The 115,343-nt window shown below is 65.6% G+C and carries 78 protein-coding genes, 3 other RNA genes, 1 pseudogene and 1 riboswitch (2 of these 83 cut by a window edge); of the genes and pseudogenes, 38 read left to right on the forward strand and 44 right to left on the reverse strand.

Annotation, left to right across the window (positions count from 1 at the left end):
• Together XarjCFBP7645_RS03250 and XarjCFBP7645_RS03255 are read left to right on the forward strand one after the other, a co-directional pair.
• Positions 1-72 carry the end of a DUF192 domain-containing protein gene (locus tag XarjCFBP7645_RS03250; protein WP_104536209.1) on the forward strand. 378 nt of this gene lie to the left of the window's left edge, so only the last 72 of its 450 coding nucleotides appear in the window; its start codon lies beyond the left edge, outside the window; its stop codon occupies positions 70-72.
• 40 nt (positions 73-112) lie between these two features.
• Complete coding sequence (locus XarjCFBP7645_RS03255; protein ID WP_104536210.1) at positions 113-994, forward strand: SirB1 family protein; 882 nt, start codon at positions 113-115, stop codon at positions 992-994.
• A gap of 105 nt (positions 995-1,099) precedes the next feature.
• Here XarjCFBP7645_RS03255 and XarjCFBP7645_RS03260 read toward each other — a convergent pair.
• Together XarjCFBP7645_RS03260 and XarjCFBP7645_RS03265 are read right to left on the reverse strand one after the other, a co-directional pair.
• A non-coding RNA gene (locus tag XarjCFBP7645_RS03260) (sX9 sRNA) lies at positions 1,100-1,176 on the reverse strand.
• Positions 1,177-1,238: 62 nt separating this feature from the next.
• Positions 1,239-1,478, reverse strand: coding sequence for a rubredoxin (locus XarjCFBP7645_RS03265; RefSeq protein ID WP_104536211.1), 240 nt, complete (start codon positions 1,476-1,478; stop codon positions 1,239-1,241).
• Positions 1,479-1,501: 23 nt separating this feature from the next.
• On the opposite strand from XarjCFBP7645_RS03265, the gene thiE reads away from it, so the two are divergent.
• The gene (gene thiE / locus XarjCFBP7645_RS03270) at positions 1,502-2,125 is read left to right on the forward strand and encodes a thiamine phosphate synthase (protein ID WP_104536212.1); all 624 of its coding nucleotides are present in this window, start codon (positions 1,502-1,504) and stop codon (positions 2,123-2,125) included.
• A gap of 915 nt (positions 2,126-3,040) precedes the next feature.
• On the opposite strand, the gene XarjCFBP7645_RS21610 is transcribed toward thiE, so the two are convergent.
• Positions 3,041-6,217, reverse strand: a complete 3,177-nt coding sequence (locus XarjCFBP7645_RS21610) for a TonB-dependent receptor (RefSeq protein WP_180969611.1) — start codon at positions 6,215-6,217, stop codon at positions 3,041-3,043.
• Between the two features lie 308 nt (positions 6,218-6,525).
• Between XarjCFBP7645_RS21610 and hemL the strand changes: the two genes are divergently transcribed.
• Both hemL and XarjCFBP7645_RS03300 read left to right on the forward strand, forming a co-directional pair.
• Complete coding sequence (gene hemL / locus XarjCFBP7645_RS03295; RefSeq protein ID WP_104536213.1) at positions 6,526-7,815, forward strand: glutamate-1-semialdehyde 2,1-aminomutase; 1,290 nt, start codon at positions 6,526-6,528, stop codon at positions 7,813-7,815.
• Positions 7,816-8,281: 466 nt separating this feature from the next.
• The gene (locus XarjCFBP7645_RS03300; RefSeq protein WP_104536214.1) at positions 8,282-11,053 is read left to right on the forward strand and encodes a LuxR C-terminal-related transcriptional regulator; all 2,772 of its coding nucleotides are present in this window, start codon (positions 8,282-8,284) and stop codon (positions 11,051-11,053) included.
• 344 nt (positions 11,054-11,397) lie between these two features.
• Here XarjCFBP7645_RS03300 and azu read toward each other — a convergent pair whose 3' ends face one another.
• The 6 genes from azu to XarjCFBP7645_RS03330 all read right to left on the reverse strand — a co-directional run bounded on the left by azu (position 11,398) and on the right by XarjCFBP7645_RS03330 (position 18,108).
• Complete coding sequence (azu, locus tag XarjCFBP7645_RS03305) at positions 11,398-11,847, reverse strand: azurin (RefSeq protein ID WP_016903022.1); 450 nt, start codon at positions 11,845-11,847, stop codon at positions 11,398-11,400.
• A 91-nt stretch (positions 11,848-11,938) separates the two neighbouring features.
• The gene (locus tag XarjCFBP7645_RS03310) at positions 11,939-13,141 is read right to left on the reverse strand and encodes a pyridoxal phosphate-dependent aminotransferase (protein ID WP_104536215.1); all 1,203 of its coding nucleotides are present in this window, start codon (positions 13,139-13,141) and stop codon (positions 11,939-11,941) included.
• Positions 13,142-13,171: 30 nt separating this feature from the next.
• Positions 13,172-13,675, reverse strand: a complete 504-nt coding sequence (locus tag XarjCFBP7645_RS03315) for a RidA family protein (RefSeq protein WP_104536216.1) — start codon at positions 13,673-13,675, stop codon at positions 13,172-13,174.
• Positions 13,676-13,707: 32 nt separating this feature from the next.
• Positions 13,708-14,133 carry a c-type cytochrome gene (locus tag XarjCFBP7645_RS03320; protein ID WP_104536217.1) on the reverse strand — a complete coding sequence of 142 codons (426 nt, stop codon included), beginning with the start codon at positions 14,131-14,133 and terminating at the stop codon, positions 13,708-13,710.
• Positions 14,130-15,737, reverse strand: a complete 1,608-nt coding sequence (locus tag XarjCFBP7645_RS03325) for a flavin monoamine oxidase family protein (protein ID WP_181126158.1) — start codon at positions 15,735-15,737, stop codon at positions 14,130-14,132. Before XarjCFBP7645_RS03325 ends, XarjCFBP7645_RS03320 begins: the two co-directional genes overlap by 4 nt.
• Before the next feature lie 88 nt (positions 15,738-15,825).
• On the reverse strand, positions 15,826-18,108 hold the full coding sequence (locus tag XarjCFBP7645_RS03330) for a TonB-dependent receptor (protein ID WP_181126216.1): 2,283 nt from the start codon (positions 18,106-18,108) through the stop codon (positions 15,826-15,828).
• Positions 18,109-18,405: 297 nt separating this feature from the next.
• Here XarjCFBP7645_RS03330 and XarjCFBP7645_RS03335 point away from each other — a divergent pair, with 297 nt between their 5' ends.
• Complete coding sequence (locus XarjCFBP7645_RS03335) at positions 18,406-19,023, forward strand: HAD-IA family hydrolase (protein WP_104536220.1); 618 nt, start codon at positions 18,406-18,408, stop codon at positions 19,021-19,023.
• Complete coding sequence (locus tag XarjCFBP7645_RS22165) at positions 19,010-19,162, forward strand: hypothetical protein (RefSeq protein WP_104536221.1); 153 nt, start codon at positions 19,010-19,012, stop codon at positions 19,160-19,162. Before XarjCFBP7645_RS03335 ends, XarjCFBP7645_RS22165 begins: the two co-directional genes overlap by 14 nt.
• Positions 19,163-19,503: 341 nt before the next feature.
• On the opposite strand, the gene XarjCFBP7645_RS03345 is transcribed toward XarjCFBP7645_RS22165, so the two are convergent.
• A complete protein-coding gene (locus XarjCFBP7645_RS03345; RefSeq protein ID WP_104536222.1) occupies positions 19,504-20,730 on the reverse strand; it encodes an acetylornithine transaminase in 1,227 nt (408 codons plus the stop codon).
• A gap of 72 nt (positions 20,731-20,802) precedes the next feature.
• Here XarjCFBP7645_RS03345 and XarjCFBP7645_RS03350 point away from each other — a divergent pair, with 72 nt between their 5' ends.
• Entirely contained in the window at positions 20,803-21,675 is an 873-nt protein-coding gene (locus XarjCFBP7645_RS03350) for an ion transporter (protein WP_104536223.1), read from the forward strand.
• Positions 21,676-21,924: 249 nt separating this feature from the next.
• Here XarjCFBP7645_RS03350 and XarjCFBP7645_RS03355 read toward each other — a convergent pair whose 3' ends face one another.
• From XarjCFBP7645_RS03355 to XarjCFBP7645_RS03370, 4 genes are all read right to left on the reverse strand, one after another.
• The gene (locus XarjCFBP7645_RS03355; protein WP_104536224.1) at positions 21,925-22,866 is read right to left on the reverse strand and encodes a YiiG family protein; all 942 of its coding nucleotides are present in this window, start codon (positions 22,864-22,866) and stop codon (positions 21,925-21,927) included.
• Positions 22,867-22,974: 108 nt separating this feature from the next.
• Complete coding sequence (locus XarjCFBP7645_RS03360; RefSeq protein ID WP_181126159.1) at positions 22,975-23,946, reverse strand: YiiG family protein; 972 nt, start codon at positions 23,944-23,946, stop codon at positions 22,975-22,977.
• 227 nt (positions 23,947-24,173) lie between these two features.
• Positions 24,174-24,989 (reverse strand): SDR family oxidoreductase, encoded by an 816-nt coding sequence (locus tag XarjCFBP7645_RS03365; RefSeq protein ID WP_104536226.1) that lies wholly within the window; start codon positions 24,987-24,989, stop codon positions 24,174-24,176.
• A 128-nt stretch (positions 24,990-25,117) separates the two neighbouring features.
• Positions 25,118-25,777 (reverse strand): serine/threonine-protein kinase, encoded by a 660-nt coding sequence (locus tag XarjCFBP7645_RS03370; protein WP_104536227.1) that lies wholly within the window; start codon positions 25,775-25,777, stop codon positions 25,118-25,120.
• Between the two features lie 158 nt (positions 25,778-25,935).
• On the opposite strand from XarjCFBP7645_RS03370, the gene XarjCFBP7645_RS03375 reads away from it, so the two are divergent.
• Positions 25,936-28,023, forward strand: a complete 2,088-nt coding sequence (locus tag XarjCFBP7645_RS03375) for a bifunctional DedA family/phosphatase PAP2 family protein (protein ID WP_104536228.1) — start codon at positions 25,936-25,938, stop codon at positions 28,021-28,023.
• A gap of 340 nt (positions 28,024-28,363) precedes the next feature.
• Here XarjCFBP7645_RS03375 and XarjCFBP7645_RS03380 read toward each other — a convergent pair whose 3' ends face one another.
• The 4 genes from XarjCFBP7645_RS03380 to XarjCFBP7645_RS03395 form a co-directional block, all read right to left on the reverse strand.
• Complete coding sequence (locus XarjCFBP7645_RS03380; protein WP_104536229.1) at positions 28,364-29,248, reverse strand: bestrophin family protein; 885 nt, start codon at positions 29,246-29,248, stop codon at positions 28,364-28,366.
• A 140-nt stretch (positions 29,249-29,388) separates the two neighbouring features.
• Complete coding sequence (locus tag XarjCFBP7645_RS03385) at positions 29,389-29,985, reverse strand: LON peptidase substrate-binding domain-containing protein (protein ID WP_104536230.1); 597 nt, start codon at positions 29,983-29,985, stop codon at positions 29,389-29,391.
• Positions 29,982-31,352 carry a UDP-N-acetylmuramate:L-alanyl-gamma-D-glutamyl-meso-diaminopimelate ligase gene (gene mpl / locus XarjCFBP7645_RS03390; RefSeq protein ID WP_181126160.1) on the reverse strand — a complete coding sequence of 457 codons (1,371 nt, stop codon included), beginning with the start codon at positions 31,350-31,352 and terminating at the stop codon, positions 29,982-29,984. Before mpl ends, XarjCFBP7645_RS03385 begins: the two co-directional genes overlap by 4 nt.
• 337 nt (positions 31,353-31,689) lie before the next feature.
• On the reverse strand, positions 31,690-32,253 hold the full coding sequence (locus XarjCFBP7645_RS03395) for an adenylate kinase (protein ID WP_024940086.1): 564 nt from the start codon (positions 32,251-32,253) through the stop codon (positions 31,690-31,692).
• 157 nt (positions 32,254-32,410) lie between these two features.
• Here XarjCFBP7645_RS03395 and XarjCFBP7645_RS03400 point away from each other — a divergent pair, with 157 nt between their 5' ends.
• On the forward strand, positions 32,411-33,667 hold the full coding sequence (locus XarjCFBP7645_RS03400; protein WP_104536231.1) for a 6-phosphofructokinase: 1,257 nt from the start codon (positions 32,411-32,413) through the stop codon (positions 33,665-33,667).
• A 275-nt stretch (positions 33,668-33,942) separates the two neighbouring features.
• On the opposite strand, the gene XarjCFBP7645_RS03405 is transcribed toward XarjCFBP7645_RS03400, so the two are convergent.
• Positions 33,943-34,467 (reverse strand): hypothetical protein, encoded by a 525-nt coding sequence (locus tag XarjCFBP7645_RS03405; RefSeq protein WP_104536232.1) that lies wholly within the window; start codon positions 34,465-34,467, stop codon positions 33,943-33,945.
• Positions 34,468-34,716: 249 nt separating this feature from the next.
• On the opposite strand from XarjCFBP7645_RS03405, the gene XarjCFBP7645_RS03410 reads away from it, so the two are divergent.
• Entirely contained in the window at positions 34,717-36,744 is a 2,028-nt protein-coding gene (locus XarjCFBP7645_RS03410) for a sodium-translocating pyrophosphatase (protein ID WP_104536233.1), read from the forward strand.
• Positions 36,745-36,874: 130 nt separating this feature from the next.
• Here the strand turns inward: XarjCFBP7645_RS03410 and XarjCFBP7645_RS03415 are convergent, their stop codons facing one another.
• On the reverse strand, positions 36,875-37,363 hold the full coding sequence (locus XarjCFBP7645_RS03415) for a hypothetical protein (RefSeq protein WP_104536234.1): 489 nt from the start codon (positions 37,361-37,363) through the stop codon (positions 36,875-36,877).
• A gap of 196 nt (positions 37,364-37,559) precedes the next feature.
• Here XarjCFBP7645_RS03415 and ppa point away from each other — a divergent pair, with 196 nt between their 5' ends.
• Positions 37,560-38,096 (forward strand): inorganic diphosphatase, encoded by a 537-nt coding sequence (gene ppa, locus XarjCFBP7645_RS03420; protein WP_002804918.1) that lies wholly within the window; start codon positions 37,560-37,562, stop codon positions 38,094-38,096.
• 113 nt (positions 38,097-38,209) lie between these two features.
• The gene (locus XarjCFBP7645_RS03425) at positions 38,210-39,358 is read left to right on the forward strand and encodes an HDOD domain-containing protein (RefSeq protein ID WP_166774155.1); all 1,149 of its coding nucleotides are present in this window, start codon (positions 38,210-38,212) and stop codon (positions 39,356-39,358) included.
• Between the two features lie 352 nt (positions 39,359-39,710).
• Here the strand turns inward: XarjCFBP7645_RS03425 and XarjCFBP7645_RS03430 are convergent, their stop codons facing one another.
• The 4 genes and pseudogenes from XarjCFBP7645_RS03430 to thiC all read right to left on the reverse strand — a co-directional run bounded on the left by XarjCFBP7645_RS03430 (position 39,711) and on the right by thiC (position 48,285).
• Entirely contained in the window at positions 39,711-42,599 is a 2,889-nt protein-coding gene (locus XarjCFBP7645_RS03430; protein WP_181126161.1) for a TonB-dependent receptor plug domain-containing protein, read from the reverse strand.
• A gap of 48 nt (positions 42,600-42,647) precedes the next feature.
• Positions 42,648-43,542, reverse strand: a pseudogene (locus XarjCFBP7645_RS03435) (helix-turn-helix domain-containing protein).
• A 110-nt stretch (positions 43,543-43,652) separates the two neighbouring features.
• Positions 43,653-45,986, reverse strand: coding sequence for a winged helix-turn-helix domain-containing protein (locus tag XarjCFBP7645_RS03440; RefSeq protein WP_104536237.1), 2,334 nt, complete (start codon positions 45,984-45,986; stop codon positions 43,653-43,655).
• A gap of 421 nt (positions 45,987-46,407) precedes the next feature.
• Positions 46,408-48,285, reverse strand: coding sequence for a phosphomethylpyrimidine synthase ThiC (gene thiC, locus XarjCFBP7645_RS03445; RefSeq protein ID WP_104536238.1), 1,878 nt, complete (start codon positions 48,283-48,285; stop codon positions 46,408-46,410).
• 114 nt (positions 48,286-48,399) lie between these two features.
• Positions 48,400-48,497, reverse strand: a riboswitch (TPP riboswitch).
• 429 nt (positions 48,498-48,926) lie between these two features.
• On the opposite strand from thiC, the gene XarjCFBP7645_RS03455 reads away from it, so the two are divergent.
• Both XarjCFBP7645_RS03455 and XarjCFBP7645_RS03460 read left to right on the forward strand, forming a co-directional pair.
• Positions 48,927-51,698, forward strand: coding sequence for a TonB-dependent receptor (locus tag XarjCFBP7645_RS03455; protein ID WP_104536731.1), 2,772 nt, complete (start codon positions 48,927-48,929; stop codon positions 51,696-51,698).
• Positions 51,699-52,044: 346 nt separating this feature from the next.
• A complete protein-coding gene (locus XarjCFBP7645_RS03460) occupies positions 52,045-53,967 on the forward strand; it encodes a prolyl oligopeptidase family serine peptidase (RefSeq protein ID WP_258079496.1) in 1,923 nt (640 codons plus the stop codon).
• A 9-nt stretch (positions 53,968-53,976) separates the two neighbouring features.
• Here XarjCFBP7645_RS03460 and XarjCFBP7645_RS03465 read toward each other — a convergent pair whose 3' ends face one another.
• The gene (locus tag XarjCFBP7645_RS03465) at positions 53,977-55,815 is read right to left on the reverse strand and encodes a methyl-accepting chemotaxis protein (RefSeq protein ID WP_181126162.1); all 1,839 of its coding nucleotides are present in this window, start codon (positions 55,813-55,815) and stop codon (positions 53,977-53,979) included.
• Positions 55,816-55,902: 87 nt separating this feature from the next.
• The gene (gene ggt / locus XarjCFBP7645_RS03470; protein ID WP_104536239.1) at positions 55,903-57,612 is read right to left on the reverse strand and encodes a gamma-glutamyltransferase; all 1,710 of its coding nucleotides are present in this window, start codon (positions 57,610-57,612) and stop codon (positions 55,903-55,905) included.
• A 471-nt stretch (positions 57,613-58,083) separates the two neighbouring features.
• Here ggt and XarjCFBP7645_RS21860 point away from each other — a divergent pair, with 471 nt between their 5' ends.
• From XarjCFBP7645_RS21860 to XarjCFBP7645_RS03495, 6 genes are all read left to right on the forward strand, one after another.
• On the forward strand, positions 58,084-58,218 hold the full coding sequence (locus tag XarjCFBP7645_RS21860; protein WP_258077176.1) for a hypothetical protein: 135 nt from the start codon (positions 58,084-58,086) through the stop codon (positions 58,216-58,218).
• Positions 58,219-58,254: 36 nt separating this feature from the next.
• Positions 58,255-59,256, forward strand: a complete 1,002-nt coding sequence (ilvC, locus tag XarjCFBP7645_RS03475) for a ketol-acid reductoisomerase (protein ID WP_104536240.1) — start codon at positions 58,255-58,257, stop codon at positions 59,254-59,256.
• A 42-nt stretch (positions 59,257-59,298) separates the two neighbouring features.
• Positions 59,299-61,020: an acetolactate synthase 2 catalytic subunit gene (gene ilvG / locus XarjCFBP7645_RS03480; RefSeq protein ID WP_104536241.1), complete on the forward strand. Its 1,722-nt coding sequence runs from the start codon at positions 59,299-59,301 to the stop codon at positions 61,018-61,020.
• Complete coding sequence (locus tag XarjCFBP7645_RS03485) at positions 61,004-61,261, forward strand: ACT domain-containing protein (RefSeq protein ID WP_104536242.1); 258 nt, start codon at positions 61,004-61,006, stop codon at positions 61,259-61,261. The genes ilvG and XarjCFBP7645_RS03485 overlap by 17 nt, the downstream gene beginning before the upstream one ends.
• A 75-nt stretch (positions 61,262-61,336) precedes the next feature.
• Positions 61,337-62,455 carry a threonine dehydratase gene (locus XarjCFBP7645_RS03490; protein WP_104536243.1) on the forward strand — a complete coding sequence of 373 codons (1,119 nt, stop codon included), beginning with the start codon at positions 61,337-61,339 and terminating at the stop codon, positions 62,453-62,455.
• Positions 62,452-64,014: a 2-isopropylmalate synthase gene (locus tag XarjCFBP7645_RS03495; protein WP_104536244.1), complete on the forward strand. Its 1,563-nt coding sequence runs from the start codon at positions 62,452-62,454 to the stop codon at positions 64,012-64,014. The genes XarjCFBP7645_RS03490 and XarjCFBP7645_RS03495 overlap by 4 nt, the downstream gene beginning before the upstream one ends.
• Before the next feature lie 1,680 nt (positions 64,015-65,694).
• Here the strand turns inward: XarjCFBP7645_RS03495 and leuB are convergent.
• The 4 genes from leuB to leuC all read right to left on the reverse strand — a co-directional run bounded on the left by leuB (position 65,695) and on the right by leuC (position 69,752).
• A complete protein-coding gene (leuB, locus tag XarjCFBP7645_RS03505; RefSeq protein ID WP_104536246.1) occupies positions 65,695-66,768 on the reverse strand; it encodes a 3-isopropylmalate dehydrogenase in 1,074 nt (357 codons plus the stop codon).
• 37 nt (positions 66,769-66,805) lie between these two features.
• Positions 66,806-67,555 (reverse strand): class I SAM-dependent methyltransferase, encoded by a 750-nt coding sequence (locus XarjCFBP7645_RS03510; protein WP_104536734.1) that lies wholly within the window; start codon positions 67,553-67,555, stop codon positions 66,806-66,808.
• 35 nt (positions 67,556-67,590) lie between these two features.
• The gene (leuD, locus tag XarjCFBP7645_RS03515) at positions 67,591-68,238 is read right to left on the reverse strand and encodes a 3-isopropylmalate dehydratase small subunit (protein ID WP_104536247.1); all 648 of its coding nucleotides are present in this window, start codon (positions 68,236-68,238) and stop codon (positions 67,591-67,593) included.
• Between the two features lie 65 nt (positions 68,239-68,303).
• Entirely contained in the window at positions 68,304-69,752 is a 1,449-nt protein-coding gene (leuC, locus tag XarjCFBP7645_RS03520) for a 3-isopropylmalate dehydratase large subunit (protein WP_104536248.1), read from the reverse strand.
• A gap of 120 nt (positions 69,753-69,872) precedes the next feature.
• Between leuC and XarjCFBP7645_RS03525 the strand changes: the two genes are divergently transcribed.
• On the forward strand, positions 69,873-70,757 hold the full coding sequence (locus tag XarjCFBP7645_RS03525; RefSeq protein WP_104536249.1) for a LysR family transcriptional regulator: 885 nt from the start codon (positions 69,873-69,875) through the stop codon (positions 70,755-70,757).
• A gap of 36 nt (positions 70,758-70,793) precedes the next feature.
• Here XarjCFBP7645_RS03525 and XarjCFBP7645_RS03530 read toward each other — a convergent pair whose 3' ends face one another.
• Positions 70,794-73,802, reverse strand: coding sequence for a ligand-binding sensor domain-containing diguanylate cyclase (locus XarjCFBP7645_RS03530; RefSeq protein WP_104536250.1), 3,009 nt, complete (start codon positions 73,800-73,802; stop codon positions 70,794-70,796).
• Positions 73,803-74,077: 275 nt separating this feature from the next.
• Between XarjCFBP7645_RS03530 and XarjCFBP7645_RS03535 the strand changes: the two genes are divergently transcribed.
• The 3 genes from XarjCFBP7645_RS03535 to XarjCFBP7645_RS03545 all read left to right on the forward strand — a co-directional run bounded on the left by XarjCFBP7645_RS03535 (position 74,078) and on the right by XarjCFBP7645_RS03545 (position 76,910).
• Positions 74,078-74,731: a TetR/AcrR family transcriptional regulator gene (locus XarjCFBP7645_RS03535; RefSeq protein WP_047127206.1), complete on the forward strand. Its 654-nt coding sequence runs from the start codon at positions 74,078-74,080 to the stop codon at positions 74,729-74,731.
• 128 nt (positions 74,732-74,859) lie between these two features.
• Complete coding sequence (locus XarjCFBP7645_RS03540) at positions 74,860-75,516, forward strand: protein-L-isoaspartate O-methyltransferase family protein (protein ID WP_047127207.1); 657 nt, start codon at positions 74,860-74,862, stop codon at positions 75,514-75,516.
• A gap of 20 nt (positions 75,517-75,536) precedes the next feature.
• Positions 75,537-76,910 (forward strand): TolC family outer membrane protein, encoded by a 1,374-nt coding sequence (locus tag XarjCFBP7645_RS03545; protein WP_047127208.1) that lies wholly within the window; start codon positions 75,537-75,539, stop codon positions 76,908-76,910.
• Positions 76,911-77,141: 231 nt separating this feature from the next.
• Here the strand turns inward: XarjCFBP7645_RS03545 and waaA are convergent, their stop codons facing one another.
• Positions 77,142-78,458, reverse strand: coding sequence for a lipid IV(A) 3-deoxy-D-manno-octulosonic acid transferase (gene waaA, locus XarjCFBP7645_RS03550; RefSeq protein ID WP_104536735.1), 1,317 nt, complete (start codon positions 78,456-78,458; stop codon positions 77,142-77,144).
• 76 nt (positions 78,459-78,534) lie between these two features.
• Between waaA and XarjCFBP7645_RS03555 the strand changes: the two genes are divergently transcribed.
• Positions 78,535-79,455 (forward strand): LpxL/LpxP family Kdo(2)-lipid IV(A) lauroyl/palmitoleoyl acyltransferase, encoded by a 921-nt coding sequence (locus XarjCFBP7645_RS03555; RefSeq protein ID WP_104536251.1) that lies wholly within the window; start codon positions 78,535-78,537, stop codon positions 79,453-79,455.
• Between the two features lie 61 nt (positions 79,456-79,516).
• Here XarjCFBP7645_RS03555 and XarjCFBP7645_RS03560 read toward each other — a convergent pair whose 3' ends face one another.
• The 3 genes from XarjCFBP7645_RS03560 to XarjCFBP7645_RS03570 are packed head-to-tail and all read right to left on the reverse strand — an operon-like array spanning position 79,517 to position 82,152.
• Positions 79,517-80,851: an O-antigen ligase family protein gene (locus tag XarjCFBP7645_RS03560; protein ID WP_104536252.1), complete on the reverse strand. Its 1,335-nt coding sequence runs from the start codon at positions 80,849-80,851 to the stop codon at positions 79,517-79,519.
• Positions 80,832-81,944 carry a glycosyltransferase gene (locus tag XarjCFBP7645_RS03565; RefSeq protein WP_104536253.1) on the reverse strand — a complete coding sequence of 371 codons (1,113 nt, stop codon included), beginning with the start codon at positions 81,942-81,944 and terminating at the stop codon, positions 80,832-80,834. Before XarjCFBP7645_RS03565 ends, XarjCFBP7645_RS03560 begins: the two co-directional genes overlap by 20 nt.
• A gap of 10 nt (positions 81,945-81,954) precedes the next feature.
• A complete protein-coding gene (locus XarjCFBP7645_RS03570; RefSeq protein WP_006451050.1) occupies positions 81,955-82,152 on the reverse strand; it encodes a zinc-finger domain-containing protein in 198 nt (65 codons plus the stop codon).
• A 319-nt stretch (positions 82,153-82,471) separates the two neighbouring features.
• Here XarjCFBP7645_RS03570 and XarjCFBP7645_RS03575 point away from each other — a divergent pair, with 319 nt between their 5' ends.
• Positions 82,472-85,834 (forward strand): GH92 family glycosyl hydrolase, encoded by a 3,363-nt coding sequence (locus tag XarjCFBP7645_RS03575; RefSeq protein ID WP_104536254.1) that lies wholly within the window; start codon positions 82,472-82,474, stop codon positions 85,832-85,834.
• Positions 85,835-86,154: 320 nt separating this feature from the next.
• On the opposite strand, the gene XarjCFBP7645_RS03580 is transcribed toward XarjCFBP7645_RS03575, so the two are convergent.
• Positions 86,155-88,455 (reverse strand): NADP-dependent malic enzyme, encoded by a 2,301-nt coding sequence (locus tag XarjCFBP7645_RS03580; RefSeq protein ID WP_047124708.1) that lies wholly within the window; start codon positions 88,453-88,455, stop codon positions 86,155-86,157.
• A 198-nt stretch (positions 88,456-88,653) separates the two neighbouring features.
• Positions 88,654-90,000 (reverse strand): dicarboxylate/amino acid:cation symporter, encoded by a 1,347-nt coding sequence (locus XarjCFBP7645_RS03585; RefSeq protein ID WP_047124707.1) that lies wholly within the window; start codon positions 89,998-90,000, stop codon positions 88,654-88,656.
• Positions 90,001-90,284: 284 nt separating this feature from the next.
• Between XarjCFBP7645_RS03585 and XarjCFBP7645_RS03590 the strand changes: the two genes are divergently transcribed.
• The 4 genes from XarjCFBP7645_RS03590 (at position 90,285) to XarjCFBP7645_RS03610 (ending at position 98,765) form a co-directional block, all read left to right on the forward strand.
• Complete coding sequence (locus XarjCFBP7645_RS03590; RefSeq protein WP_104536255.1) at positions 90,285-91,457, forward strand: OprO/OprP family phosphate-selective porin; 1,173 nt, start codon at positions 90,285-90,287, stop codon at positions 91,455-91,457.
• 225 nt (positions 91,458-91,682) lie between these two features.
• Complete coding sequence (locus XarjCFBP7645_RS03595) at positions 91,683-94,328, forward strand: hybrid sensor histidine kinase/response regulator (RefSeq protein ID WP_104536736.1); 2,646 nt, start codon at positions 91,683-91,685, stop codon at positions 94,326-94,328.
• A gap of 298 nt (positions 94,329-94,626) precedes the next feature.
• Positions 94,627-96,747, forward strand: a complete 2,121-nt coding sequence (locus XarjCFBP7645_RS03600; protein ID WP_258079498.1) for a TonB-dependent receptor — start codon at positions 94,627-94,629, stop codon at positions 96,745-96,747.
• Positions 96,748-97,694: 947 nt separating this feature from the next.
• Positions 97,695-98,765 (forward strand): aldo/keto reductase, encoded by a 1,071-nt coding sequence (locus XarjCFBP7645_RS03610; protein WP_104536257.1) that lies wholly within the window; start codon positions 97,695-97,697, stop codon positions 98,763-98,765.
• A 193-nt stretch (positions 98,766-98,958) separates the two neighbouring features.
• On the opposite strand, the gene XarjCFBP7645_RS03615 is transcribed toward XarjCFBP7645_RS03610, so the two are convergent.
• The 4 genes from XarjCFBP7645_RS03615 to XarjCFBP7645_RS03630 all read right to left on the reverse strand — a co-directional run bounded on the left by XarjCFBP7645_RS03615 (position 98,959) and on the right by XarjCFBP7645_RS03630 (position 102,922).
• Entirely contained in the window at positions 98,959-99,597 is a 639-nt protein-coding gene (locus XarjCFBP7645_RS03615; RefSeq protein ID WP_047127735.1) for a response regulator, read from the reverse strand.
• A gap of 196 nt (positions 99,598-99,793) precedes the next feature.
• Entirely contained in the window at positions 99,794-100,843 is a 1,050-nt protein-coding gene (locus XarjCFBP7645_RS03620) for an ABC transporter substrate-binding protein (RefSeq protein WP_104536258.1), read from the reverse strand.
• Positions 100,843-102,228 carry a sensor histidine kinase gene (locus XarjCFBP7645_RS03625; protein WP_053051680.1) on the reverse strand — a complete coding sequence of 462 codons (1,386 nt, stop codon included), beginning with the start codon at positions 102,226-102,228 and terminating at the stop codon, positions 100,843-100,845. The genes XarjCFBP7645_RS03620 and XarjCFBP7645_RS03625 overlap by 1 nt, the downstream gene beginning before the upstream one ends.
• Positions 102,221-102,922: a response regulator gene (locus XarjCFBP7645_RS03630; RefSeq protein WP_016904741.1), complete on the reverse strand. Its 702-nt coding sequence runs from the start codon at positions 102,920-102,922 to the stop codon at positions 102,221-102,223. The genes XarjCFBP7645_RS03625 and XarjCFBP7645_RS03630 overlap by 8 nt, the downstream gene beginning before the upstream one ends.
• 243 nt (positions 102,923-103,165) lie before the next feature.
• Here XarjCFBP7645_RS03630 and XarjCFBP7645_RS03635 point away from each other — a divergent pair, with 243 nt between their 5' ends.
• The 3 genes from XarjCFBP7645_RS03635 (at position 103,166) to phbB (ending at position 106,700) form a co-directional block, all read left to right on the forward strand.
• Positions 103,166-104,359, forward strand: coding sequence for an OprO/OprP family phosphate-selective porin (locus XarjCFBP7645_RS03635; RefSeq protein WP_047127219.1), 1,194 nt, complete (start codon positions 103,166-103,168; stop codon positions 104,357-104,359).
• A 102-nt stretch (positions 104,360-104,461) separates the two neighbouring features.
• Positions 104,462-105,790 (forward strand): CitMHS family transporter, encoded by a 1,329-nt coding sequence (locus XarjCFBP7645_RS03640; RefSeq protein ID WP_039519049.1) that lies wholly within the window; start codon positions 104,462-104,464, stop codon positions 105,788-105,790.
• A 169-nt stretch (positions 105,791-105,959) separates the two neighbouring features.
• Positions 105,960-106,700, forward strand: coding sequence for an acetoacetyl-CoA reductase (gene phbB / locus XarjCFBP7645_RS03645; RefSeq protein ID WP_016904744.1), 741 nt, complete (start codon positions 105,960-105,962; stop codon positions 106,698-106,700).
• 4 nt (positions 106,701-106,704) lie between these two features.
• Here phbB and XarjCFBP7645_RS03650 read toward each other — a convergent pair.
• Positions 106,705-106,780: non-coding RNA, sX9 sRNA (locus XarjCFBP7645_RS03650), on the reverse strand.
• Positions 106,781-107,103: 323 nt separating this feature from the next.
• On the opposite strand from XarjCFBP7645_RS03650, the gene XarjCFBP7645_RS03655 reads away from it, so the two are divergent.
• On the forward strand, positions 107,104-108,135 hold the full coding sequence (locus tag XarjCFBP7645_RS03655; protein WP_024938961.1) for a LacI family DNA-binding transcriptional regulator: 1,032 nt from the start codon (positions 107,104-107,106) through the stop codon (positions 108,133-108,135).
• A 137-nt stretch (positions 108,136-108,272) separates the two neighbouring features.
• On the opposite strand, the gene XarjCFBP7645_RS03660 is transcribed toward XarjCFBP7645_RS03655, so the two are convergent.
• Positions 108,273-109,592, reverse strand: a complete 1,320-nt coding sequence (locus XarjCFBP7645_RS03660; protein WP_104536259.1) for an MFS transporter — start codon at positions 109,590-109,592, stop codon at positions 108,273-108,275.
• Between the two features lie 267 nt (positions 109,593-109,859).
• Between XarjCFBP7645_RS03660 and XarjCFBP7645_RS03665 the strand changes: the two genes are divergently transcribed.
• The 3 genes from XarjCFBP7645_RS03665 to XarjCFBP7645_RS03675 all read left to right on the forward strand — a co-directional run bounded on the left by XarjCFBP7645_RS03665 (position 109,860) and on the right by XarjCFBP7645_RS03675 (position 114,674).
• Positions 109,860-112,316 (forward strand): TonB-dependent siderophore receptor, encoded by a 2,457-nt coding sequence (locus tag XarjCFBP7645_RS03665; RefSeq protein ID WP_181126163.1) that lies wholly within the window; start codon positions 109,860-109,862, stop codon positions 112,314-112,316.
• A gap of 34 nt (positions 112,317-112,350) precedes the next feature.
• Positions 112,351-114,270 (forward strand): alpha-amylase family protein, encoded by a 1,920-nt coding sequence (locus XarjCFBP7645_RS03670; protein WP_104536261.1) that lies wholly within the window; start codon positions 112,351-112,353, stop codon positions 114,268-114,270.
• Between the two features lie 328 nt (positions 114,271-114,598).
• Positions 114,599-114,674, forward strand: a non-coding RNA gene (locus tag XarjCFBP7645_RS03675) — sX9 sRNA.
• 67 nt (positions 114,675-114,741) lie between these two features.
• On the opposite strand, the gene XarjCFBP7645_RS03680 is transcribed toward XarjCFBP7645_RS03675, so the two are convergent.
• Positions 114,742-115,343 carry the 3' portion of a type 1 glutamine amidotransferase domain-containing protein gene (locus tag XarjCFBP7645_RS03680; protein WP_104536262.1) on the reverse strand. Its footprint extends 79 nt past the window's final position, so 602 of the gene's 681 nt are visible here — the last part of the coding sequence; the start codon falls outside the window, past its right edge; the stop codon is at positions 114,742-114,744.

Raw genomic sequence — 115,343 nt, forward strand, 5'->3', positions numbered from 1 at the left:
CAGGCCGCCAGGCTCAACCTGCAGGACGGCGCCAGCCTGACCCTGAGCCCGGATATCCCAAAGCTCAAGTGAATCTCACGCGACAGGCCCTTCCTGTCAGGAAGTACCGGACTTGAACCACGCGCCGCTTGCCGACACTCTTGGCAGCATGGTCGACATGCTCCCACTTCCCCATTGGACCGCGCTCGCCAGCCTGGACGACGACGCAGTGCCGTTGATGTCCACCGCGCTGCTGATTGCGCGCGACGAGTATCCGCAGCTGGACGCCGAGCTGTACGACACGCTGGTGCAAAGCCACGTCGAGCACCTGCGCCGCGAGGTGGAGGCGATCGACCTGTGGCCGCTGAAGATGGCCGCGGTCAATCGCTACCTGTTCGACGAGCTGGGCTATTCGGGCAATCACGACGAGTACTACGACCCGCGCAACAGCTACCTCAACCAGGTCTTCGAACGCCGCCTGGGCAACCCGATCTCGCTGGCGATGGTGCAGATCGAAGTGGCGCGCCGGCTGGGCATTCCGCTGGCGGGCGTGTCGTTTCCCGGGCATTTCCTGGTGCGTTTGCCGGTGGACGACGGCGTGCTGGTCATGGACCCGTTCAACGGCGGCCGCCCGCTGGGCGTGGACGAGCTGCGCGAGCGCGCGCGTCCGCACCTGGGTGGCGAGATCCCCGACGACCGCGCCCTGGCGCAGATCCTCGACCCCGCGCCGCACCGCGCGATCCTGATCCGCATCCTGCGCAATCTGCACGGCGTCTACGCCGATGCCGAGCACTGGGACCGCGCCGCGCGCAGTGCCGACCGCATCCTGAAGCTGGTGCCGGACCAGCCCGAGGCACTACGCGACCGCGGCATGGCCTATCTGCATCTGGGCCACCGCAACGGTGCACGCCACGATCTGTCGCGCTATCTGCAGCTCAACCCCAGTGCGCAGGATGCGACCAATCTGCATGAGCATCTGGTCGAGCTGAACAGTCAGCACGCGCGCGCGCACTGAAAAACACAGCCTGCGAGGCCCTCGCCGGCGCCATGCGACCGTGTGCCGGCGATGTTGTGGCGCGAAAAACGCAGCGACCCAGCTGAGCAGCCAAGGCACTAGAGCGGCTAATAAAACGTAGCGAGCGGTCGTCAGGTTAGTGCAGACAGCGCGCTCAGAACCGGAGTGTACGAGTGGTACATGCCGATCCCGAGCACTGCAGCGCCCGCCCCTGACGGCGGCGCAGTAGTTTTGTTAGCCGCTCTTAGTCGATCTCGACCATCTCGAAGTCGTCCTTGGTCACGCCGCAATCCGGGCAGGTCCAGGTGTCGGGAACGTCTTGCCAGGCGGTGCCCGGGGCGATGCCTTCTTCGGGGATGCCGTCGGCCTCGTGGTAGAGAAACCCGCAGACGACGCACATCCAGGTGCGGTAGGTGGTCGTGGATGTGTCGCTCATCGGATAATCGCGGTTACGCAACGGTGGGGCTGCATTGTCCCATCCCACCCACCGCTTCCGGAAGCGCTGCCATGCCCGACCTGCACAACGCCCGCGGCGTCTACCTCATCACGCCCGACGAACCCGACACCGCGCGTCTGCTCGCGCGCACCATGCCGCTGCTGCCCGCTGTCACCTGGCTGCAGTACCGCAACAAGCAGGCCACCGCCGCGCTGCGCCTGGAACAGGCCAGCGCGCTGCGCCAGGCCTGCGCTGCGCACGCCGTGCCGTTGATCATCAACGACGATGCGCAGCTGGCACGACAGGTGGGCGCGCAGGGCGTGCACCTGGGCGAAGACGATGGCGAGGCGGCCGCCGCGCGCGCACTGTTGGGCGAGCAGGCCATCATCGGGGTGTCGTGCTACGACGAGATCGCGCGCGCGCGCGCAGCGGTCGCGGCCGGTGCCAGCTATGTGGCCTTCGGTGCGTTCTTCCCGACCACCACCAAGGTAACGACACGTCGCGCAACGCCTGCGTTGCTGCAACAAGCTGCAGCGCTGGGAGTGCCGCGCGTGGCGATCGGTGGCATCGCGGCTGCACAGGTGCCCGAGTTGGTGACTGCAGGTGCCGAGTTGATTGCGGTGGTCAGCGGCGTGTACGCCGCGCCGGACCCGCTCGCAGCAGTACAGGCATATCGGGCCGGGTTTGCACGATAGCGTAGCCGGCAGACGACAAACGACAAACGACAAACGACAGAAGTTACCGGCGACACGCGCAAGCGAAGGCACAAGACACTGAGACTCGAGTCGAAGCGTTGTTTGTTAGATGCAGTCAAAAGCTCGGTGGGTCGAGGGCGCAGTGCCCTCACCGCTCGCAGGACACGCCGTGAATCCGTCCGTGGAGGGCCCTTGGCGGCATCCATGCCGCCAAGAGGCTCGCAATCGGCAAGGACACCGCACCAGGAAATTTGCCGGCTGTTTTCTTGAGAGCTTGTTGCTCGGCTTACGGTGGCAGATGAGACGTTTGCAGGTCGCGTGTTGAAAGCCTGTCCACTGCCCGGCTTGCGATAGGAAGGTGACGGGAAGCTGGTTGACGCATAGTGATTCGACCAGCGCACGCCATGCCCTGCTTGCAACCACGCACGCCGACCATCTTGACTGGTCCTTGCCCGGCGACCGTCGCGGGACCTTACGCGGCATGGATGCCGCGTAAGAGCCTACAAGGACGTACTTGCGGCGTGTCCCGCGATGGTGGGCGGGCAAGGACCCCGCAGCAAACTCACAGCGTAGAGGGCGCGGCGAGGACCCCCACCAGAAAGTCAGTCGGTTGCTTTATCCAAAACCATGCACACCCACTATCTCGACTGGTCCTTGCCCGCTCACCGTCGCGGGACCTTACGCGGCATGGATGCTGCGTAAGAGCCTACAAGGACGTACTTGCGGCATGTCCCGCGATGGTGGGCGGGCAAGGGCCCCGCAGCCAAGCTGCAGATCAACCGCTCTAAAACCAATCCATTCGCGCGACCAATCCTCCAACAGCACATACGAAGGGCGGCGTAACGTACACACAACCCGGCAGCGACGCGTGCTATCACGCGTCGCTGCCGGGATCGCCCTTGTTATCTGGCGCGATCAGAAGTCGTAGCTCAATGTCACCCGGCCCGAGCGCGGCGCCTGGTAGGCCACCACCTGATCCCAGAGCGGGTTGGTGGTGTTGTCGGGCAGCTGCGAGAAGGGGTAGATGTTGGTTGCGGTCTGCTCGTTGGTGATGTTGAACACGTCAAAGCGCAGTGCCAGCTTGCCGGCGGCGAATGCCGGCTTGTAGGTCACGCCCATGTCGAGCTGCGCGATCCAGCCCAGCCGCCCCTGCGAGCCGGGAGGCGACGCCACGCCGGTGCCGGTCTCCGGGTTGTAGCAGTAGTGGTAGGGACCGCCGGTGATCGCGCTGCCACCGTAGCCGGCCGGGTCGGTGCCGGTGTAGTTGTCGCCGTAGTAGTTGCCCAGGCAATTGTGCGGCGCGCCCGAGATCAGGCTGAAGTTGGCCGACGCACCCCATTGCGGAGTGAACTGGTAGAAACCGAACAACTTGAGCTGATGGCGGTGATCGTTGGATTGATCGCCGTTGAAGTGTTCCATCAGCGCCGCGTGGTCCCAGCTCTGCGTGGTGGAGACCGAGGCCTGGCCCTGATAGCTGCCCAATGCGCCGCCGGTGCGCCACAGGTCCGAACGCACCTGGCCTTCGGTGGTGCCGTAGCTATGCGACCAGACGTAGTTGACCTTGGCGTACCACTTGCCGTCGAACGGACGTTCCAGATTGAATTCGACCGCCGAGTAATTGCGCTTGAACTTCGGGAAGCCCGCCGCCTCGCGGCTCACCGACACTTCATGGAACTGGCCATCGGTGCCGATCACGCCCCAGGTGTTGGTCTGGCCCGGATTGATCAGCGATGCACCGGCAACCTGCGAGAAATCGATGGTCACGCCCTGGGCGGCCGCAGCGGCAATCAACGCCGTATTGGAAACGTCGTAGTTCTGATCGTCGATCCCCGCATTGAGGCGGCGATGCGTGCCGCGCACGCCCAGCACCCAGCCGGTGTCCAGCTGCTTGGTGAAACCGAGGATGACTTCGTCCTGGTTCTCGCCCTCGATGTCCTTGACCACCGCGGTGCGCACGTCGGCGATGCGGCCGAAACGCGAGTTGGCCGACACGGCCGACCCCAGCTGCTGCGCCAGGATCGGCGTGCCATCGGCATTGATGCCGCTGTAGGTGAAGTAGGTATCGGTGGTGGTGGCCGGGGTGAACAGGCTCACTGCCGACAACGGCAGGCCGAGGTAATAACGGCCCACGTTGCCGAACACCTTCAGGCTGGAATCGCCGTTGACGTCCCAGCTGAAGCCCAGCCGCGGCGCCCAGGCGTTATCCACTTCGATGTATGGGTCGCCGAACGGGGTGTAGTTGGTGAACTCGTCCTTGCGCAGGCCGATGCTCAGCAGCAGGTTGTCGGTGACCTGCCATTTGTCTTCGATGTAATAGGCGCGTTGCTTGGCCTCGTAGGAATACAGGCTGGTGTTGATGTTGCGGACCACGTAATAGCCGCTGGACCCGTTGACCGGATCGACCAGGCCCGGGCTAGGTGCGCCGATGCCGCCGGCTTCGTTGGCCGACTGGCTGACCAGCCCGCCCGTCCGCAGGCCATTGGGATCGTTGGTCTGGCCATAGGTCCATGCAAAGCCCGGGCCGGACAGCACCGAGCCCACATCGATACCCTCGGACTTCTGGTTATCGATACCGAAGTTGAGCGTGTGGTGGCCGATGCGCCATTCCAGATTCAGGCGTTGATTGTCTTTCTTGTATTCGCGATCCGGTGAACTGACCGAGGTGACCAGCTGATTGCCGATGCGCGGTGTGCCGCCAGTGTAGGTCGGATTCTGCAGCGCGGCACTGTTGATGACCGGCCCGCCGGCCGCGTTGTAATTGAAGGGCGTCAGCTCATCGGGCGTTTTCATCTTGCCGTACAGCGCGGTCACGGTGAGGTTGTCGCTGAGGTAGCCGGTGTACTTACCGGTGAACAGGGTCGGGCCGGTCTTCCAGGTGGACTCGTCGGTGAAATAGCTGCCACGCTGGCGATTGACGTAGTCGTAGCGGTAGATCGACCCATTGGTCTCTGCCTCGTCGCTGGCGCCGGTCACCTCGATCAGGTGATTGTCGGTGATGTTCCAGTCCACCTTGGCGTACCAGCGCTTCTGCTTGTAGTCGTAATCGGTGAGACCGCCGGTGCGGCCGTTGTCGGTGTCGCGATTGGTGCCGACGCGTACGCCGTCCGAATCCACCTGTTCGGCAGCCAGGAAGAAGAACAGCTTGTCCTGGATGATCGGCCCGCCGACATAGGCGCTGTAGGTGGTCTGGTTGGCTTCGGCCTCGCTCGCCGGCTGATACAGGCCATTGGCCGAGCGCGCGTAGCGGTAGGCGGCGTTGTTGATCGTGCTGCCCTGGCTGTCCGGGCGCCAATAGATGTCGCGCTGATTGGCCTTGAGACCGTTCGGCTCCCAGATCACCGCCGCGCCAAACTTCCACTCATTGGTGCCGCGCTTGCCGATCTGGTTGATCACGCCGCCATTGGCGCGGCCGTACTGCGCGCCGTAGCCGCCGGTGAAGATTTCCTGCTGGTCGATGGCGCCGTACGGCAGGGTCAGGCCGCCCAGGTTGTTGCTGATGGTGGTGGTGTTGAAGCCGTTGAGGTAATAGGCGTTTTCGCTGGCGGCCGAGCCGCCGAAGCTGGGCAGCGAGCCGCCGAGCGGGCCATTGTCGAAACCGCCGCTGTTGACCACCACGCCCGGTGCGAGCAGCGCGATTGCCTCGGCGGTGCGGCCCAGCGGCAGTTGCTGCAGCTGCTCGGCGGTGACCACGGTGCGGGTGTCCACGCTGCTGACGTCGATGGTGGTCAGGCCTGCGGCGGTGACGGTCACGCTGTCCAGGGTCTGCATGCCGCTCCCCGACGCGGCAGCGAACGAGACGTCGGTGTTGGCGCCGACGGTGATCGCGACGTTCTCGCGCGTCTCCACCACCGCGCCGTCGCGCTTGACGGTGACCTTGTAGGTGCCCAGCGGCAGGTTGCCGGCGGTGTAACGGCCGCGCGCATCCACCGGTACTTCGCGGCTGAACCCGCTGTTGTTTTCCACCAGCACGCTGGTGCCGCTGCTCTGCCCCACGCTGCCGACGATGCTGCCGCTGGTGGACTGCGCGTGGACGCTCCCCATGGCCATGACCAGCGCCAACGCCAAGGCACGCTTCTGGATACTACGGTTCATGCTGTCTCCCCCAAGTCTGGAACTGTCGGCAACGCGACAAAAATGAACGGCGCCAATGGCTACCGGAATCACACTCTCTGAACATCCGCCGCAGGAGGCCAATGACCGCGGGTCATCTGCTCATGCCAAACCGTCGATACCGTCCCGTTCGATCATAGGCAGCCGGGTTGCCCTACCCGTCCGCTCCGACGGGTAGGCAGGCACCTGGTGGGTAGGCGGACGGGGGCCGCAAGCCTGACAATGGCGAGTGCGCTGCCCGCGGTCGGGCCGCGCCGCCCCCACTCGGTACCACTCAAGGATCTGCGCGCATGAACCACACCCGCTCCCACGCTCTGTTCGCCCAGGCGCAGACGCTGCTGCCCGGCGGCGTCAACTCACCGGTGCGTGCATTCAAGTCGGTCGGCGGCGAGCCGTTCTTCGTGGCGCGCGCCGATGGCCCGTATCTGTACGACGTGGACGACAACCGCTACATCGACTACGTGGGCTCGTGGGGGCCGATGATTGCCGGCCACAATCACCCGGCGGTGCGCGAAGCGGTGGAGCGCGCGATCCGCGACGGCCTGTCCTTCGGTGCGCCGTGTGCGGCCGAAGTCACCATGGCCGAGACGATCCACCGGCTGGTGCCGTCCTGCGAGATGGTGCGCATGGTCAATTCGGGCACCGAAGCCACGCTGTCGGCGGTGCGCCTGGCGCGCGGCGCCACCGGGCGCAACCGCATCGTCAAGTTCGAAGGCTGCTATCACGGCCATGGCGACTCGTTCCTGGTCAAGGCCGGCAGCGGCATGCTGACCCTGGGCGTGCCGACCTCGCCGGGCGTGCCGTCCGGCCTCAGCGAGTTGACCGCCACCCTCAGCTTCAACGACTTCGAAGGCGCCACCGCCCTGTTCGACGAGATCGGCGCCGACGTGGCGGCAGTGATCATCGAACCGGTGGTCGGCAACGCCAACTGCATTCCGCCGCAGGCCGGCTACCTGCAGCATCTGCGCACGCTGTGCACCCGGCATGGCGCACTGCTGATCTTCGACGAGGTGATGACCGGTTTCCGCGTCGCGCTCGGTGGCGCGCAGGCGCATTACGGGGTCACGCCGGACCTGAGCACCTTCGGCAAGATCATCGGCGGCGGCATGCCGGTGGGTGCGTACGGCGGCCGGCGCGACTTGATGGAGCAGATCGCTCCGGCCGGCCCGATCTACCAGGCCGGCACCCTGTCGGGTAACCCGGTGGCGATGGCGGCCGGCCTGGCGATGCTGGAACTGGTGCAGGAGCCGGGCTTCCACGCCCGCCTGAGCGAGGCCACCAGCGTGTTGTGCGAGGGACTGGAAGATGCCGCGCGCGCGGCCGGCATTGCCGTCACCACCAATCAGGTCGGCGGCATGTTCGGGTTGTTCTTCACCGACGAGATCGTGGAGAACTATGCACAGGCCACTGCCTGCGACATCACCACCTTCAACCGTTTCTTCCACGCGATGCTGCAGCGAGGCGTGTATCTGGCGCCGTCGGCCTACGAGGCCGGCTTCATGTCCAGCGCGCACGACGCGGCAGTGATCGACGCCACGCTGGCCGCCGCGCGCGAGGCATTTGCGGAAGTGGCGCACTGAGGCGTCTTCAGACATCGCGTCGCCTGCAAAGTGGCTCGGGCACGCAGACCTGGTGTTGCGTGAAAGCGAGGCATGCCGCGCGGTGGTCCGCGAGGCACGCGCCATCGGCGATGCCTGACGTGTATTTTCCAGGTCCGCGCCGACGCTGAACAGGCGCGGCGCCGGCGTCGTGTCCGGGCCCATGGCGTCCGGATGGACTCGGCTGTTGCCTGGCGCCGGCGCAAACCCTGCGCCAGCGCTTGCTCCATTCAGGCGGCGGCGCGGCGACACGCTTTGCTTTTGTCTTGTGGCTGTCATACCTTTCTGAAAGGTGTCCACGGATGGGCATGGGTGGGGACCCTCGAAGCAGCCGATCTGCCGTCGTCGCCGGTCACGGTGACGCCATCTGCATCGCCGCTGTTTCATCACGATCTGCAGCGTGTCGAGCCGGCGCGCTGCCGACGCTTGCCAGGGCCGCCCTCGCCTCATGCTCAAGCCTGTTGCGTTGCTCACACCGCGCCCCTCACCGTCGCGCGATTCCGCCCTTCCCGATTGGCTGCTTGCCAGCAAGCTGGAGCCACCGCTGCCGCGTGCCGGGGCTGTGGTGCGCGGCGCCTTGCTGGCTGCGCTGGATCACGCCCAGGCCCGGCCACTCACCCTGCTGCTGGCACCGCCCGGATTCGGCAAGACCACGCTGCTGGCGCAGTGGCATGCGCAGCTGCGCGCGCGCGACCACACCGCCGTGGCCTGGCTGTCGCTGGACGAAGAGGACGCCGATGCTGCGCGTTTCCTCGGCCATCTGGCGCTGGCGATCCAGCACGCAGGTGCAGATCCGGCACTGTGCGCGGCGGTGCTGCACAACCGCGACCAGGATCCGCGCGAAGCGGTGACGGTGCTGATCCGCGCGCTGCGCACGGCGCCCCGGCGCATCAGCGTGATTCTCGACGATTACGACCGGCTCGGCAGCGGCATCGTCGACGAGCTGGTACTGCGCCTGGTCGAACACGGCGGCGGACGCCTGCACCTGCTGCTGGCCACCCGGCGCGTGCCGGCCCTGCCGCTGGCGCGGCTGGACCTGCAGGCGCAGCTCAGCCGTCTCGGCAGTGCGCAACTGGCGCTGGACGAGCAAGAGGCGCAAGCATTGCTGGGGCCCCAGGTCCCGGCGCCGGTGGTGGACGAATTGCTGCGCTACACCGAAGGCTGGCCGGTGGCGCTGCATCTGGCGCGCCTGTGGCTGGAGGGCGGCGTGCAACGTCAACAGGAGGTGGCCGCGCGTTTCTCCGGCCGCAGTGCACAGATTGCCGCGTACCTGGCCGAACAGGTGATCAACGATCTGGATGCCGACACGCGCGATCTGCTGTTGCGGACCAGTCCGTTAGAGCGCGTCAACGCAGCGCTGGCCGATGCGGTGCGCCAGCGCGACGACAGCGGCCGGCTGCTGGCGCGGCTGGAACATTTCCACGGCCTGCTGGTGCCCATGGATGGCGAGCGCGAGTGGTTCCGCTATCACCCCTTGTTTGCCGACTTCCTGCAGCAGCTGCTCGATCGCGAACATCCTGGTCAGGCCACGCAACTGCAGCAACGGGCCGCTCGCTGGTTTGGCGATCATCGGCATCTGGCCGAAGCGGTGCGGCACGCATCGCGTGCCGAGTGCGGCGACTTGGCCGCCAGCTACATCGCGCGCGCCGGCACCTGGCAGTTGGTGCTGACCCACGGCACGCACGAGGTGCGCGCACTGCTCCGGCATTTCGAACACCGCACCATCCGCGACACCCCGGCGCTGAATCTCACCCAGGCACACCTGCACGCAAGGCTCGGCGAGTTCAGCCATGCGCGCCTGCTGCTGGAACGCTTCCGCGACTTCCCGGCTGCGCTGCGCGAGCCCTTGCAGCGCGACTACACGGTGGTGGTGGCGCTGTTGCGCGATCGCCTCGACGAAATCTGCGGCAATCCGCACGGCCTGACCCAGATCGCGGCGCAAGCATCCGCGCTGGACGAGGACGATCATCTGGGCCGCGGCATGCTGCTGTGCATCTGCGCCACCACCGCCATTGCACAGGGCGCCTTTGCATTGGCCGAACGCTACGCCCTGAACGCACGCGATGCGATGCAGCGCGGTGGCAGCGAACCAGGCGCAAGCCAGGCGCTGTTGGCGTTGGGCCAGAGCTTTTTCTATCGTGGACAACTCGGCGACGCCGAAGCCTGTTACCGGCAGGCCCTGAACTGGTGCGCCTGTACCCCACAGCTGGATCGCGTCCTGCAGGCCGCCGGCCAGTGCCTGCTCGCGCAACTGCATTACGAACGCGGCCACCACGACGATGCGGCCGACCTGCTGCATCCGGCGCTGGAATTGCTGGAACAGCACGACGGCGGCATGGACGTGCTGGCCGCCGCCTACGACACCGCGCTGGGGCTGGAGCGTGTACGCGACCGCAGCGGGCGCAGCGCATTGGCACTGCTCGAACACGTCGAACAGATAGCGCACGGGCGCAAGCTCACGCGCCTGTCGGAGCTGGCCGCAGCGTGGCGCCTGATGCTGTTGCTGGAACATCCGGGCAATGCCGCCATCGATGTAGTGATCGCACGTACCGGCGGCGAATCCGGATTGGCGCATACGCTGCGATCGCCCCACCGCTGGCGCGATCGCGCGGCGATGGGTTTTGCGCTGGCACGCTGGCATCGGCTGGCCGGACGCAGCAGCGCCGCGCTGACCATCCTGGGCCAGATCGAACAGGCCTGCCTGGCCAACGACAATCTATGCCATCTCGCGCGCACCCGCGCACGCACCGCCTTGGTGCTGCAGCAACGTGGCGAACTGGTCGCGGCGCTGCCGCATTTGTATAGCGCGCTCGATCATGTCGCACTGACGCAAAGCTGGCAGGCGATCGTCGAACTCGGTCTTCCGGCCAAGGCAATGCTGCGCTCGCTGCGTCAACACGACCCGCATACCGTCGGTGGCACCACCCGCGCACTCACCATCCAGGCCCTGCTCGAACGCCTCAGCGGCGACGAGGACCCGGCCGGCGACATCTTCAGCGAACGCGAGCTGGAAGTGCTCGCGCAACTGGCACGTGGCTATTCCAACAAACAGATCGCACGCTGCCTGCACCTGTCGGAAAATACGGTCAAGTTCCATTTGAAGAACCTCTATCGCAAGCTCGATGCACGCAGCCGCGAAAGCGCGTTGGCGCAGGCCTTGCAACGCGGGTTGTTGCGCGCAACGGCCACGCCAGGCGGGTCGGAGCCGGTGCCGGGTTGACCGCCGGTGCCGGCGCTATGCGCCTGTGATAATGGCCGAAGGCGTTGGCTCGCACACCAGGGAGCTGGCCTTCCACGCAGAGAATCGGCCGTGCTGGATGGAGCCGACGATTGCCGCCTTCAGCATCCCGCAGATCGCCAGCGACCGCGCCTTCGCTCGTCGATAAAACGGGCTTGGCGGCCGGGAGCAGTGGTGAACCCTGCATGCGACAGCAAGCTGGGAGTCTAGCTCGTGATCCAGAAGCTGCCCAGCTACGAGAACAGGTGAGCGTGGCGCGACAGCGCGCCTCCATTCCACCACGTCACTCGCGTAGCCGATAGCACGCCCCTGCGGCACGTGACAGTTCAACCGAAACTCAGCGTGCCCTTCATCATCGCCCAGTGACCGGGGAACGAGCAGAAAAAGGTGTAATCGCCGCCCTTGCTCAACTTGCTGGTGGGAAAGCTGACCGTGGTGCTGTCGCCGCCGCCGATCACCTTGGTGTGCGCGATTACGCGCGCGTCGGCCTTGGGCAGATAGCTGTCGGCAATGGTGGAGCGTATGCCGGCATTGGCCACTGCCTGGAAGTCGGCGGACTTGGTCAGCACCCAGTTGTGCCCCATCACCGTGGCGGCCATCTTGCCGGAGTGCTTGAGCGTGAGGTCCACCTGCGTGCAGTCGGGCGCCAGCTTGATCGCGCTCTGGTCGAACTTCATCTGATCGTTGCCGGTGATGGTGACGGCGCAGGTACGCGCCCATGCCGAAGGCGCCAGCAGCACCAGACCAAGCACGGCAAATGTCGAAAACACTTTCAAGGGAACACTCCTGCGTTAAGGGATGCGCGACGCCCAGCGCGCCTGGCCACACCAGCGCGTTCGCATGCGCCGGTGGTGCCAGAGTAACGCTTCATGCGTACCGGAAAAAAGCATCCATCGGGTCATGCACAGCGGCCGTGGCGTCCGGCAGCGGCAATGGGCCGCGCTTGCCGGCGATCACCTGCACGAAGGCCTGCTTGAAGCGTGCCATCTCCGCGTCGGTTCCGACGGTGATGCGCGACCAGGTCGGCCATACTGGCCAGCTGCGTCCGATGAACACGCCATGGGTGGCCATGTCGTCCTTGAAGCCGGCGGCCGGGCGCTTCACATCGACCATGAAGCAGTTACTCTCCGAGGCGGTGCAGGCGTAGCCCTGTTTGGCGAGAAACTCCATCACGTCCTTGCGTGTGGCCGAGGTGCGCGCGCGTCGCTGCGGCACCAGTGCGGGATCGCGCAGGCTGGCCAGGCCTGCGGCGGCGGCGGTCACTGGCAGGCTGTTGACGCTGTAGAACATCAGCTTGGCCAGCAGGTCCGGGCGCGCGGCCGCATAGCCGAGGCGAATGCCGGCCATGCCGTAGAGCTTGGAGAAGGTGCGCAACACCACCACGTCCTCGCCCGCGGCGACCATGTCGACCACGCTGCTGGTGCTCTGCGCAAAGTGGATATAGGCCTCGTCCACCACCAGCACGCTGCCCTTGGGCTTGTGCGCCAATGCGTAGTCCAGATCCTTGCGTGCGGTGACCGAGCCGGTGGGATTGTTGGGATTGCAGATGTAGATCACGCCGGGGCTGGCGTCGGCGGCGCACATCGCCTGCACATCGTGCGAAAAGTCCTTGCGCAACGGTACCTTGATCAGTTTTGCGCCATTGCGGGTGGCGGCGCGCCAACCGGATTCATAGGTGGGATCGGCAGTGACCAGCGCGGCGCTGGGCGAGGTGAACGCCAGCATCGTGTAGTCCAGCGGCTCGGTGGAGCCGGCGTAGGCCATCAGGTGATCGACCGGCAGCTTGAGCTCGGCGGCCAGGGTGTCCATCAGTTCCCTCTGCACATCGCGCAGGTAGCGTCCGCCTTGCGGTGCGATCTGTGCGATGGCCTTGACCGCGGCCGCCGACGGGCCATCGGGAAACTCGTTGGAGCCGATCATCACCGGCGACAGCGCACTGGCCGGTGTCGGCTCGACGGCGGCGGAACGTTCGGCGGCACTGGCCAGCAGCGGCAGCGCACTCGCACCGGCAGCGCCGGCAAATAGCGCGGAATCGCGCAGAAACATGCGGCGCGAAAGAGCAGTTTTCATGACAACCTCCAGCAGGACGGCACGACGGTTTCAGGGACGAACGGCGACCACTTCGATTTCCACCCGATACAGCGGATTGCCGAGCGCGGCGATCTGGAAGGCCGAGCGTGCCGGCAGGTTGGGCTGCTCCTTGGTGCCGAAGAACTGGCGGTAACCGTCCATGAATCCGTTGAAATCCATCTTGCCGCCCATGGCCGGGTCGCCGACCAGGAATACCTGCATCTTCACCACATCGCCCATCCCCAGGCCAAGCGCTGCGAGCTGCTGCTTGATCTGGTTCAACACGCTCACCGTCTGCGCCTTGGTGTCGCCATAGGCGGCAGCCGAGTCCTTGGGCGCACTGGCATCCACCACCGCCGGCACCTTGCCGCTGACATAGACAGTGGCCTTGCCGGCAGGAATTTCCACGGCGGCAGCGATGGGGAAATCGCTGTTGGGGATCTTGTGGCGGATCACCTCGGCGGCATGCGCGGCGGCGAGACCCGCAGACCACAGCAGGGCGGCGGTGAGAACGGCTGTCACTGGACGGGACATGGCAACTCCTTGCATGAAAGGGAAAGGGAGCATCAGTGGCGTAGCGATTTGACGTCGTCGACGGTGACGCGCTCGGCGTGATCGTTGCCGAAGTGCGTGCGCACATAACTTGCCACTTCGGCCACCTGGCGATCGTTGAGCATCTCGCCGAAACCGGGCATGCCGGCATGGCCGTCGAGCACCATCATGATGACGTAGGGTCCGGCGGCCAACTTGGGATTGCCGGCGAGCGCGGGGTATTCGCCGGCACCTTGCGCGCCGCGCCCGGCCGGCATGTGGCAGCCCTGGCAGATCGCCTGGTAGACATCCTGGCCGGATGCCTTGGCAAAGCCCTGCTGCGGGAACAGCTGGGTGGCATCGGAACTCTGCGCCCGCGCATCGTATGCGCCCGGCGGCACCAGCAAGGCAGCCATCGCAACGACGAAGCTGGCCGCGGCCAATCGTGGCAACAGACTCATGCGCGACCTCCTCCGGCCAGCACTTTGCGATGCAGACGGCCGACGACATCGTGCGCGGACAAGATCGCGCCTTCCTGCCAGGCCGGGATATAGGAGACGTGTTCACCGGCCAGCGCCAGGCGCCCGTCGATCTGGCACAGCGGCGTGTAGTGTTCGGCACGCGCCTGCTCGCTCCACATGCCGAAACAGCCATGCGTGAACGGTACGCGGTGCCAGCCGACCGAAATGCCGTTCTCGAACTCGCGTGGATATTGCGGATGCAACTGCGTGCCGTATTCGACCGCCTTGCGCACGCGCTGCTCCGGGGGCATCGAGGTGAACTGGTAGGCGTCCAGTCCCCAGACGTAGGCACCGAGCAGCACGCCCTTGCCGGGGCTGTGATAGTTCGTGCTGGGGTAGCTGATCAAGGTGATCGGCAGATCGGTGTAGCTGATGCCGCCGTAGATGGCCTCGTCCTCTTCCCAGAAGCGACGCTTGAACTGCAGGCCCACCTTCACCGACGCCGCATACGGCACCTGGCCGATCGCGGTGGTCATCGCGTCGCCGGCGGTGACCGGAATGCGGCTGAGCACCGACAACGGAATCGTGCAGATGCACCAATCGGCGCTGGCGATGCGTTCTTCGCCGCCGTGCGCGGCATCCTGCCAGGAGACGCGCACGCCGTCGCCGTCCTGATCGATCCTGGTGACCTTGGCGTTGTAGGTGATGGCATCGCCGAGCCGCGCCGCGAACGCCTTGCCGATCTGGTCCATACCGCCCACCGGCTGGAACATGGTGGTCTGCATTTCGTAGTTGTTGCCGGCCGCCAGCGTGGTCCACAGACGCGAGCGCAATACGTCCTGCACGCTGAAGGGATCGGAGAACTCCGGCTTGCCCGACAGACCGCCGCCGGGATACCGCGCAAAACCGCGCCGCTCGCTGCTGTCCTTGCCTGTGACGTAGCCGAACTTGTGGTCGAGCGCGCCCCAGGTCCGCAAGGACTCCAACAGGAGTTCCTGGTCTTCGCGGCTCACGCTCTTGTCCAGCGCCTGCTGCTGGGTGCACTTGGCCAGCAACTCGGACACATGGCCCTTGTAATCGGCATCGATGGCGCGAAAGCGCTGCGGTTTGCCGCCAAAGCCTTGCTGGCTATGCAACAGCGCGTTGTAGTTGACCTGGTTGAACGCCTCCAGGGCCACGCCGAATTGCTTGCAGTAACTCAGCACCGCCTTGTGGTGATGCGGAATGCGCCACGGCCCCGGATTGAGGTACAGCCCGTCGTCGAACCGGCAATGCTGGGTCGCCCCGCCAAGTTCGGTGTAACGGTCGCCGCCGCGCAGCGTCCAGTTGCGCCCACCGGGGCGGTCGTTGTATTCCAGCACCTGCACGCGGTACCCCGCCTTGCGCAGTTCGAAGGCCGCAGCCATGCCGGCCAGCCCCGCCCCCAGAATCAGCACCGAGGCGCCCTTCGGGTCGCCATCCAGCTGCAGCGGCCCCTTGAAATCGGACTCGGCCGCCATGCCCAGGCTGCTCATCGCCTGATACATCATCGCGCCGCCAGCGGTCATGCCGATGCGCGCCAGCAGTTGCCGCCGCGTCATCGCCCCAGAATGATTGCCTTGCATCAACGCCTAGTCCTTGCATGTCATGGATCGAGTACGACTGACAAAAACGCATGACGCGGCCGGCAGTGACGCCGGCCGCGTCACCGCCTCAGAACGTGTAGGACAGACTGGCGAACAGCTGGCGCGGTGCGATCAACTGGTACGAGCCGGAACTTTCGTTCGGGAACACCGCACCGATCGCATCGTCCTTGTCGAACAGGTTGTAGACCGACAACTGCAATCGCCCACCGGCCAGAAACCCTGCATCCTCGCCCTGATAGCCGACGCTGCCGTTGACGATGAAGGTGGCGTCCACCTGGTCGGTATTGAGCGTGTCGCCGTAGCGCTTGCCGGTGTATTTGGTGTCGAGGTTGGCGAAGAAATGCTCGCCTTCCCAGCCGCCGTTGAGGCTGAACATCACCTTGGGCGAATCCGGCACGTCGTTGCCTTCCACCTGCACCAGGCTGCCGCTGACCGGGCCGAAATAATTGTCCTGGAATTCGGATTTGTTCCAGGTCAGCGACGCTCCCAGCCGCCAGCCCGGTGCCGGCTTCCACATGCCGGACACTTCCGCGCCGTAGGTCTGCACGTCGCCGACGTTGGCGTAGATGGTGGGCGCGACCACCAATGGGTCCGGGTCGGTCAGCGCGATGATGCGGTTCTCGTAATCGATCCTGTAGGCGGCGACGTAGCCGCTCCACTGGCTGGACTCGGCACGGATGCCGATATCGATGTTGGTGGATTCCTCCGGCGCGATATCCGGATTGAATGCCCCCGAGGTCAACGCCAGCCGCGGCGCCGAACTGAAGTTTTCCGCATAGTTGGCGAACACCTGCACGCCCTCGGAAAGCTGGAAACTGGCGCCGACCTGCGGCTGGAACCAGTCGCTGTTCTTGATGGTGACGTCGCGGCGCACACCGACATTGAAGTCATCGAGATTGGCGATGCCGTTGTAGTCGCGTTTGACATCCAGGCCCTTGGCGCCGAACTCCATGGTGAGCCGGTCATCCAGCAGGCGCAGCGTATCCTTGATGTAGAGCTGCTTCACCTCGGTGGAGAAGTGGTTGTCGTAGTAGATGACGATCGGCAGCGCGCCCTTCAGCAGTGCGCCGGTGGCCGGGTCCAGGTTGTACAGCGGGCGCACCTGGTCGAAGTCGTAGTTCTCGTACCACGCACCGACTTCGAGCTTGTTGTGCTCGGTCTCCCACGACACCGCGGTGGTCACGCCGTAGCGATCGCCGCCCATGATTTCCTCGCGCCGCGTCATCGCACCGACGCGGGTGACATTTCCGTTGGCATCGACGATCTGCGGGTCGTTGATGGCGATATCGGTGCGCCCCGGCGTGCCGGCGATGGCGTCGTTGTACAGGCCGGTGGCCGTACTTGGCGGCGTGCCGCCGACGCCGTAACCGTGCTTGTTCTCGTAGTAGCCGGTGAAGGTGAAACCGATCGCGTCGTTGAACAGGAAATCGCCGTGCAGGCTGAGCAGCGAGTCGCGGCGGCCGTTCTGCCATTCGCTGTAATGCTCGGCATCCACTTCCGGATTGCCGGTGATGCGTTCGTGCAGATCCCACGCCACCGAGCCGTCGGAGTTGTACGACTGCACGTCGTAGTCCTTGCGGTTGTTGTAGATCCAGCCCAGGGTCAGGTGGCCCACGTCCCAGGCCTGGCGGATCTTGGCTTCGAAGTGATCGCTCTTCTGCGTGGCCGGTTCCATGTCCCACACCCCGCCCTGCGTGCGCGAGGCAGACAGATAGGCGCTGGGGCCGCCTTCCCACCAGTCCGGCGTATCCAGCCGCACGAAGCTGCGTACCAGATCGTCCGAGCCGATGGTCTGGGTGAGATTGCCGCTCCAGCTGTCGCCGCCCTTCGGGGGCAGGCTGGTGTAGCGGATCGCACCGCCAAGTGCGTGGTACGAAGGCTGGGTGACATCGCCGGAACCGGCCGACACGGTGACGTCGAGCAGGTTCTCGCTGGACACGTAGCGGGTGATCGGGCCGCCTTCGCGGGTGTCGAAGGTTTCGATCGGAATGCCGTCCAGGGTCACGCCGATCTGGTTGGCGGAAAAGCCGCGGATGGTCATCGAGTCGCCGAACTCGTACAGCCCGAACGGATCGGTGGTCTGCACATTCACGCCGGGCAGGCTCGCCAGCAACTGCTGCGGTGCCACGCCGGGCACCTGGGCCTGGATCTCGGCAACGGAGATGGAAGCCGTGGTGCGCGTGGAGCCGGTACCGACCACGCTGACCGCGTCCAGCGTGCGCGCTTCCTGTGCCAGGACGGGCAGGCTGTGTGCGCCAGCCAGCACCAAGGTCATCGAAGCCAGCGTGCGACCACGCGTGGCAGTGGTGAGAATGGCGGCGACCGACGCCGCCAGTTGATCGGTGTTCAAGCGCTTGCGCATGCAATCGACCCCCTGGATGGTGTGACGTGCTGAGTGACCGGGCCCGCTCCCCAAGACCGGCTGACACCGCGGATGCGGCATGCATCGACCATACCCAGCACAGTTCCACCGCAAGCGCCGCGCGGAGGGTAGGGGCGGCGCGGGTGGGTAGGTTGCTGCCGAATCCAACGATCTGAATGGGTACCATCCCTACCCACCTGCGTGGATCCGGACATACCAGGTCTTGCACGCTTGCCATCCCGTGGTGAATCGACAACGCTGCCCCGCCACATTCCGAGTGCACCCATGCCGCCTGCAGCACCGTCCCTGTTACTGCTCGATTTCGACGGCGTGCTGGCCAGCTACTCGCGGCCGCGCCGTGTGGCGGCGCTTGCCAATGCGGCGGCGCGCACGCCGCAACATGTGCAAAAGGTGTTGTTCGAGCAGGGCCTGGAGCGCGCCTACGACGCCGGGGTGATCGACACGCCCGCCTATCTGGCCCAGCTCAGCGACGGCCTTGGCTGCGCGATCGATCGCGCCACCTGGATCGCCGCACGCGTGGCGGCATGCCGCGCCGACCCGGCAGTGCTGACGCAGGTGCTGGCGGTGGCGGCAACCACCGCGGTGGCGGTGCTCACCAACAACGGGCCATTGATGGCGGAAGCGATTGAGCGGATCGTGCCGCCGCTGTTTCCGCTATTGCAGGGCCGCGTGCTGTGCAGCGGCGCGCTCGGCGGCCGCAAACCGGCGCTGCCGGTGTATCAACGCGCGCTCGCCCAGCTCGATGCGACCGCCTCGCGCACATTGTTTGTCGACGACCTGTTCGTCAACGTGCGCGGCGCGCGTGCCGCCGGCCTGCATGCGGACACGGTACGCGATGCGCGCGGTTTGCGGCGGGTGTTGAAGCGGTATGGGCTGGGGTGAAGGGCCGGGATTGGGGAATCGGGAATCGGGAATCGTTGAGCATCGCGAAACACTGATCACCCGCAAGGGTTACGCAAGACGCTGCTCGCGGCATCGAACGCGGCGGCGTCCACGATCAGGTACAGCGCTGGCGCTTTGAGCCCGTGTCGGTAATGACAAACGCAGAGGCGAGCCCCTCTCCCGTCGGGAGAGGGGTTGGGGTGAGGGTACGGTAGAGCGATACAGATCAAACCTCCATGACCCGCCGTTACCCAATCCCTACTGCAAGAGAGCAGCATCGCGCGATACGCAATCCGCATCAGCTACGCAGCGCTGTCTTCATGCAGATCCCGCAACTGCTGCGCAGGTACGTGCGGCAGCACCAGCACGAGCCTGACATGACTTAGCGCCAATCAAGAAACGCAACGACCCGCGCGTCTTAGCCCACCACGCTCAGCGGCACGGCACCCGCCACGATGGCGCAGAAAGCGCAGGACTCCATCACCTCTGCGCCACGTACTCGGCAATCGCCAGGCGCAAGCGTTCCAACCCATCGGCCAGCTCGGCATCGGTCAGATTGAGTGCCGGCACGAAGCGCAACACATCCGGCCCCGCCTGCAGCAACAGCAAGCCATGGGTGGCGGCGCAGTCCAGAATCGCCCCGGCCTGCCCGGCATGCGCCGGCACCAGCACAGCGCCCAGCATCAGGCCGCGCCCGCGGATCTGGGCGAACAGGCCGAACTCGGTGTTGAGCGCTTCCAGGCCGGCGCGCAGCGCTGCCGACTGACGCTCGACGTTCTCGGCGATCTGCGGCGAGGCCAGCTTGCGCAACGCCACACGCGCCACCGCCGCGGCCAGCGGATTGCCACCGAAGGTGGTGCCGTGCGCGCCGAACTGCATGGTTTCGGCCACCTTGGGGCCGGCCAGCATCGCGCCGATCGGGAAACCGCCACCCAGTGCCTTGGCCAGCGTCACGATGTCCGGCGTCACCTGCTCCTGCCAATGCGCGAACAGCGTGCCGGTCCGGCCCATGCCGCACTGGATCTCGTCCAGCACCAGCAGCGCATCGTGCTGATCGCACAGCGCACGCACGCGGCTCAGGAAACCCGGCGCGGCCGGCATCACCCCACCCTCGCCCTGGATCGGCTCGACCATCACCGCGGCCACATCACCCGAGGCCATGGCTGCTTCCAGCGCCGCCACATCGTTGAAGTCCACATAGCGAAACCCGCCGGGCAGCGGCTCGTAGCCTTCCTGGTACTTGGGCTGCGCGGTCGCGGTGACCGCCGCCAAGGTGCGCCCATGGAAGCTGCCGCGGAAGGTCACGATCACGCGCTTGTCGGCTGGGCGGCCCTGACTGCTGGCCCACTTGCGCACCAGCTTGATCGCCGCTTCGTTGGCCTCGGTCCCCGAGTTGCACAGGAACACCTTGTGCGCGAAGCGCGAGGCGGTGACCAGCTCTTCGGCCAGCTTCAGCGGCGGTGCGCTGAAGAACACATTGCTGGTGTGCCACAGCTTGCCGGCCTGCTCGGTCAGCGCGGCCATCAGATCCGGATCGTTGTGGCCCAGCCCGCTGACCGCGATGCCGGCAGACAGGTCCACATACTCACGGCCCTGATCGTCCCACACGCGACTGCCCTGACCACGCTCCAGCACCACCTGGCGCGGACGGTACACCGGCAGGTAGTAATGCGCGAGGGACAGGGGCGAATCGGCAGCGGTGCTCATGATGGTGGGTCGCAGAAGCGGAGGGAGAACGCGCATTCTCGCGCATTCGCCGGCCTGCGGCACAATGCACGGATGCGCCCCTTCTCCGATCCTCAGCTCACTCCTGCCACCGACCACGGCTGGCGCCGGCAATGGTTCGACATCATCTACCGGCACGACACCCGTCCGTCGCGCAATTTCGACCTGATGCTGGTGGTGGCGATCCTCACCAGCGTGGTGGTGATCATGATCGACAGCGTGCCGCGCATCCATTCGCATTCGGCGCACTGGCTGGTGCCGCTGGAATGGGCGTTCACGGCACTGTTCACCATCGAATACGCGTTGCGCCTGGCGGTGGTGCGGCGCCCGCTGCATTACGCACTCAGCGTATGGGGCGTGATCGACCTGTTCTCGATTCTGCCCAGCTATCTGTCGTTCTTCGTGCCGGGCGCGCAGACGCTGCTGGTGGTGCGCGTACTGCGCATCCTGCGCCTGTTCCGCATCCTCAAGCTCACCCGCTACGTCGAAGAAAGCGGACAACTGGTGGACGCGCTCTGGCGCAGCCGGCGCAAGGTGCTGGTGTTCCTGTTCAGCGTGCTCACCATCACCGTGATCGCCGGCGCCACGATGTATGTGATCGAAGGCCCGCAACACGGGTTCACCAGCATCCCGACCAGCATGTACTGGGCCATCGTGACGATGGCTACGGTGGGCTTCGGCGACCTGGTGCCGCAAACCACGCTGGGCCGCTTCGTCACCTCGGCCTTGATCCTGATCGGCTACAGCATCATCGCCGTGCCAACCGGCATCTACACCGCCGAACTGGCCAGCACGCTGCGCGAAGGTGGCCACACCAGCAAGCGCGATGCCCGCAATTGCCCACGCTGCGGGCTGGAAGGCCACGCGCCCGACGCACGCTACTGCCGGCAGTGTGCCGAGCCGCTGCCGGAGACCTCAAACGGCTGACGCGCCGATCTGCGACTTTGCTGCAGGCCCCTTGCCGGTTGCGGGACCCTTGGCGGCATGGATGCCGCCAAGGCGCCTCTACGGACGGATTCACGGCGTGTCCCGCAAGCGGTGAGGGCATCGCGCCCTCGACCAACTTTGCATGGAAGCATCCAACGGCGCTGAAGTTCTAGATCGCAGCGTGTTTGAAGCTTGCACAATCACCTGCGCGATGTGCTTACACAACGCGACAAAGATGCGTGCACAACATCAATGCGACATCCGGTTGCTCATGTCGATCAGATCGTTGTAGCTGGCCAGCACGGCCTGGCGGGTGCCACCCGGCGGCATCGAACCGCTTTCCAGCAGCATCTGCTCGCTCTTGTTCAATGGTGTCTTGGTGCGGATACGCTCGACCAGGCGCCCCGACTCGCGCGCAAGCTTGTCGGCGGAACGTTCCATGTGGCCCCACATCGCATCGCCCTGGCCGACTTTGGCCTTCTGCGCCTCTTCCAGAATGCTTTGGTAGCGCGTGAGCTGGGCCTGCGCTGCGGCAAGATCCGGCGTGTCGCTGTCGAGCACCTGCACCAGCTGCTTGCCTTCGCCGATGATCTTCAAGTGATACCAGGAGGCGCTGCGGCCTTCTTCTTTTTCGATCGCATCGATCTGCGCCTGGCGACGCGTGTCTTCGTTATGTTCAAGCGCGGTATTCATGGCTTGGCCGGCTTCGAAGAACGCGTGATAGGCCTGCATCAGCGGTGCGTGCAGCGCCTTCATGCCGTTGCCGTCGTCGCGCAGATAATCCTCGCGGTCGTAGTAGCGCACCGCCTCGCCGATACGCTCGTTGAGCGTGGTGAAACGTTCCTGATAGGTCTTTGCCACCGGGTCGAGCTCGGGGCTGGCGGGCGTTTGCGCCAAGGCCGCGGTCATCGGCGCGCCGCATTCGTCCACGTGATGCGACAGTACCGTGCCCGGTGCATGGATACCGCTTTCCTTGCCGGTCGGACCAGCCTCGGGGTCCTGCATCCACTCGATGTATTGCTGATAGCTCTCATGGATCGGCTGCTCGACGCCGTTGAAGCACGTGATGTAGGCATTGATCTTGTCGGCGCCTTCCACTGCGGCGGCGGGCGCGTCTTTCTGGCAGCCGGCAAGCAGCGCGGCGAAAGCCATCGCCGCGGTGAGCGGCGCATAACGAAGTCGATGGGTCATTTCAGGTTCCGTTGATGGGTTGGAGAAGGTGGCGCCGCAACGTGCGGCCCAATGACATCTGGCGCAGCCGGTCACCGGCACGCGCGCGATGGTTGAGGACAGCGGTGATTACTCACGATTGCTTTCGGACACCAGCGCGTTGTAGGTGTTGAGCAGCTTGCGCGACGAGCCTTCGGGCGCCAGCGAAGAGCTATTCAACCAGCCCTGTTCCATCTTGCTATAGGGCGTTTTTTCGATCACGCGTTTCACCCGCGCCTTGGCTTGTCTGCGGAAAGTTTCCGCAGCGGTTTCGAAGCTGTTCCAGGTCAGCCTGCCTGGCTCCTGATCGGCCACCGTGGCATGTGCCTCATCGGAGAGACGGTTGAAGCCGTCCAGCAAAGCGTTGACCCGCGGCACGTCGAACTGATCTTCTTCCAGCGCATCGGCGATCTTCTTGGCGTCGAGCATCATCGCCAGCCGGTAGTACTCGCGCGTGCGGCCCTCGCCCTGCTCCAGCAGCTTGAGTTTTTCGCGTTGCGCCGCGTCGTTTTGCATGTCCAGTTCGGCACTGAAGGCAGTACTGGCATCGGCATAGTTTGCCAGCGCCTCCATCAGCTCCGGGTGCAGCTGTTTACCCTTGGCGAACTGGTCGTCTTCGTAGTCCTGACGCGTGTAGTAATCGGCCACCGCGTGACTGATCGGCTGCAGTGCCTTCAATGCCGCGCGATAGTCGCGTGCCGCCTTGTCCAATGCAGGCAGCGATGGTTTCGCCGCGGCGGCCGCGCTGATCGGCGCATAGCACTGCCTCATGTCGTCGTGGTCGATATCGTACGGACCGGTCATGCCGGACTCGCGACCGGTCGGGCCGGCGAACGGGTCCTGCATCCAGCCGGTGTAGTACCTGGCGCCGGCGTGCACCTTCGCGTTGACGCGGTTGAAGCAGTCGATGTAGGCGCCGAGCTTGGTGTTGAGGCCCTGCAAGGAATCCAGCTGTCCTTCAGTCGTTTTGCTATCGGCACCGGTTGCAGGCTGCAGCGGCTTTCCGCCGCAGCCGGCTGCCAGGACGGACACCGAAGCTGCCATAACAAGCACACGGAACATCGAAAACACGCGCGATACATCCCTGTTGGAAACGTTTTCAGCCGCGTACGATAGCAAACCCTACTGTGAACCTTTTGTGCTTACTGCAGGGCGGGCGTGACGTGGTTGAGCTTCTGGGCCGCGGCCGATGGGCAGCCATCCCCTTACGCCGAAAACGCTGCAACTGCGCACGCTGATCCGGGGTGCCCCTCCTGTCCGGCCGGCGCGCGGTGCGATGTTGGCCACGCTCAGTCGAGAAACAGATCCGGCAACAACGCACGCGACGGGTCGACCGCATAGCCGCTCAGGTCGGTGATGCCGGCCTGGGCCAGCACCTGGTCGTCGATCAGGAACTGGCCATGAAATCCGGCCGCCTGGCGCGTCAGCACCGCATGTGCCGCGTCGGCCATGATCTCCGGCCGGCGACACGCGGCCGCATCCACGCCATCGATCATGTTGATCGCATCGGTGGCGATAATGGTGCGCGGCCACAGCGCATTGATCGCCACGCCCTGCGGGCCGAACTCGGCTGCCAGCCCCAGGGTCACCAGGCTCATGCCCATCTTCGCCAGCGTGTAGCCGGTATGCGCGCCCCACCACGCCGGGTTCAAGGACGGTGGCGGAGCCAGCGTGAGGATGTGTGGATTGGGCGCCTGCAGCAGATGCGGCAGGCACGCTTGTGCGCACAGAAAACTGCCCCGCGCGTTGACTTGCTGCATCAGGTCGAAGCGCTTCATCGGGGTGTCCAACGCACCACGCAACCAGATCGCACTGGCATTGTTGACCAGGATATCGATACCGCCAAATGCATCGATCGTCGCGGCAACGGCCGCACGCACCTGGTCTTCGTCGCGGATATCGCACCTGAGCGCCAGCGCCTGCCCACCGGCTGCGGTCACCGCCGCGGCCGCGCTATGGATGGTGCCGGGCAACTTGGGATTGGCCACTGCCGATTTGGCCGCGATCGCCACATTGGCCCCATCCCGCGCCGCCCGCAACGCAATCGCCAGCCCGATCCCGCGCGAGGCACCGGTGATGAAGAGGGTTTTGCCTTTCAAGGTCATGGGATTGGGGAATCGAGAATGGGGAATCGCAAAAGCTTAGCGCCTTGAATGTTCAGCAGCCTATGAACGATCAGCCGCCGCGATGCGCACTACCGATTCCCTACTCCCGATTCCTGATTCCCCGCCCCTCAAGGCTTCGGCCCCTGCCCCTCGTTGTCTTCCCAATGCAGCACGCGGCGGGTCACGAAGCGGTAGACCGGCTTGCCGGTGGCGAACCACAGCTTGCGGACCCAGGAGGTGCGCTTGAGCACGCGGCGTTCCACCGGGGTGATCGCGGCCGGGCAATACATGCGCTTGTGCTTGAGCAGGTGACGCAGGTCTTCGCGTGCAAGCAGACGCATCCAGGGCGCTCGGGGATGGCCGCGTACCGCCAGCTGGAAATCGATGACCGCCGGGCAGCCGTCGTCCTGCACCAGCCAGTTGGCTTCCTTGGCCAGATCGTTGTGCGCCACCCCGCGGCGGTGCAGCTGCTGCAACAACTTGCGCGCGCTGCGGAAGTAGGCCAGATCGCCGCGCGGCGGGCGCTGATACATCGCATCGCCGGCCAGGTAGCTGCGATCCAGATGGCGTCCGTCCCAGCGCAACAGACGCGGCGTCCGCGCCAGGCCGTCCAGCTGGCGCAGGGCCAATGCCTCGCGCCGCGCCAGCCACCAGGCCACGCCGCGCAGCAGCCACGGCGCCACGCTCAGGTCGCGCCGCACAAACAGGCGGTCGGCGTCGCGAATCAACAGGATGCGCCCGAAGGTATCGGACTTCAGCGGCAGATTGCCGGCAGGATCGTCACTCATCCCCCATTGTAGGCGGGGCGCCTGCATCGCTACAGCACGCGCTGCCAGCACGCCACGCACCGGTGCTGCGTCGTCCGCTCGCAACCTCAGGTGAAGCGGACAGGCCGATGTGAGGACGGCGCAAGTCACCCGTCGCCATGCCCACCTATAATCGCGGGATGAATTCATGGATCGACGCCACGCTGGAGTGGATCGGACACCACCCCACCCTGGCTGGCGTGGCGATCTTTGCCATCGCATTTTGCGATGCGGTGATCGTACTCGGTGCCATCGTGCCGGCGCTGCCGTTGCTGTTCGCCATCGGTGTGCTGATCGGGTTGGGTCAGATCAACGGGCCGTACGCGGTGGCCTGCGCCACCCTGGGCGCCTTCGTCGGCGATGCGCTGAGTTTTTGGGTCGGCCATCGTTGGGGCCACCAGTTGCACACCTATTGGCCGTTTCGCCGCTACCCGCAGCTACTGGAGCGTGGCGAGCTGCTGTTTCGGCGCAATGCGTTCAAGAGCATCCTGATCGCGCGCTACGTGGGCGCGGTGCGGCCGTTCGTGCCGGCCATCGCCGGCATGGCGCACATGCCGTTCAAGCGCTATCTGGTCGCCAGCGGTCTGGCCTGCATCTCGTGGGCGCTGCTGTTCCTGGTACCCGGCTGGGTGCTGGGCACTGCCTACGACGCGGTGGCCGCGGTCGCCGGCCGTCTGTTCGTGGTGGTCACCTTGCTGGCCGCAGTGATCGGCCTGGCCTGGGCGATGGTGCTGTACTCGTACCGCTGGTCGGCCGGCCATCTGGATGCCTTGCTGGCGCGGCTGCTGGAGTGGTCGCATCGACATCCGGTGCTGGGCAACTGGTCGGTGAGCGTGTTCGACCCGCGCCGTCGCGAGTCGGTACCGCTGGCGATGATGGCGCTGATGCTGTTGCTGCTTGGCTGGGGCTGGTTCGTGTTGCTGATGGTGGTGCTGGCGCATGGCGAGCCGCTGCGCGTGGACCTGGCCGTGCACGATCTGATGCTGGCGCTGCGCAATCCGCTGGCCGACTACCCGATGGTGGCGCTGGCGTCGCTGGGCGACTGGCAGGTGCTGCTGCCGGCGATCGCGGCGGCGATGTGCTACCTGGCCTGGCGGCGCCGCTGGATGGCAGTGACGCACTGGGTGATCGCGCTGGCCTTCGGCCTTGCGTTGACACAGTTGCTGGGCGCCACCGTGCAGGTGGTACGCCCGCCGGCAGCCAGCAGCGGCTTCGGGTTTCCGTCGGTGGCGGTCACCATGGCCACGATCGGCTTTGGTTTCTTCGCGCTGCTGATCGCGCGCGAGCTGCCGGGCCGGCGCCGGGTGTGGCCGTATCTGGTCAGTGGTGCGATCGTGTCGCTGATCGGCTTTGCGCGCCTGTATCTGGGCGCGCACTGGCTCAGCGACGTGGTCGGCGGCATGCTGTTCGGCATCTTCTGGCTGCTGGTGCTGGGCATCGCCTACCGCCGTCGTGCCACCCGCGCGTTCTGGGTCAAGCCGGTCTCGTGGATCTTCTACGGCGTGTTCCTGACCTGCGCGGTCGTGTTCGCGCCGCGCGATCTGCATGCCAAGCTGGCCAAGTTCGAACCGCCGCCGCCGTCACTGATGGAATTGCCTGCCAACGACTGGTGGAATGGCCAGTGGCGCCTGCTGCCCGCACGCCGCAACGAATTCGACGACGACCAGCGCTGGCCGCTGGACGTGCAACTGGCCGGCCCGCTGGCACCGCTGCAGCGTCAGCTGGAAGCACGCGGTTGGCGGGTGCAACCGCAGGCTGGCTGGGAACAGGCGTTGCATCTGCTCGATGTCAGCGGCCGCCCGGACGAGGTACCGATCCTGCCGGCCACGCTGGACACGCAGGTGGAAGCCCTGCTGATGGTGCGTCACGCTGCGCCCGGCCATGTGCATGTGTTGCGCCTGTGGCCAGCGGCCGCACGCCTGCAGCCCGGCGCGCAGCCGTTGTGGGTGGGCAGCACGCAGACGCTGCGCTACAGCCGGCACTTCAGCCTGATCGGCCTGTGGTATCCGCTGCGTGGGGTCGACCCGGCACTGAGTGCATTGCGCCAGGCACTGGACCCGTTGCCGTATCGCCTGGAACAGCGTCGACGCTCGCAGGTGCCGGTGATCCTGATCGACAGCACGGCGGGAAATGCGATGCGGCAAGAGGACAAAGACAACGCTGCACCGCAGACGGAAACCACGGCATCCAATCCGGCTGCATCGGGTCCGTCACGACAGCGCCGTTGATCGATCGGGCAACAGCGATCGGTCAATGAACGCGTAGTCCTGTAGATAGGACCTGCTAATAAAACTTCTTGAACGCTGTATCGATGGCGGCAACGTGGTCGCACCACTTGGATGCAGCCGAGTGTTCAGGTCACCAGCCTGGTTAGTCGAGCGCGCGGCGCCCTCACCGCTGGCGGGACACGCCATGCATCCGTGCGTGGAGGCTCGGTGGCAGCATCCCGCGACGGCTCTACAACCGACGCATCCGCACCGTTCGATCACCTCTCAAGGTGATCGAGAGCTTGCGCTTCAGCGCCGTTTGGTTACGCACACAAGTCGCATTGGTGCAGGCGCGAAGCACTCACCACAACACGCCATCCACCGGCTGCATCGGCTCCGGCGCCCGTTCGCCGATCGCCTGCAGCACATCGATTTCCACCGTGCGGCACATGCTGTCCAGCGGCAGGTCGTGGATGGTGTTGGCGAACGGGTCGACCAACTCGTCGCCGATCTTGAGTACCGCCAGGAACATCAGGCCGGCCACGGTCGACCCCACGGGCGTTGCGTACTGCAGCGTTTCCACCAGGCCGATCGGCAGCAAGACGCAGAACAGCCGCGTAAACAGGTTCGGATAGAAGCGGTACTGATATGGCAACGGGGTATTTTTCAGCCGTTCCATGCCGCCCTGTGCGTTGGCGATATCCACCAGGATGCGCTCCACACTGGCTTGCTGGATGCTGTCGATCCAGCCATCGCGACGCGCCTGTTCGATGTTGCGCCCGGTGATGTCGAGCAGGCCATTGGCGACATTGGTGCGCGCGATCACCGTAGCCACTTCGTCGGCATGCAGACGCGGCTCCAGCGCCATCGCCACCGGAAGTCGACGTAGCTGGCACCGCAACGCATTGACGTAGGCGATCTGGCGCAGCGCAATGGTGCGTCCCAGCGCTGCCGCTTCCGGCGCGGACAGGATGCTGACGCTCAGGCGCACCAGATTGCGCGATGCATTGATCATCTGGCCCCACAGCACACGCCCTTCCCACCAGCGTTGGTAGGTCGAGTTGGCGCGAAAGCCCAGGAACAACGCCAAAGCCGAACCGAAGATGGTCAACGGCAACGCGGGCGCGCGGAACGGCAGCACGTAGTAGATGATCGTGATCAATACGTCCCATACGAACAAGACCGCCAGGGTTCGCCAGACCTGACTGAACACATCCGCCACGCGCGGTTTGACATCGATGATCAAGGCACACCCCATGAAGCGATAACGAGTGACGCCGATGCGTACATCCACTGCATGGATGCCATCGTGAGCGCACTCAAGCGTGGCGAGTGTGCCGTTGCGAGGGTGCAAGCGCGGTGATGGGTCGCGCTAGTCTTACCGCGTCACGGCATCCAGGCGAGCAACTGGTCCAGACGCCGATGCGGATCGTCCTGCTGCAACAGCGACAGACGCTGCTGTTCGGTCAACGGCAGCAGCTCGGCCAGCCGCCAGCCTACCCATGCCGCCTGGTCCAGCAGCTGCGGCCCGGCAGAGGCGAATTCGCCGCCGACCTGTTCGAGCATGCGCTCGAGCACGGTTGCCAGCAGACCATGCTCGGGCCGCAGTTCGTCGTCGCTGTCGGGCTCGCACCAACTCACCTCGCCGACCACCAGCCCGTTGTCGCGGATGCGCGAGCGCTGCACACGAAAGCGACGCGTGCCGCGCAGGCGCAACACCAGCACGCCATCGGCACCGACATCGAAATCCTCGATACGCACTTCGGTGCCGAACGCAGCCGGTGTCGCCGGCACGCCGACTTCAGTGCCATCCAGGATCAGGCACACGCCGAAGCTGCTACCGGTGCGGCCGCTCTCGCGCACCAGGTCCAGATAGCGGCGCTCGAACACGCGCAAACCGATTGCCGCACCCGGCAACAACACGCTGTGCAGCGGAAACAGCGGCAAGGCGCTGGTGTCGGCGGTGCTTGTGAGGTCGGTCATGGGGCCAATTGCGCCAGGAAGCGACGCGGCGCGCCATCGAAACCGCCATTGGACATGAACACCACATGGTCGCCCGGCTGCGCGATCTCGCCCAGCGTCTGCAGCAATGCCTCCACGTCATGCGCCACATGCGCTTCACCGCGCACCTGCGCGATGATCGGTGCGGCATCCCAGGCCAACTCGGGCCGATGCAGAAACACCACCGCATCGGCATCACGCAACGACGGCGCCAATGCCTGCGCATGCGCGCCCAGCCGCATCGAATTGCTGCGCGGCTCCATCGCCACCAGTACGCGCGCCGCGCCGACCTTCGCACGCAAGCCCTGCAAGGTGGTCGCAATCGCGGTGGGGTGATGGGCAAAGTCGTCGTACACGGTGATGTCGCGTGCCTGCCCCAACAGCTCCAACCGCCGTTTGACGCTTTGAAAGCGCGCCAGCGCCGGCATTACCGTCGCCGGATCCACGCCCACCGCATGCACGGCCGCCAGGGCCGCCAATCCATTGAGCACGTTGTGCCGACCGACCAGCGGCCACTGCACCTGGCCGATCTCCACCCCATGCCGCAACACCGCGAACGCGCTGCCGTCGGCGGCGATCAAGCGTGCGCTCCAGTCGAGGGAGGCATCGAAACCGAAGCGCTCCACCGGCGTCCAGCAGCCCATCGCCAGCACCTCGGCCAGGCGCGCATCCTCGCCGTTGACGATCAGCCGCCCGCGCGCCGGCACCGTGCGCACCAGATGATGGAACTGGCGCTGGATCGCCGCCACGTCCGGAAAGATATCGGCGTGGTCGTACTCGAGGTTGTTGAGGATCGCCACCAGCGGCCGGTAGTGCACGAACTTGCTGCGCTTGTCGAAGAACGCAGTGTCATATTCGTCGGCTTCCACCACGAATTCGCGTCCCTGGCCCAGCCGCGCCGACGCCCCAAAGTCTTCGGCCACGCCACCGATCAGAAAACCCGGCGCGCGCCCGGCGGCTTCCAGCAGGTAGCTCAGGATGGTGGTGGTGGTGGTCTTGCCATGCGTGCCGGCGACAGCCAGAGTGTCGCGGCCCGGCAGCACCTGCTCGGCCAGCCACTGCGCACCGGAGGTGTAGCGACGGCCGGCATCGAGCACCGCTTCCACCGCCGGGTTGCCGCGCGACAAGGCATTGCCGATGACGACATCGCTGGCATCTGCCGAGATACTGGACGGCGCGTAGCCTTGTGCCAGCGCGATGCCGAGGGTTTCCAGTTGGGTGGACATCGGCGGATAGATGGCCTGGTCGCTGCCCTCTACCTGCCAGCCCAGCTCGCGCGCAAGGGCGGCGACACCGCCCATGAAGGTCCCGGCGATGCCGAGGATGTGGAGTTTGGTCATGGAGCGCATTGTCGCCGATCGCCGGAGGTACGGGCCATTCCGCTCACTGCCGAGCGCGGTATCGGCAAGCCCCTGCCACATCGTCATAAATGTCCCGATGTGCGAACTGCGTCACGTTCATCACCATACTGAACGCCAGTCGCGGCCCTTTAGTCCTACTCCCCCGACAGGCCAAAATTTCCCAGGCAACTCATGCTGTGGAGCGCTGAGCAAGCTCGTTACCGGCGTTGTTCTGCCCCGGTCGTCCCATACGCCAGGGGCGTTTGTTTTTGCAACGTCGCGCGAGCCGCACCAGCTGCCAGCGCGCGGCTCGGCGGACCGGGCACACTGCCCGGCCCCAACCGACTCAGCGACCGAGCGCGGTGCCGATACGCTCCAGCACTTCATCCAGCGAGCCCACGCCGTCCACGCGTGCCAGCTTGCCGCGCTGTTCGTAGAAACCGATTACCGGCGCCGTGGAGTCGGTATAGACCTGCAGGCGCTTGCGTACCGACTCGGGATTGTCGTCCTCGCGGCCCTCGGCCTTGGCGCGGCCGGCGATGCGCTCGACCAGCAGCTCGCTGGCCACGTCCAGCTGCACCACTGCATCCAGCGGCTGGCCGATCTTGCCGAGCAGGTCATCCAGCGCATTGGCCTGCGCCACGTTGCGCGGATAGCCGTCGAGGATGAAACCCTTGGCGACATCGGCCTGACCGAGCCGCGCCTCCAGCATGCCAAGCAGAATCTCGTCGGAGACCAGATCACCGCGTGCCATCACTTCCTTGGCCTTCAGGCCAAGCGGTGAGCCGGCGGCCACTTCGGCGCGCAGCAGATCGCCGGTGGAAATATGCGGGATCTCAAACTTGTCTTTGAGACGTGTCGCCTGGGTGCCCTTGCCCGAACCGGGCGGTCCCAACAGAACCAATCGCATCAGTGGACTCCACTTTCGAATAAAAACGCGTTGCGGTAGGCGGCGTTAGACTCAGGTCTTCGCCAGCGCTGACCGTATGGTCCTGCAGCTTACCGCATCCGGGGAATGTCCCGGCACTGTCCCCTGCGCCATGTCCCGTGTGAGGAGTCCGCCCCCTATGTCTACTGGCAACTTGTTGTATGCCCAATCCGGCGGCGTCACTGCCGTCATCAACGCCACCGCCGCCGGGGTGATCACCGAGGCGCGCGCGCGCAGGATCAAGGTACTGGCCGCACGCAACGGCATCCTGGGCGCATTGCGCGAGGAGCTGATCGATACCTCGAAGGAGTCTGCCGCCGCCATCGCCGCACTGGCGCAGACCCCCGGTGGCGCGTTCGGCTCGTGCCGCTACAAGCTCAAATCGCTGGAGGAAGACAACGCCAAATACGAGCGCCTGCTCGATGTGCTGCGTGCGCACGACGTGCGCTGGTTCCTCTACAACGGCGGCAACGACTCGGCCGACACCGCCTGGAAGGTCTCGCAGCTGGCCAAGGCCTATGGCTACCCGCTGCACTGCATCGGCGTGCCCAAGACCATCGACAATGATCTGGCGGTGACCGATACCTGCCCCGGCTTCGGCTCTGCGGCCAAATACACCGCGGTGTCGGTGCGCGAGGCCGCTCTGGATGTCGCCGCCATGGCCGACACCTCGACCAACGTCTTCATTTACGAGGCGATGGGCCGGCACGCCGGCTGGCTCGCCGCCGCCGCAGGCCTGGCCGGCCAGGGCCCGGACGATGCGCCGCAGATCATCCTGCTGCCCGAGCGCGCCTACGACCAGGCCCGGTTTCTGGCCAAGGTCAAGCAGGTGGTGGAAAAGGTCGGCTGGTGCGTGGTCGTGGCCAGCGAAGGCATCCAGGACGCAGACGGCAGCTTCGTCGCCGATGCCGGCGGCGCGACCGATTCGTTCGGCCATGCGCAACTGGGCGGCGTTGCATCGTTTCTCGCTGCGCAGGTCAAGCAGGAACTCGGCTACAAGGTGCACTGGACGCTGCCCGATTACCTGCAGCGTTCCGCACGCCACCTCGCATCCGGGACCGATTGGGAACAGGCGCAGGCCGTCGGCAAGGCCGCGGTGCAGTACGCACTCAAGGGCATGAACGCGGTGATCCCGGTGATCGAACGCGTCAGCGACGTGCCGTACCGTTGGAAGATCGTGCCGGCCCCGCTGCACAAGGTGGCCAATCACGAAAAGAAGATGCCGCCCAGCTTCCTGCGCAAGGACGGCTTCGGCATCACCGAACGCGCCCGTCGCTATTTCGCCCCGTTGATCAAGGGCCAGGCCCCACTGGCCTACGGCAGAGATGGCCTGCCGAAGTATGTGACGTTGAAGAATGCGGCAGTGGCGAAGAAATTGCCGAAGTGGGAGGGATAAACGTCGGCGTGGGCGGAAGGGGTAGTGGACACTGCAAACCCATACACCCGCTCGCACATCTGTCTCAGTGCTCATGCACCGCGACACGGGATGCGGGCCATCGATACAGCGCTTACCGTCGTGGTCCAGGTGTTTGACGACGCTGATTGACGGATGCGCCGCTGCGACGATGCAGACGGTGCAGACGGTGCACGCGGTTTTGTGAAGCGTCATGCAAACAACCCCGGCCTGGCCGGGGTTTGTTGTCAATAGAGTGACTGACGCGAACGCCCGGGTTACCGACAGGCCTTGCCTTCCACCGTCATCTGCGCAGCGAACATCGACACTTGCGGGATCTTTCCGGCGGCAGCCTGTTGCTTTGCATCTTCCAGGTAGATGCGCGATTGGCCTTGGCCATCGAGCTGCGGCTTGGCATCCACCGGCTTGCGCCAGACGCGCACCACTGCCTGCTGCGCAGGGCAGGCAGCGCTGGGGACGCGGATCACGTCGTTGAAGATCCAGCCCGACGCGACACTGGGGGTGGCCTTGGCGAAATCCACGAAGCGCGCGCGCGGTTGACAGGTGGGACTGCTGCGTACAATCGACAAGGTATACGGCTGCGCAGCATTGCCGGTGAACACGCCTTCCAGGCGCGCACAGGCTTCGGGGATCTGGCGCAGGGTGTGCACGGCGCCGACCGCTTGGGCGGTGCCGGCTGGGCGTTGTTTCAGTTCCGGTGTCGGTTCGGCAGCGAGCGCATGGGCGCTGAGCAGTACTGCAGCGATCGTCACGGCATATTTTGACGCGGCATGGTTCGACATAGTCACTCCTGGATCGGCTCGATCACGTTGGCCGCAGGCTGTCATGCCGCGACTGAACGACGCGCCAAAGCCGCGGTGCTGGCAGCGGCGCCAGCCCCGGCGCATACTCGCCCGCAATCCGGCCACCCGAACATCGCGACGCGCATTACGGCTGCCATGGCCGTCGAGTCCGTATTCGCCACTCCACTCGCTGCGTGCATCGCCCTTGGTTCGTCCCGACCGGACGACATCCATTCTCTGGGAGGGGTCATGCTGGAACACTACGGGTTACCACTTGCGCTGGGATGTGCGGTCCTGGCAATCGTCTATGGCGGTGTGTCGGCACGCTGGGTGGTCGCGCAGCCGAGCGGCAACGCACGCATGCAGGAGATCGCCGCCGCAATCCAGGAAGGCGCACGCGCGTATCTCAACCGGCAATACCTCACCATTTCGATTGCCGGCGGCGTGCTGTTCGTCCTGGTCGGGCTGTTTCTGAGTTGGTACACCGCCATCGGGTTTGCGATCGGTGCGGTGCTGTCCGGGTTGGCCGGCTACATCGGCATGAACGTATCGGTACGCGCCAACGTGCGCACGGCCGAGGCCGCACGCCATGGCATCGGCCGTGCGATGGACGTGGCGTTCCGTGGCGGCGCCATCACCGGCATGCTGGTGGTGGGGCTGGGATTGCTCGGGGTAGCCGGTTACTACGCGGTGCTGCAGGCGATGGGCCTGCCGCTGGAGCGCAACCTGCATGCGCTGGTGGGGCTGGCATTCGGCTCGTCGCTGATTTCGATTTTCGCGCGCCTGGGTGGCGGCATTTTCACCAAGGGTGCGGATGTGGGCGCGGATCTGGTCGGCAAGGTGGAAGCCGGCATCCCCGAGGACGACCCGCGCAATCCGGCGGTGATCGCAGACAATGTCGGCGACAACGTGGGCGACTGCGCAGGCATGGCAGCGGATCTGTTCGAAACCTATGCGGTAACCGTGATCGCCACGATGCTGCTCGGCAGTCTGACGCTGACCGAAACCGGGCCGCATGCGGTGCTTTATCCGTTGGTGCTGGGCGGTGTCTCCATCATCGCTTCGATCGTGGGCCCCTCGTTCGTCAAGGTCAGCGCGGGCGGCTCGATCATGGGCGCGCTCTATCGAGGCGTGATCGTCTCCGGCCTCTTGGCCGCACTCGCCTACTGGCCGATCACCCAGTCGCTGATGCGCGACAACACGCATGGCGCCATGGCCTTGTACGCCTGCGCATTGATCGGCCTGGTGCTCACCGGCCTGATCGTCTGGATCACCGAGTACTACACCGGCACCCAGTACAAGCCGGTACAGCACGTGGCCGCCGCAAGCACCACCGGCCACGGCACCAACATCATTGCCGGGCTGGGCGTCTCGATGAAATCCACCGCGCTGCCGGTCATCGCGGTGTGCGCGGCAATCTGGGGCGCGTTTCATTTCGGCGGTTTGTACGGCATTGCGACCGCAGCCACTGCAATGCTTTCGATGGCCGGTATGATCGTGGCGCTGGATGCGTACGGGCCGATCACCGACAACGCCGGCGGCATCGCCGAAATGGCCGAACTGCCGCCGGAGGTGCGCAACATCACCGATCCACTGGATGCGGTAGGCAACACCACCAAGGCAGTTACCAAGGGCTATGCGATCGGCTCGGCCGCGCTGGCCGCGCTGGTGCTGTTTGCCGACTACACGCACAACCTGCAGGCGGCCAACCCCGGCCAGGTTTTCGCCTTCGACCTGTCCGACCACAGCGTGATCATCGGCTTGTTGATCGGCGGCTTGATCCCGTATCTGTTCGGCGCGATGGCGATGGAGGCGGTTGGGCGAGCGGCAGGCGCGGTGGTCGAAGAAGTGCGTCGCCAGTTCCGTGAGATCCCCGGAATCATGGCCGGCACCGCCAAGCCGCAATACGACCGCGCAGTCGACATGCTGACCCGCTCGGCGATTCGCGAAATGATCCTGCCCTCGCTGCTGCCGGTGGTGGTGCCGGTGGTGGTCGGGCTGCTGCTCGGCCCGCGTGCCCTGGGCGGATTGTTGATCGGCACGATCGTGACCGGCCTGTTCCTGGCGATTTCGATGACCACCGGCGGCGGGGCTTGGGACAACGCCAAGAAGTACATCGAAGACGGCCACTTCGGCGGCAAGGGCAGCGAGGCGCACAAGGCCGCCATCACCGGCGATACGGTAGGCGATCCGTACAAGGACACCGCCGGGCCGGCGATCAACCCATTGATCAAGATCATCAATATCGTGGCCCTGCTACTGGTGCCGCTGCTTTGAGGACCACGTGCCGCAAGCTGCGGGCCGATCGAAGGTGATGGAAGCCGGGACCCGGCACGTGCCAACCCGCGCTCCGGGTCCCAGGCGCCGCGCCAGGTCCTGCGATTGCTTGCAGCGCTTATCGGGCCGCTCAGAGGCAACCGATCAAGCCGTCATAGATCGGCGGCGCGCCACCGGGCAGCGGCTCGAACAGCGGGTTGGTCACCGCCAGGGTGCGGTACATCTCGTCCAGATGCGTCCCAGCCTTCAGGGGTGCCGTGCAGCGCCAGACCCGACTGTCCGAGCGCAGGTACCCGCTGCCGGGATCGACGCTGACTTCGCTGGCACCGAAGGTCCAGATGCAGCTGCGCACCACGCCGCTCACCCGGTGCACCGAGCAGCGGAAGCGTAGCGGCTGGTAGTCGCTGAACTCGCCGCCGCAGAAGGTGTCGCCGCAGATCTGGTCGAAGTCGTGCTCCAGCCGCTGTTCCAGATCAACAAAGGCTTCCCAGCCTTCGCCGTTGGAGGGCCAGTCCACCGCATCGACGAAAGTCAGCAAGGATGCCGGTGTCGCCGCAGTGGCGAGCTGGGCGACACCGGAGAGCAGCAGCACAACGAGCAAACGCACAGGCTTGAACATGGCAGTTCCCGAGCAGTGGATGAGTCTGCAGCGTGCTCCGTGCCCTGGGCTGCGACGATCGGGCAACTCCCTTGGATGAATGCGGGCTATGCCGCACACGGCGGTCAGAACATTGCCCATTCAGTGTCGCTGCACCGCAACAGCCGAACGCGTAGAATCGCGCTCCACACTGGATGACGCCTCGGGAGTTACGCGCATGGGTCTTGAACTGGTCACCTCCGGCAAGAATCTGCCGGAAGAAATCAATGTCGTCATCGAAATTCCGAAGGATTCGGAGCCGGTCAAGTACGAAGTGGACAAGGCCAGCGGCGCGATCTTCGTCGACCGCATCCTGTCCACGCCGATGCGTTACCCCTGCAACTATGGCTATGTGCCCAACACCCTGTGCGGCGACGGCGACCCGGCCGACGTGCTGGTGGTGCTGCCGCTGCCGTTGGTACCCGGCTCGGTGGTGCGTTGCCGTCCGGTCGGCGTGCTGCGCATGAGCGACGAGGCCGGCAGCGACGAGAAGATCCTGGCGGTGCCGATCGAGAAGATCTTCTCCGGCTACGCACATATCGAGGATATCGACCAGGTGTCCAGCCACTGGATGGAGCGCATCGGCCATTTCTTCGAGCATTACAAGGACTTGGAGAAGGGCAAGTGGGTCAAGCTGGATGGCTGGGGTGGCGCGGCCGAGGCCAAGCGCATCCTGGTGGAGTCGGTGGAACGCTATAATTCCGACGCACCCTGATCCAACGACCGTGATGCAGCCCCGTGATCGCGGGGCGATCGGGATCACGCTTTCGGCGTGATCCCGATGACTGCCGGCGGCGGATTGGGTACATTGCCGACAGCGTTTGGCCGGTGTCTGTCACTGGTGACTCTTGGGGAAGTGTCTTGCGTATTCTGTTTGTTGGGGACGAAGCCAGCCTTCCGTCCGAACTGGGCGACTATGTCGCCGATCTGGGTGATCAGTGGCAAGTGCAGCAGGTGGCCGACGGCAACTCGGCGATCGAGGCGGCCGCGTTATCGCCGTTCGATGCGGTCATCGTCGCCCCCGTCCTGCCCGATCTCACGTCCGCCACGTTGCTGGGACAGATTCGTACGCTGCGCCCGGACACCATCCGCATCGCCTTGATCGATGCCCAGGATGGTCAGCGCACGCCGCCGGCGCGCATCATTGGCGTGGCGCACCGCTTCCTGCCGATGCCGCTGGCCCCGGAAGTCCTGCTCGAAGCCATCACCAGCCTGGAAGAACTGCGTGATCTGCTCAGCGATCCGCGCTTGCGCGCCGCGATCGGCCGGATCGAAAAACTGCCGTCGCCGCCGCATCTGTATCTGAGCCTGATGCATGCGCTGGAAGAAGACGAGGGCGCCGACGCGGCCGATATCGCCAAGCTGATTGCCGGCGATCCGGCAATTGCGGCCAAGGTGCTGCAGCTGTGCAATTCCGCGTTCTTCTCCGGCGGACGCAGCATCACCGATCTGCGCACGGCAGTGACCCGCCTGGGCGTGGCCACGCTGCGCGATCTGGTGCTGGCCAGCGAAGTGTTCTCGGTGCAGACCCTGACCCCGGCCGAGCGCAATGCGATGCAGCGCCGCGCCCTGCTCTCCTCGCGGCTGGCAGCCAAGGTGTTGCCGCCCACCAGCGCAGAACTCGGCTCCACCGCCGCACTGCTGGCCGATATCGGCCTGTTGCTCCCTGGCGTGCGCGACGAGCGCGAACCGCCATTGGAAGGCGGCGACGATCGTCTGGGCCATACCGAAGCCGGCGCGTACCTGCTCGGCTTGTGGGGCCTGCCGATGCCGATCATCGAAGCGGTGGCCTTCCATCGCCACCCGCAGCGCTCCAGCCTGCGCAGTTTCTGGGTGACCGGCGCGGTGCATGTGGCGACTGCATTGGCCAGCGGCGAAACCGTGGACGAGGAGTACCTGTCCAAGGTCGGCGTGCTCACACGTTTGCCGACCTGGCGCGAACAGGCCGATACCTTGCTGGGGCTTGCTGAGGCTTGAGCGCGGCACCAGGTTGATGCAAACAAAAAGGCGCGACTCGGTCGCGCCTTTTTGTTTGGCTGTCTGCGCCTGCGCGAATGCAGAAATTGCGCAATGCTACTTATCTGCGCATGCATCGTTACGCTCGCGATTTGCACAGATATCGCGATATCCCTCGCTTGGTGACGTGCCGGGAACCTCAACATGCAACGCAACGCTTGTCAGACCAACGACATAACGCAAGGTCGGCGAGCATAGACACAACGCACATGGCAGCGATGGCATTGGCAGGACTTGCCTGCCGACTGCACATCCAGAGACAAAAAAACGGGCCTTTCGGCCCGTTTTTTTTATCTTTACGTCACTTCGATGATCAGAAGCGCTGGTTGTACTGCACAAACAGGAAGCGGTCGTAGTCGAGCATCGGATCGATCGCAGCGGTGCTGCTGTTGGTGATCGAGTAGGTGATCGGCGGCTGCTTGTTCCAGATATTGCGGGCACCAACGGTCACGCTACCATCCCACGGCGCCTGCCAGGTGACCGAAACGTCCTGGTAGGAGATCGAACCCTTCTTGTTGGAGCCGGTACCGCCACCCCACGCCGGATTCGGCGTCTGGTAGGTCGGGTCATTGCACTCGATTCCAGCTTGCGCATCCCAGCAATAGTCGCGGAAGCCGCCGTAGTAACGCAGGTTCCAGTTGGCCGACAACGCACCCAGCGACCAGTCCAGACCCAAGGTGGCACGCACGCGCGGGAAGTTCCAGTAGCCAGCCGAGTTTGCCCATTCGGCGCCAGCTTCGGCCTGCGACTTGTAGGTTGCCAGGTAGTTGGTATCCAGGTTGACTGCGAACTTGCCGTAGGCGGTTTCCGGCATGCGGTAACGCACGCCGAAGTTATAGCCTTCGGTTTCCAGACGACCCAGGTTGACGTTGCCGCGGCTCAGCGTCGTAACCTGACCGGTCACTGCATCGCGACCGTAGTCGGCGCAGTAGCTGGCCAGATTGTTGAGGTAGCAGTTGTTCAGCACATCATTGGCCGTCAGCGACGTAATGATGTTGGAGATCGAAATGCGGTACCAATCCAGCGAGAAGTCCAGGCCCTGCACCCAATGCGGGCTGTACACCATGCCCACGGTCCGGGTGATGCTGTATTCCGGCTCGAGCTCTGCGTTGCCCACGCCCGAATTGAAGGGCGCGTTGCCCTGCACGTCGCGGCGGGTCACGGGGTTGCCCGCGGTATCGGTCTGACGGTAACCGGCCGGCAGACCTTCGCCAGCGCAACGTGCTGCCACGCCGGCATTACCCAGCGAACCAAAGGTGGCATCGCACGGGTCGGTGAAGGTATCGAACGTCTGCGAGCCGCCACCGAAGGTGTCGGACAGCGTCGGCGCACGGAAACCGGTGCCGTAGGTGCCGCGCACGAGCAAGTCGTCGATCGGCTTCCAGGTGAAGCTGAACTTGCTGTTGGTGGTGTCGCCGAAGCGGCTGTAGTTGCTGTAACGCGCAGCCACGTCGAACGACAGTTCCTTTGCGCCCGGCAGATCTTTCAGCACCGGAATCAACAGCTCCAGGTAGGCTTCGTTGGTCTGGTAGCGACCTTCGGTTGCCTGTGCGGCCAGGTCGGTGGTGTAACCGGCGCTGGACAGCTGATCCGGATAGTCGTAACCGCTGATTTCGCGATGCTCGACGCCTGCAGCGAAGCCCAGCTCACCGGCCGGCAGATCGAACAGGCCACCGGTGACGTTGGCGGTCCACTGCTTGCTCAGGCTCTGCTGCGTGGCCTGACCCAATGCATTGATGTACTGCAGCGCGTTCGGCGTGGAGGCCGACGGGCCGCCCAGGATGTTGAACGGGGTGCACTGGCCCAGCGCGTTGCTGGTACCCAGCGGCAGCGGGCTGGTCGCGGTACCGCACTGCACCTGACCCTGTGCATTGAGGAACGACGGGCCCAATGCCTTTTGCAGTGCCAGCAAGTTGATGTTACCGCGCGAAACCTGCGTCACATCGTACTTGTTGTAGTTGAAGCCCACATCCCAGTTCCAGCCATGGCTGCCGACGTCGAACACGCCTTCCAACGCCGCATCGAAATGCAGGGTCTTGACGTTGCTTTCGGTAGTGCGCGGCAGTTCAACCGTACGGCGAAACCAGCTGGTGATGTCCTGGCCGACCGGGTTGTAATAGCTGCTGCCGCTGATCGCCACCGGAAACTGCGGCTGCGAAGAAGCCTGCAGCGGATAGCCGGCGATCTGACGGTTCGAGTCGCGCTCAGAGTACATCGCGGTCGACTTGAAGGTCAGGCTGTCGGTCAGGTTATAGCTGCCGGTCGTAAAGATCGACTTGTTGCGGCTGGACTGCTGCAACATCATCTGGTCGACAGAATTGAAATAGTCGTCCGTGGTGATGTCGTTGTGGTAGTTCGCGAGATTGCGTGAATCCGCACCCACGCCACGACCGTCGAACGAACCTGTGTGGTTGAGAATGTAGGTCTCGCCGTTGGAGGTGAAACGACCCCACGGGCCGGTCGCACTCAGGCCATCTTCGATGTGGTTCGGACCCGCCGAGTAACGGGTCAACGCGCGGTCCTTGGCCCACACCGGATCTTCGTTGGTGTAGTTGGCGCCGAATACCAGCGAAGCGCGGTCGGTGGTGGTGCCGGCGGTGAAGGAGTACTGCTCCTTGGAACCATCGCCACGACCGTTCTGACCGAAGTACGCCGAGGCTTCCGCACCGTCGTAGTTCTGACGCAGGATGATGTTGACCACACCTGCCACCGCATCGGAGCCGTAGATCGCCGAAGCGCCGTCTTTCAGCACCTCGATGCGCTCGATCAGCGAGCTGGGGATGGTGGACATGTCGGTCAGGCCGTTCAGGCTGCTGGTCCAACGCTTGCCGTTCACCAACACCAGGGTACGGTTCTCGCCCAGGTTGTAGAGGTTGACGTACTGGCCGCCCTGTTCCGGATCGGAGGTCAGCACTGCAGCCTTGCTGTAGGTCTGCGTACCGGCAATCGACAGGTTCTGGAGGATGTCACCGACGCTGACCAGACCCGACTTCTGAATGTCCTGCTGGGAGACGGTGAACACCGGCTGTGCAGTTTCGACATCGACCGAGCGGATGCGCGAGCCGGTAATTTCGATGCGGTCCAGCGTCGTGGTCGACGGTGCGGACTGCTCTTGTGCATTGGCGGCAAATGCCGGCGTCAACGCGATCGCAATACCGGCGGGCAACAGGCCCAGCCGCACTGCGGAAGTGCGAAGGTTCATCAATCTCTCCAAGGTTCGTTAGTGGCGCGTTAAGCGCCCCTGTGCAAATTACGATTGCGTGAACATCGTCGCTTTGCGCGTCACGTTCCGTGGCTTTGCCGAATCTGGCGGATTTGTCGTTTGGTCGCGGTAATGCGACGCGGAGACACCGAAGCGCGCACGAAACGCACGCGCAAAGCTGCAGCAATTGTCGAAGCCGCTTGCGGCGGCAACCTCACCGATCATCATCGAGGTGTCGCGCAGCAGATCGGAGGCGCGCTCCAGCCGCAGGCGTGCCGACAGGGCCTGCGGGCTTTCTTCGTACAGGCTCTGGAACGTCTTGGAGACATACCAGCTGGAGAAGTTGGTCAGCTGCGCCAGTTCGGCGATGCGCACCACCCGGTCGCTGTTGCCTTCCAGATACAGCCGGGCGCGTTGCATGCGGCCGAAGACCTGACGGCGACGGCTGCGCGAACGACCCGGGCAGCGCTGCTCCTGCGCGATGAAGTCGCGTTGCATCGCAGCCAGGTGCAACAGCAGGGGGCGTGCCGATGCCCCCCCCGCTCTGCGCAGCCGCGTTGCGCCACAAGCGCAGTGCAATGCGCAGATCGCCACGCGACAGCTGGCTGCGTCCAGGATATAGCGTGGCGTCGGTCAACTCGGCCAGGGATTGCAGGCTGTCGCCATCGAGACTGACGCCGACACAGAGCGCGCTGCGATCGGCCTGCACGGTGGGATGCGATTCCTTGTCGAAGGCGATCCAGTCGCCGGCGCGCAGACGGAAGCGCCCTTCCTTGGACTCTACCCAGGCGCGGCCGCGCAACTGCACCCATAGCGTAAAGGTAGCGGCGGCGGTCCGGATGCTGCCCAGGCGCGAGACCGCCAGACAGGTCGTCGACGTCGGCTCGCTGGCACCGTCCAATGAAAGTGCGAGCCCGCGATCTGCGGTGATGACCTGTTGCATGGTGGCAGCCCCCTGTACAAAAGAAGGCGTAGTGTTTTGCCGAATCTGGCGTCAGTCAGGAAGTTCCGACGAAAGTCTGCCGAAATTGCCACGAAGTCTTTCCGAAAAACTTACGAGGCGATGTTTCTTAGAAAGATCAACAGGTTGGGCATCACGCCCAGGGGCGTTGCCAGGCGTTCCGGCAATGGCATGAAGGCGATCGCGCTGCCATCTTCCTCCGCCAGTGCCACATACAGCGCACCGCTGCGCTGATCCACGCTGAAGCCGTTGATGGTGGTGTACTTGGCCACGTCCAGGCATCGCCCGTCACCACCGCGCAGGTCGCTGTCATAGGTGGCACAGATGTCGGTGGACGCCAAGTAATGCAACTGACCACGCGCGCCGGGCGCCCAGCTGCGATAGCGCCAGCGCGATGGCTGCTGTGGATCGACCGGCTGCAAGGTGTCGGCCGCCAGCGACGGGGCGACCTGCCATACCCCACCGCCGGTCAAGCGCGTCAGCAGGACCTGGCCACTGACGCGGTCCAGCCGCAGCTGCGAGACGTCCTGCAGCGACGCCAGCGCGCGCCATGGAGCGCTGCGTCTGTCGTAGAGCGTGGCGAAGGTACGCCCGTCATCGGCGGCGGCCAGCACCAACAACCGATCGGGATCGGGAAGATGGATCGTCTGCAATGGTCGCGGCTGCGGTACCGGTAGCCGCAGCGCCTTGCCGGTGCTCGGGGTCACTTCGAACAGTGCCGCATGCCCTTGCGCGTCGCTGCCGCTGACCAGCACGCGTTGCGAGTCGGCCGACCAGTCAGCGGCCTGACGCGCATCCGGCCGCACGCCCTCGATCAGGCGCACCGAGCCGGGTTTGCCGACATCGCCCCACCACAGGCCGTACGCACCGGAGCGGTTGGAGGCGAAGATCAGCTGGCGCCCGTCCGGCGCGATCATCGGTTGGTCGTCGCGCCCGCTGGAGGGAAACAGCCGGCGGCGGATGTAGCCGCCGTTCATGGGGTCGTAAATGACCTGATACACGCCGAATTGCGGTTTGCGCTGCACGAACACCAGATGCCCATGCGCCACATCCGGTGCCTGCGCATCGTCCACCCCGAGGTCATGCAGGCTGCGATCGACCAGATCGAGCCGGTAGAGCCGCGCTTCGCTGTCCACACGGCGCCCGAAGATCAGGCCGCTGCCGTCGGGCAACCAGCTCCAGCCGCGGATATCGGCGTTGTCGTGGGTCAGTCGTTCGGCGGTTCCGCCGCTTGCCGGAACGCGCCACAGATCGCCAAGCTGCGGATTGCGCACGAACACGATCCAGTGCCCGTCGGGCGAATAGCGCGGCGTGTAGTCGAAGTCGGTCGGCTGCGCGCTATAGCTCAGCGGCTGCCACTGGCCGGTTTCCAGATCCAGCCGACGCATGCGCGACGCTCCGTATGCACCCGTCGTGCTGCCGAACAGCAAGCCGCGGCCGTTCGGCGACCAACTGAAACTGAGCATGTCCGCGCCGTCGCAGCGCGCCACCTCGCGTGCGGACGCCGGGCCGGCGGCGGCGGCAATCATGATGCGGCAGGTGCCATCGGGCGCCTGCCGCGAGAAGGCGATCTCGCGTCCGTCCGGCGACCAGGCCGGCAGCCGATCGGAAACGCCGGCCGCCGGCGTCTCCAGCACGCGCGGATAGGCGTTGTTGGTGGTCTTGACCAGGATCGAGGTGCCCGCACGATCGCTGGTCAGCGAGGCGTACGCCACCATCGCTCCGTCCGGCGACAGGCTGGGCGTAAGGTCGAAACTGCCACCTGCGGTGATGATCTGATAGGGGCGCTTGGGGCTGCCGAGCACTGCCGAGGTCGCCGCCGCGTCGCGGGCTGGCGCGCGCATCCACAGCGTCCGCGCCGCCAGCCCCAGCACCACCAGCAGGGCCACGCCGGACACCGCCAGGGCCATCCAACGGCGCTGCTGCACTGCAGCCGGCGCGGGCCGAACCGATGGTGGAATCTGCGGGGTTGCCGGGCTGCGCTCCAATGCGGCAGTGGCCGTGACGCCGACTGTGCGATCGCGCTCGCCAGGCACGTTATTCGATGCGGTTGCAGCCGTTGCACGCACGGCAGCATCGGCCGAACTGTCGGCCTGCTGTTCCCACGCAACCGGAGCCAGCAGACGATAGCCGGTCTTGGCGATGGTTTCGATATGCGCGAAGCGCTGGCTGTCGTTGCTGGCCAATGCCTTGCGCAGTTGCGTGACCGCCTGGGTCACCACGTCGTTGGTCGGCAGGGTGTCGGGCCAGACCTCGGCCAGTAGCTGATCGCGCGTCACCACCTGGCCCGGCTGCCGCGCCAGCATCAGCAATACTGCCAAGGATTTCGGTGCCAGCCGCGCGGCGCGCCTGGCGCCCGGCGCATGCACTTCGCGTGAGGCGACGTCGACCACACACTGGCCGACACATAACCGGCCAGATGGCATCGCATTAGCGGGAGGAACACTCATCGGCAAAGACACGCATCGGCATGCAAGGACCACAAAGAACGCATCACGCAGTTCGCACGAAACGCCAAATTCAGCAAAGGACCACGACCAACTGTGTCATGCATCCATTTGGTGCAAATTTTACTCTATGCCTCGTTGCTTCCCACGACAGGTGGCGACGTCAGGCTCTCTCTCTCTCGCCGACGAATTCAAATAATTACGATGTCCCCTTCGCGCCTCTGGCGCGATTTTTTTATCTGCGATTCATAAAAATGCCGCGAAATGCTTGCGCGCTGTAACCGCTTGCATTGCAGTCGCAGCACGGCACTTGCGTGCCGCGCCGCGATCTGCCTAAGCCGAAGCTGAATTTTTCCTAAGCAGCCAATCAGTCTGCTGCACGCAACGACGATGCTGCATGTCAGGTGGCGCGATACACCTGCGCGCCTTGCGCCCGAAACTGCGCCGATTTTTCTTCCATTCCCGCCGACAAGGCATGCGACTCGCCCATGCCGTGCTCGGCCGCGTAATCGCGCACGTCCTGGGTGATCTTCATCGAGCAGAAATGCGGCCCGCACATCGAGCAGAAGTGCGCCAGCTTGTGCGCGTTCTTTGGCAGGGTTTCGTCGTGGAACTCCTTGGCCTTTTCCGGATCCAGTCCGAGATGGAACTGGTCGTCCCAACGGAATTCGAAGCGCGCCTTGCTCAAGGCGTTGTCGCGCACCTGCGCACCGGGATGCCCCTTGGCCAGGTCCGCCGCATGCGCGGCGATCTTGTAGGCCATGATGCCGTCGCGTACGTCCTGCCGGTTGGGCAGGCCCAGATGTTCCTTGGGCGTGACATAGCAAAGCATCGCGGTGCCGAACCAGCCGATCATGGCCGCACCGATCGCGCTGGTGATGTGGTCGTAACCGGGCGCAATATCGGTGGTCAGTGGCCCCAAGGTGTAGAACGGCGCCTCGCCGCATTCGCGCAGCTGCTTGTCCATGTTTTCCTTGATCAGCTGCATCGGCACGTGCCCCGGACCTTCGATCATGGTCTGCACATCGTGCTTCCAGGCGATCCTGGTCAATTCGCCCAGCGTTTCCAGCTCGCCGAACTGGGCTGCGTCATTGGCATCGGCAATGCAGCCCGGGCGCAAGCCATCTCCCAGCGAAAACGCGACGTCATAAGCCTTCATGATGTCGCAGATATCCTCAAAGTGCGTGTAGAGGAAATTTTCCTTGTGATGGGCCAGGCACCATTTGGCCAGGATCGAGCCGCCGCGCGAGACGATGCCGGTGACCCGCTTGGCCGTGAGCGGCACGTAGCGCAGCAGCACACCGGCGTGGATGGTGACGTAATCCACGCCCTGCTCTGCCTGTTCGATCAAGGTATCGCGGAAGATGTCCCAGGTGAGCTCTTCCGCACGCCCGTCGACCTTTTCCAGCGCCTGATAGATCGGCACCGTGCCGATCGGCACCGGCGAATTGCGGATGATCCATTCGCGCGTTTCGTGGATATGCCTGCCGGTGGACAGGTCCATGACCGTGTCGCCGCCCCAGCGGATCGCCCACACCAGCTTTTCGACCTCTTCTGCAATACCGGACGACACGGCGCTGTTGCCGATGTTGGCATTGATCTTGGTCAGGAAATTGCGACCGATGATCATCGGTTCGCTTTCAGGGTGATTGATGTTGTTGGGCAGGATCGCGCGACCGCGTGCGATTTCATCACGCACGAATTCCGGCGTGATGCGTTGCTGGATCGCGGCGCCGAAGGCTTCGCCCGGATGCTGCTTGCGCAGGATCGCATCGGTCACCGCTTCCAGGCGCTGGTTTTCGCGAATCGCCACGAATTCCATTTCCGGAGTGATGATGCCGCGCCGTGCGTAATGCATCTGGGTGACGTTGGCGCCGGCGCGCGCCGCGCGTGGCAGACGCCGTGCAGGAAAACGCACCGCATCCAGGCGCGCATCGCGCTCGCGGCCGCGGCCGAAGCTGGAACTCAGGCCTTCCAGGGCCACGGTATCGCCACGCTCGTCGATCCAGCGCGCGCGCAGCGGCGCCAGACCCGCGACAAGATCGATCTGGGCATGCGGGTCTGTATACGGCCCGGAGGTGTCGTAGACGCTGAGCGGGGCATTGTCTTCGCCACCGAACAGGGTCGGTGTGCGGGTCAATGCGATCTCGCGCATCGGCACCTGCAGATCGGCGCGCGAGCCCTGCACGAAAATCTTGCGGGAGCCTGGAATCGGCTGGGTCACAGCCCCGGACAGCGACTGGGCTTGTTGCTGCAAAACGGTAGGCGCGGCATGCATGGGGTTCGTCCTGTGTGCTGGAAGACCAGCACCCACGGCGCTGGCTCTGCGAAGGATTCGCAGGCGGACGAAGCGGCGGCGCTCAATGGCGATGCGCCCGTGCAGGCACGGACCATCGCATCTAACGAAGCTTCCCTACGCCGGTATCAGCCGGATCAGGTTCGAAGGGACTATCTCAACCGCAGCGCACTGCGGTACCCCCACTTCGGCGGCGATTAAACCACATCGCCCCTTGCGCGGCTAAAAAATGTTGCGGGGCGTCGGCAACGCGCTCGGCGCCGAGCTGCGTCAGTGGCCCATTCCGTGCCGGACATTCGCCGCGCCTGCCTGGCTGCAAGCACAGCAGTTGTGGCGCCCGACAGCGACATATGTCGGTGCATGGCATCGCAGGTCAGGAACGCACACGCGCAACGTCGCGCCGGCATTGCATGGCGCGTCCACGCACTGCGCGCGTCACACCGCGACAGGACGCCGTCTGGTGAAAAACGGCGGCGAAATCCGCTCGTTAAATTCCCGCTAAGCCTACGTGTCGTGCCGATGAAATTGCATGCATGCAGGTGCCATCCAACGGGGATCGCGCTGTCGCTCCTCCTCTACCGGGAATCGCCGTACACATGACTATGCTCCCGCTCCACCCGACCCTGCGTCGGGGCTCGCTCGCGATCGCCATCGGCCTGTGCATCACCACCAGTGCTGTCGCTCAGGAACAGACCGACAAGAGTCCGACCAATCTGGACAAGATCGAAGTCACCGGCTCACGCATCCGCTCGGTCGATGTGGAAAATTCGCAACCGGTGCTGGTGCTCACGCGCCAGGACATCGAAAAGCAGGGCCTGACCTCGGTGGCCGATGTGCTCAAGCGCATCCCCTCCAACGGCGCAACGATGAACTCCACCGTCAACAACGGCGGCGACGGCTCGGCCACGGTGAGCCTGCGTAACCTGGGCGCCTCACGCACCCTGGTGCTGGTCAATGGGCGGCGCTGGGTGTCGGGCCTGTCCGGCTCGGTGGATCTCAACACCATTCCGTCGGCCATCGTGGAGCGCGTGGAAGTGCTCAAGGACGGCGCCTCGTCGATCTATGGCTCCGATGCCATTGCCGGTGTGGTCAACATCATCACCCGTTCCGATTTCGATGGTGCCGAGGTCAACGCCTACGTCGGCCAGTACGGCCAGGGCGACGGTCAACGCACCTCGTTCGATGCCACCGTGGGCGCCACCAGCGAACGCGGCAACCTGGTGATCGGGCTGTCCAGCGTCAAGGAAGATGCGGTGATGGCAGGCGACCGCGAGATCTCGGCCGAGCCGGTGTATGGCGCAGGGTCGTCGGCCTACAGCAGCTACTCGGCGAGCGGCCGTCTGCGTGCAAATGGCAACAGCGGTGCCTGGACCGTGTTGCCCGGGAGCGCAACGGCCAGCGGCGACAGCAATTATCCGCGCTACGGCCTGGACCAGTACACCGCCTTCAATACCTCCGAATACGGCTACAACTACGCCAAGGACAATTACCTGGTCACGCCGCAAAAGCGCGATGCCTTGTACGTGCAAGGCAACTACGCACTCACCGACAACGTGCGCTTCAAGTTCGACGGGCTGTACAACCGCCGCCAATCGTCGCAGCAACTGGCCGGCTTTCCACTGGCCTCGGTCAACACCGGCATCCTGATGAGCGGGGACAGCTACTACAACCCGTACAACAGCGCCTACGGCGGCGACGGGCGCGATGTGGGTTGGTCGCATCGGTTGACCGAATTCGCGCGCACCTACCAGCAGGACGTCAAGACCTCGCACGTGTACACCGGGCTGGAAGGCGACTTCCAGTTTGCGGACAGGCAGTTCAGTTGGGATGTGGGCTTTGCGCACCATCAGACCGACCAGACCGAAACCCAGTACGGCGATGTCAACTTGCTCAACCTGGGCAACGCGCTCGGTGCATCCGCCATCGTCAATGGCACCCTGTCGTGCCTGGACAGCGGCGGCGCCGTCATTGCCGGCTGCGTGCCGTTCAATCCTCTGTCGCCGGCCGGTGGCGTGACCCAGGAAATGCTGGACTACATCCTGTTCACCGCGCACAACACCTACCAGTACAAGAACAGCAGTTTCACCGCCAACCTCACCGGCGATCTGTTCGAGCTTCCCGCCGGCTGGATGAGCTTTGCCGCCGGTGTCGAACATCGCGAAGAAAGCGGCTTCTCTTCGCCGGATGCCTTGATTTCGGCCGGTTACACCTCGGGCAATACGTTCACCCCGACCTCCGGCTCGTACACGCTCAACGACTACTACACCGAGGTGGCGATTCCGCTGCTGAAGGATGTGGCCGGTGCGCAGTTGCTGGAATTGAGCGCAGCAGTGCGTTACTCGGACTACAACACCTTCGGCAGCACCACCAACAGCAAGTTCGGCTTCAAGTGGAAGCCGGTCGCCGATCTGTTGATCCGTGGCAACTACGCCACCGGCTTCCGCGCGCCATCGATCGAAGACCTGTACCTGGGCGCATCGGACAGCTTCGATACCTACTCCGACCCCTGCTCGACCAACAGCACCTCCTACACCAGCGCGATTGCCGCGGCATGCGCAGCCGGCGGCGTGCCGGCCAATTACGTGGCCGAGTACAACAGCGCCAGCGGCAACTCCGGCCAGACCATCTATCCGTTCACCTACACCAGCAACGCCAATCTGCAACCGGAAAAATCCAAGAACGCCACGCTCGGTTTCGTTTACAGCCCCGCCTCGGTGCAAGGCCTGGACGTGTCGCTGGACTGGTGGAAGATCAAGATCACCGACGCGATCACCGAATTCAGCGCCAACCAGATCCTGTCGCAGTGTTACCAGTTCAATGTCTCGGCGTTCTGCGACCTGGTCACGCGCGATGCCACCGGCACCATCACCGGCCTGGTGATCCAGCCGGTGAACGTCGGCGAGCAACGCATGCAGGGCTACGATTTCACCGCGCGTTACAAGCTGCCGCAGACCGCGATCGGCCAGTTCATGCTGACGCTGGATTCGACCTACGTGGCCGTCAACGAACAGAAGCAGGACGACAATTCGGCGTGGGAAAGCTACAACGGCATCTACCACACCAATAACCCGAACTGGCGCACGCGCGGCACGTTCACCCTGGACTGGAGCTACGGCAACCTGGCCGCCAACTGGGCCGTGCGTTACTACTCGGGCATGAAGGACTACGACTCGGAGCTGGACGACACCGGCAACTATCGCCACGTCGCGTCGACTGCGTTCAACGATATGCAGGTGTCTTACCAGCTGCCGTGGAAGGCGACCGTGCGCGTGGGTCTGAACAACGTCTTCGACCGCGACCCGCCGGTGGCCCTCAGCGCCTCTGCCAACTCGTTCGATTCGGCCTATGCCATCCCGGGACGCTACAGCTACCTGCAGTACACCCAGCGCTTCTGATCGCGGCCCCTGAATCGCCGGTCCGCTGCCTGGACACGCCGGTTGTCACAACGACCTCCTTCGGGAGGTCGTTGTGCATGTGCCAGGGCTGACACGCCACCGGTCGGCTGGCACGCAGCACGCCAGCGGCGCCATGCGGGGACATTTCCACGGCACATCGCAGCGCTAGCCTGCAGTCACTAAAACAAGAAACCTGCTCTCTCTCCCTGCCGCCGATCTTCGGCGGCTTTTTTTTGGTAAACCCACTTGCCACATCCATTGCCACTTCGTTATCTTTCTGTGAAACAGGGGATGGACGATGCAGATGCAGGGGATGCACCGGTTTGGTTGGACAGCAGTGCTGCTGATGGGGTTGTTTTCAGGGGCCGCACAGGCCGCCTCCACGCCGCCTGCAGAGGCCTTCGTCGAGTCCGGTCCGATCTCCTCGCCGGCGATGTCACCCGATGGAAAGCATCTGGCGGTCAGTGCGGATCTGGGCGATGGCAACTACGCGCTGGTGGTTTACCGCATCGCCGGCATGCAATCCACCACGATGCTGCGGTTGCCGCGCTATGAGTTGCCGGTGCGCATCGCCTGGGTCAGCGACCGCCGGCTGGTGATCGGCAAGGGGCGCAAACTCGGCTCGCTGGAAGAGCCCATGCCGATGGGCGAGATCATCGCCACCGACCTGGATGGCAGCAATCAGCGCTATGTGTATGGCTACCTGCAAAGCACCCGCAATGCGGGGCTGGAGCGCGGATTCGGCTATATCGAGGGCCTGCCGAGTCGCCGCAACGGCCATTTCTACATGCGGCGTCTGTCGCTGGATTCGCGCCACTCGATGCTCTACGACGTCGACGCCAACACCACCACCCATCGCCTGATGGCCGACATCGACGTCCCCGATCTGCGGTTCGTGCTGGACCACGATGGCGTGGCGCAATACGCATACGGCAGCGACGACAACGATAACCCGTTGCTGTTCCGCCGATCGGGCAACGGCTGGTCGCCGATGACCCAGGTCCAGGCCAGCTGGCGACCGATCGCATTTGCACGCCAGCCAGGTCGCCTGTATGGCTGGTACAGCGAGGCGGGTGGCCCTGCAGTTCTGGTGGCCACCGATCCCGACGGCCAGCAGCGCAGCGTGCTCGCGTCCGACCCGTTCTACAGCGTGGACGATCTGCAGTGGGGCCCGGCGCAGCAAACGCCATTTGCTGCGCGACTTGGACCGGGGCGGCCGACACTGCGCTATGTCGAGCAGGACACTGCCGAAGCGCAACTGCACCGGAGCTTGAGCCAGACCCTGGCCGGCCAGTACGTGGACTTCATCAATTTCACCGAGGACGGCAACGGCCTGCTGCTCAGGGCCTACAGCGACCGCGATGCCGGGGCCTGGTACATCTTCGACCGACCGAGCAATACGCTGAAACTTGTCATCAAGGCACGCAGTGTATTGCAGGCGGCGCAGATGAGCGAGCGTCGCATGGTGACCTTTCAGGCCAGCGACGGGTTGATCCTGGACGGTGTGCTCACCGTCCCCGGCACCGCTGCAAACGGGATGCGGTTGCCGATGATTCTGCTGCCGCACGGCGGCCCGCATGCAGGTGGGGATGGCTGGGCCTTCGATACCGACGCCCAATTCCTGGCCAGCCGCGGGTATCTGGTATTGCAGGTCAACTATCGCGGCGGACTGGGTCGTGGCAACCGGTTCGAACGCGCCGGGTATCGCCAGTGGGGCGAGCGTATCCAGGAGGATCTGATCGACGGCGTTCGCTGGGCGGTGGACCAGGGACTCGCCGATCAGACGCGCATCTGCAGCTACGGCGCCTACGCCGCCATGATGGTGCAGGTCAAGGCGCCGGAATTGTTCCGCTGCACGGTCGGCGTAGCCGGCATCTACGATCTGCAGATGATGTACAGCAAGGGCGACATCAATCGCAGCGACTACGGCCTGAATTATCTGGAGCGCGCCATCGGCCGCGATACCGCCGAACTGGCCGCGCATTCCCCGGTGATGTTGGCCGACCGCATCAAGGTGCCGGTGCTGCTCGTGCACGGCGAAGAGGACGAACGAGCCCCGTTTGCCCAGGCCAAGAGTCTGCGTGCGGCATTGACGCGCAGCGGCAACGCGCCGCAGTGGATGGCCGTTCCCAAGGAAGGACACGGCTTCTACAAGGAAGCCAATCAAGTGACGTTCTATCGCACCCTCGAACGCTTTCTTGCCGAGCAGTTGGGGGGCACCACTGCGGCGGCGGCGCCCAGTGCCGTCTCCGCAGCGACGCCGCATTAACGACGCAAGCTACTCCAGCGTATAGCCCACTCGCAAACCGCCCCAGTGCTTGCCGCCGACATAGATCGGGGCCGACAGGTCGAACATGATCTGCCCGGTATCGCGGCGGTAGACCTGCAGGCGATACGGGTCGGTATGCGCGCCCACGCTACGGCCGACGCGGTCGGTAAACTTGCGCTTGGTGCGATTGCCGACCAGATCGCGCTTGGGATCGCCGGTCAGCGGCTGGCTGAAACGCAGGTTATGCGTGGGCACATAGCCGTCGGGATTGGCGCAGATGGCGAACACGATCCACGGATGCGCATCCAGCAGCGGCTCCTGCAAGGCCGGCAACACCTCGTCGCAAAGCGCATCGAAGTCGGTGCTGAACTTGGCAGGCTCCACGCCGGCAATCGGCGTGTAGCTGCGCGCGAACAGCGCCGCTTCGTCGATCTGGCCGCGTGCGATGGCCTGCGCCAGGGCAGTGCCGATGCGAGCGGCGGTCGCCACGGCGAGTTCCTTGACGCGCGCGTGCCTGGGCACTTTCAGCGGGTCGGCCGGCAGACGGAACAGGCCCACGCAATCGCGCAGCGTCTCGGTGCCGCGCTCCAGCGCTTCGCTACGTTCGGCCACATGCGCAGCATGCTGCAGGTTGCTGCGGCCCAGCGCCACCACGCCATCGACGGCACTTTCGATGCCGCGAATCTCGCCGTCCTGCGCCTGGATACGTCCGGCCACCGTGGTCATGGCGCTGCTGGCCTGGCCGAGCACGCGGGTGATGCCATCGAGCACCACCTCGGTGCCGCGCGCGGAGGCCGCGCCCTCGCCCACCGCGGCGCTGGTTTCGGCCAGGATCGTGCGCACGTCGCGCGCTGCCGCGGCCGCCCGTTCGGCCAGGCGGCGGATCTCGGTGGCGACGACCGCAAATCCGCGCCCGGCATCGCCGGCATGCGCAGCTTCGATGCTGGCGTTGATCGACAGGATGTTGGTCTGGAACGCCACCGAGTCGATGACTTCGATGACCTCGCCGGCGCGCGCGGCGCGGCGCTCCACTTCGTGCATGGCCTGGCCCAGCGCATGTGCGGCGGCGACGCCCTGACGTGCGCTTTCGTCGGCACTGGCGGCCAGCGCAATCACCTGAGCCAGGTCGGCATTGACGTCCTGCAAGCTCGAAGAGAGCCGCTCCACCGCCGTGCGGGCGCCATCCAGCGCGTCGGTCTGCGCCTGCGACTGGCGCACCATCTCGTCGTTCTCGGCCACAAGCGGCGGTACTTCGGCGGCGATCTGCACCGACAACGCCACTGCCTGCCGGATCGCCTCGGCCAGGTTGCCGAAGCCCGACTGCAGCCGGCGCCCCATGCCGGTCTCCGCCAGACCGGGCGGCAGCAACAGTTCCAGCTCGCAACCGGCCAGCGCCTGGGCAGTGCGCTCCAGCACGGTGCGGTCCTCGTGTTCGGCCTGCAGGCGCGCCACCAGCGGCTGCAGCAGCGGCGAGATCGGCACCGGCCGGCTGTCTTCGGCCAGACGGGTGGCCTCACGCAGCAGGATCGCGGTTTCCACATGCGGCAGCGACAGCATCCAGCCACCGTGCTCGCGGTCGCGCACATAACGCACGCGCCGGGCCGGGTCGTCCCCCGCGGCGGCCCATACGCCATCTTCGCCGACCAGATCGGCTGCACTCAATCCCCACAACACCGACGCCGACGCGCCTTGCAGCTCGCCGGCGGTCTTGCCCAGGACGTCCAGGCCTGCGCGGTTGCAGGCCACCACGCAGGCCTCGGCCGATAGCCGCAGCAGGGCGACCGGTGCATCGGGGAGCAGCGCCGCATGCGTTTGCGACGGCCGATCGGGCTGTTGCATCGAGTTCATGGCAATTCCTAATCCATCACCATCATTAGCGGCGCGCTGCGACTGCAATTGAGCCGCACCACGCATCCACAAGCGATTGCTCAGTCATCAGTAACCGGCGGCCTGACCGTCCTTGCGGCTTTCCGAAGCGCCGTAATACACCCCGCTGGCCGGGTCGCGCGCGATCGCCTGGTACCCGCCATACGGGCCATCGGCAAAGATCACCCGGTGGCCTTTGCGCATCAGCGCGCGGATGGTGTCGTAGGAGAAGCCGGTTTCCAGGTTGACCTCGCCACCATCACTCATCGCGGTGGCCTGGCCGGTCGGTTCGGTGGATCCTTCATGCTGGATGCGTGGCGCGTCGCCAGCCTCCTGCAGATTCATATGGAAGTCCACCAGGTTCATCAGGATCTGCACGTGCCCCTGCGGCTGCATCGCCCCGCCCATCACCCCGAAGCTCAGCCACGGCTTGCCGTCTTTGGTGACGAAGGCGGGAATGATGGTCTGGAACGGCCGCTTGCCCGGCGCGTAGCCGTTGGGGTGATCCTTTTTCAGCACGAACATCTCGCCGCGGTCCTGCAGGATGAAGCCCAGCCCCGGCGGGGCCATGCCGCTGCCCATGCCGCGGTAATTGGACTGGATCAACGACACCATCATGCCGTCGGCATCGGCCACGGTCATGTAGATGGTGTCGCCTTCTTCCAGTTGCCTGGGCGTACCCGGCTGCACTTCCTTGAGCGCCTTGTCCATGGAGATCAGCGCGCGGCGCTGCGCGGCGTAGTCCTTGGAAATCAGTTTGGCCAGCGGCGCCGGCTGGAACGCCGGGTCGGCATAGAAGCGCGCGCGGTCGGCGAAGGCCAGCTTCTTGGCTTCGGTGAACAGGTGCACGTGCTCGGCCGAGCCATACGGGATCCTGGAGAAATCGTAGCCCTCCAGGATATTGAGCATCTGCAGCGCGGCGATGCCCTGACTGTTGGGCGGCAACTCCCAGACATCAAAGCCACGGTAGTTGGTGGACACCGGCTCCACCCATTCGCCGGTGTGGCTGGCCAGATCCTCGTAACTCAGGTAGCCGCCATTGGCCTTGAAATAGGCGCCGATGGTGCGGGCGATGTCGCCTTTGTAGAACGCATCGCGGCCGCCGTCGGCAATCTGCTGCAGGGTGTTGGCAAGGTTCGGGTTCTTCCACAGCTCGCCCTTGCGCGGGGCATGGCCGTCGATGGTGAACTGCTCCTTGAAGCCGGGGTACTGCGACAGGCGCGGCACCGAGCGGTCCCAGTAATAGGCGATGGTCTCGGCCACCGGATGGCCTTCGCGGGCGTAGCGGATCGCCGGGGCCAGGTTCTGCGCCATCGGCTTGCGCCCGAAGCGCCCGTGCAGCGCGAACCAGCCATCCACCGCGCCCGGCACCGATACCGGCAACGGGCCGGTCGGCGGAATGTCCTTCAACCCACGGCGCTGGAACTCGGCCAGGGTCAGCGACCTGGGCGAGCGACCCGAGCCGTTGTAGCCGTAGAGCTTGCTGGTCTTGGGGTCCCAGACGATAGCGAACAGATCCCCGCCGACGCCATTGCCGGTCGGCTCCATCAGGCCCAGGGCGGCATTGGCGGCAATCGCCGCATCCACTGCCGAGCCGCCGTCCTTCATGACATCCAGCGCGATCTGGGTGGCCAACGGCTGCGAGGTCGCCGCCATCGCATGCGAGGCGATGACTTCCGAGCGGGTGGCGAACGGCTGCCCGGTGATCCGGTCGGCAGCACTGAGGGGCGGCGCGAGCAGCGCCAAGGCAGACACCAACAACACAGGTACGCGACGCATGACAGCAGATCCCCGGACACCACATGTGAGTTGCCAACCATACCAGCGGGTCGGGCGGTGTCGCTCGGTGAGCACTGCGTGTCAGCACAAATGCCGCGCATTTAGTGGCCCATATCGTCAACCACTGGCCCGCGTCGATCCGGTTTCAACAGCAACCATGCTGCTGCCACGCGGTTTCGCGCGACATAGCACCCATTGATGCGGCCGTTTCAGGCGCAAGGGTTGACACCCCACCTGCAGCGATGGTTATCTCAGTCACATGTCGCACCGCCACACCACCTCGAACGCCCCAGTGTCCGCGCCCTTCGGCGCGTCGGCAGCGTCGCTTCTCGTGCTCGTACTTATTACCTCGCCAACCGGTGCGGGACGGGACTTCGTGTAGGCAACAGACACACAAGGCTTCGATCAGACCCCGCACCGGCAACGGCGCGGGGTTTCGCGTTTCAGGGACCACCAAAAGTTTCGAATGACATGAACGACATCACCGACATCGCCACCATCTACCCCACCCGCGCCGACCACTGCGCTGGTGCAATGCCTGCATGGCCGGTCCCGTCGTCCATCCCCGCTTTGCTCGGCCGGCCAGCCTTTGACGCTGCCTGCTGATTCATTTCCCACTGCCAACCCCGCAAGGACTACTCCATGAGCAATGACACCCAACCGAAAATCGCGATCATCGGCTACGGCAGCCAGGGCCGCGCACATGCGCTGAACCTGCGCGATTCCGGCTTCGACGTCACCGTCGGCCTGCGTGCCGGTGGCCCGACCGAGTCCAAGGCCCAGGCCGACGGCTTCACCGTGATGGCGCCGGCCGAGGCGGTCAAGAGTGCCGACCTGGTCGCGATCCTGACCCCGGACATGGTGCAGAAGAAGCTCTACGAAGAGGTCATCGCCCCGAACATGAAGCAAGGCGCCTGCCTGCTGTTCGCGCATGGCCTGAACGTGCATTTCGACATGATCACCCCGCGTGCCGATCTGGATGTGGTGCTGGTCGCGCCGAAGGGTCCGGGCGCGCTGGTGCGTCGCGAATACGAGATTGGGCGTGGCGTGCCATGCATCTATGCGGTCCACCAGGACACCAGCGGCAAGGCCGAGCAGTTCGCGCTGACCTACGCCGGTGGCCTGGGCGGCGCGCGCGCCAACATCATCAAGACCACCTTCAAGGAAGAGACCGAAACCGATCTGTTCGGCGAGCAGGCCGTGCTGTGCGGTGGCGCCTCGTCGCTGGTGCAGGCCGGGTTCGAAGTCCTGGTGGAAGCCGGCTATCAGCCGGAGATCGCGTACTACGAAGTGCTGCACGAACTGAAGTTGATCGTGGACCTGTTTTACGAAGGCGGCATCACCCGCATGCTGGAATTCGTGTCCGAAACCGCGCAGTACGGCGATTATGTCAGCGGCCCGCGCGTGATCGACGCCAGCACCAAGGCGCGCATGAAGGACGTGCTGACCGATATCCAGAACGGCACCTTCACCAAGAACTGGGTGGCCGAACACGAAGCCGGCCTGCCGAACTACAACAAGTTCAAGCAGGCCGATCTGGAGCACCCGATCGAGGAAGTGGGCAAGAAGCTGCGCGCCAAGATGGTGTGGCTCAACGGTCAGCAGCAAGCCGCCGCCGCACCTGCGAATCAACAAGCGGCGTAATGCCGCCGCACCCCCACCGCTAATACCGAAGGTCCGCAACGCATGAACACCTCCGCACACAGCACGCCCCGCAACGGCGCGCGCTGGCTGACGCAGGCCCTGGAGGCCGAAGGCGTGGAAACGCTGTTCGGTTATCCGGGCGGCACCATCATGCCGTTCTACGACGCCCTGGTGGATTCCAGGCTCAAGCACATCCTGGTCCGTCACGAACAGGGCGCCGCGCTCGCCGCCAACGGCTACGCCCGTGCCAGCGGCCGGGTCGGCGTGTGCGTGGCCACCTCCGGCCCGGGCGCGTCCAATCTGGTCACCGGCATCGCCGATGCGATGCTCGATTCGGTGCCGATGGTGTGCCTGACCGGCCAGGTCGCCACGCCCCTGCTGGGCACCGATGCGTTCCAGGAACTGGACGTGTTCGGCATGACCATGCCGATCGTCAAGCACAGCTTTCTGGTGCGGTGCGTGGAGGAGCTTCCGGAGATGGTGCGCGAGGCGTTCCGCATCGCGCGCGAGGGACGTCCCGGGCCGGTGTTGATCGACCTGCCCAAGGACGTGCAGATCGCCGACGCCTCGCACCTGCCCGATCATGTGCCGGCGGCAGTGCTGCCGCCTCCGGCCCCGGACGATGCGAAATTGGCGCAGGCCCTGGCGGCCATCGCCAGTGCCGAACGCCCGGTCGTGTACGGCGGTGGCGGCATCGCCTTGGCCGGGGCGGTGGAGGCATTCCGGCGCTTTGTCGAAGTCACCGGCATTCCCACCGCGCTGACCTTGCGCGGCCTGGGCGCGTTGCCGCATGCGCATCCGGACTATCTGGGCATGCTGGGCATGCACGGCACCCGTGCGGCCAATATGGCGATCCAGGAATGCGATCTGTTGGTGGTTGTCGGTGCACGCTTCGACGACCGTGCCACCGGCAAGTTGAGCGAATTCGCACCATTCGCGCGCGTCATCCATCTGGATGCCGATGCGTATGAAATCTCCAAGCTGCGCACGGCCGACATCGCAGTGCCCGGCGATGTGGCGGTCAGTCTGAAGGCATTGAGTGCGGCACGCGGCAATTGCCAGGCATGGCGCACGCGCTGCTTTGCCAACCGCGAGAAGTTCGGCGCGCGTTACGATGCGCCCGGTACCGATATCTACGCACCGGCGCTGCTCAAGCGCCTGAGCGAAGTGGCTCCGGCCGACACCATCATCGCCTGCGACGTGGGTCAGCATCAGATGTGGGTCGCCCAGCATTGCCGCTTCAACGATCCGCGCAATCACCTCACCAGCGGCGCGCTCGGCACGATGGGCTTCGGCCTGCCGGCGGCGATGGGCGCGCAGTTCGCCTGCCCCGACCGCACCGTGGTGCTGGTTTCCGGCGACGGCAGTTTCATGATGAACGTGCAGGAGCTGGTGACGATCGCGCGCTGCAAGCTGCCGGTGAAGATCGTGCTGCTGGACAACAGCTCGCTGGGCATGGTGCGGCAGTGGCAGGAGCTGTTCTTCGCCGAGCGTTACAGCGAAATCGATCTGTCCGACAACCCGGATTTTGCGGCCCTGGCGCAGGTCTTCGGCATCCCGGCCAAGCGCATCATCGCGCGCGGCGATGTCGATGCCGCGCTGGCCGAACTGCTGGCACAGCCCGGCCCCGGCCTGCTGCATGTGGCCATCGACGCGCGTGCCAACGTGTGGCCGCTGGTGCCGCCCAACAACGCCAACAGCACCATGCTGGACAGCAATCCCGCACATGCGGCCAAGGAGACATCGCATGCGTTACCGGCTTGATCTGGTGCTGAAGCCGGCCGAAGGCGCATTGGTGCGCGTGCTCGGCATGACCGAGCGACGCGGCTTCCGCCCCTGCGCCATCCAGGGCGCCAGCGCCCCGGACGATGCCGGCCGCTGGCATCTGCAACTGGAGGTGGACAGCGCCCGCCCGCCGGAAACGCTGCGCCTGCAGTTGGAGAAGGTGTACGACTGCGAGTCGGTGGTGATCACTGCGCTGGACTCGGTCGAGGTCGCGGCATGAACGCCCAGACCTCACGCGACCATGAAACCGCTGTCCGGAGGTGTCTTCTCCCGGATCGGCCGTGCGCGTGCCGCAATGCCTGATTCCGACCGCCCCTCCCCGCAGGAGCCAGACGTAGGCGACGTGGCGGTCAGCGTGGCCGACGTGCTGGCTGCGCAGGCACGTCTGCGCAAGTATCTGTCGCCCACGCCGCTGCATTACGCCGAACGCTTCGGTGTGTGGTTGAAGCTGGAAAATCTGCAGCGCACCGGTTCCTACAAGGTGCGCGGTGCCTTGAACGCCTTGCTGGCGGGGCTGGAACGCGGCGACGATCGCCCGGTGATCTGCGCCTCGGCCGGCAACCATGCGCAAGGTGTGGCGTGGTCGGCATACCGGCTGGGCGTGCAGGCCATCACGGTGATGCCCTACGGCGCGCCGCAGACCAAGATCGCCGGCGTCGCACACTGGGGCGCCACCGTCCGCCAGCACGGCAACAGCTACGACGAAGCGTTTGCGTTCGCGCGCGAGCTGGCCGACCAGAATGGCTACCGTTTTCTGTCCGCCTTTGACGACCCGGATGTGATCGCCGGGCAAGGCACGGTCGGCATCGAACTGGCCGCGCATGCGCCGGACGTGGTGATCGTGCCGATCGGCGGCGGCGGGCTGGCCTCCGGGGTGGCGCTGGCGCTGAAATCGCAAGGCGTGCGCATCGTCGGCGCGCAGGTGGAAGGGGTGGATTCGATGGCGCGCGCCGTACGTGGCGATCTGCGCGAAATCACTCCCGTCCCCACGTTGGCCGACGGCGTGAAGGTCAAGATTCCCGGCTTTCTGACCCGCCGCCTGTGCTCGAGCCTGCTCGACGATGTGGTGATCGTGCGCGAGGCCGAATTACGCGAAACGCTGGTGCGCCTGGCACTGGAAGAACACGTCATCGCCGAGGGCGCTGGCGCGCTGGCACTGGCCGCCGGTCGCCGCGTTGCAGGGAAACGCAAGTGCGCGGTGGTCTCTGGCGGTAATATCGACGCAACTGTTCTGGCCACACTCTTGTCCGAGGTACGGCCGCGGCCGCCACGCAAGCCGCGTCGTCGCAATACCGAGCGACTTCGCAACGAACGCAGCGCCAAGTCACTTCCCGAAACACCCGTTCTTTCCCGCCCATCCGCAGTCGCTCCAACGCCTGTCACCGCCATCGCCGTAGAGGAGTCTTCCTGGTGAACACGACCGTATCCAACCAGACCCCGCGTATCCGAATTTTCGACACCACCCTGCGCGACGGCGAGCAATCCCCCGGCTGCAGCATGACGCCCCAGCAGAAGCTGGTGATGGCGCGCGCGCTGGACGAACTCGGCGTGGACATCATCGAAACCGGTTTCCCGGCCAGTTCGCATTCCGACCGCGAGGCCGTCGCGATGATCGGCCGCGAGCTGCGCCGCCCCACGCTGGCGGTGCTGTCGCGCTGCCTGCAGGCCGACATCGAGACCTCCGCGCGTGCACTGGAGGCGGCCGCCAATCCGCGCCTGCATGTCTTCCTGTCCACCAGCCCGCTGCACCGCGAGCACAAGCTGCGCATGAGCCGCGAGCAGGTGCTGGAGTCGGTGCACAAGCATGTGACGCTGGCGCGCGGCTATATCGACGATGTCGAGTTCTCCGCAGAGGACGCCACCCGCACCGAAGAGGATTTCCTGGCCGAGGTGGCGCGCGTGGCGATCGCCGCCGGTGCCACCACGATCAATCTGCCGGACACGGTGGGCTTCACCACGCCGGAAGAAATCCGCGGCATGTTCTCGCGCCTGATCGCCAGCGTGGAAGGTGCCGATACCGTGATCTTCAGCGCGCACTGCCACAACGATCTGGGCCTGGCGGTGGCCAATTCGCTGGCGGCGATCGAAGGCGGCGCACGGCAGGTCGAATGCACCATCAACGGCATCGGCGAGCGCGCCGGCAACTGCGCACTGGAAGAAATCACCATGGCACTGAAGGTGCGCGGTGCGTTCTACAACATCGATACCGACATCAACACCCCACGCATCGTCTCCACCTCGCAGTTGCTGCAGCGCCTGGTCGGCATGCCGGTGCAGCGCAACAAGGCGGTGGTCGGCGGCAACGCGTTCGCGCACGAGTCGGGCATCCACCAGCACGGCATGCTGCGCCATCGCGGCACCTACGAAATCATGCGCCCGGAAGACGTGGGCTGGGAGTCCTCGCAGATGGTGCTGGGCCGCCATAGCGGCCGTGCGGCAGTGGAACAGCGTCTGCGCGCCTTGGGGTACCTGCTGGAGGAGGAAGAGGTCAAACTGGTCTTCGAGCAGTTCAAGGCATTGTGCGAAAAACAGCGCGTGGTCACCGACGCGGACCTGCAGGCATTGATGCAGGACGCCACCGTGCAGGAAGGCTATCGCCTGGCGTCGATGACCATCAGCGATGTCGGCAGCCGTGCCAATGCGCTGGTGGAGTTGTCCGATCCGGACGGCAATCGCGTGGCCGAAACCGCGCAGGGCAATGGCCCGGTGGATGCGCTCTTTGGCGCGCTGGCCTCGGCCACCGGCGTGAAGCTGGAGCTGGACAGCTACCAGGTGCATAGCGTGGGCATCGGCGCGGACGCGCGCGGCGAAGCCAGCCTGAGCGTGCGCCACGATGGAGTGGAATACGAAGGCACCGGCACCAGCAAGGACATCATCGAAGCCAGCGCCCTGGCGTGGCTGGATGTAGCCAACCGCCTGCTGCGTCAGCGCGAGCGCGGCGTGGTCGCCGGCAAGACCGCTGCGGTGGCGTAATACCGGTCATTCGCTGGACGAAGCAAACCTGACGGCCGGCAGAGTGATCTGCCGGCCGTTTTGGTGCTTGGTGTTTCAACTTCTTTGCAAGTGCGTCGGTTTGCTCACCGCGCCTGTGGGAACCGGCACTGAAAACGGTGCTGCGCCGGTGACCGACTTTGCGGGCGACATCTAAGGGTTCTGTACGAATGCGTCGGGTTGCTGCGTGCGATTGCACGCGTACCGACACCGGAAACAGAACGCGGAACACGGAACACGGAACACGGAACAATCTCGCACACGAGGTCTGCCGGCTTTGTGCGAATGCTTCGGTCTGCTGCGGGCGCTTGCACGCGTGTCGGCGTGGGACACGCCGGCGGCATGGATGCCGCCACCGAGCCTCCACGGACGGATTCACGGCGTGTCCCGACACCGGATGCGGCGCCGCGCCGCCGACCGACTCCGCACACCGATCAACCTTGCGCACGACATATGACGTTCCGCGCGAATGCTCCGGTCTGCTGCGGGCGCTTGCACGCGTACCGGCGTGGGACACGCCGCAAGTACGTCCGTGTAGGCTCTGGCGCGGCATCCATGCCGCTCAAGGTCCCACGCCGGCACCCGCGCAAGCACCACCGGTTGTTGTCGGTTGCGGAAAGAAATGCAGGGGACTGCTGGTCAGCAGGTCTTTCGGAGTGTCACCGTCGCTGGTGACATGACAGCAGATGAATGGCGTACCGATCACGTCGACCAAGAAATCCGCAGGCACCAACGCTTGCTTGAAAGCATTGCTTGCCGATCAACGGTGGCAATGTTGGGAGCTTGGTGTCGCGTCCGGGGGCGGGACCGTGTGGCGGCATGGATGCCGCCACCGAGCCTCCATGGATGGATTCACGGCGTGTCCCGACACCGGATGCGGCGCCGCGCCGCCGACCGACTCCGCACACCGATCGATCTTGCGCACGACATCTGGCGTTTTCATGCGAATGCTCCGGTCTGCTGCGGGCGCTTGCACGCGTGCCGGCGTGGGACACGCCGCAAGTACGTCCGTGTAGGCTCTGGCGCGGCATCCATGCCGCTCAAGGTCCCACGCCGGCACCCGCGCAAGCACCATCAGTTGCTGTCGGTGGCTGAAAGAAATGCAGAGGGCCTGGTGGTCAGCAGGTCTTTCGGAGTGTCACCGTCGCTGGTGACATGACAGCAGATGGATAGCGTACCGATCACGTCGACCAAGAAATCCGCAGGCATCAACGCTTGCTTGAAAGCACTGCCTGCCGATCAACGGTAGCAATCTTGGGAGCGTGGTGCCGCATCCGGGGGGCGGGACCGTGTGGCGGCATGGATGCCGCCACCGAGCCTCCACGGACGGATTCACGGCGTGTCCCGACACCGGATGCGGCGCCGCGCCGCCCACCGACTCCGCACACCGATCGATCTTGCGCACGACATCTGGCATTTTTATGCGAATGCTTCGGTCTGCTGCGGGCGCTTGCACGCGTACCGGTGTGGGACACGCCGCAAGTACGTCCGTGTAGGCTCTGGCGCGGCATCCATGCCGCTCAAGGTCCCACGCCGGCACGCGCGCAAGCACCGCCGGTTGTTGTCGGTTGCGGAAAGAAATGCAGGGGACCTGCTGGTTTGCAGGTCTTTCGGAGTGTCACCGTCGCTGGTGACATGACAGCAGAGGAGAAGCGAACGCTGTTACAGTGCGGCCACCACTGCATCACCCATTGCCATGGTGCCAACCTTGGTCGTGCCTTCCGACCAGATGTCGGCGGTGCGCAGGCCTTGGTCGAGTACCTTGCCGACCGCTTGTTCGATCGCATCTGCTGCAGCAGATTGCGCGAACGTGTAGCGCAACATCATTGCCACCGACAGGATGGTGGCCAACGGATTGGCGATGCCCTTGCCTGCGATGTCCGGCGCCGAGCCATGACATGGCTCATACATGCCCTTGCTATTGGCATCCAGCGAGGCCGAAGGCAGCATGCCGATCGAACCGGTGAGCATCGACGCCTGGTCGGACAGGATGTCGCCGAACATGTTGTCGGTCACGATCACGTCGAACTGCTTGGGCGCGCGCACCAGCTGCATCGCCGCGTTGTCCACGTACATGTGCGACAGCGCGATGTCCGGATAATCCTTGGCCACTTCTTCGACGACGGCACGCCACAACTGGCTCGACGCCAACACATTGGCCTTGTCCACCGAGCACAGCTTTTTGCCGCGCAAACGTGCCATCTCGAAGCCGGCCTTGGCGATGCGGCGGATCTCGCCCTCACTGTATGGCAGCGTGTCGTAGGCCTGACGCTCGCCATTTTCCAGCGTGCGCGTGCCACGCGGCTGACCGAAGTAAATGCCGCCGGTGAGCTCGCGCAGGATCAACAGATCCAGCCCGGACACCACCTCCGGCTTGAGCGTGGAGGCGTCGGCCAACTGCGGATACAGCAGTGCCGGACGCAGGTTGGCGAACAACCCAAGCTGCGAGCGGATCTTGAGCAGGCCACGCTCCGGGCGCAACGATGGGTCGATGGTGTCCCATTGCGGCCCACCGACCGCGCCCAGCAGCACTGCGTCGGCAGCGCGTGCGCGCTCCAGCGTTTCGTCGGCCAGCGGGCAGCCGTACTTGTCGTAGGCTGCGCCACCGAGTTCGTCGTACACCAGGCTGAAGCCCAATCCGTGCTGCGCATCGATGCGCGTCAGCACCTTGACCGCTTCGGCCATGATCTCCGGGCCAATGCCGTCGCCAGGAAGAATCAGAATCTGCTTGCTCATGCAATCCTCGTGAGTTGGCGCCGTAGCGCCCAAAAAATCAACGTGCTGCCCATACCACCAGCACATCTGTGCTGAAGGAGCCATCGGCCGCAATCTGAAAGTAGTCGCGCACCTCGTCTACCGCTGCGCCCTGCAATGCGCGAATGGCCGCGCGCAACACCTCCGGCGTGCGCATGCGATCTACCCAGCTCAGATAGTCCAGCTGCAGCCGTTGGCAATGATGCCGCTGCACCTGCAAGCCGGCATCACCGAGCGTCTGCAACCACTGCGCAACACTGTAGTCACGCACATGGCTGGTATCGCGCAGCAACTCGATCGCCTGCAGGTGCGTATCCAGCAGCGGCAGGCCAGGCGCCACTACGTCGATGAAGGCCGCAATCCCGCCCGGACGCAGCACGCGCCGCACTTCGCGCAGTGCCTGCCCCAAGTCGCTCCAATGGTGCGCCGAGTAGCGGCTGACCACTGCATCCATGCTGCCGGTCTCGAACGGCAAGCGTTCGGCGGCACCTTGCACCGTGCACACTTGGGTCAGCCCGCGGTCTGCGGCGGTGGCCGCCACGACCTCGAGCATGTCGGCAGACAGATCGTAGGCCACCACCTCGGCCATCAGCGGCGCCAGCTGGAAACTCACATGCCCGGCACCGCAGCCCAGGTCGAGCAGTCGCCCGTTGCGACGATCCTGCAGACCAGCGCGGAGCTCGGCGAACTCGGCGCCTTGCGCATGCACGTCGCTATGCAGATAAGCCTGCGCCTGCGGCCCGAACTGCGCAGCGACATGCTCGCTCAACGCACCCGCATCGGCGGTGGCGGTGGCAACCGCACTCACTGCAGCGCGCCGAACAGCCACGGTTGACGCGCGCGATGGCCTTGCTCGAAGCGACCGATCGCATCGGCGTCCTGCAGGGTCAGGCCGATGTCGTCCAGGCCATTGAGCAGGCAGTGCTTGCGGAATGCGTCGACGTCGAAGCCGTATTCCACGCCATCGGGGCGGCGCACGCGCTGCGCGGCCAGATCCACGGTGAGTTGGTAGCCTTCGGTGGCAATGCACTGCTCGAACAAGGCATCGACTTCTGCTTCGGCCAGCACGATCGGTAGCAGGCCGTTCTTGAAACTGTTGTTGAAGAAGATGTCGGCGAAACTGGGCGCGATTACCGTGCGGAAGCCGTATTCGTCCAGCGCCCACGGCGCGTGCTCGCGCGAGGAGCCGCAGCCGAAGTTCTCGCGTGCCAACAACACGCTGGCGCCCTGATAGCGCGGGAAATTGAGCACGAACTCCGGATTGAGCGGGCGCTGGCTATTGTCGCGGCCGGGCTCGCCGATATCCAGATACCGCCATTCGTCGAACAGGTTCGGCCCGAAACCGGTGCGCTTGATCGACTTGAGGAATTGCTTGGGAATGATCTGGTCGGTATCGACATTGGCGCGATCCAGCGGCGCCACCAGTCCGGTGTGTTGGGTGAAAGGGGTCATCGGGATGCCGTGATTAGGGATTGGACATTGGGGATTCGAAAAAGCGGGAATGCGCGGACCGGTGTTTACGAATCCCGAATCCCCACTGCCGAATCCCCGAGGTCACGCACATCGACAAAATGCCCGCTGACCGCCGCCGCTGCCGCCATTGCCGGGCTGACCAGATGGGTGCGCCCACCGGCGCCCTGGCGGCCTTCGAAGTTGCGGTTGGAGGTGGAGGCGCAGTGTTCGCCGCTGCCCAGCTTGTCCGGGTTCATCGCCAGACACATCGAGCAGCCCGGCTCGCGCCATTCGAAACCGGCATCCAGAAACACCTTGTCCAGGCCTTCGGCTTCGGCCTGCGCCTTGACCAGACCCGAGCCCGGCACCACCAGCGCCTGCTTGATGGTGGAAGCGACCTTGCGACCCTTGGCCACCGCAGCGGCCGCGCGCAGATCTTCGATGCGCGAGTTGGTGCACGAGCCGATGAACACGCGGTCCAGGCGGATCTCGGTAATCGGCTGATTTGCGCGCAGGCCCATGTACTTCAGCGCGCGCTCGATCGAATCGCGCTTGGTCGGATCCTGTTCGGTTGCCGGGTCCGGTACCTGCCGGTCCACCGCCAGGACCATTTCCGGCGAGGTGCCCCAGCTGACCTGCGGCTTGATGTCTTCGGCGCGCAGCTCCACCACGGTGTCGAAGTGCGCATCCGCATCGGAGACCAGCGTGCGCCACAGCGCGACGGCTGCCTCCCAGTCGGCGCCCTTGGGCGCGAACGGGCGACCTTCGACGTAGGCAATGGTTTGTTCGTCCACCGCCACCATGCCTACGCGCGCGCCGGCTTCGATGGACATGTTGCAGATGGTCATGCGGCCTTCCATCGACAGCGCGCGGATCGCGCTGCCGGCAAATTCCAGCGCGTGGCCGTTGCCGCCGGCGGTGCCGATCCTGCCGATCACCGCCAGCACGATGTCCTTGGCGGTCACGCCGAACGGCAGCGTGCCTTCCACGCGCACCTGCATGTTCTTCATCTTCTTGGCGATCAGGCATTGCGTGGCCAGCACGTGCTCGACTTCGGAGGTGCCGATGCCGTGCGCCAGCGCGCCGAACGCGCCATGCGTGGAGGTATGCGAATCGCCGCAGACCACGGTCATGCCCGGCAAGGTGGCGCCTTGCTCGGGGCCGACCACATGCACGATGCCCTGGCGCGCGTCGTTCATCTTGAACTCGAGGATGCCGAAATCGTCGCAGTTCTCGTCCAGGGTCTGCACCTGCAGGCGCGAGACTTCGTCGGAAATCGACTCCAGCCCGCCCTGGCGCTCGGCGCGCGTGGTCGGCACGTTGTGGTCGGGCGTGGCGATATTGGCGTCGATGCGCCACGGCTTGCGCCCGGCCAGGCGCAGGCCTTCGAACGCCTGCGGCGAGGTCACTTCATGCAGGATGTGGCGGTCGATGTAGATCAGCGACGAGCCATCGTCGCGGCGCGTGACCTCGTGCAGGTCCCACAGCTTGTCGTACAGCGTCTTGGCAGTCATTGCGGCGATCCGGTTGGCGGGTGGTGGGAGAATCCACCTGGCTGAAGTCGATGCTAGGAGCTTGCCTTGGATAACACAAATTCATATTGTCTATTCAACAAATGAAATTCAGGAATGGCAATGGATCTGGCAAGCCTCAGCGCCTTCGTGGCGATCGCCGAGAGCGGCAGCTTTTCGGCAGCCGGCGAGGCCTTGCACCTCACCCAGCCGGCGGTCAGCAAACGGATCGCCTTGCTGGAAGGGCAACTGTCGGCGCGGCTGTTCGACCGACTTGGCCGCCAGGTGGTGCTGACCGAGGCCGGCCAGGCCTTGCTGCCGCGCGCGCAACGCATCCTGGCCGAGCTGCAGGACACCCGCCGCGTGCTGGAGCATCTTGGCGCGGCGGTCGGCGGGCGCCTGAGCCTGGCCACCAGCCATCATGTCGGCCTGCACCGCCTGCCGGCCCTGCTGCGCGGCTTCGCTGCACAGCACCCGCAGGCAGCGCTGGACATCCGGTTTCTGGATTCGGAGCTGGCCTATGCCGCCGTGCTGCGCGGCGAGGTGGAGCTGGCGGTCACCACGCTGGCGCCGGACACGCGTGCGCCGCTACGCGCGCAACCGATCTGGCACGACCGCCTGCAGTTCGTGGTGGCGCCGGACCATCCGTTGGCCGGATTGCGCGCGGTGGCGCTGGAAGATGTCGTGGCGCATCCGGCGGTGCTGCCTGATCCGGGCACGTTCACCCATCGCATCGTCGCCGGCCTGTTCGCCGGGCGCGCACTGGTGCCGCGCCTGCGCATGACCACCAACTATCTGGAAACGATCAAGATGCTGGTGTCGGTGGGCCTTGCGTGGAGCGTGTTGCCGGAGCGCATGATCGATCATCAGATCGTGGCGCTGCCGCTGCGCGATGTGGCGCTGTCACGCGAGCTGGGCTGCGTGACCCATGGCGGGCGCACCCTGTCGCGCGCCGCGCAGGCGTTTGTCGCGTTGTTGCATGCGCAGGCGGACCAGTTGCAGAAGTGAGCCCGGCAGCTCCACGCACCCGGCAACGCGTCAGCCTTATTGATCCACCAATCGATCACGCCCCAGCCGCTTGGCCTGGTACAGACGGCGGTCTGCCAGTGCCAGCAATTCGCGCCGGCTCGGTGCTTCATCGCTCATCGCCATGCCCATGCTGGCAGTGCAGCGCACCGTGGTGCCCTGCGTCTGGACACCGATCGCGGCGAGCCGTTGGCGCATGCGCTCGAACAGCGCGCGCGCCTGTGCCGCATCCACGCCGACTGCCGCGAGCAGAAACTCTTCCCCACCGTGACGTGCAGCAAAGCACTGCGCGTGATCCTGCTCGCTGAGTGCTTCGCCGATCGCACGCAGTACCGCATCGCCGACCTCATGGCCGTACTCGTCATTGATGCGCTTGAAGTGATCGATGTCCATCAGCACCAGCGCCAAGGGGGCACCACCGGCGCGCGCGTCGTCGAACCATTGCTGCAGGACACGCTCGGCCTCACGCCGATTCGGCAAGGCGGTCAGCACGTCGTGGCTGGCGCGGTATTCGAGCTGGCGCATCAGGGCTTCGCGCTCCTGGCTGGCCTGCTGCAGCGCGAGGTTCTTGTCGCTCAGCTCGCGCGTGCGTGCGTCGATCACCGTATTGAGCTGGCGCTGACGACGGCGATAACTGGCGGTGCGCCACAGATAAAACACGTAGATCAGGCTGCCCAGCCCGAGGATGCCCAAGGCGATCACTTCGCCACGCCGCCACCACGGCGGCGCCAGTGCGATCACCAGGCTGGATTCGCCCAACAGCGCGGTCCGCCGCCAGTCCACCGGCAGCGACATCGCCTGGACGCGGAAACGGAAACGGCCCGGCGGCAGATTGGTGTAGACCGCCTCGCTGGCGCTGTCGGCTTCCACCCAGTCCGGGTCGAAGCCTTCCAGCCGGTAGCGGTAGCGCACCTTGTCCGGACCACGAAAGTTCAGCCCCGCATAGCCAATGGCGATGCGCCGGGTCTCCGCACCGAAGCGATGCAGACCATTGAGCGGTTGCACCATGCCGTCGACCAGCAGGCGCTCGAATACGATCGGGACGCGATGGCCTTGCAGGGTGCCCACGCGCGACGGGTCGATCACGCCCAGGCCCGCAGCGGTGGGAAACAGCAGCTGCCCGGACTGCGTCATCCAGCCGGCTGGCGCACTGCTGCCGTTGCCCTGATTGCCGGGCATGCCGTCGCTGCGATCCACCACCTCCACACTCAACTGCTCGCGAGTACCGGCGTCGAGCTGATCGAAATCACTGCGCGCGATGCGGAACACGCCATGGTTGCTCGACAACCAGAAATAACCGCGCCCATCGTCGATTACCCGGAACACCTTGTCGCGCGGCAGCCCCACCCGATGGTCGTAGACGCGGAAGGTCTCTCCCCGCAGGCGCAGCAAGCCGCGATCGCTGGCGATCCACAGATCGCCGTTGGGATCGCGCAGGAAGTCGAATGCGTTCTGCCCGGGAAAATCCTGCTCGCCCAGCCATGCGCGCGTGCTGCCGTTTGCCGACAGCGCGGTCATACCGCGATCGGTGCCAATCCACACATTGCCCTGCGTATCGCGATACAGCACCTGCACCGAGCCATCGGGTACGCCGTCGGCGGCGGTGTAGCGACGTGCCTTGCCATCACGCCAGCGCACCAATCCGGCCGTGGTACCGATCCATAGCGCCTCGCCATCGGGCAACACCGCGCGCACCGACAGTGACGGCAGGCCGTCGGCCGCGCCAATGCGCGCCAGCACATGACCTTGCGCGTCCAGACGCACCACCCCCTGGCTGTACGTGCCCGCCCAGACGCCGCCATCGCCGGCATCGGCCAGGGCCAGTACAGATTGCTCCAGCACGCGTCCGCCCTGGTTGGGCACCACCGATACGCGGCTGATCTGATTGGCGCGCCAGCGGTCCAGGCCCACCGCGCTGCCCACCCATACGGTGCCGTCGCCGGTCTGCAATACCGTGCGTACGTAGTCCGAGGCCAGCCCGTCTTCGTGGGTGACGCCGTGCGCGGCGCCTTCGGCAATGCGGAACAGGCCATGTGTGCTGCCGACCCAGATCAGGCCCTCGGCATCTTCCAGCAGCGCCGGGCTGGCGACTCCTGAAATGGCGATCTGTTCGTCCGGTGCATCCGCGCCACTGTGCACCACCAGCGTGCCCGACGGCATGCTCATCCATAGATGCCCGCGCCGATCCAGCAGCAATGCATCCACACGCTGGCCTTGGCGGAAACGCTGTAGCCCGCCACCGCGGCTCCACCACCACACTCCGTCGTCACCGGCGACCAGCAGGCCGCCCTGACGATCGCTGGCCAGCCGTCGTACCGGAGCGGCGCGCATGCCATGGGCCTTGCCCCAAGCCTCGGCCGCGCTGCCGTCGCGCGGCAGACGATAGAGCCCGACTTCGGTACCCACCCACAAGTCGCCCTCACCATCGCCCTCGGCCGCCAGCGCAGTGATGCGCGCACGCGGCAGGCCGGCCTGGCGACCGACGTCCACCACCCGCCCGTCCGGCTCGATGCGGTACAGCGTCTGCGGCGTGCCGACCCACAATGCGCCATCGGCGCGTCGCAGCAATGCACTGACCGCCAGGTGACGCGCCGAAGCGTCGCCCAGTTGCTGCCAGTGACCGTCCTGGTAGTGGTACACCCCATCGAAGGCGGTGCCGAACAACATTCCGCCGCTGCTGTCGCGTGCCACAACGAACACGCCCCCCAGCTCGACACCCGGTGTGTTCTGGCGGTCATACACGGTGAAGTCGCGGCCGTTGAAGCGCGCCACGCCTTCCCAGGTGCCCAGCCAGATCAGGCCATCGGCGCCCTGCGCCACCGCATGGACCAGATTGTGCGGCAGGCCGTCGTCCATGCTCCAGCGCGTGACGGTGTGATGCGTCGTATGGGTCGGCGGCTGGGCGTGGGCCGGCCAGACGCCGAGCAGCACGCAGGCCAGCAACGCCCATCGCCACAGCGGTCCGATCCGCCGCACGCATGTGCTGCGGACGCAGCCTGCATGCGCATGCGCCCCGACCCTGTCCACGCTTCGACCCCCTCGTTGTGCTGGCCAAGAGTGCTGCCGACGTGCGTCGGCAGACCGTTAGTCAATCTATCACCGGGGGTTTTGCAACGCCCTAGGTGGATTCCCCACAAGGATGGGACGCACCATGACACCGGGAGGCATTCAGTTGAAACAATTAACGCCCATAACGAAGTTGGCGCGCAGCTGGCGTGTAGGCACGACCGTTCCTGAGCGCTTCAAGGCGCTCCACGGGCGGCGAGTATAAATATAGAACCCGATGGTCTAGTATTGACGGCATGTCCAGCCCGCCCCCCCTCAAGTCCAAGGCCAAAAGCAACGGCCCCGGAAGGCCCAAGGATCTTGGGAAACGCGCCGCCATCCTCGGCGCTGCCCGCGCCATGTTCATGGAGCAGGGGTATGCCGGTGTCAGCATGGATGGCATCGCCGCGCAGGCGGGTGTATCCAAGCTCACCGTCTACAGCCATTTTGGCGACAAGGAGAGCCTGTTCTCCGAAGCGATCCGTGCGCAATGCCAGCAGATGATGCCGGACGACCTGTTCGATCATGCCCCCAAGGGCGCGTTGCGCGATCAGCTGATCGAAATTGCCAATGCCTTCTTCGCCATGGTCAGTACCGACTCGGCCATTGCCACCCACCGCATGATGATGGCGCCCGGCACCGGCGATGTGCATGTGCGCGAGATGTTCTGGACTGCCGGCCCCAAGCGAACCCAGCAGGCGCTGGCGGATTTCCTGTCTGCGCGCGTGGCCGATGGTCAGTTGAAGATCGACGATGTGGCACGTGCGGCCTCGCAGTTCTTCTGCCTGCTCAAGGGCGAGCTGTATGCGCTGATGATGTGCGGCCTGCATGGCCAGCCCACCCGCGCGCAGGTGGACGAACACCTGCAAGCCAGCGTGGATTTCTTTTTGAGGGCGTATGCACCGCGTTGAACGCCCCCGGCCTTTGGTGGCGATGACTTCCGGCACTGCGCCGTTTGGCGGCGCGCAGCGATGCTAGATGCGCCAGTGGCCCCGTGCACCGGTAAAATGCCTGCCCCACCGCGTTGGATAACCGCACCATGACGATCGATTTCTCCCAGGCCCGCGAAAAGATGGTCGAACAGCAGATCCGGCCGTGGGACGTGCTGGACCTGCGCGTGCTCGCGGTGCTGGCGCGCCTGCCGCGCGAAGCCTTCGTGCCCGAGGCCTACAAGACCCTGGCCTATGTCGATGTGGAAATCCCGCTGTCGGCAGGCCACAAGATGATGAAGCCGGTGGTGGAAGGCCGCATGTTGCAGGCGCTGGATCTGCAGCCGGGCGAGGACGTGCTGGAAATCGGCACCGGCAGCGGATTCTCCACCGCCTGCCTGGCTGCGCTTGCCCGCGAGGTGCTGAGCCTGGAGATCGACCCGGCACTGGCCGCCGCCGCGCGCGCCAGTCTGGACAGCAGCGGCCTGGGCAGCAACGTGCGTATCGAAACCGCCGATGTGTTCGGCTGGCAGAGCGAGCGCCGCTTCGATGCGATCTGCGTGACCGGCGCGGTCGAGTCGCTGCCGACGCAGTGGCTGCAGTGGCTGCGTCCGAACGGGCGTCTGTTCGTGGTCCGCGGTCACGATCCGGTGATGGAAGCAGTCCTGGTCCGTGGCGACGTCAACGCTCCGCGCATCGAATCGTTGTTCGAAACCGACCTCGCCTATCTCCAGGGCGCCGCACCGACGCCCCGATTCCAATTCTGATTCCCAAGGAAGCTTCCCCGATGATCCGCCGATCCCTCGTCCTGGCGCTGGCCGCCGCCCTGTCTCCGATGGCTGCGAACGCCACCGATCTGCTGCAGGTCTACGAAATGGCCCGCAACGGCGATCCGCAGCTGGCAGTGGCCGAGTCCACCCGCCTGGTCAACCGGGAAGGTCAGGTGCAGGCGCGTGCGGCGTTGTTGCCGCAGCTCAACGGTGCTTACGACTACAGTAAATCCCACCGCGAAATCGAAGGCCAAGATGGCCGCATCACCACCTCGTCGCGCTCCACTCAAATCCAAGGCTCTCAGACGATCTTCAATTGGGCGCAGTTCTCCAACCTGCGCGCGCAGCGCGAAGTTGCAAGGGCAGCCGACTTCACACTGGCATCTGCCAATAACGACCTGATCACCCGCACCTCGGCGGCGTATTTCCAGGTCCTGGTGGGCATCGAGTCGCTGGCGGCTGCAGAGACCAACGAAGCCGCAGCCAAGAAGCAGTTCGACTACGCCGACAAACGCCTGGAGGTGGGCCTGGCCCCGATCACCGACGTGCACGAAGCGCGCGCTCAATACGACCAGGCGCGTGCAGATACGATCAACGCCCGCAACACGCTGAAGGACTACTACCAGGCGCTCACCGAGTTGACCGGCCAGCCGGTAGTTGGTCTGCGTGCACTGCCGGAAGAGTTTCGCCCGGAGGTTCCTGCGGCCTACAGTGATGTCGACCAATTGGTGGCGACCGCCATCGCAGACAACCCGGCGTTGAAGGCGCAGCAATTGCAGGTCAGCGCGGCCGAGGCCAGCATTACCGCAGCACGTGCCGGCCATTTGCCCACCGTCAATCTGACCGGCAGCGTGGGACGCAGCAATAGTTGGGGCACAGGGGCTGCGGAAAGCGGTGTGTTTACGACCCAAGGCCGCGACATCGATACCGATTCGATCGGCATCAGCGTGTCAATTCCAATTTTTGCCGGCGGTGCAACGCAGTCCGCAGTACGTCAAGCACTCTCGCAGCGCGATATCCAGCAGGACACCTACGAGCAGCAGAAGCGCGCGCTGGATCGCAATACGCGCAATGCCTACCAGACCGTGGTCGCCGGCATCAGCGAAGTGGAAGCACGCCGCCTGGCCGTGGTCTCCGCGCAGGCCGCGTACGACGCCTCGCAGGTGGGCCTGGAAGTCGGTACGCGCACCGTGCTGGACGTGGTGCAGAACCAGCGCACCCTGTTCCAGGCGCAGCTGAACTATGCGCAGTCGCGCTACAACTTCCTGCAGAACCGTCTGCTGCTGGGCCAGGCGATCGGCAAGCTCGACATCACCGACCTGCAGGATGTGAACCGCCTGCTGTCGCAGGATGCCGAGTCCAAGCTGCAGGGTAGTGGCTCGCTGCAGTAAGGCGATCTTAGCTGTGGCTGAAAAGGCGGGCGCATGCCTGCCTTTTTTGTACGTGTTTCCGGAGCGCCGGCCACGCGCACCTATCGATTGTTTGCAACGTTGCGTCACCCATTTCAAGCCAGTGATATAACGGCTGCGTGGAGGCCTGGACGCCATGAGTGCGTCGGTTGCAGCGGAATATCTGTGGTTGGCTGCACCGCACGCTGCAGCGCGGTCGGCGCAGCGACGTCCTCAGGACGCCACGCCCTCGCTCACCACCGGCGGCAGGTCCGGCGCGATCTGCACCAGCGTCCGCGCTACCGCGCCCTTGCCATTGGCGACCAATGCCAGTCCTGCTGCGGCTATCGTCTCGCGCTGGGCAGGGTCGCCGAGCAAGCGCGCAAGCTCGTGATACACGCCGTCGGCATCTTCGCAGATGGTCACCGCAACGGCCTCGCGCATGCGCCGCGAAATCTCCGCGAAATTATGCAGATGCGGGCCGGTGACTGCCGGCGTACCGACCGCCGCCGGTTCGAGCAGATTGTGCCCGCCGATCGGCTGCAGGCTGCCGCCGACGAAGGCGGCCTGCGCGCAGGCGTAGAAACTCATCAGTTCGCCCAGGGTATCGATGACGAACACCTTGTCGCGCGCCTGTGGCCATTGCCGGGTCTTGCGCGTGGACACAGCCCAGCCACGCTCGCGCGCCATTGCCTCGGCCTTGGGAAAGCGCTCCGGGTGGCGCGGCGCCCATAACATCAGCAGGTCAGGAAACTGCAGCAGCAGACGCGCATGGATGTCGGCCACGGCCGCCTCCTCGCCTTCGTGCGTGCTGGCGGCAATCCACACCGGCCGCGTTGCCGGCACGTGCGTATGGAACTGCGCGACCAGGGCCTGCAACTGCACAGGCGCGGCGATATCGAATTTGAGATTGCCCAGTGCGATCACCTGGTCGGAGCGCGCACCCAGCGTGATGAAGCGTTCGGCATCGTCGTGCGACTGCGCCGCCACGCAGGTGACGCTGCGCAGCGCGCGGCTGATCAACGGTGCCAGCAGGCGATAGCCACGCAGCGAGCGCGCCGACAGCCGCGCATTGAGGATGTACACCGGAATCTTGCGGTCGCGGCAACCGAACAACATGTTCGGCCACAGCTCGGTTTCCATGATCAACGCCAAGCGCGGGCGGAAATGCTCCAGGAACCGGCCGACGCTGCCGGGTACGTCGTAGGGTAGGTACACGTGGTCCACCGCATCGCCCCAGACCGCGCGCACGCGCTCGGACCCGGTGGGGGTGATGGTGGTGATGACCCAACGGATGTCCGGACGCTGCGCGCGCAGGGCGTTGACCAGCGGCGCGGCGGCATTCACCTCGCCCACCGACACCGCATGCACCCACACCCGCGGACGACCGCAGGCATGCGTGTAGGAGGCATAGCGCTCGTTCCAGCGGTTGAAGTATTCGCGCACGCGAAAACCGCGCCACACCAGGTGGTACACCGTCACCGGCAGCAGCAGGTACAACAGCGCCGAGTACAGTCCGCGCAACAGCCATTCGATCGGGTCTTTCCGCATCGGTGCAGGATACGGGAGCGTTGCGGCGTGCGCATGTGCACGCTGCCGCGCGCGCATGATCCCTTAGAATTGGCGCATGTCCGAGCCCGCCAACGTCGCTGTCCGCCCTTCCCTGCGTAACCCCAGGCACTGGCCGATGTATCTGGGCCTTGCCGTCATGGTAATGGCCGGCCGCCTGCCCTGGACGCTGCAGCGTGCGCTCGGGCGTGGCGTGGGCTGGATCGCAATGCGCCTGGCCGGCACGCGTCGGCGCGCTGCCCAGGTCAACCTCAAGCTGTGTTTTCCCGAACAGGACGATGCCTGGCGGGCGCGGCTGTTGCGCGACAGTTTCGATGCGCTGGGCGTGGGCCTGTTCGAATTCGCGCGTGCCTGGTGGGGCAGCATCGATACCATTCGGCCGGGCGTGCAGGTCGAAGGCCTGGAACATCTGCAGCGTCTGCAGGAGCAAAAACGCGGCGTATTGCTGGTGTCCGGCCACTTCATGACGCTGGAAATGTGCGGGCGGCTGCTATGCGATTACGTGCCGCTGGCCGGCATGTACCGCAGGCATCGCAACCCGGTGTTCGAGTGGGCGGTCAAGCGCGGGCGGCTGCGCTATGCCACGCACATGTTCGCCAACGAGGATCTGCGCGCCACCATCAAGCATCTCAAGCGCGGCGGTTTCCTGTGGTACGCGCCGGATCAGGACATGCGCGGCAAGGACACCGTGTTCGTGCCGTTCTTCGGGCACCCGGCCTCCACCATCACCGCCACCCATCAGCTGGCGCGGCTGACCGGCTGCGCGGTGGTGCCGTATTTCCATCGGCGCGAAGGTGGCCGCTACATCCTCAAGATCGCACCGCCGCTGGCAGACATCCCCTCCGACGATGTGATCGCCGATACCGCGCAGGTCAATGCGGCGATCGAGGACATGGTGCGCGAGGCGCCGGACCAGTACCTGTGGATCCATCGCCGCTTCAAGCGCCAGCCGGGTGGGCGCAGCGCGTTCTATCGCTGATATCGGGGGGTCTCACGCCTGCGCTGCGTGCAGCCGCAGTAGCGCAAGGATGTGCGGCGGGTCAGCGCGGCGGCGGCTGATCGGCGTCGTCGTTGAGCAAGGCACCGGCATACAGGCCGGCCAGCATCAGGCTCAGCCCGCCCCAGAAGCTGGAGTAGAACGCCAGATGCGTGTTGAGCGGGAACACGGTTGCCACCAGCGCGATCATCGCCGGGCGTGCCTGCGCGCGCGCGGCCAGGCTGGAATAGCGCCACGCGCGCCAGGCCTGCGCCGCACCGGCCAGCCACAGCAGCAAACCGACCACCCCGGTTTCGGCCAGGATTTCCAGCACGATCTGGTGCGCATGGAAGGCCGGCCCGTCGCCCCAGGCCGGCGCCTGCGCAGGTGCTGGATTGCAGGCCGGGTAGGCCTGACGAAATCCACGTGCACCCACGCCATTGAGCGGATGCGCGCGGATCATGCACAGCGCCGCGCCCCAGATCTGCGCACGCCCGGACAATGCCTGATCCACACCCTGCTCGCCATCGCTAAAGGCCAGGGCGGTGCGCTGGATCCGCTCGCGCGCCTGCGGCGCCACGGTGACCACACCGGCCGCCAGCAGCGCGCCGACCAGCGCCACTCCCAGCAGGCGGCGGCCACCCAGCAACTGCCAGCCGGACAGCAGCACGATCACGCCGTAGGTGATCCACGACGCCCGCGAACCGGCCAGCACCAACACCACCCCGACCGCCGCCGCAGCGCCTGCCCAGGCCCAGGCATGGCGCCGCCCCAGCGCCAGCAACAGGAAGGGCGACAGGCTGGCCAGGGTCTGACCGAACTTGAGGTTGCACGGCCCCAGCACGCCACTGAGGCGGTCGACCAGGGCCAGCTCCTGCGGTGTGCACAGGCCATGCCCGCTGATCAGCTGCTTGATCTGATCCAGGCCGAAGAACAACGGGCTGTTGCCGAACGCGGCCTGCAGCAGCGCATCCAGCGTCCATACCGCGCCGATCACCGCCAGGCCGGTGAAGGTGCGCCGACGCCGCTGCGCGTTGGCCACCGCGATCGCACACAACCACATGAAAGGCAGATAGCGCAGATCGGTGGCCGACTTGCGCAGCGCGCGGCCCACGTCCACCGCATCGAACGCCGACAGCATCTGCGGCAACCAGTACGCAAAGAACAACACACTGGTCAGCGCCCAGGCGGCACCGCTGAGCAGCCGGGTGCCGCCACGGAACCGCGCATGCAGCAGGCGATACGCCGCAAACAGGGCGCCCAGCGACAACACCGTTTCGGCCAGCCCGGGCGTGGGCCACAGCGCCACGAACAGGATCACCCACAGCGGCGCCCAGCGACCGGCATCGGGCGTCAGTACGGACGCGGGCGGGATGGCCTCAGCGGCGGAGTTCGTCATAGACCTTCAGGGTGGCCGCTTGCATGGCCTGCAACGTGTAGGGAAGCACGGCGGGCGGTGTCGGCGCCTGCTGCAGCACATGGAGCGCCTGGGTGCGCAAGACGTCGGCATCGAAGGCCGGCACCGCGCCGCCGGGTTGCAACTCGGCCAGCAACTCGCCCACGCCACCATGTGCCCAACCCAGCACTGGCCGGCCCACCGACAAGGCCTCCACCACGGTGCGGCCGAAGGCCTCGGGTTTGCGCGACAGCTGCAGCACCAGATCGCTGGCGGCATAAGCCTCGGCAATGCGTGCGGTGGGTCCGGTGAAGACGACCGCCTCGGCCACGCCCAGTCTGGCGGCCTCGGCCTCCAGCTCGCGCAGGTAGGCTTCGCGGCCGGGCGCGCGCGCGCCCGGCAGCCACAGCCAGGCCGGCACGCCGGCAGCGCGCACATCGGCGAGCAGTTGCAGACCGTCGGTGTGCCCCTTCAGGCGGGTGCCGCGCCCGGGCAGCAGCAGCAGTGGCGCATCGGCCGGCAAGCCGGGCAGCACGGTCTGTGCCCAGGTGCGCGCGCGGCGATCCGGATGCGGGCGTCGCGGAAACTGGGCAACATCGACTCCGCGCGGGATCGTGCGCAAGCGCGCGCTGTCGGTCTGCGGATAGTGCGTGCAGACGTACTCGCGCACCGTCTGCGAAACGCAGATCACCCGCTCGCCGTAGGTCATCACCGCGCTATAGCGGCTGGGCGAGTTGAGCCCATGCACGGTGGTGACAAAGCGCGGCCGTGTGGCCTGTGGCATGCCGCGCAGCGCGTACCACCCCAGCCAAGCCGGCAGGCGCGAACGTGCATGTACGATGTCGGCGCCCAGTTCGGCGAACAGCCGGCGCAGGCCGACCACATGGCGCAAGGTCAGCAGCGACTTGCGCCCGATGTCCAGAGTGAGATGTTCGCCACCCGCCTCCAGCAGCGGCTGGACCAGGCGGCCGCCGGCCGACACCACCACCGCGCGGTGGCCGGCGCGCACCAGCGCAGCGGCGATTTCCAGGGTGGAGCGCTCGACGCCGCCGGACTGCAGCGCCGGCAGCAGTTGCACCACGGTCAGGCGGTGCATCCGGCCAGGATCAGTCTGCAAGCACGAACAGCGCGCCGCAGTACGGGCACTTGGCTTCGCAGTTGGGTTCGTCTTCGATCGGCAGATACACGCGCGGATGCGAGTTCCACAATGCCATCTGCGGCGTCGGGCAGCTCAGCGGCAGATCGCCGCGATGCACGGTGTAGCGCGATTCGGCATTGGCGGGCGCGGTGGCGGTCTGGCTCATGGCGGCACGATCGTAGAGGCAAAGGCAGAGCGCGGATTCTAGCAGCCTGCGTGGGGATCGGCCCATCGACCGGGCGACACCGGTTCGGGCGGGATGGTCTCGGCGCCAGCCCGGGCGTCGGCAACCCCGGGACGCTACGGCAGGTCCGGCATCGCCTTGCCCCTGCTGGCGCGAGCGCGCCGGGCCACCACACCCGGACATCGCGCTTATCATCGCCTCACCATGACGCACCGCCCCGCGCCTGCGCCCCGTGTCCAGATCGCACGCAGCGGTCAGCCAGACCTGCCCTGCGGCATCGCCCCCAAGGAGACATCGCCACGTGATCTCATCTGTCGTCTTGCTGCATCCGCGTGACCTGTGGCTTCGGCTGGCGGTTGCCCTGGGCTGCGCTGCGCCGCTGTCGGCGAGCGCGGCGACCGGGTTTTCGAGTTCGTTCGAAGCTGGTCAGCCGTTACCGGTAGGCGCCGCTGCAGGCGATGTGCAGATTGCCATCGGCACCGGTCCGGCCGCGCCCTATGCGGCCAAGCCGCGCACCGGCTACAGCGGTGCACATGCGCTGCGGTATGACAGTCGTGCTGCGGGGGGGCGGCGCACCCTGTTTACCGCAGATGTCCGGATCGGTGCCGATACGACGCTGTCATGGCTGGTATTGCCGGAGAGCGTGGGCAGCGAGCATGCGGCCTCGACCTATGTATCCCTGGATCTGCTGCTGGACGACGGCACGCGCGTGTCTGCCAGCCCCGCGCGGGATCAACACGGCGTCGCGCTCGGCGCGCGCGCGCAGGGCGAGTCGAAGACGCTGTATCCGCAGCAATGGGCGCGCAAGGCGGTGCGGCTGGGCGAGGTGCCCGGTCTGCGTGGGCGCCATGTGCGTGCGATCGAGCTGGACGTTGCGCCGCCCGCAGGCGCGGCCAGTACCGGTTGGATCGACGATATCGCGCTTGCCGATGTACCGCTGACGCCGGCAACGCATCCGTCGGATTGGGTGCTGACCACGCGCGGCACGCAATCCAATGGCACCTTCTCGCGCGGCAATAATTTTCCTGCAACGGCCGTGCCGCATGGCTTCAACTTCTGGACGCCGGTGACCGATGCGGGCACGCTGACCTGGCTGTATCGCTGGAACGAACATAACGACACGGACAATCGCCCGCGCCTGCAGGCGTTGTCGCTCAGCCACCAGCCCAGCCCGTGGATGGGCGACCGCCAGACCTTTCAGGTGATGCCGTCGCTGGCCGCCGGCGTGCCGCCAGCCGATCGCAAACAGCGTGCGCTGGCGTTTTCGCATGCCAACGAAACTGCGCGCCCCTATCGCTACGCGGTGCAGTTGGACAACGGGATCCACGCCGAGATCGCACCGACCGACCATGCCGCGCTGTTCCGCTTTCGCTTCCCGGCGCAGGGCGATGCCAATCTGGTGTTCGACAACGTGGACGCGCGCGGCGGGCTGCGCCTGGATGCGGCAACGCAGACGCTCTGCGGCTACACCGACGTGCGTAGCGGGCTATCGACCGGGGCCACGCGCATGTATGTCTATGCCAGCTTCGACACGCCGTGGAAAACCAGCGGCCTGAGCGACACCGGCCGGCCCACCGGCTGGATCAAGTTCGATGCAGGCAGCAGCCGGCAGGTGCAGATGCGTATTGCCACTTCGCTGATCTCGCTCGATCAGGCCAGGCACAACCTGGCACTGGAAATCGCGCCCCAGGCAACGTTCGAGCAGGTCGCCGCGCGGGCGCAGCAGGCCTGGGATGCGTTGCTGGGGCGCCTGGACGTGCCCGACGCCACGGCCGATCAGAAGACCACGCTGTATTCCAACCTGTACCGACTACACCTGTATCCCAACTCCGGGCATGAGAATGTCGGCAGCGCCGGCGCACCGGACTGGCGTTACGCCAGCCAGAGCAGCTGGTCGGACGACAACATCGATGGCAGCGCGGTGCGCAGCTTTGCGCCCATCCGCGATGGCCGGGTCTACGTCAATAACGGATTGTGGGACACCTTTCGCACTGCGTGGCCGGCGTACGCCTTGTTCGCGCCCGACGATGCCGGTGCGCTGGTGCAGGGCTTTCTGGAGCAGTCGCGCGCGGGCGGCTGGGTGGCGCGCTGGTCGTCGCCCGGCTATGCCGATCTGATGGTCGGCACCAGTTCCGACGTGGCCTTCGCCGATGCCTGGCTCAAGGGCGTGCAGGGCTTCGATCCGGTCGAGGCGTATGTTGCCGCACGCAAGAACGCCACCGTGGTGGCGCCCGACAGGCATGTCGGCCGCAAGGGCATGACGCGTTCGACCTTTCGCGGTTACGCCGATACCGACACGCACGAAGGCATGTCGTGGTCGATGGAAGGCGCGCTCAACGACTTCGGTATCGCCAACATGGCCGATGCGCTGGCCACGCAGGCGAAAACAGCCGCGGCGCGCGAGCGTTACGCGACCGAGGCTTTGTATTTTCGTCACCGCGCGGCGGGCTATTCGGCACTGTTCGATCCGGCGATCGGGTTCTTCCAGGGCCGTACACCGGACGGCACCTGGCGCGTGGACGCGGCACGGTACGATCCGCGCGTCTGGGGCCACGATTACACCGAATCCAGCGGCTGGACGTTTGCGTTCACCGCACCGCACGATGGGCAAGGCCTGGCCGCGCTGTATGGAGGGCGCGCGGGCCTGGCAGCCAAACTGGATACGTTCTTCGCTACCCCCGAGACCGCCGAGGCCAGCTTCGCCGGCTCTTACGGCACCACCATTCACGAGATGACCGAAGCGCGCGACGTGCGCATGGGCATGTATGCGCACAGCAACCAGACCGCGCACCACATTCCGTGGATGTATCTGTACGCCGGGCAGCCATGGAAGACGCAACGCCTGACCCGCGAGATCCTGGCGCGCCTGTACCTGGGCAGCGAGATCGGCCAGGGCTATCCCGGCGATGAGGACAACGGCGAAATGTCGGCGTGGTATCTGTTCGCAGCAATGGGGTTGTATCCGTTGCGCATGGGCACGCCGGACTATGTGATCGGCTCGCCGCTGTTCAAGCATGCCAGCGTGCGTCTACCCGGTGGCGGGACGCTGACGGTCAACGCGCCACAGAATTCGCCGCAGAACGTATACGTGCAATCGCTCAGGCTCAACGGCAAGCCCTGGCGCAAGACCTGGTTGCCGCATGCAGACATCGCCAAGGGTGCGACGCTGGACTTCGTGATGGGGCCGGTACCCTCGCGCTGGGGCACCGGGCCGGACGATGCGCCGCCGTCGCTGACTCCTGCGGGGGAACGCCCTGCCCCATTGCGCGATGTACTCGGAGACACGGCGCGCATCACGCCGGCCGATGGTGGCGATGTCGCCGCACTGCATGACGACGATGCGGGGACGGTCGCTTCAGTCGCACCGGCATCGGCGCTGACGTTCAGCGGCATGGCGCGCGGCACGCCGATCCTCTACACCCTGACCAGCGGCAATGCGGCGATTGCGACAAGTGGATGGACCTTGGAAGCGCGTGCGGCCGGTGGTGCGTGGAAGGTCGTCGATCAGCGCCATGAGGAAACGTTTGACTGGCCGTTGCAGACGCGGCCGTTTCGCATTGCCTCCCCTGGTGCGTATGCGGAGTATCGGTTGCGATTCAGCGCGCCTGCCAAACTGCAGCTGGCGGAGATCGAATTGTTGGCGGCGGAGCCTGCGGTGCGTTGAAGCGGAGGTCTCGCATCGCTGATGGCGCTGCTTGTCTGGAGGCAGGTGACTGCAGGATGCAGGCACTGGCTCACGCAATCGGTGGATTCGCGACTGCTGCCGGAGTAGGGTTTCACTGCAACGTCAGCAGCGCTGGTAAGCCGTACCCTCACCCCACCCCCGGCCCGCGCTTGCGGCGCGGGCGCTTCAAGGCACGCGCGCCAGTGGCGCGCAAGCAGTGCCTTGTCGCCCCGGGGGGAGAAGGGCTTTGGCGCGGCGCGTCTGGTGCCGCTGGCGGGCAGGGTTTCGGGGGTTTGCCGGTGGCAGAATCTCAACCGCTATTATTTTTCGCTGGCGCCCTTCTCGGCATCGCGCTGCCGGCGGATCTGCGCATCCACCGCGGCGATCGCGGTCATGTTCATCACCCTGCGCGAGGTGGCGCTGGTGGTGAGGATATGCACCGGCTTGGAGATGCCCATCAGGATCGGGCCGATCGCCACGCCGTCGGTGAACACGCGCACTAAGTTGTAGGCGATGTTGGCGGCCTCCAGGTTCGGCAGCACGAACAGGTTGGCGCGGCCCTTGAGCGTGCTGTTGGGCATGATCTGCTTGCGCAGCGCCTCGTCCCAGGCGGTGTCGCCCTGCATCTCGCCGTCGATGTTGAGCTCGGGCTTGCGCTTGAGCAGGGCCTCGCGCACCTGGCGCATCTTCAGCGCATCGCGCGAGTCGTGGCTGCCGAAGTTGGAGTGCGACAGCAGCGCGATGTTGGGCTCGATGCCGAACAGCTTGAGGCGATACGCGGCCTGCAGCGTCGCTTCGACCACCTGCTCCACGGTCGGGTCTTCCTGCACATGCGTGTCCAGGAAGAAGAACACGCCCAGCTGGTTGATCACGCCGGTCATCGCCGAGGTGGAGCTCACCCGCGGTTCCAGCGGAATCACGCTGCGTGCGTAGCCCAGCTTCTTGTGGAAGCGGCCGACCACACCGGACAGCATCGCATCGGCTTCGCCACGCGCCACCATCACCGCCGCGATCAGGGTCGGACGCGAGCGCATCAGCTCCTTGGCGGCGGTGTCGGTCACGCCGCGACGCTCGGTGAGCGCGTGGTAGTACTGCCAGTATTCGTTGAAGCGGGGATCGTCGAGGATATTGGTGATCTCGAAGTCCACACCGGCGGTCAGGCGCAGACCCATGCGCTCGATGCGCGCCTCGATGACATCCGGGCGGCCGATCAGGATCGGGAACGCCAGGCCTTCGTCGACCACGTTCTGCACCGCGCGCAGCACCACTTCCTCTTCGCCCTCGGCATACACCACGCGCTGCTTGTCGGCGCGCGCGCGGTCGTAGACCGGCTTCATCATCAGGCTGGTGCGGTAGACGAACTGGCCGAGCTTGTCGCGATAGGCCTCCATGTCGGTGATCGGGCGCGTGGCCACGCCCGAATCCATCGCCGCCTGCGCGACGGCGGACGACAGCTCCACCAGCAGGCGCGGGTCCAGCGGACGCGGAATCAGGTATTCCGGGCCGAAACTCGGGGTTTCGCCGCCGTAGGCCGCGCCCAGGTCGGAGGCCTCGCGCCGCGCCATCGCCGCGATCGCCTTGACGCAGGCGATCTTCATGTCTTCGTTGATGCCGGTGGCGCCCACGTCCAGCGCGCCGCGGAACAGATACGGGAAGCACAGCACGTTGTTGATCTGGTTCGGGTAGTCCGAACGGCCGGTGCCGATGATGCAATCCGGACGCACCGCCTTGGCCGCTTCCGGGGTGATTTCCGGGTTGGGATTGGCCAGCGCGAAGATCACCGGCTGGCGCGCCATGCTGGCGACCATCTCCGGCTTGAGGATGCCGGCCGCCGACAGGCCCAGGAAGATGTCCGCCCCCTCGACGATCTCGGCCAGGGTGCGCTTGTCGGTATCGCGCGCGTAGCGCTGCTTGTCCGGGTCCAGGTCGGTACGGCCGGTGTGGATCACCCCATCGCGGTCCAGCGCCAGGATGTTCTCCGGCTTCAGGCCCAGCGAGACCAGCATGTTGACGCAGGAGATGCCGGCCGCGCCCATACCGGTGGTGGCCAGCTTGACCTCTTCGATCTTCTTGCCGGTGACCACCAGCGCGTTGAGCACCGCGGCGCCGACGATGATCGCGGTGCCGTGCTGGTCGTCATGGAACACCGGGATGTTCATGCGCTCGCGCAGCTTGCGCTCGACGATGAAGCACTCCGGCGCCTTGATGTCTTCCAGATTGATGCCGCCGAAGGTCGGCTCCAGGCTGGCGATGATATCGACCAGCTTGTCCGGGTCGTTCTCGTTGATCTCGATGTCGAACACGTCGATGCCGGCGAACTTCTGGAACAGCACGCCCTTGCCTTCCATCACCGGCTTGGAGGCCAGCGGGCCGATGTTGCCTAGGCCCAGCACCGCGGTGCCATTGGTGATCACCGCCACCAGATTGCCGCGCGCGGTGAGCTCGCTGGCCTGGGTGGGTTCCTCGACGATCGCCTCGCACGCGAAAGCCACGCCCGGCGAATACGCCAGCGACAGATCGCGCTGGGTCAGCATCGGCTTGGTCGCGGTGACCTTGATCTTGCCGGCCGGCTGCTGGCGGTGGTAGTCGAGGGCGGCCTGTTTGAAGTCGTCGTTGGACATCGGCTGTGTGGGTCTCGAAGGCGCAGGAGGTCTGAATTCTACCCTCCTGCCTGAACAAGGGCCTGTCGCGCAGCTGTCGGCGCGGCAGGAAGATCGCATGCTGCAACGCGTCGTGCGCCGCGGCCAGTTTTGGCTAGAAGCGAAAACGGCCCTGTACCCCGCCGGCAACGCCGACGGAATACAGGGCCGTAGGAAGCATCAGCGTGCGCTGATCGGGGCGACGACGTCGGTCGAGGCCACCGGCGCCTGCAGCGGCGGCGAGCCGCCATCCAGCACCAGCTTGAGCTGATCGCGGTCCAGCGCATTTTCCCAGCGCGACACCACCACGGTGGCCACCGCGTTGCCGATGAAGTTGGTCAGCGAGCGGCACTCGCTCATGAAGCGGTCCACGCCCAGGATCAGCGCCATGCCGGCCACCGGCACGTCCGGCACCACCGACAGCGTGGCCGCCAGGGTGATGAAGCCGGCGCCGGTCACGCCGGCCGCGCCCTTGGAGCTGAGCATCGCCACCGCCAGCAGAGTGATCTGCTGGCCCAGGCTCAGGTCCACGTTGGTGGCCTGGGCGATGAACAATGCGGCCAGGGTCATGTAGATGTTGGTGCCATCCAGATTGAACGAGTAGCCGGTCGGCACCACCAGGCCCACCACCGACTTCTCGCAGCCGGCCTTTTCCATCTTCTCCATCAGCGACGGCAGCGCCGACTCCGACGACGAAGTGCCCAGTACCAGCAGCAACTCGGCCTTGAGATAGCGGATCAGCTTGAGTACCGAAAAGCCGCACAGACGGCAGACGATGCCCAGGATCACCAGCACGAAGAACAGCGAGGTCAGGTAAAACGAACCCACCAGCCAGGCCAGATTGACCAGCGAGTCCACCCCGTACTTGCCGATGGTGAAGGCGATCGCACCGAACGCGCCGATCGGCGCGGCCTTCATCAGCATATGCACCAGGCGGAACACCGGCGCGGTCAGCGCCTCCAGAAAGCTCAGCACCGGGCGGCCGCGTTCGCCGACCAGGGCCAGCGCGATCCCGAACAGCACCGCCACGAACAGCACCTGCAGGATGTTGCCATCGACGAACGCGCTGATCAGCGTGGCCGGGATGATGTCCATCAGGAAGCCGACCAGGCTCAGCTCGTGCGATTTCTGCACGTAGGTGTTGACCGCGCTCTGATCAAGCTCGGCCGGGTTGATGTTCATGCCGGCGCCGGGCTGCACCACGTGCGCCACGATCATGCCCACGATCAATGCCAGCGTGGAGAAGAATAGGAAGTAGGTCATCGACTTGGCGAAGACCCGGCCCACCGTCTTGAGGTGGGTCATGCCGGCGATGCCGGTGACGATGGTCAGGAAGATCACCGGGGCGATGATCATCTTCACCAGCTTGATGAAGGCATCGCCCAGCGGCTTGAGGCTTTCGGCAAACGCCGGCTCGAAGTGGCCCAGCAGGGCGCCCAGGACGATCGCCACCACCACCTGGAAATACAGCTGACGGTAAAAGGGAACGGGCGCCGGCAAAGGGCCGGCAGGCTTGCTGATGTGCATGACGCCACTCCGAGGGAACATAGAGGGTGCCTGAGCGGTACCCGGTGCGGCATTCTGGCCGTACGTCACAGCTCGAGCCGATAGCCCATTGGTACTAACCACTGTCCCCGGGCTGAACGTCGCCTTACACTTCAGCCGCGCCACCCCCGGCCGTTAAATCCGTTTAACGCAGACACCGATTCCCGTGTTGTTGGCCGTCCGGAACCTGCGCGCTTGCTGAAGCTGTTCAGTGCGACCGCCATGGCAGGACGCCCGGCCCCTTCTCATTGCCGAAGACCACACCTATGCGCCTCAATCCGCTCGTTCTCGCGTTGGCCATCGCCGCCGCGCCCGCTGCCGCCAATGCGGCCACCTCGCTGGAAAACTGGCCCACCAAGTACACCTTCGGTGATGGCACCGAGCTCGGCCTGACCGGCAACTACGCCTACGACGACAACAACTTCTCCGGCGACGACCGCCTGGAAGACCGCACCGACTTCCGCCGCAAGGAATTCGGCGCCACCCTCAAGAAGAAGGGCGTCTACGACGCCATGGTGTATTTCGACTTCGAATCCAAGCTGTGGCTGGACGTGTTCTTCCGTGTCGAGACCAAGGCCCTGTTCGGTCAGGACTACGGTCGCGTGCGGCTGGGCTACATGAAGGTGCCGGTGGGTCTGGAAGCGGTACAGAGCTCGCGTGCGGGCAGTTTCATGGAACTGGGCCTGCCGATCCAGGCGGTGTTCCAGGGCCGCCGCACCGGCCTGGAATGGACGCTGGAGCGCCAGCAGTATCTGCTCCAGGCCGGCGCCTATGGCGGCAAGGATCTGCAGGGCGACAACCCGGGCACCACCCAGGCCGTGCATGCTGCCTGGACCCCGTTCAAGGCCGAAGGCAATGTGCTGCATCTGGGCCTGGCCGGTTCGGTGGAAAACCCGCGCGGCTTCAGCGACGGCCGTGGCGTGTCGTTCAGCCCGCGCGTGCGCCTGCGTGCCCGCCCGGAAGCCGGCCTGACCGACGTGCGCCTGATCGACACCGGTACCATTCTCGATGTGGACCACGTGATCCGCGCCGGCGTGGAAGCGGTCTGGATCCACGGCCCGTTCTCGCTGCAGAGCGAAGCGCTGCGCGCCGAAGTGGCGCGTAACGACAACCTGCCGCATTACATCGCGCAGGGCCAGTACCTCTACGGCACCTGGACGCTGACCGGCGAGTCGCGCAGCTATGCCGGCGGCGTACCGGGCAACATCAAGCCGGCGCACGACTACGGCGCGGTCGAGCTGACCGCCCGCTACAGCCGCCTGGATCTGGAAGACAACCGCGTCAGCGGCGGTCGCCAGCACGACACCACCATCGGCGCCAACTGGTACCTCACCAGCCACTTCAAGATGCAGGCCAACTACAGCTGGGTGGATGCCACGCGCAACGGCGTGCATGAAACCCCGCACGTGATGGAACTGCGCGCGCAGGTACAGTTCTAGGCGTTATCGCGCAGCGGTGACGCGGGACTCGTCGGCCGCGAGTTGGCGTCGGTTGACCGCTTCGACGCGTAACCCGGCAACGCACGCCAATGTGCGGGTCGCTGCGGCCGCATCCTTCAGGGGATGCGGCCGCAGTCGTTTTTGGGGGGCACCGTGGCGGCGAAGGGCGCAGGCCACCGCGCCGATGGCTGCACGATGCATCGGCACACCGCCATACTTGTCGCCATGTACGCCTCACAACGCCGCCGCCTGCTGTCCACGCTGTCCATCGTGCTGGGCGGCATGTTGGTTGCCATGTTCGCCGCCGGGCACTTCGTCGAGCAGAACGCCCTGCACGAGGAAAGCGCCACCGTGCGGCGTCAGCTGCGCCTGTACGCGCAGGCGTTGCAGCAACGTATCGATCGCTATCGCACCCTGCCGCAGATTCTGGCGCTGGACCCGGAACTGCGCGCCGCCGTTTCCGGCCCGTTGTCCCCCGCGCAGGTGGATCAGCTCAACCACAAACTGGAGCGCGCCAACAACGTCACCCGGTCCTCCACGCTGACGCTCATCAACCGCGACGGCATTGCACTGGCTGCCAGCAACTGGCGCGCGGCGCGCAGCAACGTGGGCGTGGATTACGCATTCCGCCCGTATTACCAGCAGGCACTGTCCAACGGCAGCGGAAGTTTCTATGGCATCGGCATGACCACCAGCGAGCCGGGCTATTTCCTGTCGCAGGCCATCGTCGATGCCGGCGGCCAGGTGCAGGGCGTGGTGGTGATCAAGATCGCACTGGCCGCGCTGGAACGCGAGTGGCTGCAGACCCCGGACATCGTGCTGGCCTCCGACGCCCACGCGGTGGTCTTTCTGGCCAGCCGCCCGCAGTGGCGCTACCGCATGCTGGCACCGCTGAGCCTGCGCGACCGCAGCGAATTGCGCAGCACCCGCCAGTATGCCGACCAGGACTTGTTGCCGCTGCGCCGCCGGTTGATCGAGCAGACCGGCAACGGTGGCGTGCTGGCCGAGGTCAACGACCCACCGCTCGCCGGCCCGGTGCTGTGGCAGACCCTGCAGGTGCCCGAAAGCGGCTGGCGCCTGCATTTGCTGCACGACACCCGCGCCAGCGCGGCAGCCGGCCGCGCCGCTGCGATCGCCGCAGCCGGTGCGTGGCTGGCGCTGGCCTTGCTGTGGTTGTTCGTGCGGCAGCGGCGGCGCCTGTCCGCCCTGCGCCAGCGCAGCCGGCACGAGCTGGAAACGCTGCTGCAACAACACGCCGAAGAATTGCGTACCGCGCAGGATGGTGTGGTGACCGCCGCGCAACAGGCCAATGCCGGTTTGAGCCGCAGCCTGGAACACCTGCCGCAGGGCGTGGTGGTGATCGACGAAGCGCTCGATCTGGTGGCGTGGAATTCGCGCTACGTGGAACTGTTCCGCTTCCCGCCCGAACTGCTGAAGATCGGCAGGCCGATCGAAGACCTGTTTCGCTTCAACGCACGCCGCGGCCTGCTCGGACCCGGGCCGATCGAAGCGGCGATCGAACGCCGCCTCAATCATTTGCGCAGCGGTAAACCGCATATGCGCGAGAGCGAGAAGGAAGATGGCACCGTGCTGGAAATCCGCGGCAATCCGCTGCCCGATGGCGGATTCGTCACCAGCTATGCCGACATCACCAGTTACAAGAACGCCGCGCGCGAACTGCGTTCGCTGGCCGACGCATTGGAACACCGCGTGGCCGAACGGACCCGCGATCTGGCTGCGGCCAAACGCGAGGCGGAGAGCGCCAATCGCTACAAGACCCGTTTCGTCGCTTCGGCCGTGCACGACCTGCTGCAACCGCTCAATGCCGCGCGCATGTTCGTCTCGGTCCTGCGCGGGCAGGTGCGCCAGACCGGCGGCGCGCGCGTGGTCGACAACATCGAAGGCGCGCTCGCCGCGCAGGACGCCATCCTCAACAGCCTGCTGGACATCTCGCGCCTGGAGGCAGGCAGCCTGAAGACCCAGGTGCGCGATTTCGCCATCGCCCCACTGCTGGAAACCCTGGCCCGCGAGTTCGGCATCCTTGCCGAAGACCGCGGCTTGGTGCTGGATTGGGTGGCAACGTCCGCCGTGGTGTTGAGCGACGAGAACCTGCTGCGGCGCATCCTGCAGAACTTCCTGTCCAACGCCATCCGCTACACCCCGCGTGGGCGCGTACTGATCGGCTGCCGTCGTCGCGGCGGCTGGCTGCGCATCGAAGTGCACGACCAGGGACCTGGCATTCCCGAAGCCCTGCAGGAAGAGATCTTCGAAGAATTCAGGCGCCTGGACGACGGCGTGGCCAATGATCGCGGCGCCGGTCTGGGCCTGGCCATCGTCGAGCGCATCGGACGTCTGCTCGGTCACCGGATCGGCCTGCGTTCCGCACTGGGCAGCGGCAGCGTGTTTTCGGTGACCGTGCCGCTGGGCGAACGTGCCGCGATTGTCAGGCGATTGCCGCCGCCCACCACAACCGCAGAACATGCCAACGACCCCATCCTGCACGGGTGCCGCGTGTGGTGCGTGGACGATGACCCGCGCGTGTGCGAGGCCAGCCGCGCCCTGCTGGAGCGCTGGGAATGCCGTGTGGACTTTGCCGGCGGCCCCAATGAGGCATTGGCCGCTGCCAACGCCGACGAGGTGCCGGAACTGCTGTTGCTGGACGTGCGCATGGGCGAACACTATGGCCCCAGGGTGCTGCCGCAGCTGGTGGAACGCTGGCAACGCGAACCGCGCGTCATCCTGGTCACTGCCGAACCCGACCCGGCGCTGCGCGAGCATGCGCTCGACCTGGGCTGGGGATTCTTGACCAAGCCGGTGCGCCCGCCCGCGCTGCGCGCGTTGGTCACCCAGATGTTGTTGCGGCGCCAGTAGTTGCACGGTTGCCAGCACTGCTGCATCGCAGTTGATCGAACCGGCAGCGCGCGCCGGTCGGGACCGACTGGCGCATGGGTGGATCGATGCAACGCTTGCCGCTACAGCGTCGATCGACAAGCGCCCATGCCTGACAAGATCGCTGGCCGCAGCTGACGCATCCCCGCGCCTGCCTGCCCCGACGCCGGGACGCTCGCGCCTGCTACAATAGCGCGAATGATTCGCATTTGACCGTCGCTTTCGTGGTGCCGTGCAGGCCTTGCCCCTGTGCCGGCCACGCCTTGGAGTTCCTTGCCCGATGAAATCTCCCGTCTCCGGATCGGCCAGCATGCCGTTCGTTGTCAGCTTCTGCCTGCTCGCCTCCGCCACCGCTTCCGCACAATCGGACGTCACCGATACGCTGGACACCGTGGTGGTGGCCGCCTCGCGCTCCAACATGACCGTGGCCGAATCGCCGCAGACGGTGTTGATCATCGACAAGGCGCAGATCCAGCAGCAGTTGACGATCTCCAGCAACTCCTCCGACGTGCTCGCCAACCTGATTCCTTCGTACACGCCCAGCCGCGGCAAGATGAATGGCAGCGGCGAAACGCTGCGCGGGCGCACGCCGCTGATCCTGATCGACGGCGTGCCGCAGTCCAATCCGATCCGCCCCACCGGGCGCGAAGCGCACACCATCGACTATGCGATGGTCGAGCGCATCGAAGTCATCCAGGGCGCCAATGCCATCAACGGGCTGGGCGCCACCGGCGGCACCATCAACATCATCACCCGACGGCCGCAGGACGGCTCGCTGAACCAGCACATCGACGTGCAGGCCACCGCGCCCAGCTCCGAAACGCGCGCGGAAACCACCAGCGTTGAAACCCGTTACCGCGTGGACGGCCGCTCGGACAGGCTCGACTACCTGTTCTCGGCCAGCTACAGCGACCAGGGCCTGTATGTGGACGGACAAGGCCGTCCGATCGGCGCCGACAACACCCAGGGCGACCTGATGACGTCCAAGAGCTACGACGTGCTTGCCAAGCTCGGCTACGCGCTCACCGACGCGCAGCGTCTGAGCGTCAGCGTCAACCGCTACCGCATCAAGAACGACAACGACTACATCGGCGTCGCCGGCAACCGTGCGCAGGGCCTCCCCACCAGCTCGGTGCGCGGCACCCCGCAAGGCACCGCGCCCTGGAACGATGTGCTGACGTCCAGCCTGTCGTATACCCACGACGATCTGGCCGGCATGCAGCTGAGCGCGATGGTGTTCAACCAGGAATTCGAAGGGCTGTTCGGCGCCGACAACTCTTCCACGTTTCAGGACCCACGCATTGCCCCGGTCGGCAGCTTGTACGACCAATCGCGGTCGGTCGCCTCCAAGTGGGGCAGCAAGATCAGCCTGACCAAGGACGACCTGCTCGACGGCCGGCTCAAGCTCACCGGCGGCGTCGACCTGCTGGCCGACACCGGCAAGCAGGATCTCTACGGCACCGGGCGCACTTATGTGCCCGAATCGGACTACCGCAATCTGTCGCTGTTCGTGCAGGGCGAATACAAGCTGCTGCCCGAGCTGACCCTGCATGCCGGCGTGCGTCGCGAAGAAGCCGAGCTGAAGATCGACAGCTACCAGACGCTGTGGCGCTACAACCGGGTCGCTGTCGAAGGCGGCACGCTCGATTTCAACCAGACCCTCTACAACACCGGCCTGGTCTACACGCCGGTCGAAGGGGTGAGCTTTTTCACCAGCTATTCCGAAGGCTTCGGCATGCCGGACGTGGGCCGCGTGCTGCGCGCGATCAACACGCCAGGCACGCGCGTGGCGAGCCTGAGCACGCTGGAACCGATCCTGACCAAGAGCGTGGAAGCAGGCACCCGCCTGACGCGCGGCGCCTTCGACGCGGACCTGAGCTACTTCCAGTCCAACTCGGACCTGGGCACGCGCGTGGTGCCGATCAACGGCGCCTTCATGATGAGTCGCGAAAAGACCCGCGTGCAGGGCGTGGACGCCAGCCTGGGCTATCGCCTGGATTCCGCGCATCGCCTGCGCCTGTCCTACGCCTACACCCATGGCCGCTACGACAGCGATAACGATGGGCAACTGGACGCGCGCCTGGATGGGCTCAACGTGGCGCCCAATCGGGTGATCGCCTCGTGGTCGGCGCAGTGGACGCCGAAGCTCTCCTCGTTCGTGCAGGCCCAGCATGCCTTCAGCCAATCCTTCGACGAGGCCGACAAGCGCTTCAGTGGCTACACGCTGGTGGATGCGACCTTCAACTACGCGTTGCCGCATGGTGCAGTGCGCATGGGTGTGTCCAACCTGTTCGACAAGCAGTACATCACCTACTACTCGCAATCGGCCCTGGTCGAACCGCTACGCTACTTCGCCGGGCGCGGCCGCACCATCACGCTGGGGTATTCGCTGGATTTCTGATGGCGTGGCGTGATTGCCAGCAGCGCGCGGGATACGCCTGTGCAAGCGTGCTGCTGCGCATGTATGCCAAGTCCTCGCGTCGTTAGGTGCAATCAACAGCCTAGGCGGTCGAGGGCGCGGTGCCCTCGCCGCTTGCGGGACACGCCGTGAATCCGTCCGTGGAGGCTCGGTGGCGGCATCCGTACCGCCACACGGTCCCGCAAGCGGCAAGGACACCGCACCAGACAGTTTGCTGGCTGTTTTATTGAAAGCCATGCGCACCAATCAACTCGACAGGTCCTTGCCCGCCCACCGTCGCGGGACCTTACGCGGCATGGATGCCGCGTAAGAGCCTACATGGACGTACTTGCGGCGTGTCCTGCGAGGGTGGGCGGGCAAGGGCCCTGCAGCCAGCCCGCAGATCATCCGAACAACATGCATCGTGCATTGCTTGCACCATGCACACCCACCATCTCGACAGGTCCTTGCCCGCCCACCGTCGCGGGACCTTACGCGGCATGGATGCTGCGTAAGAGCCTACAAGGACGTACTTGCGGCGTGCCCCGCGATGGTGGGCGGGCAAGGGCCCTGCAGCCAGCCCGCAGATCATCCGAACAACATGCATCGCGCATTGCTTGCACCATGCACACCGACTATCCCGACAGGTCCTTGCCCGCCCACCGTCGCGGGACCTTACGCGGCATGGATGCCGCGTAAGAGCCTACAGGGACGTACTTGCGGCGTGTCCTGCGAGGGTGGCCGGGCAAGGGCCCTGCAACGAAGTCGCAGATATCAGCGTCTTGGTCGCTCAATCGCGCCCCAGGAGCACGGATCCCTACGTGACGATGCCGAGGTGACGATCCGGACGATCGGGCAAGGATGCCGGATCACCAGGCTCACGCCGACCCGGCGGTCCGCGGCACAGTGCATCGCAACACGCACAACGCCACTACCGGGAGACACACCGCATGAGTCAGACACTGTCGCTGGACCACTATCGTCTGCTTGGCCGCTCCGGCCTGCGTGTCTCGCCGCTGTCGCTGGGCACCATGACCTTCGGCGAAGACTGGGGTTGGGGCGCGGACGCGGACGAAGCCAGGCGCATCTTCGATGCGTATGCCGACCGCGGCGGCAATTTCATCGACACCTCGGTCAACTACACCAACGGCGGCTCCGAGCGCATCCTCGGCACGCTGCTCAAGCACCGCCGCGAGCGCTTCGTGCTGGCCACCAAGTTCACCATGGCGCGCGATCCGGACAACATCAATGCCGGCGGCAACCATCGCCTCAACCTGATCCGCTCGGTCGAGACCAGCCTGCGCCAGCTCGACACAGACCGCATCGACCTGCTGTATCTGCACGCCTGGGATTTCACCACCTCGCCGGAGGAAGTGATGCGCGGGCTGGAGCATCTGGTGCAGTCGGGCAAGGTGCTCTACATCGGCATCTGCAACACCCCGGCCTGGCGGGTGGCGCAGTTGCAGACACTGGCCGACCTGCGCGGCTGGTCGCCGCTGGTGGCGCTGCAGATCGAATACAGCCTGGTCGAGCGCAGCGTCGAACACGAGTTGCTGCCGATGGCACGCGAGCTGGGCCTGGGCGTGTTGCCCTGGTCGCCGCTGGGCGGTGGCATCCTGACCGGCAAGTACAGCCGCGCCGATCTCTCCGCCGACAACGCGGCCGAGGTCTCGACCAGCCGCAAGGGCGTGATCGCCTCGACCGGGCATCTCAATGCACGCTCGCTGGACATCGCCGACGCGGTCGGTGCGGTCGCCGAAGAACTGGGCGCTTCGCGCTCGCAGGTGGCACTGGCCTGGACCTTGCGCAATCCGGCCGTGGTCTCGCCGGTGATGGGCGCGCGCACGCTGCAGCAGGCCGAGGATAACTTCGGTGCGCTGGAAATCGTCTTGAGCGATGAACACCTGGCTCGGCTGGATCGGATCAGCGCGCTGGCGCCGATCTTTCCGGAACGCTTTATCGGCCGGCCGATGGCGCAGCAACTCATCTACGGCACCTACAAGGTGCAGTTACGCAGTTGATGGATGCATCGCCGACGGACGATCTGTCGGCAGCGATGCACTGCCTCACGTGCAATGATCTTTCACCGACAACGGCACGACCGATCAATCCGTCGCGTCATCGCGCGTTTGCATCGCCGTTCTGCACGGCGCTGCGTCCCAGCACGTCATCGTCATCGCAAAACACGATGCAGCAGACGATCACCAGGAGCGATCAGCCCTCGCCTTCCGGCTCCAGCGCCTTGACCAGCACTGCCGCCTGCGTGCGGCTGTAGCAGTCCAGCTTCTTCAGGATGGCGGTGACGTGCACCTTGACGGTGTTCTCGGCCAGCCCCAGCTCGTGTGCGATCTGCTTGTTGAGCAGGCCGTCGGCCAGGCTCAGCAGCACGCGGAACTGTTGCGGGGTGAGCTGGGCGAGCTTGGAGGCCAGTTGCGCGTCGGCCTCCGAGCGCTCGGCGGTCATCGGCGGGAACCAGGTGCCGCCCTCCAGCACGCTGGCCACCGCGGTGCCGATCGATTCGGCTGGGGTGGATTTGGGAATGAAACCGGCCGCGCCGAACTGCTGCGCGCGCCGGATCACGCGTGGGTGATCGTTGGAGGAGATCACCACCACCGGGATGTCCGGATGCTCGCCACGCACGTGCAACAGCGCCGAGAAGCCGCGTGCGCCCGGCATCGCCAGGTCCAGCAGTACCAGCTCGGCCTGGGGGTGCGAGCGCAGCATCGCGCTCAGCGTGGCGGCGCTGGAGGCCTCCACCACCTCGGCCTGCGGCAGGGTCTGCTGCAGCACATGGATCACGGCGGCGCGGAACAGCGGGTGGTCGTCGGCGACGAGGATGGTGAGATCGGCCATGCGCCAAGTCTGGCACATGGCCGTGTCGGTTTCCCGCGCCCGGGCGTCCGCCTCCACCCCGTTGCGCAGGTATCGGGTCTGTCGGGCAGCCAGCACGTGCGTGGAAAATCGCCGCCCCCAACGCCTCGCACACGCAAGGCCTGCAGCCCACGCCGCGCCGATGCGCAGCCGTTCGCGCAGGTCGTCAGCGCTCGCCCTAGCGCGGTGGCTGCGTGCTGGCCCGCCAGGCGTCCAGAAACTGCCGGCGCTTGAGTCTGTCCAGGTACACCAGCAGGCCGGGGCCAAGCGGGATCGGCCGGAACGGCGGTTGCGCCGAGCCGCCGCGGCCTCCGGCGGCCGGCAGGATCGGCATCAGCCGCGCCTCGCGCGAGAGCACCTGCTGACCGCGTGGCGAGAGCAGGTAATCCAGGAACCTGCGCGCCTCCGGCGCATGCGGTGCGGTCTTGGGGATTACTGCAGTGCGCAAGGCCACCAGCGTGTAGTCCTGCGGCTGCACGATGCCCAGCGGCGCGCCGGCATCGATACGTGTCTGCGCATAGGAACCCAGCACGTTGTAGGCCAGCAGCAGCTCGCCACGGCTGACGCGGTCGAGCAAGGTGCCGGTGCGTTCTTCCAGCCTGACCTGGTTGGCCCCCAACGCGGCCAGCAACGCGCCGGCGATGCTGCCGACCTGCCCGTCCTGGGTGGCGAACAGATAGCCCACGCCGCTGCGCGCGACATCGTAGGTGCCGACCCGGCCGCGCAGCGGCGCGTCGGGCGCGCGCAGCAGGGCCAGCAGTTGCCGGCGCGTGCGCGGCACCCGCGCGGCCGCCAGCTTGCGCGTGTTGTAGACGATCGCCACCGGCTCGTAGCTGATGCCGAACACTTCGTGCCGCCACTGCGCCCACGCCGGCAACGCTTCGGTCTGCGCGGAGCGATGCGCGAGCGCGTGGCCGTCGTTCACCAGCTTGGTCTGCAGGTCCATGCTGGCGCTGATCAGCATGTCGGCGGCAGCCGTGGCCTTGCCCGGATGCAGATAGCGCTCGTAGATATCCCAGGCGATCACGTCCTCGTAGATCACCTCGGTGCCCGGATGCAGGCGCTGGTAGTCCTGGATGACCGCGCCGAACACTTCCAGATCGGTGGAGCCTTGCACGCGTAATTGCGCCTGTTTTGGGCCATGCGCGGGAAACACCCGCACATCGCCGGGCGCGGCCCGCGCAACAACCGGCGCCAGCAAGACCACCATCAGCAACAGCACGCGCATCACCGCGCTCCTCCAGGAAAATGCAACGAGGCGATCAGCCCGCCGCCGACGCGGTTGCTCAGATCGATGCGCCCGCCGTGCGCTTCGACCACGCGCTTGACGATGGCCAGCCCCAGCCCCGCGCCGCCGGCCGGCGCATCCGGCCCGCGGACGAAACGCTCGAACACGCGCTCGGCTTCGGCGGCGGGAATGCCGGGGCCGTGATCGGCGATGGTCAGCACGTGATGGCTGCCGTCGCTGGTGAGCGCGACCTGCAATGGCGCCCCGGCACCGTATTTGCAGGCGTTGTCGATCAGGTTCTTCAGCGCCTCGCGCAGCAGCAATGCATCGCCGCGCAACAGTGCCGGTTGCGGGTCGATCGCCAGGTGCACGCGCGGTGCGCCGTCGCTGCGCGGCAAGGCCTCGTGCAAGGCTTGGTGCAGCACTTCGGCCAGGTCCACGGTGGCAAAGCGCTGCAGGTTGGCGCGGTGGATCACGCTGGCGTCGCTGAGCAATTGATTGAGCAGCCGGCTCATATGGCTGGCATTGCGCTCGATCGCCACCAGGCTGCGTTGCATCTCGCGCGGGTCGTCGTCGTCCATCGCCAGCTGCGCCTGCGCGCGCAAGGCGGCCAGCGGCGTTCGCATCTGGTGCGCGGCTTCGGCCATGAAGGCGCGCAGGGTTTCGTTGCTGGACGACAGCCGCGCCATGAAGCGGTTGAGCGCGGTCACCATCAACTGCATTTCCTGCGGCGCCGGCACGCTGAGCGGTTTCAGGTCGGAGGGCTCGCGCCGCGACAGGTCGCGCTCGATACGCTGCAACGGGCGCAGGGCGCGATACACGCCCAGCCACACCAGGCCCAGGGCGAGCAGCGACAGCACGCCGATCGCCACCAGTGCGTTGAGCACCACATCGCGTGCCACCGCATCGCGCGCGCGCCGGGTCTGACCGACCTGCACGCGCACCTCGCCCTGCCCGGAGGCCGATGCCACCCGATGCATCACCACCGCAAAGCGCACCGGCTCGCCGCTGTAGTCGGCATCGAACAGCACCGGGCGCTCGTCGCCGGGCGCGCGCGCCGGCAACGGCAAGCTCTCTTCGCCGGTGATGGTGCGGCCTTGCGCATCGAACACGCGGTAGAACACGCGGTCTTCCGGTGCCATGCCGAGCAGGTCCAGCGAGGCATACGGCAGGTCCACCTGCCAGTCGCCGCCGACCAGCGCCACGCTGTCGACGATCGACAGGGCCGAGGACACCAGCAGGTGATCGTAGGAGCGGTTGGCGGCCCGCTCGCCGTAGTCGCGTGCGGCAAAGAACAGCACCACCGCGCCCAGCACCGACAGGCTGCCCAGATACAGCAGCAAGGTGCGCCGGATCGACGGTGCCACCATGCGCGGCTCAGCCATCGACGCCCGGCTCCACCGGCGCATGCGGATCGGCTTCTTCGAGCTTGTAGCCGGCGCCGCGCACGGTGACGATGCGCAACGGCGCGCCCGCCAGCTTGCGACGCAGGCGGCCGACATACAGCTCGATCGCATTCGGCCCGGCATCGTCGTCGAAACCGAACAAGCCGTTGCCGATCTCGTCCTTGCCCACCACATGACCCAGGCGCCCGATCAGGATCTCGAACAGGCGGTATTCGCGATTGGGCAACTCGATCGGCACCCCGTCCAGCACCAGCGTGTGCGCGGCGTTGTCGAACACGAACCCGCCGATCTGCACCACCTCGCTGGCCTGCCCGCGATTGCGCCGCAGCAGCACCCGGCAACGCGCCTCGAACTCGCGGAAATCGAACGGCTTGCCCAGGTAGTCGTCGGCCCCGACATCCAGTGCCTGCACGCGGTCTTCGATGCCATCGCGCGCGGTCAGCATCAGCACCGGCGTGGTATCGCCACGCTCGCGCATCCCGGCCAGCACGCGCAGGCCATCCAGCTTGGGCAGACCGATATCCAGCACCACCAGATCGAAGCTCTGATAGCGCAGCACACTCGCCGCCGCCAGGCCATCGGACTGCCAATCCACCGCATGCCCGCTACGGCGCATGCGCCGCACGATGGCATCGGCGAGATCGGCGTTGTCTTCGACTAGCAGCAGGCGCATGGGCGGGGATTGGGGAGTCGGGATTGGGGATTCGCAAAGGCGGTTGGCCGCGGCCGGAAGGTAACAGGCCACGCAAACAAAAGCTTCTTTGACTCTTGCCAATCCCCAATCCCGACTCCCCAATCCCCGCCCCAAACGACAGGTCCATGACAGCTTCACCGGACTAGGCTGCTGCCAACGCGCCGCAGCGTGCTTGTGCGGTGCATCGCTGAACGTGATTCACACATGTACCTGGGAGGGTCTGTGAGCAACGACACCTTGCGTCTGCGCGTCTTCACCACCTGCGCCGCGCTGTGCCTGGCACCGGCGGCGCATGCGGCCGAGGGCGACGGCCCGGTCACCGCCGAGGTGGGTGGGCGCGTGCACTGGGACTTCACCGTGTTCGACAACGACGAACGCGGCACGCCCGAGCGCAACGACACCCAGTTCCGCCGCGTGTGGCTGGATGTGGCCGGCAAGTTCTACGGTTTCACCTACAAGGCCGAGGCGGAATTTGCCGGCCTGCAATACGAGTCCGGCAGCCGCGGCATCCTGGCGCGCGATGTGTACATCGCCAAGAAGTTTTCCGCCGGTACGCTGACCGTGGGCCAGTTCAAGCAGTACTTCTCGCTGGACGATCGCACCGGCTCCAACTACGGCCCGTTCCTGGAACGCGGCTATGCCTCCACCACGCTGGCACCGATCTATCGCAAGGCGATCTCCTGGCAGGCCAATCGCCCCGATGCGACCTGGTCCACCGCGGCCTACAGCCTGGAAAGCATCGACAATTCCTCGACCAAGGGCGGCGCGCTCGGCACGCGGCTGACCTTCGCACCGGAGATGGGCGAGGCACGGCTGCGCCACCTGGGCGTGTCGCTGGCGCACGAGCGCTATTCGCATCCGGGCAGCGGCGGCGCGGCGTCCCTGCTGATCCGGCCACGCCCGGAAAACGATCTGGCCAACAACAGCCGCATCACCCTGGCGCGCTTTGCCGATGGCCGCGATACCGATTTCGATAAATGGTCGCTGGAATACGCCGAAGTGCTGGGCCCTTGGTCGTGGCAGAGCGAATTCAGCGGTGGCCTGCTCGACGACGGCTCGCAGCATGCCAAGGTGTTGGCCAGCTACGGCCTGGTCAGCTGGTTCGTCACCGGCGAGTCGCGCGGCTACGACCGCAAGACCGGGCGTTTCAGCCGGATCAAGACCCCCAACCGTCCCTCCGGCGCGTTCGAGCTGGCCTTGCGCTACGACTACATGCGCGGCGATCAGCATCTGGATGGCCAACCCGACTTCATCAATGCCAGCACACAGTCGTGGACGCTGGGCGGCAACTGGTATTTCAAGCCGAACCTGCGCGTGATGCTCAATGTGATCGACAGCCGCAACCGCGACCGCATGGTCGATGCGGTGGTCGATCACACGCTGGCGGTGACCGGCCGCTTCCAGTACGACTTCTGACCGTTTGCCTGGTCTTCGCATGACGCGTTACCGCTGCTGCAATGCACCCGCCGCCGCGCGCTCCACTCTCCCCCTGCTGTACGCCTCAAAGGATTTGCCCGCATGCTGACCGCGCTCGGTTTCGGAATGGTGATCACCTTCATGTACCTGATCATGAGCAAGCGGCTGTCGCCGCTGGTGGCTCTGATCACGGTACCGATCGTGTTCGCGCTGCTGGGCGGCTTCGGCACCGGCATCAACGAGATGATGCTCGACGGCATCAAGAAGATCGCGCCCACCGGCGTGATGCTGATGTTCGCCATCCTCTACTTCGGCGTGATGATTGATGCCGGCCTGTTCGATCCGCTGGTCGGCCGCATCCTGCGCCTGGTCAAGGGCGATCCGCTGAAGATCGTGATGGGCACGGCGATCCTGGCGATGTTGATCTCGCTCGACGGCGATGGCTCCACCACCTACATGATCACCGTGTCGGCGATGCTGCCGCTGTACCAGCGCCTGGGCATGAACGCGCTCAACCTCACCTGCGTGACCATCCTGGCCAGCGGCGTGATGAACCTGACCCCGTGGGGCGGCCCCACGGCGCGCGCCGCCACCGCCCTGCACGTGGATCCGGCCGATGTGTTCGTGCCGCTGGTGCCGGCGATGGCGATGGCGATCGCCGGCATCCTCACGCTGGCCTGGTATCTGGGTATGCGCGAACGGCGCCGCCTGGGCGTGGTACGCCTGCCCGCCGACGGCAACTGGCTGGACACCAGCATCCCCGAGGAAAGCGATGCACTGCCGCGCGTGGAAGACACCGAGGACATGAAGCGGCCCAAGCTGCTGTGGGTGAACCTGCTCCTGACCCTGGCGCTGATGGCCGCGCTGGTGGTCGGCGTGCTGCCGATGCCGGTGCTGTTCATGATCGGCTTTGCGCTGGCACTGATGATCAACTACCCCAACCTGGCCGAGCAGCGCCGTCGCCTGGTCAATCACGCCGGCAATGTGCTGTCGGTGGTGTCGCTGATCTTCGCCGCCGGCATCTTCACCGGCATCCTGTCCAACACCGGCATGGTCGAAGCGATGTCGCGCAGCTTCCTGGCGGTGATCCCGGACAGCTGGGGCCCGTATCTGGCGGTGATCACCGCGATTGTCAGCATGCCGTTTACGTTCTTCATGTCCAACGACGCGTTCTACTTCGGCGTGCTGCCGATCCTGTCCGAGGCCGCCGGCCACTACGGCATCACCCCGGTGGAAATGGCGCGCGCCTCGCTGGCCGGGCAACCGGTGCATCTGCTCAGCCCGCTGGTGCCATCGACCTATCTGCTGGTCGGCCTGGCCAAGGTCGACTTCGCCGACCATCAGCGCTTCACGCTGAAGTGGGCGGTGCTGATCTCCCTGTTGATGTTGGCGGGCGGGTTGTTGTTTGGCCTGTTTCCGTTGGCGCGCTAGCCGCGCGCCGGGAATGGGGAATCGGGAGTGGGGAATCGTAAGGGCGGCGCTGTGCTGTCATGTCGATTCCTGAGTTCCACATGGCGAACAGAAGCCGCAAAAGCGGCTCCTGCTCTACCGATTCCCCACTCCCGATTCCCCATTCCCCAACTCCGAAGGAGTTCAAGCAATGACACTTCGCATCGCATACGTCACCAGTGGCATGGGCAGTGTGGGTACCGCGATCTGCCAGAAGCTGGCGCGCAGCGGGCATACCGTGGTCGCCGGCTGCGGACCCAATTCGCCGCGCAAGACCTCCTGGCTGCGCGAACAGCGCGAGCAGGGCTTCGAGTTCGTCGCCTCCGAAGGCAATGCCGCCGATTGGGATTCCACCGTGGCCGCGTTCGCCAAGGTCAAGGCCGAGGTCGGCGAGATCGATGTGCTGGTCAATAACGCCGGTGGTAGCCGCGACACCTTGTTCCGGCAGATGAGCCGCGACGACTGGAACGTGGTGATCGCCAGCAACCTGCATTCCCTGTTCAACATCACCAAGCAGGTAGTCGACGGCATGACCGCGCGCGGCTGGGGACGCATCGTCAACATCGGCTCGGTCAGTGCGCACAAGGGCCAGATCGGGCAGATCAATTTCGCCACCGCCAAGGCGGCGATGCATGGCTTCAGCCGCGCCCTGGCGCAGGAAGTGGCCTCGCGCGGGGTCACCGTCAACACCATCTCGCCGGGCTATATCGCCAGCGCCTCGATCAGCAGTTTTCCGCCCGACGTGCTCGACCGCCTGGCCACCTCGGTGCCGATCCGCCGGCTCGGCAAACCGGCCGAAGTCGCCGGGCTGTGCGCCTGGCTCGCCTCCGATGAGGCCGCCTACGTGACCGGCGCCGACTATGCAGTCAACGGCGGCCTGTACATGGGCTGAGAGCCGCTGGCAGAACGTAGCGAGCGGTCGTCAGCTCGATACAGACGGCGCGCCCGAGCAGGACTGTGCGGAGGAGACATGCGGTTCCAGCGCCGAGTGCGCCAGCCGGGCGCTGAGCGCAGTCCTTGCTAATGGCGGTGAAGCATCACTGCTCCGATGCATCACTGCTCTGATGCCTGACTGCTCTGATGCTCGACTGCTCTGAAGCCTCACTCCCCTGAAGCCTCACCGCTCCAAAGCCCCGCGCTAGTCGTGGCCGCTGTCATGCACGCCCCGCGCGCCTGCCGCTTGCATGCAGGTGCGTGATTGCATTGCCCAGGGCGCACAAGCGGCCGCCACTGCGTCGATCAACCCGCCTCCAACGCGAACTGATTACACTCGGGTTTTTCCGCACTGCGCTGACATGGCCAAACCTTCAGAACGCGCCACGCCGGGTGCCCGCCCGCAGATGGCCGACATCGCCCGCATGGCAGGCGTGTCCGAATCCACCGTGTCGCGTGCCCTGGCCGGCAGCCCGGTGGTGGCCGAGCGGACGCGTGCGTACATCAAGCAGATTGCCGCCGATGCCGGCTACCAGGTCGATCCGATCGCGCGCAGCCTGCGCGCCAAACGCTCCAACACGGTGAGCGTGGCAGTGCCGATGATGCATGCGCTGGACCAGCCGCTGTCGGACCCCTTCATGATGACGATGCTGGCGCTGCTGGCCGAGGAACTGACCGGGCGCGGCTACAGCATGCTGCTGTCCAAGCTCGACCGGCATCAGGACGGATGGGTGGAACAACTCGCACGCGGCAGCCGCTCCGATGGCGTGATCGTGTTGGGGCAAAGTTCCGAACATGCCGCGCTGGACGAAGCCGCGCGCGATGGCCTGCCGATGGCGGTCTGGGGCAGCCGCATCGACGGGCAGTCGTACATCAGCGTGGGCAGCGACAATTTCCAGGGCGGCGCGCTGGCCACCGAACATCTGATCGCCAGCGGCCGTCGCCGCATCGCCTTTCTCGGCGACGACCAGTTGCCCGAGGTCGCACCGCGCTTTGCCGGCTATCGCCATGCACTGCAGCGGCACGGGCTGGAGTTCGATACGCGCCTGCATGCGCGCAGCCACTTCCTCAGCGAAGATGCCTACCGCCTCACCCGCGCCATGCTCAAGAAGACCGATCCGCCGGATGGGCTGTTCGCCGCCTCCGATGTGATTGCGGTCGGCGCGATCCGCGCCCTGGTCGAAGCCGGGCATCGCGTGCCGCAGGACATCTCGCTGGTGGGCTTCGACGATATTCCGCTGGCCGCCTACAGCCAACCGCCGTTGACCACGGTGCGGCAGGACCTGGGCCTGGCCGCGCGCCTGCTGGTGGACCGGCTGCTGGCGTTGATCGGCGGCGAAGCGGTGGAGTCGGTGGAGATGCCGGTGAAGTTGGTGGTGCGTGAGTCGGCGTGAGGCCGGGAATGGGGATTGGGGAATCGGGAATCGTAAGGGCGGGCGTGCTGGTGTGCGGTGCGCAACTGCGCGTTGCCGCCGGCGTGATCGCGGTCGGTTGTTTCAGTACGCAGCGACACAGGCGTGACGCGTCGCGGCTACACCACTGCTGCCTTGGGCTTGCGGACGCGTACGCATAGCATCGCCACAGCGGCGGCCAGCATCAGTGCGCCGGCCAGGCGGATCACGTTGCGTGGGTCGCCGTGCAACAACCACTCGTAGTACAGCGGCAAGGTGACGATCTGGATCAGCATCGGCAGCACGATGAACAGGTTGAACAGGCCCATGTACACACCGGTGCGCTCGGGCGGAATGCTGTCGGCCAGCATCAGGTACGGGTTGCCCATCATGCTGGCCCAGGCGAGCCCGATGCCGATCATCGGCAGCAGCATCAGCCAGCGGTCCTGGATACCCGGCAACACCCACATGCCCACGCCAGCCGCGACCAGGCAGGCCGCATGCGTGTACTTGGGGCCGATGCGGCGCACCACCGGCACCATCGCAAACGCAGCCAGAAACGCGACGAAATTGTAGAACCCGCCGATCTGCCCATTGACCAGGCCGGCCTGGCGGAAGCCATGCGAGTCGGCTTCGGTGGTGCCGAACAAGCTGGTCGATAGCGACAGCACGATGTACTGCCAGTAGCAGAAGATCGCGTACCACTGGAACAGCATCACCGGCGCGAGCTGGCGCATCGTCGGCGGCATCGCGCGCAGGGCGCAGTAGATTTCGCGCACTGTGGCGCCCAGGCCGGCACCGGTCTGGCGCATCCGCGCGATCTCTGCCGGCGCAAGCACCGGCTCGCGCACGCTGCGCGCGGTGAGCAGGATCGAGGCCGCGGAAAACCCCGCGCCGATCACGAAGGCGGCGATGGTGACATAGGGAATGTGGTGCGCATTGGCGGCATCCTGGTTCATCCCCATCCACACCAGCAACGGCGGGGTGAGATAGGCCAGCGTCTGCGCCAGCCCAGTGAACGCGCTCTGGGTGAGATAGCCCAGCGGCCGCTGCGGTGGCGCCAGCACATCGCTGACCAGCGCACGGTATGGCTCCATCGCCACGTTGTTGGCCGCATCCAGGATCCACAGCAGGCACACCGCCATCCATAGCGCAGTGCTGAACGGCATCGCCAGCAGGCACAGGCTGCACACCAGCGCGCCCAGCACCATGTAGGGCATGCGCCGGCCCCAACGGGTCACCGAGCGGTCGCTCCACGCGCCGACGAACGGCTGCAGCACCAGCCCGGTGATCGGCCCGGCCAGCCACAGGTACGGCAGGCTCGCGTGATCGGCGCCCAGATAGTTGTAGATCGGGCTCATGTTGCTCTGCTGCAGGCCGAAACTGTATTGCACGCCGAAGAAGCCGGCGTTGAGCGCCAGGATGCGCGCGAAGGAGAACGGAGCGGCGGTCGACGACATGCAAAGCCCTGGGCATCGGTGCGGCTCCCAGTGGCCGCAGCGCACTGTACCCTGCCGCCTCTACAATCGATTGTAACGCTGCGCTGCAGCACGCTTTCGCGCGTAATTACATCAGCTCTTGAACCCGAAAATTATGTTGCATCGCAAGATTGCAATCGATTGTATTGCGGCGTATTACTGCGCTCGCACTGCAGGCCACACGGCCGCTCCCTGGGAGGGGACGATGCAGGCGTCGGCATACCACCATCCGTGAGAGAGAGAACCGCGATGTCCACCTTGCACACCCTGCGCCTGCATGCCCTGGCCTGCGCGGTCGCCTCCTGCCTGTGCGCGCCTGCCGCGCTGGCGCAGGACGCGACCACGGCCGCACCCGTCACGCCGCCGGCCGCCGACAGCGCCGCGGTCAATCTGGATTCGGTGTTCGTCACCGGCACCTCCACCGCCACCACCAAGCTGAAGTCCAGCGTGTCGGTGAGCACCGTCGGCGCCGAGGCGATCGAACAATCGGCGCCGCGCAGCACTGCGGAAATCTTCCGCAACATCCCCGGCATCCGCTCCGAATCCAGCGGTGGCGAAGGCAACGCCAACATCGCCGTGCGCGGCCTGCCGGTCGCTTCCGGCGGCGCCAAGTTCCTGCAGCTGCAGGAAGACGGCCTGCCGGTGATGGAGTTCGGCGATATCGCCTTCGGCAACTCGGACATCTTCCTGCGCTCGGATTTCACCCTGGACCGCATCGAAGCCATCCGCGGCGGCTCGGCATCGACGTTCACCAGCAATGCGCCCGGCGGCATCATCAACTTCATCAGCAAGACCGGCGACACCGCAGGCGGCAGCGTCGGCGTGAGCCGCGGCCTGGATTACGACAACACCCGCGTGGACTTCGACTACGGCGCGCCGTTCGCGGAAAACTGGCAGTTCAACATCGGCGGCTTCTTCCGCCAGGGCGATGGCGTGCGCGATGCCGGTTACACCACCGACAAGGGCGGCCAGCTCAAGGCCAACCTGACCCGGCTGTTCGAGAATGGTTATGTGCGCGTCTACGGCAAATACCTCAACGATCGCGCCGCCGGTTATCTGCCGGTGCCGACCTCCGTGCGTGGCCGCGACGGCTCGCCGGACCTGGGCGGCTTTGCCGGTTTCGATCCGGGCAACGACACCTTGTACAGCCGCAATTTCCGCACCGATGTCGGCCTGGACGGCAACAACCAGCCGCGCCGCACCGACCTGGGCGACGGCATGCATCCGATCTCGCGCACCATCGGTGCTGAGGCCTGGTTCGACCTGGGCAGCGGCTGGAACCTGAGCGAGAAGTTCCGCATCGCCGACAACAGCGGCCGCTTCGTCAGCCCGTTCCCGGCCGAGGTCACCGATGCCGCCACGCTCGCCGCGTCCATCGGTGGCGCCGGCGCGCAACTGGTGCAGGCCAGCGGCCCGGACGCCGGTCAGGCCTACACCGGCAACGCGATCCGCACGCATCTGTTCAACGTGGCGATCAACGACCTGGGCAACGTCACCAACGACCTCAGCGTCTCGCGCGCGTTCGGCGGTGACGGCCGCACGCTCAACCTGCGCATGGGCTATTACAGCTCGCGCCAGACCATCGACATGGACTGGACCTGGAACTCCTACGTGCAGAGCCTGGGCCGCGATTCGCGCCTGCTCAACGTGGTCGACGCCGGCGGCGTGTCGCGTTCGCAAAACGGTTTGTATGCGTACGGCACCCCGTTCTGGGGCGATTGCTGCATCACCCGCAGCTACGACGTGCGCTATGACGTCAATGCGCCCTATGTCGCACTGACCTTCGACAGCGGCAAGTTCAGCATCGACGGCAGCCTGCGTTACGACATGGGCGATGCACGCGGCAGCTATGCCGGCACCGCGATCGCGCAGAATCTGGACGTTAACGGCGATGGCGTGATCCAGCCGGTGGAACAGCGCGTGGCCACGGTCGATACCGCCAACGCGCGGCCGGTGGATTACGACTGGAATTACCTGTCGTACTCGCTGGGCAGCAATTACCTGATCAACAACGACCTGGGCGCGTTCGCGCGCATCAGCCGCGGCGCACGCGCCAATGCCGACCGCCTGCTGTTCGGCGTGGTCCGCGACGACGGCTCGGTCTCCTCCGATGAAGGCGTCAACGTGGTCCGCCAGGCCGAAGCCGGCCTGAAGTGGCGCCGCGACGGCCTGAGCCTGTTCGCCACCGCGTTCTCGGCGCGCACCGAGGAACAGAACTTCGAAGTCACCAGCCAGCGCTTTTTCAACCGCAGCTACGAGGCGCACGGCGTGGAGCTGGAAGCCAGCTACCGCTACGAAGGCTTCACCGTCAACGGCGGCCTGACCTGGACCGATGCGCAGATTTCCAAGGACCAGATCACGCCGCAAAACACCGGCAACGTGCCGCGTCGCCAGGCCGATGTGGTGTGGCAGTTGACGCCCAGCTATCGCGGCGACGGCTACCAGTTCGGCATCAACCTGATCGGCACCACCGATGCCTACACCCAGGATTCCAATCAGCTGAAGATGCCGGGCTACACGCAGGTGAACCTGTTCGGCGACTACCGCGTGACCGACGCACTCACCGTCGCGCTCAACGTCAACAACCTGTTCAACACCTTCGGCCTGACCGAGGCCGAGGAAGCCAGCATCCCGGCCAACGGCATCATCCGTGCACGCTCGATTGCCGGCCGCACCACCAGCATCAGCCTGCGTTACGACTTCTAAGGACCCCTCGCCGGGTTCGTCCCGGCGCTTGCCAATGAGCACCTCCCCCACCGATTTCACTGCTTTGCGCGCAGCCTTTGCCGCGCCACTGGATGCCCAGCGTGCGAGCGCGCTGTTGCCGCGCTTCGACCGGCATGCACCGCGTCTGCTGGATGCGTTGCACGCCTTGTACGGCGCACGCCCCGACGCTGCGTCCTGGTTGACGCAGTGGCTGGCTGCGTTGGGCAACCACGCACAGCAGCGCCCGCAGGCGCTGCAACAGCTGGACCTCACGCGTCAGCCCGGCTGGTTCGGCGAGCAGCACATGCTGGGCTACAGCGCGTACGTAGACCGCTTTGCCGGCACCCTGCAAGGCGTGGCCGAACGCGTGCCGTATCTACAGGAACTGGGCGTGCGCTATCTGCACCTGCTGCCGTTTCTGCGGGCACGCGCCGGCGATAACGATGGCGGCTTTGCGGTCAGCGATTACGGCCAGGTCGAACCGGGCCTGGGCAGCAACGACGATCTCGTCGCGCTGACCACGCGCCTGCGCGAAGCCGGCATCAGCCTGTGCGCGGATTTCGTGCTCAACCATACCGCCGACGATCACGCCTGGGCGCAGGCGGCGCGGGCCGGCGATGCGCGCTATCTCGATTACTACCACCACTTCGCCGATCGCACCCTGCCCGACCAGTACGAAGCCACATTGGGACAGGTCTTCCCGCACACTGCACCCGGCAACTTCACCTGGGTGGACGACACCGGCCAGTGGATGTGGACCACGTTCTATCCCTATCAGTGGGATCTGAACTGGAGCAACCCGGCGGTGTTCGGCGAGATGGCGCTGGCGATGCTGCAGCTGGCCAATCTGGGTGTGGAAGCGTTCCGCCTGGATTCCACCGCGTATCTGTGGAAGCGCACCGGCACCGACTGCATGAATCAACCCGAGGCGCATACCTTGCTGGTGGCGCTGCGCGCGGTCACCGATATCGTTGCGCCGTCGGTGGTGATGAAGGCCGAAGCCATCGTGCCGATGACGCAATTGCCGCCCTACTTCGGCAGCGCTGCGGACCAGGGCCACGAATGCCACCTGGCCTATCACAGCACGCTGATGGCGGCCGGCTGGTCGGCGCTGGCGCTGCAACGCGGCGACATCCTGCACAACGTCATCGCACATAGCCCGCCATTGCCGGCCAATTGCGCGTGGCTGAGCTATGTGCGCTGCCACGACGACATCGGCTGGAACGTGCTGCAACACGAGGCCGCCGGCAATGCCGCGCAGCCGCCGTTCGCGCTGCGCGATGTCGCGCGCTTCTTTGCAAATGAGGTGCCGGGCAGTTATGCGCGTGGCGAGAGCTTCCAGAGCAGTGGCGACGGCGTGCACGGCACCAACGGCATGGCCGCGGCACTGGCCGGGATTCAGGCCGCACAGGCGTCGGGCGATGCAGCGGCGTTGAGCATGGCGGTGGACCGGCTGGTATTGCTATATGCCATCGCGCTGGCGATGCCGGGCGTGCCGTTGATCTACATGGGCGACGAACTCGCCCTGTCCAACGACGGTAGCTACCGCGACGATCCGCAGCGTCGGCACGAAGGCCGCTGGTTGCATCGTCCGGCAATGGATTGGCCGCTTGCGGCGCAGCGCGAGGATGCGGGCAGCCCGAGCGGCACGGTGTATCGCCGGCTACGTGGACTGATCCGGCAACGTGCTGCGCTGCCCGCACTGGCCGCCGATCAGGCGCTGGGTAGCGTTGCGCTGGGCGATCCGCGCCTGTTTGCATTGACGCGTGGCGATGGCTTCTTGGCTGTGCACAACTTCGGCGACCAACCGCTGACGGTGGCGCTTGCCGCGATCGGAGATGGCCGATGGAAGGTGTTGGCGGATGGCGGTGAGGAGGCTGCCGAATCGCTGGGCGATGACATGCGGCTGGTGCTGCCGGCGTATGCAGTGCGCTGGCTTGAGCGTATTGCCTGAACGATTTTGTGCAGCTTTGTAGCGCTCTTGCAGGGCGGACAATCTGCGCTAATGCGGACGATCTGCGGCCTGGCAGCAGGGCCCTTGCCCGTCCACCGTCGCGGGACACGCCGCAAGTACGTCCGTGTAGGCTCTTACGCGGCATCCATGCCGCGTAAGGTCCCGCGACGGTGGACGGACAAGTGCCAGTCGGGATGGTCGGTGCGCCTGGTTGCAAGCGCGGGACTGGGTCGGGCTGTCGGATGCTGCGACATTCCGAAGGCCCACGACGAAGGACGCTAGAACTGCACTCACCGTCGGACAGGTGCGGCCACCGCTCGGCACCGGTATGTACCACTCGTACACGCGGTTGCTCCGCAACGTCCGCACCACACCTGACGACTACTCGCTCCGTTTTGCTAGCCGCCCCGAATCAAACGTCGCGATGTCTTCCGGTGGCCGTCCATCCCGCCCCACACGAAGGCCGCAGAATCAGCGCTTCGACAACTCGAGCAACGCCTCGGCAGCCTTCTCCGAGGAAGCCGGGTTCTGGCCGGTGACCAGCAAGCCATCGGTGACCACATGCACGCCCCAGTCGGCGCCTTTCTCGTAGCGGCCGCCAAGTTCGGTCAGCACGTCCTCGACCAGGAACGGCACGATCTTGGTCAGGCCTACGCCCTCTTCTTCGCTATTGGTGAAACCGGTGACGCGGCGGCCGTCGACCAACGGCTTGCCATCGCTGCCCTTGACCCGGCGCAGCGCGCCCGGTGCGTGGCACACCAGGCCATGCGGCTTGTTGGCCGCGGCGAACGCTTCGATCAGCGCGATCGAATCTGCGTCTTCGGCCAGATCCCACAACGGACCATGGCCACCTGGGTAGAACACCGCATCGAAGTCATCGGCCTTGACGTCCGTCAGGCGCTGCGTGCTGGCCAGCGCCTGCTGCGCGTCGGTGTCCTGCTTGAAGCGCTTGGTGGCCTCGGTCTGTGCGTCGGGCTCGTCGCTCTTGGGGTCCAGCGGCGGCTGGCCACCCTTGGGCGAGACCAGGGTGATGTCTGCACCGGCATCCTTGAACACGTAATACGGCGCGGCGA

The sequence above is a fragment of the Xanthomonas arboricola genome (genome assembly GCF_002940665.1).
GTDB classification, from domain to species: domain Bacteria; phylum Pseudomonadota; class Gammaproteobacteria; order Xanthomonadales; family Xanthomonadaceae; genus Xanthomonas; species Xanthomonas arboricola_B.

What these genes read in the sequence shown, in the direction of transcription:
- thiE (WP_104536212.1), top strand. Translation starts at nt 1,502, where the DNA reads ATGCCCGACCTGCACAACGCCCGCGGCGTCTACCTCATCACGCCCGAC.
- XarjCFBP7645_RS21610 (WP_180969611.1), bottom strand. Translation starts at nt 6,217, where the DNA reads ATGAACCGTAGTATCCAGAAGCGTGCCTTGGCGTTGGCGCTGGTCATG.
- hemL (WP_104536213.1), top strand. Translation starts at nt 6,526, where the DNA reads ATGAACCACACCCGCTCCCACGCTCTGTTCGCCCAGGCGCAGACGCTG.
- XarjCFBP7645_RS03300 (WP_104536214.1), top strand. Translation starts at nt 8,282, where the DNA reads ATGCTCAAGCCTGTTGCGTTGCTCACACCGCGCCCCTCACCGTCGCGC.
- XarjCFBP7645_RS03310 (WP_104536215.1), bottom strand. Translation starts at nt 13,141, where the DNA reads ATGAAAACTGCTCTTTCGCGCCGCATGTTTCTGCGCGATTCCGCGCTA.
- XarjCFBP7645_RS03315 (WP_104536216.1), bottom strand. Translation starts at nt 13,675, where the DNA reads ATGTCCCGTCCAGTGACAGCCGTTCTCACCGCCGCCCTGCTGTGGTCT.
- XarjCFBP7645_RS03320 (WP_104536217.1), bottom strand. Translation starts at nt 14,133, where the DNA reads ATGAGTCTGTTGCCACGATTGGCCGCGGCCAGCTTCGTCGTTGCGATG.
- XarjCFBP7645_RS03325 (WP_181126158.1), bottom strand. Translation starts at nt 15,737, where the DNA reads ATGCAAGGCAATCATTCTGGGGCGATGACGCGGCGGCAACTGCTGGCG.
- XarjCFBP7645_RS03335 (WP_104536220.1), top strand. Translation starts at nt 18,406, where the DNA reads ATGCCGCCTGCAGCACCGTCCCTGTTACTGCTCGATTTCGACGGCGTG.
- XarjCFBP7645_RS22165 (WP_104536221.1), top strand. Translation starts at nt 19,010, where the DNA reads ATGGGCTGGGGTGAAGGGCCGGGATTGGGGAATCGGGAATCGGGAATC.
- XarjCFBP7645_RS03345 (WP_104536222.1), bottom strand. Translation starts at nt 20,730, where the DNA reads ATGAGCACCGCTGCCGATTCGCCCCTGTCCCTCGCGCATTACTACCTG.
- XarjCFBP7645_RS03350 (WP_104536223.1), top strand. Translation starts at nt 20,803, where the DNA reads ATGCGCCCCTTCTCCGATCCTCAGCTCACTCCTGCCACCGACCACGGC.
- XarjCFBP7645_RS03355 (WP_104536224.1), bottom strand. Translation starts at nt 22,866, where the DNA reads ATGACCCATCGACTTCGTTATGCGCCGCTCACCGCGGCGATGGCTTTC.
- XarjCFBP7645_RS03360 (WP_181126159.1), bottom strand. Translation starts at nt 23,946, where the DNA reads ATGTTCCGTGTGCTTGTTATGGCAGCTTCGGTGTCCGTCCTGGCAGCC.
- XarjCFBP7645_RS03365 (WP_104536226.1), bottom strand. Translation starts at nt 24,989, where the DNA reads ATGACCTTGAAAGGCAAAACCCTCTTCATCACCGGTGCCTCGCGCGGG.
- XarjCFBP7645_RS03370 (WP_104536227.1), bottom strand. Translation starts at nt 25,777, where the DNA reads ATGAGTGACGATCCTGCCGGCAATCTGCCGCTGAAGTCCGATACCTTC.
- XarjCFBP7645_RS03375 (WP_104536228.1), top strand. Translation starts at nt 25,936, where the DNA reads ATGAATTCATGGATCGACGCCACGCTGGAGTGGATCGGACACCACCCC.
- XarjCFBP7645_RS03385 (WP_104536230.1), bottom strand. Translation starts at nt 29,985, where the DNA reads ATGACCGACCTCACAAGCACCGCCGACACCAGCGCCTTGCCGCTGTTT.
- mpl (WP_181126160.1), bottom strand. Translation starts at nt 31,352, where the DNA reads ATGCGCTCCATGACCAAACTCCACATCCTCGGCATCGCCGGGACCTTC.
- XarjCFBP7645_RS03395 (WP_024940086.1), bottom strand. Translation starts at nt 32,253, where the DNA reads ATGCGATTGGTTCTGTTGGGACCGCCCGGTTCGGGCAAGGGCACCCAG.
- XarjCFBP7645_RS03400 (WP_104536231.1), top strand. Translation starts at nt 32,411, where the DNA reads ATGTCTACTGGCAACTTGTTGTATGCCCAATCCGGCGGCGTCACTGCC.
- XarjCFBP7645_RS03405 (WP_104536232.1), bottom strand. Translation starts at nt 34,467, where the DNA reads ATGTCGAACCATGCCGCGTCAAAATATGCCGTGACGATCGCTGCAGTA.
- XarjCFBP7645_RS03410 (WP_104536233.1), top strand. Translation starts at nt 34,717, where the DNA reads ATGCTGGAACACTACGGGTTACCACTTGCGCTGGGATGTGCGGTCCTG.
- XarjCFBP7645_RS03415 (WP_104536234.1), bottom strand. Translation starts at nt 37,363, where the DNA reads ATGTTCAAGCCTGTGCGTTTGCTCGTTGTGCTGCTGCTCTCCGGTGTC.
- ppa (WP_002804918.1), top strand. Translation starts at nt 37,560, where the DNA reads ATGGGTCTTGAACTGGTCACCTCCGGCAAGAATCTGCCGGAAGAAATC.
- XarjCFBP7645_RS03430 (WP_181126161.1), bottom strand. Translation starts at nt 42,599, where the DNA reads ATGAACCTTCGCACTTCCGCAGTGCGGCTGGGCCTGTTGCCCGCCGGT.
- XarjCFBP7645_RS03440 (WP_104536237.1), bottom strand. Translation starts at nt 45,986, where the DNA reads ATGCCATCTGGCCGGTTATGTGTCGGCCAGTGTGTGGTCGACGTCGCC.
- thiC (WP_104536238.1), bottom strand. Translation starts at nt 48,285, where the DNA reads ATGCATGCCGCGCCTACCGTTTTGCAGCAACAAGCCCAGTCGCTGTCC.
- XarjCFBP7645_RS03460 (WP_258079496.1), top strand. Translation starts at nt 52,045, where the DNA reads ATGGGGTTGTTTTCAGGGGCCGCACAGGCCGCCTCCACGCCGCCTGCA.
- XarjCFBP7645_RS03465 (WP_181126162.1), bottom strand. Translation starts at nt 55,815, where the DNA reads ATGAACTCGATGCAACAGCCCGATCGGCCGTCGCAAACGCATGCGGCG.
- ggt (WP_104536239.1), bottom strand. Translation starts at nt 57,612, where the DNA reads ATGCGTCGCGTACCTGTGTTGTTGGTGTCTGCCTTGGCGCTGCTCGCG.
- XarjCFBP7645_RS21860 (WP_258077176.1), top strand. Translation starts at nt 58,084, where the DNA reads ATGAACGACATCACCGACATCGCCACCATCTACCCCACCCGCGCCGAC.
- ilvC (WP_104536240.1), top strand. Translation starts at nt 58,255, where the DNA reads ATGAGCAATGACACCCAACCGAAAATCGCGATCATCGGCTACGGCAGC.
- ilvG (WP_104536241.1), top strand. Translation starts at nt 59,299, where the DNA reads ATGAACACCTCCGCACACAGCACGCCCCGCAACGGCGCGCGCTGGCTG.
- XarjCFBP7645_RS03485 (WP_104536242.1), top strand. Translation starts at nt 61,004, where the DNA reads ATGCGTTACCGGCTTGATCTGGTGCTGAAGCCGGCCGAAGGCGCATTG.
- XarjCFBP7645_RS03490 (WP_104536243.1), top strand. Translation starts at nt 61,337, where the DNA reads ATGCCTGATTCCGACCGCCCCTCCCCGCAGGAGCCAGACGTAGGCGAC.
- leuB (WP_104536246.1), bottom strand. Translation starts at nt 66,768, where the DNA reads ATGAGCAAGCAGATTCTGATTCTTCCTGGCGACGGCATTGGCCCGGAG.
- leuD (WP_104536247.1), bottom strand. Translation starts at nt 68,238, where the DNA reads ATGACCCCTTTCACCCAACACACCGGACTGGTGGCGCCGCTGGATCGC.
- leuC (WP_104536248.1), bottom strand. Translation starts at nt 69,752, where the DNA reads ATGACTGCCAAGACGCTGTACGACAAGCTGTGGGACCTGCACGAGGTC.
- XarjCFBP7645_RS03525 (WP_104536249.1), top strand. Translation starts at nt 69,873, where the DNA reads ATGGATCTGGCAAGCCTCAGCGCCTTCGTGGCGATCGCCGAGAGCGGC.
- XarjCFBP7645_RS03535 (WP_047127206.1), top strand. Translation starts at nt 74,078, where the DNA reads ATGTCCAGCCCGCCCCCCCTCAAGTCCAAGGCCAAAAGCAACGGCCCC.
- XarjCFBP7645_RS03540 (WP_047127207.1), top strand. Translation starts at nt 74,860, where the DNA reads ATGACGATCGATTTCTCCCAGGCCCGCGAAAAGATGGTCGAACAGCAG.
- XarjCFBP7645_RS03545 (WP_047127208.1), top strand. Translation starts at nt 75,537, where the DNA reads ATGATCCGCCGATCCCTCGTCCTGGCGCTGGCCGCCGCCCTGTCTCCG.
- waaA (WP_104536735.1), bottom strand. Translation starts at nt 78,458, where the DNA reads ATGCGGAAAGACCCGATCGAATGGCTGTTGCGCGGACTGTACTCGGCG.
- XarjCFBP7645_RS03555 (WP_104536251.1), top strand. Translation starts at nt 78,535, where the DNA reads ATGTCCGAGCCCGCCAACGTCGCTGTCCGCCCTTCCCTGCGTAACCCC.
- XarjCFBP7645_RS03560 (WP_104536252.1), bottom strand. Translation starts at nt 80,851, where the DNA reads ATGACGAACTCCGCCGCTGAGGCCATCCCGCCCGCGTCCGTACTGACG.
- XarjCFBP7645_RS03565 (WP_104536253.1), bottom strand. Translation starts at nt 81,944, where the DNA reads ATGCACCGCCTGACCGTGGTGCAACTGCTGCCGGCGCTGCAGTCCGGC.
- XarjCFBP7645_RS03570 (WP_006451050.1), bottom strand. Translation starts at nt 82,152, where the DNA reads ATGAGCCAGACCGCCACCGCGCCCGCCAATGCCGAATCGCGCTACACC.
- XarjCFBP7645_RS03580 (WP_047124708.1), bottom strand. Translation starts at nt 88,455, where the DNA reads ATGTCCAACGACGACTTCAAACAGGCCGCCCTCGACTACCACCGCCAG.
- XarjCFBP7645_RS03585 (WP_047124707.1), bottom strand. Translation starts at nt 90,000, where the DNA reads ATGCACATCAGCAAGCCTGCCGGCCCTTTGCCGGCGCCCGTTCCCTTT.
- XarjCFBP7645_RS03590 (WP_104536255.1), top strand. Translation starts at nt 90,285, where the DNA reads ATGCGCCTCAATCCGCTCGTTCTCGCGTTGGCCATCGCCGCCGCGCCC.
- XarjCFBP7645_RS03595 (WP_104536736.1), top strand. Translation starts at nt 91,683, where the DNA reads ATGTACGCCTCACAACGCCGCCGCCTGCTGTCCACGCTGTCCATCGTG.
- XarjCFBP7645_RS03600 (WP_258079498.1), top strand. Translation starts at nt 94,627, where the DNA reads ATGAAATCTCCCGTCTCCGGATCGGCCAGCATGCCGTTCGTTGTCAGC.
- XarjCFBP7645_RS03610 (WP_104536257.1), top strand. Translation starts at nt 97,695, where the DNA reads ATGAGTCAGACACTGTCGCTGGACCACTATCGTCTGCTTGGCCGCTCC.
- XarjCFBP7645_RS03615 (WP_047127735.1), bottom strand. Translation starts at nt 99,597, where the DNA reads ATGGCCGATCTCACCATCCTCGTCGCCGACGACCACCCGCTGTTCCGC.
- XarjCFBP7645_RS03620 (WP_104536258.1), bottom strand. Translation starts at nt 100,843, where the DNA reads ATGCGCGTGCTGTTGCTGATGGTGGTCTTGCTGGCGCCGGTTGTTGCG.
- XarjCFBP7645_RS03625 (WP_053051680.1), bottom strand. Translation starts at nt 102,228, where the DNA reads ATGGCTGAGCCGCGCATGGTGGCACCGTCGATCCGGCGCACCTTGCTG.
- XarjCFBP7645_RS03630 (WP_016904741.1), bottom strand. Translation starts at nt 102,922, where the DNA reads ATGCGCCTGCTGCTAGTCGAAGACAACGCCGATCTCGCCGATGCCATC.
- XarjCFBP7645_RS03640 (WP_039519049.1), top strand. Translation starts at nt 104,462, where the DNA reads ATGCTGACCGCGCTCGGTTTCGGAATGGTGATCACCTTCATGTACCTG.
- phbB (WP_016904744.1), top strand. Translation starts at nt 105,960, where the DNA reads ATGACACTTCGCATCGCATACGTCACCAGTGGCATGGGCAGTGTGGGT.
- XarjCFBP7645_RS03655 (WP_024938961.1), top strand. Translation starts at nt 107,104, where the DNA reads ATGGCCAAACCTTCAGAACGCGCCACGCCGGGTGCCCGCCCGCAGATG.
- XarjCFBP7645_RS03660 (WP_104536259.1), bottom strand. Translation starts at nt 109,592, where the DNA reads ATGTCGTCGACCGCCGCTCCGTTCTCCTTCGCGCGCATCCTGGCGCTC.
- XarjCFBP7645_RS03665 (WP_181126163.1), top strand. Translation starts at nt 109,860, where the DNA reads ATGTCCACCTTGCACACCCTGCGCCTGCATGCCCTGGCCTGCGCGGTC.
- XarjCFBP7645_RS03670 (WP_104536261.1), top strand. Translation starts at nt 112,351, where the DNA reads ATGAGCACCTCCCCCACCGATTTCACTGCTTTGCGCGCAGCCTTTGCC.